The following is a 113188-nucleotide window of genomic DNA, read 5'->3' as shown; positions in this document are numbered from 1 at the left end:
GCCGGACGCGTAGCCACCGGAGGCGCCGCCCAGCGCCTTGCCCAGCGTGCCGGTGATGATGTCCACCCTGCCCTCGACGCCGCAATGCTCGGCCGAGCCGCGGCCGTTCCTGCCCACGAAGCCGACCGCATGGCTGTCGTCGACCATCACCATCGCATCGTATTTCTCGGCCAAATCGCAGACGCCGCGCAGATTGGCGATGATGCCGTCCATCGAAAACACGCCGTCGGTGGCGATCAGCCGGAAGCGGCAGTCCTTCGCCTCCTTCAGCCGGGCCTCGAGATCGGCCATGTCGTTGTTGGCGTAGCGGAAGCGCTTGGCCTTGGAGAGCCTGACCCCGTCGATGATCGAGGCGTGGTTCAAGGCATCGGAGATGATGGCGTCCTCCTCGCCAAGCAGCGTCTCGAACAGCCCGCCATTGGCGTCGAAGCAGGAAGAGTAGAGGATGGTGTCCTCCATGCCGAGGAAGGACGAGATCGTCGTCTCGAGTTCCTTGTGCTCCTCCTGCGTGCCGCAGATGAAACGCACCGAAGCCATGCCGTAGCCGTAGCGGTCGAGCGCCTGCTTTGCCGCGTCGCGCAGGTCCAGGCTGTCGGCGAGGCCGAGATAATTGTTGGCACAGAAGTTCAGCACCTTTTCGCCGCCGACCTCGATCTCGGCGGACTGCGTGGAGGAAATCACCCGCTCGGATTTGTAGAGCCCGGCCGATTTCAGGCCCTGGAGCTCGCTGTCGATATGGGAAAGGAATGCTTTGCTCATGGGTCCAGCCCTGTTCGGTTCGAGGCCGGACTGTCGCGCCACGGCTGCAAAAAATCCATCGCAAAAGCGACCGCTTCGGTGGCGTCGCGAAAGCCGGACGGCAATCCTTCTGGCGACGCACCAGCAATGCGATCAAAAAGCTGTCCGCGGGAAACGACATGATAACCATCTTGCGAGCTTTGTCGCGCCGCCGCGATCGCCATCAGCCTCCTTTGCCGAGCTGTTAACCCTTTCAAGGCAAGCGTCTTCCCGTCACGCATCCAAGGCGGGAATCCGTCGACCGGAGGGTCACTTAAGTCATGTCGCAGCAGCCAGTGCAGAGCGTTTCGCGCAAGCTGATACTGCTCATTAAGACCGGCTACTGGCTGGCGCTCACGATTATTGCCGCCATGGTGGTGGCCTCCTTCATTCTTCTGCAGCAGCTGATGGCGCAGCAGCAGCACAATGATGCTCTGCTCGACATCGTCTCGACGCAGAAGGCCCTGTCGCAGCGCATCGTCTTCCTGGCAAGCGCCACGGGCGCTGCCTCGCGCGACAAGCAGCCGGCGCTGGTAACCGCGCTCAAGCAGGCGACGGGCGAATTCGAAACCAGCTACGACCGGCTGCTCAAGGAGACCGGCGCCGATCCGCTGTCGCCGGCACGCAACGATCCGAAGTCGATCGAATATGTGCTGTTCAACAAGCCGTTCCACCTCGATTACTTCTCGGTCGGGCTCGTCGCCAATGGCGAAAGGCTGGTCTCGTCCTTCGAGTCGCAGCTCGGCATGCAGAGCAACGGCTACAAGGCCGGCGGCGAACGCGCCGGCCTCGACGCTTCCGTCGCCAATGCGACACTGTCGGGCTATGCCGCGCTCGGCCAGCGCATCAGCGCGTTCGCCGACGCGCAATCCAGCAACATCCTCGACCTGCACCGCACGCTGTTCTTCGCCACCCTCGGCGTCATCGTGCTGGTGGCGCTGTTCATCTTCCGGCCGATGTCCAACGCCATCCTGCGCAAGACCCGCGAGCTGGTGGACGCGCGCAACTCCATGGCCTTCATCGCCGTGCATGACGGCTTGACCGGTCTCCACAACCGCACCTTCCTGACCGACCATTTCGACACGCTGATCAAGGGCGCGCACCGGCGCCGCGAGCGCCTGGCGGTGGTCCAGTTCGATCTCGACCGCTTCAAGCAGATCAACGACACGCTCGGACACGCCGCCGGCGACTATGTGCTGGTGGTGACGGCGCAGCGCATGCGCGATTCCTGCCGCGCGTCTGACCTCTGCGCGCGGCTCGGCGGCGACGAGTTTGTCATGATCCTCAACGGGGCCGGCACCACCGAGGACATCCATGCGCTGGCCAAGCGCATCCTTGCCGAAATCAACGAGCCGATCACCTTCCAGGGCACGACCATCATGCCTGGCGCCAGCGCCGGCATCGCGGTCTATCCGGTCGACGCCGACAATGCGCAGGACCTGCTCGTCCATGCCGACCTCGCCCTCTATTCCGCCAAGAAGCTCGGCGGCGGCAATTTCTCCTTCTTCTCGGAAGAGCTGCGGCGCGAGCTCGACTACCGCAAGCAGCTCGAACAGGACATCCGCACGGCGATCGCCGACAAGAGTTTCGAGGTCTATTTCCAGCCACAGGTGTCGCTGACCAGCGGCAAGATCAGCGGCATCGAGGCATTGGTGCGCTGGAACCACGCCACGCGCGGCATGATCTCGCCCGGCGAGTTCATTCCCGTCGCCGAGAAATGCGGCTTCATGCCCGATGTCGGCCGCATCGTCATCAGCAAGGCGATCAACGAGGCCGCCGAATGGGACCGCGCCGGGATCGATTTCGGGCGCATCGCTGTCAATGTCTCCGGCACCGAACTTCGCGAGCCTGATTTCGACGAGTTCCTGTTCGGCACGCTGGAGCGCGCCGGGCTGGCGCCGCAGAAGCTGTCGCTGGAAATCGTCGAATCCGTCATCCTCGACGACGAGAAGACGGGCATCGCCGCCAAGCTCCGCCACATCCGAGCCGCGGGCGTGCATCTGGAACTTGACGATTTCGGCACCGGCTATGCCTCGCTGAGCCACGTCAACCCGAACGAGATCGACCGGCTGAAGATCGACCGCCGCTTCGTTCAGAACATCAACGAGAACGGCGACAACAGCAAGATCGTGCGCGCCATCACGGAGCTTGCCAGGGGGCTGGGCATCTCGATCGTCGCCGAGGGCGCCGAGACCGAGGCCGAGCTCGACTCGCTGATGGCGATCGGCTGCGACCAGGTGCAGGGCTATTCCATCGCCTTCCCGATGCCGCAGGACAAGGCGCGCGAATGGCTGGCGGCACGCAGCCCGAAAAAGGCGAAGCTGAAAGTGCTGCAAGGCAGCCTGGGCTAGCGCAATCATCGACAAGCTTGACACAACCGGGCGTTATGGCGGCCTATCGGGATCGCAACCGGGTTTTGCGAATGCCGCTTCGTTATATCCTGCCGTTCCTGCTGCTCGTCGCATCGCCCGCCTCGGCCGCCGATCGCACCATTTATCTCACTTTCGATGACGGTCCGCTGACCGGTACAGCCAACATCCTCGACGTGCTGCAGGCCGAGCAGGTGCCCGCGACGTTGTTCATGGTCGGCATGCATGCCGAAGCCAACGCCACCAACCGGGCGCTGCTGCAGCGGGCGAAATCGATGCCGCTTGTGACGATCGGCAACCACAGCTACAGCCATGCCTATAATCACTACCTGCATTTCTACGGCGACACCGAAGGCGTGGTCGCCGACATGCTGAAGGCCAATGTTGTGCTCGGGCTGAAGCCGGCCGTGCATGCGCGGCTGCCCGGACGCGACGTGTTCCGGCTGCCCAATTACTCGAAGGACGACAATTCGCTCGGGCTGGCCGAGGCCGGCCGCGAGGATCCGGACTACGAATTCGTCGCGGCTTCAGGCTTCTGGCTTTACGGCTGGGATCACGAGTGGGTGCATGAGGACAGCGGCAAGCCGGTTCAGAGCGTCGACCATCTGGTCAGCGAGATCGATCATCTGTTCGGCTACGGCCATTTCGCCAGGCCGAACAAGCTGATCCTGCTCATGCATGACGAGATGTTCCAGGACGCTTTCGACGGCAAGACGAAGCTGACGGCCCTGATCACGGCGCTCAGGCTGCGTCACTACGCCTTTGGGGCGATAGCGGGCTACGACTGAGGCGCCTCGGCGTTCCGCCTGAGCATCGCAAGCACCTCGGCGAATTCGGCCAGCCTGTCATCGGGAATGCCGGCCCGCAGCCGCTTGTCGAAGGCGACGGCCGCGAGACGGAGTTTCTCGAACAGCGCTTCTCCGGCTACAGTCAGCGCCACCTGATGGACCCTGCGGTTTTCCGGATCGCGGCGGCGCGTCAGCAAGCCCTGCGTCTCCATGGCGTTGAGGTGATGCGTCAGTGTCGCGCCCTGGATGCCGATCATGCCGGCAAGCTCGCGCTGGTTGGCCAGTTCCTTCGACTTGACCGACAACAAGGTCAGCCAGACCGGCAGCGTGCCGCCGGCCTCGACCAGCGCGGCATCGAAGGCCTGCGCCACCACTTTCGAGGTGCGGGCGAGGTTCATGCCGACGGGCGGGCGGTCAAATGGTGTCATGACGTGACAGTAGAGCATGCAATGAGAACGTGAAGCTCGGCTCCATTAATTGACATCTAATCATTAGATATCTAACTTTGTCTTATTGAGGGCGTCGCGACATGGCAGCGACGTGCGGCGGGCGGCAGAGAGGAATGCGGTCATGCAATATATCTATATCGTCGTCATCGGCCTGCACGTCATGGCCGGAGTGTTCTGGGCCGGCACGACCATTGCGGTCGCCCGCGATCCGGAGATCAAGGCGGAGCGCTTCATCCGGCCGCAGCTCGGCGCCTCCGGCGTGGTGTTCCTGACCGGCATACTGCTCTGGTATTTCTTCCATGAGGGCGCATTCGGCCCAATGGAGAAGGCGCTGGCGCTCGGCATTGTGACGGCGCTGATCGCCGCCGGCGTGCAGGGCGCGCTCGTCGCCTCCGCCAGCCGGCAACTGGCTGGCGCCGATCAAGCGACGCAAACGCAACTGCGGGCGAAAATGACCAGAGGCGAACGCATCGCCGGCGGGTTGCTGGTCATCACGGTGTTTTGCATGGCGACCGCCAAGCTTTTCTGAAACCGCACGGCCGGCCAAACCGACCGGGCGCGGCGCGCAACGGACCAGAGCGGCAGGTGGCTCTCCTTGCAAAGGTCCGTTGCGCGTCACCAATCTGCGGGCCGAGCGATCAAAGCACCCTCTAAGCCATTTCCGGGCGCTTGGAGGCCTCGCGAATGGCTTTGTGGACATTGCGCTGCAGGTCCATGAAGGCGGCGCTCTCCATGACCTCCTCGCGCCGCGGGCGCTCGATGTCGACGTCAAAAGTCCGCATGATGCGCCCGGGGCCGATGCCCATCACGACAATGCGGTCCGACAGATAGACGGCTTCTTCGACGTCGTGGGTGACGAAGAGCACGGTCAGCCTGTGCTCCTCCCAGATCTGGGTGAGCAGTTCCTGCATCTGATGCCTGGTCAGGGCATCGAGCGCACCGAAGGGCTCATCCATCAAGAGCATCTTGGGACGATAGGAAAGAGCGCGCGCAATGGCGACGCGCTGCTTCATGCCGCCCGAAAGTTCGGATGGATAGAGATTGGCCGAGTGCGGGAGCTTGACCAGATCGAGATGCTCAAGCGCGATCCTGCGGCAGGTGGCGCGGTCATGGCCGGCGGCCTTGAGGGCGAACTCGATGTTCTGCTGCGCCGTCAGCCAGGGCAGCAGCGTATAGGACTGGAAGACGACGCCGCGGTCGAGGCCCGGCTTCAGGATCGGCGCCCCGTCGATGTCGAGATCGCCCGAGTCGAAATCCTGCAGTCCGGCGACGATCGACAGCAGCGTGCTCTTGCCGCAGCCCGACGTGCCGACCAGCGACACGAACTCGTTGTCGGCGAGGTCGAGGTTGATGTCGCGCAGGACTTCGGTGCGCCGCGCTCCGGTGCCGAAACTCTTGTGGAGGCCCTTGATCCGCAGTTTGGGGGAATTCATCGGCCGGACCTCGTCATGAACGGCTGTCCTGGCGGAACAGCACCTTGCCCAGCGCCTTCATGACCTGGTCGGTGATCAGGCCGAGGATGCCGAGCAGAAGGATGTAGCCGATGATGGTGTTGGTCTGGAAATAGCGCTGCGAGACGGTGATGCGATAGCCCAGGCCGGACGTCGCGGCGACGAGCTCGGCCAGCACCAGCCAGGTCCAGGCCCAGCCCAGACTGATGCGCAGCGTATCCCAGATGCCCGGCAAGGCGCTGGGCACCACGATGCGCGTCAGGATCTTGCGGTCCGGCAGGCCGAGCGTCCTGCCGAGACCGACGAAGTCGGCCGGCACGCGCTTGACGTTGTCCATGATCATCAGCACCTGCTGGAAGAAGGTGCCGATGAAGATGATCAGGAATTTCTGGACGTCGCTCGTGCCCGCCCACAGGATGGAGAGCGGCACGAAGGCAACGACCGGCATATAGCGGATGAAATCGACCAGCGGCTCGATGGCCGCTTCCCAGGTCCGGAAGCTGCCGATCAGCACGCCGATCGGAATGGCGAGCACCGAGGCGATGAGGAAGCCGACCGAAATACGGTAGATCGAGGCCTCGATATCGGTGAGCAGCGTGCCGTCGGCCCAGAGCTTGCCGAGTTGCGTCGCCACGCTGGCGGGCGACGGCAGGAAGATCGGCTTGACCAGGTCGAGCCCCGTCGCCGCCCACCAGGCGAGGCCGAGACCGGCAAAGACGGCCACGGCGATGATCAGGAAGCGGGAGCGCGCGATGGGCGCGCCGATCCCGGAGGATCGGCGCCGACGCATCGCCTGCCTGGCGGCAGGTCCCGTCGCCGGGCCAGGCGGGCTCGCTTTGCCGGCAGGCTCATCGGACATCTCGGCGGCCGCCACGAACCGCCCTATTGTGCGGCCTTGACGAAGGCCGGATCGATCATCTGCTCCGGCGTCACGTCGGCCTGAAGCAGCCCGGCATTCTTGGCGGCGGCCTCGACGTCGGCGAATGTCTTGGTGGAAAAGTCTCCCGTCAGCGCGCCCTTGTTCTCGGCAAGCGAATAATAACGCACGCCTTCGAACGCCGTATTCAGATCCTCGACACTCGAGCCGACCGCCTTGGAGATGATGGCGCGGCCGCCGGGCGTGTCGGCATTGTAGTCCTTGAGCGCCGCGTCCCAGGCCTTGATCATGGCCAGCACCTGGCCAGGCCGCGACTTGATCACCTCGTCGCGCACGACCAGCACGTCGCTGATCAGGCCCGGATCCTCGCCGGCGGTGAAGAGAAGCTTGACATCCTTGTTCTGCGCCCTGGCCGTGGTGAGATAGGGCTCATAGGTGACCGCGACCGGGACGCGGCCGGCAATCAACGCGCTGCCGGCATCGGCGGCCGGCATCGGCACCGGCTGGACGTCGGCGATCGACATGCCGTTCTTGGACAGCGCGTATTTCAGCAGGATGTCGCTGGTCGTGCCTTCCTCGAAGGCGACCTGCTTGCCCTTGAGATCGGCGACCGAGTTGACGTCCTTGCCGGCGATCATGGCGTCGGCCGTCATCGAGACGTCGAGCAGCAGCACGATCTTGACCGGCAGGCCGGCCGCGACCATGCCCATGGCGGTGTGGGTGGCGATGTTCGCCGCATCGAGCTGGCCGCTCGCCAGGGCGGCGTTGATGTCCTTGTCCTCGGTGAAATTGACGATCTGGACGTCCGACAGACCGCTCGCCTTGAACAGGCCCTTGGCTTCGGCGACATGCCACTGGCCGTAGCCCAGCCACGGCTCAATGCCGATCTTGAACGATCCGGCCTCGGGCGTCGCGGGAATGACCGTATCGGCGGCGTGGGCGAGCGGGGCGAAGCCGATGGTCGCCGCTACCACGAGCGCACGGAATTGTCCTGTGAGGTTAAGCATCATCTTTGTTCCCCTTGATGATCCAGAGCGCTTTTTTGAACCAAGCTTCCCATCCGGTGAGAATGCGGCTTCTGCTTCTTGCGGCACTGTGCCTCGGCGTCTTACCTGCCACGTCGACGGGAGTGAAACGATATTCAACGTCGGCGACGATGGATGTCAAGGCTAAAATACATACATGCATATACAAGCTGGAGAGGCTGATTACCGTGCTCTTGGCAGCATTTGGGCAAGCCGATCCCTGCCCCTTCATGACCGGCGCCGGAGGCGTGAACAATTCGACCCGTCTCACGTCTTGCGCGACGGAGAATAGCGGCTGCCCAGCGAGTAGCGGCTGCCGACATAGGTCAGCTTGCTGATGGTGGCGACGATCGCGCCGGTCCATGTCCGGCGATGCAGGAGAAGGCAGCAACTGCCGACGTCGATGGCGAGGCGCCGCGCCGTCTCGGCATCGGCCGGGACCGCGGAAATGATATGTTCGACCTCGGTCACCGGCGTCTTCTGCATCAGGTAATCATAGGTCGCCGTCTTCGAGAAATCCTGCTTGTCATAGTCGGGTATCAGGCGAGGATTGACGAAGCGCTCTTCCAGTTGCACGGGCAGGTCGTTCTCGAAATTGACCACCACCGAATGATAGATCGCCGCGCGCTTGGCGAATTCGAAGGACAGCGAGAGCTCCTTGGTCGGCGTGATCCTTTCGAGGACGAGAACCTCGGAGCGATGCCTGTTGCCGCGCGCGACGATCTCGGCCGCGATGTTGTTGATCTCGATCAGCGTCGATTGTGGCTTTGGCGGCGCGATGAATGTCCCCACGCCCTGCAACCGGATCAGGAAGCCGGCCGAGGTCAATTCCCGCAAGGCCCGATGGACGGTCATGCGCGACACGCCGAGCGCGGCCACGAATTCATTCTCGGACGGCAGCTTGCTGTCCTTGGTCCACTTGCCGGTTCCGATGTTGGTCAGGATGTAGTCCTTGACCTTCTCGTAGAGGGGGCTGGCCGTATCGGGCAAAGCACTCATTTCAAAAGTCCTTTCCGGCGAACATCGGAAATCAGGTGCCGGCAGGCTGCCGCAGCCGGATAATGGTTTTCAAGCCGTCGCCCTGCCCCGCCAAAAGACGCTCATAAGCGGCGGGAATATCGTCCAGGCCGATCTCGCGATCGATCAGGCTGATCAGTGGTCCGGACAGCTCCGCCAGCATCCCGATGGCGTCGGGCAGCTCATCGGCAAAGGCATGGCAGCCCAGCAGACCGATCTCGCGCTCGACCAGCATGTTGGGGTCGATGTCGAGGCGGCCGTGGAAAATGCCGACCAGCGCCACGGTGGCGCCGGAACCCAGAACACCCAGCAACTGGTTGAGCGCGGCGATGCTGCCGGTGGCCTCGACGGCCGCAAGCAGAGGCGCGTCGGCGGTGGCTTCGGCAATGGCCTCGCGGTCGAGATCGACGATGGTGGCGCCGGTCACCCGGGCGACACGCTCGCAGCGCGCCTTGTTGCGGTCGGCGATCAGCACCCTGCCCGGGAGCGTCCGCGACAGGAGCAGCGCCGCCAAGCCGCCGATGGTGCCGCAGCCCACGACAAGCACCGAACCCGCGGTCTTCGGCAGGCGCCGCACAGCATGCAGCGCGACGGCGAGCGGCTCGGCCATGGCCGCCACTCTTTCATCCAGCGCGGCGTCGATGAGATGCAGCAGGCGCGCCGGCAGCACCGTCTGCTCGGCAAAGCCGCCGTCGCATACTTCGCCGACGAAGCCCAGCGAGGCGCACAGATGCCGCCTGCCCGCGCGGCATTGCGCGCATTCCCCGCACCAGAAGCGGGAATCGGCGACCACCCGGTCACCCACGGCGACGGTGCCGACGCCCTCGCCGACCGCGACCACCGTGCCGGTCAGTTCATGGCCGGCCGTCGACGGCGCGCGGCTTATCCATTGGCCGGTGCGGAAATTGTGGAGGTCGGAACCGCAGATGCCGGCGGCGTCGACATTGAGCTTCACCCAGCCCGGCTCGGGAGGCCCTGGCGCGGCGATATTCTCGACGCGCAGGTCGCCGGGTCCATGCAGTCTGGCGGCCTTCATCGCCGTCAGGCGCCGAGATAGCGGTCGCGGATTTCCGAGACCGCGTTCTCGTGCGAGCTGAACCCCTCATAGCGGGCAAGCCTGCGGGCATGGCCGGCAAGCTCCGGATAGGCGGCCGAGGTCACATAACCGACCGACGAACGTTTCAGGAAATCCGTCACCGAAAGCGGCCCGTAAGTGCGCGCCCAGCGGCTGGTCGGCAGCACCGCATTCGGCCCGAGGACGAAATTGGCGAGCGTCACCGGCGTGTGCGGACCCATGAGGATCTCGGCCGCCTCGGTGATGTGGCCGAGATGCGCGAACGGCTCTCTGGACAGGATTTCGAGGTGCTCGGGCGCATAGTCGTTGATGAAGCGGTAGCTGTCCTCCAGTGACGCGGTCAGCACGATGCCGCCGCGCTTGCCGGTCAGCACCGCGCGCGAGAACTCGACCCGCTGCTCGGTCATACGGGACCAGTGGTCGGGAAGTGCTGCCAGGGCCGCGTCGGCGACCTTGCGGCTGTGCGTCACGAGATAGGCGGAAGAGTCCGGTCCGTGCTCGGCCTCGATCAGAAGGTCGAGCGCGGCGAGGCCGCCGTCGACGCTGTCGTCGGCGAAGATGATCGCTTCCGACGGGCCGGCCGGAAGGCCGGTGTCGATGATCGAGGACAGCAGGCTCTTGGCCGCAACCACCCAAGGGCTGCCCGGGCCGACGATCTTGAGCGCGGGCTTCACCGTCTCGGTGCCGTAGGCGACGGCCGCGACCGCATGCGCGCCGCCGCATTTGTAGACGGTCTCGACCCCAGCGAGCCGAGCGGCGACCAGGGTCGCGGCATCGACGGAACCGTCCGCAGTCGGCGGCGTCACGATGGCGATCTGCGGCACGCCGGCGATGACGGCCGGAACCGAGGTCATCATGGTCACCGACGGGAAGGCGCCCTTGCCTCGCGGAACGTAGAGCGCGACCGAGCCGATCGGCGTGTAACGGTCGCCGGCATAGGCGCCGGGGCGGACTTCCTTGAGCCACATCGTCTCGGGACGCTGCTCCTCGTGGAAATGCCTGATGTTTGTGATGCCGAAGCGGATGCTGTCGATGACATCCTTGTCGACCTTGCCGAAGGCAGCGTCGAACTCAGCCTCCGAGACCTTCAGATTACCCGCGGCCACATCGGCCTTGTCCAGATCCCGGACGAAGCGGAGCAGCGCCGAGTCGCCTTCCGTCCTGACCGCATCAAGAATCGGGCGGACCTTCTCGACGAAGGCCGAGAGGACGGCCTCGGCGCGCTTCAGCAGGCTCGCCCGCTGTTCGGCGCTGGCGGATGAGAGGTCGTGGAAGCTGATCTCGGACATGGCTGCTCCTCAGAAACGCGGGAAAAGTATGTACATGTATGTATAATGCTCGCCAGTATTTTTCTGCATCCTCCGGGCGGACCGGCCACGGCAAACCGCATCAGATCGAGGCAAGAAAGCCCCCATCCACCGGAAAGCACTGCCCGGTGATGTAGGCCGAGGCGTCCGAGGCCAGGAAGACCACAATGCCGTGCAGATCCGAAAGGTCGCCGAAGCGATGCTGCGGGATCTTGGCGAGCATCGATTGCTGCCACGCCTCGTCGGCGTAGAACACCTCGGTCATCGCCGTCCTGAAATAGCCAGGAGCAATCGCGTTGACCCTGATCCCGAGACCCGCCCACTCCGCCGCAAGCGCCCGCGTCATGCCGAGCAGGCCCGACTTCGACGAACCGTAGGGCACGGCCGTGGGGATGCCGACCTCGGAGGTCAGCGAGCACAAATTGATGATGGCGCCGGGCCGTCCGGCATCGCGCATGTGGCGGGCGGCGGCCTGAGCGCAGAAGAAGGCGCCCTTGAGGTTGGTGTCGACGATCCGGTCCCAGAGCGCTTCATCGACATCGAGCGAAGGCCTGACCTCTTCCATGCCGGCATTGTTGACCAGGATATCGAGGCCCCCGAGCACGCCGGCTGCCTCGCCGGTCGCGGCGCGACAACGGGCGACGTCGGTGACATCCAGGGCAATGGCATGCGCAACCCCTCCGGCGGCCCGGATCGCCGCCGTCGTCTCCTGCAGCGAAGCAAGGCTGCGCGCCGTGACCGCGACAGCGGCGCCGGCCGCGCTCAGCGCCTCGGCGATGCCGCGCCCGATGCCGCGGCTGGCGCCGGTGACGAGCGCCTTCCTGCCCGACAGGTCGAAGAGGGAAGCATTGCGCATGTCGATCCTCCTTGGCCTTGCCGACCTGCCCTCGCCCGCGAGACTAACCGATCCTTGGTTATACATACAAGCATATACAAATGATTTTGAGCGCCCGCAGCGAAACAGGCTGACCGCGGGGAGCGCGCTACCCCGCAGTGATACCTCAACCTGTACGGCGCTTTTCCCACCGCTTTTTCGCGTTGCGACCTGTCGGTCAGATCCTGATCCCGAACCGGATGCCGTCATAGATGGCGGCGTGGATGTTGCGCGAGGCGACCGCGTCGCCGATGCGGAACAGCACGAAGCCGCCGTCGGCGTTGCGCGATGGGAAGATGTCGCCGCCGTTCACCAGCCGCTCATAGTCGACCGCGCCGCCATTCTTCGACAGCGGTTTGAGCGCAAGATAGAGATCGTCGAGGGGCGCCGTGCCATGCTCGACCACCACCTGGTCGACGCGCCTTTCGCCGCGCCAGCCGTCGGCAAAATCCGACGCGAGCTCGGCGACGAGCTGGTTGCCCTCGCGCCGGACCGAACGCAACCTTGTGTTGATGGTGACGGTGACGCCTTTCTCGTGGAAGGCGCGCATATAGGGCACGTGGTTCATGCCGCCCATTTCCGGCGCGAAGAAGCGCTCCGGCGAGACCAGCTCCAGCTTCGAGCCACTGTTCGCGATGAGCTCGGCCGCGCCCATGCCCTGATGGCCGCCATTGTCATCATAGAGCAGGACATTCTCGGCCGGCTTGACGGAGCCTGCCATGATATCCCAGCTCGATGTGACGAGATTGTCGCCGGCCGTCAGCGGCGGGTTCTGCGGCATGCCGCCCGTCGCCACGATCACCACGTCCGGCGCCAGCGCCAGCACATCGTCCTTCTCGGCCCAGGTGTCGTAGCGGATCTCGACGCCGAGGCGATCGAGCTCGGCCAGCCGCCAGTCGATGATGCCGATGAGCTCCTTGCGGCGCGGGTTCTGGGTCGCGAGCCTCACCTGGCCGCCGGCCTGGCCGGAGGCTTCCAGAACCGTCACCTGGTGGCCGCGTTCGGCCGCGACGCGCGCGGCTTCAAGACCACCAGCGCCCGCCCCCACCACCACGACCTTCTTCTCCGGTCCTTCGCTCTTCGCGATGATGTGCGGAATGGTCGCCTCGCGACCGGTTGCGGCGTTGTGGACGCACAGCGCCTCGCCGCCCTCATAGATGCGGTCGAGGCAATAGGTGGCGCCCACGCATGGCCGGATCTCGTGCTCGCGGCCTTCCATCACTTTCCTGACGATGTGCGGATCGGCGATATGGGCGCGCGTCATGCCGACCATGTCGAGCTTGCCGGTGGCGATGGCGTGGCGCGCCGTGGCGACGTCGGAAATGCGGGCGGCGTGGAAGGTCGGGAACTTGGTCGCCGCCCTCACCTCGCCGGCGAAATCGAGATGCGGCGATGAGCGCATGCCGGTCACCGGGATGACCTTGGTCAGCGACGCATCGGTCTCGATCGTGCCGCGGATGATGTTGAGGAAGTCGACCTTGCCGGAATTGGCGAGCCGCCTGGCGATCTCGACGCCGACTTCCTTCGAGATGCCCTTTTCGAGATCCTCGTCGGCAACCATGCGAATGCCGACGATGAATTTCTCGCCGACGGCGGCGCGGACCGCGTCGAGCACCATGTCGGTGAAGCGCAGCCGGTTGTCGAGCGAGCCGCCGAACTCGTCGTCGCGATGGTTGGTGAGCGGCGACCAGAAGCCATCCATCAGATGTCCATAGGATTCGAACTCGATGCCGTCGAGGCCGGCCGCCTGACAACGCTGCGCAGCCGCGGCATAGTCGGCGACGATGCGCTCGATATCCCACTCCTCGATGGTTTTCGGAAAGGCGCGGTGCGCCGGCTCGCGCACCGGCGAAGCGGACAGCACCGGCAGCCAGTCGGCCTTGTTCCAGCCCGTGCGGCGGCCGAGATGGGTGATCTGGATCATCACTTTGCAGTCATGCTCATGGCAGGCATCCGCCAGTTCGGCGAGCCAGGGCACGATGCGGTCGTCATAGACATGCAGATTGCCGAAAGCGGCCGGGCTGTCGCGCGAGACGATCGCCGAGCCCGCCGTCATGGTGAGCGCCATGCCGCCCTTGGCCTTTTCGGCATGGTAGAGCCGGTAGCGCTCCTTCGGCATGCCGTCCTCGGAATAGGCCGGCTCATGGCTGGTCGACATCACCCGGTTCTTCAGCGTCAGGTGCTTGAGCTGGTAGGGTCGGAGAAGCGGGTCGTTGCTGGTCATCGTCTTCCTGCCGTTTCAATTTGCACGGGAGCGTCGCGCCGCTCCCGCTTCCATTTCTCGCATCGGATTCGTCCGAAAACCGCTGCGCACTTTTCGGTCCGATGCTATTGAGCGGCCCAAACCCGCCGCGTCCGAAAGGTTGCGGCGCAATTTCCGCCTGTTTTGCCTGCCGCCCGGACCTTGGACGGCAGCGAGGAGCCGCCCATGACAGACGCCAAGAACCTCACCCAGCTCGGCAAGCACGTCGAGACGCCACAGAGCCCCGAACAGGCGGTCCTGGAGACCGTGCCGTTCCAGCACGGCGATGGCCCGCCGGCGATCGTGCGCTTCACCTGCCCCGAATTCACCTCGCTCTGCCCGGTCACCGGCCAGCCGGATTTCGCCCACATCGTCATCGACTACGCACCCGACCGGACGCTGGTGGAATCGAAGTCGCTGAAGCTGTTCATGACCTCGTTCCGCAACCACGGCGCCTTCCATGAGGAATGTACCGTGATGATCGGCCGCCGGATCGTGGAGGCGACCAAGCCGCTCTGGCTGCGCGTCGGTGGCTACTGGTTTCCGCGCGGCGGCATCCCGATCGATGTCTTCTGGCAGACCGGCGCACCGCCCAAGGACGCGTGGCTGCCCGATACGGGCGTGGCGCCCTATCGCGGGAGAGGTTGAAATTTGTTGCGAAAGGCTGGCGGGACAGCGCCCCTCTCTGTCCTGCCGGACATCTCCCCCACAAGGGGGGAGATTGGCAGCTTCGGCGGCCCGCTTATCCTGAAACGTCGGAGATTGGCGAAAGCCGGCGTGACCTCTGATCTCCCCCCAAGTGGGAGAGATGGCCGGCAGGCCAGAGGGGGGCGCGAAGGATCGCCGACACTGATCTTTGGTCATTTTCATTCGCACTGGTACTGGCTCAGCGCCCATTCGCCGGTGACCGACAGGAGATCGGAGACCTTCCAGGCGCCACCGACCTTCTTCAGCTTCCATTCCAGGCGGTGCTGGTGGCCCTCGACGACGAAGGCAACGACCACCTTGGCCTCGTCGCCATTGACGGCTTCGATGGTGCGCAGGCTCCGGTCTATGGCCAGCTTGTCATAGTCGGCATTGTCGAGCGCCATGTTGGGGTCGAGGCATTCGCCCTGGCCCGAGGCGCGCAGCGCGTCCGCCTTGTCGAGTACGGTTTTCGCCGGGTCGGTGAAGTTCTTACGCTGCGCAGGATCGAGCTCCAGCCCGAGATGCTCGTAGAAGGGCTTCACCACCGCGGTCGGCGATCCGGGCAGGACCGGCGCGACAGGCGCCGGTTCGGCCGGCTTGCTGTCCGGCGCAGCGGCTGCAGGCGGCGACGTGTCGACCGCAGGCGGCGAGGTGTTGTCGCCGGATGAGGCTTTCGGCGGCGGCGCGCCGAACAGCCCCTGCGCAGAGGCGCCGCCGCTCAGCCCCGCGGCCAGCATCGACAAGCTCGCCAGCGCGAGGACAAAGCGGCGAGGCACGGCATCACTCCGTCGAGGCACCGCATCCCAGCGCGCTGAGCTTCCAGTCGCTGGTCTTGGAACTGATGTCGGCGATCTTCCACTTGCCGTCCACTTTCTTCAGCGACCACACCATTTCGCGTTTGGAGTCATCGCCTTCCGGGAAAAGATTGAAGTTGGCCGTCACTTCGGCGGTGTCGCCATTGACGGTCTCGGTGAGCTTCAGCGTCTTCGACAGGGTCTTCTGATCGAAATCCTGCGCGTCGAGGCCTGGGTCGAAGTCGAGGCAGGACACCTCGTCGGGCTTCTCCTTTTGCGCCTTGTCGTTGGCTTCGAACAGCTTGGTGACCGGCTCGGTGAAACGGTCGCGGTATTTGGCGTCTCCCTCGAACTTCACCGAAGGCACATAGAAGAACTTCACGGCGTTGGAGGCCGGCCCGGCGAGCACGGCGCCGGGCAAGGCAATCGAGAAGACAGCGGCAAGCACTATCGGCTTCATGCAGGATCTCCGAGGTTCGGCGGCTTGGCGGCACGCTTGCCACCACGCCTCCTGCATATCGCCTTTTTTGCGGCTCATGAAGTCTTTGCGGCTCATGAAGCCCGGGCGCGCTCAGGCATCCAGCCAGACGTTCTGGAAGTCCATCTCGTAGGTCTGGTGCATCGAGTAGTTCTTCACCTTCTTGTTCATGTGGCAGTAGAGCTTCTGCCAGAAGGGCTGGATGATGACGCCGGAGTCCTGCAGGATCGCCTCGACATCCTTCATCACCTCCTTGCGCTTGGCGACGTCGATCTGTGACAGCGCCTCCTTGAGCTTGGCGTCGAACTCCGGATTGGAGTAGGCCGTCTCGTTCCAGGCCTCGCCCGAGCGGTAGCCGAGCGCCAGAACCTGGACACCGAGCGGGCGCATGTACCAGATGGTCATGGAATAGGGATATTTCGTCCAGTCGTTCCAGAAGGTCGAGCCAGGCAGCACGGTGCGCTTCACCTTGATGCCGGCATCGCGCAGCTGGCCGGCGATGGCGTCGCCGGTGTTCTTCTGCCATTCGTCCTCGACCGTGATCAGCTCATGCTCGAAGTCGGCCTGGCCGGCTTCCGCCATCAGCTTCTTGGCGCCGGCCGCGTCGCGCTCCTTCTTGGGCAGCGGATAATATTCGGGATGGATCGGGGCGACGTGATGGTTCTCGCCGACCGTGCCGCGGCCGTTGTAGCCGAGCTGCATGACCTGGCTGTTGTCGACCGCCATCTGCAGCGCGTTGCGCACCCGCTTGTCGTCATAGGGCTTATGCGTGACGTTGGTGCGGGCAACCAGCGTGGTCGCGGTCGCGACCTCCGACTTCACCAGGCCCATCTTGTCCAGCGGGTCGATATAGTCGGCCGGCGTTTCGAAATCGAGGTCGACCTCGCCCGAATCGAAGGCATTGAGCGTGGCGTTGAAGTCGGTGCCGTAGTCGATGAACTCCACCCCGTCGAGCGGCGCCTCGCCGCCCCACCATTTGCCGTTTTCGCGGCGCTTGACGACCGCCTTCTGGCCGACATCGTAGGAGACCAGCTCGAAGGCTCCGGTGCCGATCGGCTTCTTGATCGGGTCGGCGCCATCCTTGTCGAAGTCGCGATGCACGACCAGCGCCGGATAGTCGGTCAAGCCCGGGATGATGGCGATATCGGCTTCGACGAGCTTCAGCTTGACCGTGTGGTCGTCGACCTTGGTGATGGCGCCATCCTTGGCCTTGCCGGTCTTGGTGTCGATCAGCGCGCCGACGCGGGCGGCCATGGAATTGCCGGAAGCCGCCTTGTCGCACCAGCGGTTCAGATTGGCGACCACGTCGTCGGCGTTGAAGGCATCGCCATTGTTCCAGGTGACGCCCTTGCGCAGATGCAGCGTGTATTCGGTGGCGTCGTCATTGACGTCCCAGCTTTCGAGCAGAACCGGCTCGAAGGTGAACTGGTGGGTGTAGCGCACCAGCGGCTCCAGCCAGCAGCGGGTGACGTTCGCCATCTCGGTCCAGTCGTAAGTGCGCGGATCCTTCTGCGCCTTGACCGACATCGCGACATGCAGCGTGCCGCCCTTCTTCGGCTCGTCGGCCAGCGCCTTGGTCGGCGCGGCAAGGCCGAGCATGCCATAGGCGAAAGCCGTCGATGCGCCGAAGGCGCTGGCCAGCGCCAGGAATTCGCGCCGGTCGACACGGCCCGCGCGCGCCTCCTCGGCCATCGCTTGGATAGCGGCCGGGACCCGGTCACCATTGCTTCTGAAAAGTGTCATTCTCGTGCTCCCATTGATCTGGTCGGGTCTTCGCCCGGTTGGCTTCAACTAATGCTGCCTTCCATCAACTGACGCTGTCAGGCAGCTTTTCCTCGCGCCGCGCGATCAAATCCCTGAGACCTTCGGCAATGCCCTCGTCGAGCTTCGGCTCCTGGTAGTCGGCCAGCATGGCGCGCGCCTTTTCGCGGCCGCGCGTGTCATGGTCCTTGGCGCCTTCGGCGCTCCACTGCTCGAAGGAATTGAAGTCCATGATATTGGGCATGAAGAAGGCGCTCTCGAAATGCTCGAGCGTATGCTGCGTGCCGAGGAAATGCCCTTGCGGGCCGACCTCGCGGATCGCCGCCATCGCGTCCTTGAAATCGTCGAAGGACACGCCGCCGGCATATTTGTACCAGCCGACCAGCTGCTCGCAGTCGGTGGCGAATTTCGAATAGCCGCAGGTCAGCCCCGCTTCCAGCCAGCCGGCGGAATGCCAGATGTAGTTGGCGCCGGAAAGGATCGCGGCATGCATCAGCATGTTCGCCTCGTAACCCGCCTGCGCGTCGTTGAGCTTCGAGCCGACATGGAAGCCGGAGGTGCGCCAGGGCAGCTTATACTTCCTGGCCAGCGCTCCCATCAGATACATCATCTGGGCTGCCTCCGGCGTGCCGCCCATCGGCGCGCCGGTCTTCATGTCGACCGTCACCATGAACTGGCCGTAGAGCTGCGGCGAGCCGGGCCGGATGAGCTGGGTCAGCGCCACGCCGGCGAGCGCCTCGGCGTTGACCTGCGCCACCGCGCCGACGGCGGAGGCCGAGGTCGAGGCGCCGCACAGCGCGAAAGGCGCCAGGATGAGAGGCTGGTTGTGGCTCGCATAGACTCGCATGGCATCGATCATGGTGGCATCCCACACCAGCGGCGAATTGCAGTTGGTGATCGCAACCAGCACCGGATTGTCGCGCACGAACTCCTCGCCGAAGACGATGCCAGCCATCGCCATCGTGTCCTCGGCGCGCTCCTTCGACGTGACGATGCCCATGAACGGCTTGTCGGAATGTTTCAGCGCCGAATGAATGATGTGAAGGTGCCGCTTCGGCACCGCGATCTCCATCGGCTCGCAGATGACCGAGCTCGAGGAATGCAGCGCCGGCGCCATGTAGGCCATCTTGTGGAAATTGTTGAGGTCGGCCAGCGTGCCGTAGCGGCGCTTGTTGTCGAGGTCGCGGACATAGGGCGCGCCATACATCGGCACGAAGATCGAGTTCTTGCCGCCGACGCGCACCGTACGCTCCGGGTTGCGCGCGTGCAGTGTGAACTCCGGCGGAACCTTCGAGACCAGCTCCATCAACAGAGCGCGGTCGATGCGGACACGCGTTTGCCTGACATCGGCGCCGACCGCCTTCCAGAGCTCGATCGCGCCGTCGTCGCGGAATTCGCAGCCCACCTCCTCGAGGATCTTCAGCGATTCCTCATGGATCAGCTCCACCGCCTCGTCGGGCACGATCTCGTAGGCGGGGATCTTGCGCACAAGGGTGGGGAAGGACGCGACCGGCGCGCTTCTCAGCGCCTTGCGGCCGAGCCGGCCGCCGCCGCGGCGGTGGGTCTGTTCGGTCAGTTCAACGGCCGGTGCGTTCATGGAGGCTCCTTCTTCCCGCCCGACCAAGTTAGCGAGAGGAAATATGGATGTGATGCTGGAAAATCCTGATCTCTTGTATAAGCTGCGCTTATGCGAAACCTACGCCAGCTCCTGCCCTCCGCCGGCAGCCTCATCGTCTTCGAGGCCGCGGGCCGGCTGTCGAGCTTCACCGCCGCCGGGCGCGAGCTCGGCATGACGCAGGCGGCCGTCTCCTATGCGGTGCGCGGGCTGGAGGAGCAGCTTGGCGCCAAGCTCTTCCAGCGCCGCCACCGCCAGGTGCTTCTGACGGAAGCCGGCGAACGTTTCCATGCCGATGTTTCGCTGGGCCTCTCGCATATCCGCAAGTCGGCGGAAGACCTTCGCCTGCAGGCGACCGGCGGGCATGTGACCTTGGCCGCCTCGACCGCCTTCGGCTCCTTCTGGATGATGCCGCGCCTGCAGCAGTTCCGCGACGAATTGCCGGGCGTCGACCTGCGCATCCAGACCGCCGACCGCGACCTCGACATCATCGCCGAGGGGATTCCGCTGGGCGTGCGCGGCGGCGTGCCGCGCGACTGGCCGGATTATCACTCGCTGTCGCTCTCCGATGAAGAAATCTTCCCAGTCGCCGGCCCCAGCTATCTCGCCAGGTTCGGCAAGCCGAGGACGGTCGAGGAACTGGCCACGCACCGGCTGATCCATCTAGAAGAACCCTATCGCGAGGCCCCGACCTGGGACGAATGGTTCGCTTCGGCCGGAACCAGCCTGCGCAATGCCGAGCGCGGCCTGCGCATCAACGACTATGCGCTGGTGATCCAGGCGGTGATGGAAGGGCAAGGCATCTCGCTCGGCTGGCGCCATCTGGTCGAGCGCCTGGTGGCGTCAGGGCTCCTGGTGCCGGTGACCGATCATGTGATGCGGACCGGCATCGGCTTCCACGTCATCTGGCCGAAGAATCGCGATCTCAGCGACAATGCGCGCAAGGTCAGGGACTGGCTGGTGGCGCAGGCGTGAAAAAGTGGTTGTACCAGAAAATTCCCTCTATCAGAAATAGGCTTTCTTAGTTTAGTAGTTGCGTGCTGGATGGGGGGTAATGATGATCGCGAAACTTGGCGGCCATTTCGGCGTGGCTGTGTCTGGTCTGATCACGTTTGTGTTGGTTGTTCTGGCGGTAATAGTCGCCAACAACCTAACAGGCTTCAACGTTTTTTCGTTCAGTTTTTGGGTGGTCATTCCGGCTGGAGCAGTGTTGACAGGGGTGGCTGCAGCCTCTGGCTACTATTTCGGCAGCTTGTTTTTTCACACCCGACCCACATGGTTTCTTCTCGTCCAAATTCTCATTGTGACAGCTGCGGCGCAATTGGTCATCTACTATGGCGAATATCGCTCATTGGTCCTGGACGACGGCACTATGGCCTCTGACGCCATTGGTTTTTGGGATTATCTCGATACCTATCTAAGGTCGATGCATCTCAAGGCTGGACATGGCGGCCATACCGACAGTGGCGAGGTTGGCGACTTTGGCTACTGGTTAGCAGTGATCGATTTCATAGGCTTCATCCTGGGAGGATTTTTCGTCTTTTTCATGCTGCAAACCTATCCGACGTGCTGGAAATGCAGTCGATACCTCAGGAAAATAACCAAAACCGGCCAGATGTTTCCAGACCATGGGCAGTTCGCGAAATATTACGACACACTTTTTCAGCACCCTGTCGACAGCAGGCCCTTCGCGGATTTGATGAAAGGCAACCCGAAAGTCCGCAAACCCGCTTTGGGCACGGTCTTGGTCGGATCTGATCTTCTCGGCTGTGAGCACTGCAAGACACAGCTTCTAGCTCAAAAGGTTCAGATCCTGGGAAAGAAGGGGTGGAAGGATATCGCAAAGCTGACCCGGAACGTTCGGCTGCCGGATGGCGTGGATCTGCGGCAGGTGGTTACTCCTGGCTGATTTGGGTGACGGCGGCGGTCTGATGCAATTGGGCCTATCCGCAGCGCACTCGAATCCGCCTATAATCGCTCGATGCCCATTCGCCAGCTTTCCGAAACCATGATCAACCAGATCGCCGCCGGCGAGGTTATCGAGCGTCCGGCGAGCGTGGTGAAGGAGCTGGTCGAGAATGCGCTCGATGCCGGCGCGTCGCGCGTGGAGATCGTCACTGCCGGCGGCGGGCTGAACCTCATCCGCGTCACCGATGACGGCTCGGGTATCCCCGAACAGGAACTCGCGCTGGCCATTGCCCGCCACTGCACCTCGAAGCTTTCCGACGACATCCACGACATCCGCTCGCTCGGTTTCCGCGGCGAGGCGCTGCCCTCGATCGGTTCGGTGGCGCGACTGTCGATCCGCTCGCGCACGGCGTCAGGCGACAGCGCCGCCGAGATCGGCATCGACGGCGGGCGCGTCTTACCAGTGAAGCCGGCGGCGGCCAATCGCGGCACGACGGTCGAGGTGCGCGACCTTTTCTTCGCCACGCCGGCCAGGCTGAAATTCATGAAGGGCGAACGCGCTGAAAGCTCGGCCACCAGCGACGTGGTGAAGCGCATCGCGATCGCTTTCCCGGCCGTGCGCTTCACGCTGGCCGGCTCGGACCGCACCACCCTGGAGTTGCCGGCGATGGAAGACACGCCGGAAGGCCGGCTCGCCCGTGTCGCGCAGGTGATGGGCAAGGATTTCCCGGACAATGCCATTGCCATCGATGCCATGCGTGACGGCGTGCATCTGGCCGGCCATGTGTCGATCCCGTCCTACACGCGCGCCAACGCGCTGCAGCAATATGCCTATGTCAACGGACGTCCGGTGCGCGACAAGCTGATCGCCGGCGCGATCCGCGGCGCCTTCGCCGATGTGCTGCCGCGCGACCGGCACGCGGTGACGGTGCTCTTCCTGTCGCTCGATCCCTCGACGGTCGACGTCAATGTCCATCCGGCCAAGGCCGATGTACGCTTCCGCGATCCGGGACTGGTGCGCGGGCTGATCGTCGGCGCCATCCGCGAGGCGCTGGCCGGCGCCGGCATCCGCGCGGCGACGACAGGCGCCGCCGGCATGATGGCGGCATTTCGGCCTGGGGCCGCAGCCTATTCCCACCCCGGCCCGGCGGGCGGCCATCGCAGCTACGAGGCCGCCTATCACGCCTCCAACTCCGGAGGCTTCGACCCGTTGCGTTCGGCGCAGCGGCCGCTCGATATGGGCTATGGCGAGGCGGGGCATCAGCGCAATGGCTTTGCGGAGAACGACCAGGCGGCCTTCGACACCGGCCCGCTCGCCAGCGCCGATGCCCGCGCCGGCGTCGCCGAGCCGGCCGAGGCGCTGCTCGGCATGGTGCTGGGCGCGGCGCGCGCGCAGGTGCATGAGAATTATATCGTCGCGCAGACCAGGGATTCGCTCGTCATCGTCGACCAGCATGCCGCGCATGAGCGTCTGGTCTATGAGGCGCTGAAGAACGCCCTGCATTCGCGCGCTGTCCCGTCGCAGATGCTGCTTTTGCCCGAGATCGTCGATCTGCCGGAGGAAGACGCGGAGCGGCTGGCGATGCACTCCGAGACGCTTGCCAAATTCGGCCTCGGCCTGGAGCGCTTCGGCCCCGGCGCTGTGGCGGTGCGCGAGACGCCGTCGATGCTCGGCGAAACCAATGTGCAGCAGCTGGTGCGCGACCTTGCCGACGAGATCGCCGACAACGACACCGTCGAGACGCTCAAGGAACGGTTGGACAAGATCGCCGCGACCATGGCCTGCCATGGTTCCGTCCGCTCGGGCCGGCTGCTGAAGGCCGAGGAGATGAACGCGCTGCTGCGCCAGATGGAGGCGACGCCCGGCTCCGGCACCTGCAACCACGGCCGCCCGACCTATATCGAGCTCAAGCTCGCCGATATCGAACGGCTGTTTGGAAGGCGGTGAGTGCGCCACGGCCCCTCACCCAGCCTACGCTGCGCTCGGCTGACCTCTCCCCGGTGGGGAGAGGAGATTGTCGGCGCCGGCGCCAATCTCTTCTCCCCATGGGGAGAAGGTGGCCGCGAAGCGGCCGGATGAGGGGGCAAGAAAAGAGCCGCTCGAAGCGGCTCTTTTCTTGAGTTAGGAAACGACTTCCACCTTTTGATTTACCGCTTCAAATTCACCACGATCACGCCGCCCAGCGCCAGCGCGCCGCCGAGGATGCCGAGCAGCGACGGCACTTCGCCCAGCCAGAAGAACCCGATCAAAGCGGAGGTCGGCGAGACTAGATAGAGGAAGTTCGAGGCGCGGGCGGCAGGCAGGCGCGACAGCGCGGTCGCCCAGGCCGCATAGGCGATCAACGAGGGCACGATGCCGAGATAGATGACGGCGCCGAGACCGGCAGTGTCGGCGACCGCCGCCTGCGAAAACGCTTCCGGCAGGAATGGCGACAGGCAGAGCGCGCCGAGCACCATGTTGGAGGCGGAGATCGTCAGCGGATGGTGGCGGGCGAAGAGCGGCTTCTGGACGATGGTGTTGACGGCCGAGCAAAGCGCCGAGCCTAGCACCAGCAGCGCGCCGGTATTGAAATGCAGGCCGTGCCCGTCGGCCACCGCGATGATGCCGATGCCGGCGAAGGAAATGACCGTGCCCAGCCAGGCGACGCCTGAGAACCGCTCGCCGAGCAGGGCCATGGCCATGATTGCGGTGAAGATCGGGCTGACATTGATGATGAAGCCGGCCGCGCCCGCCGAGACGGTGAGCTCGCCGAAATTGAGCATGGCGGTGTAGAGCGCGACGAAGATGGCGCCGCCAAAGGCGAAGCGCCACAGCTCGTCGATCCTGGGCAGCGCCGGGCGCTTCACCGCGAGAAATATGGCGGCCGGAACCGCCGCGATGGCAAAGCGTAGCGCGCCGAGCTCCAGCGGCTGGAAGGCGGCGAGGCCGGCGCGGATCGCCGGGAACGCCGAGGCCCAGCCAAGCACCGTAAGCGCCACCGCGACGGCCGCGGTGCCGTCCATGCGCTGTGTCTCATTCAACGTGCCGGTGTAAGCGCTCATTGCCGTACCCTCGTCTTTTTGTGCCATGGACGCAGAAAACGCCATTGCCGGCCGATTGACAAACGAGCAAATCGAGGGTCAGCTGTGAGCATGGATCACAGCTCGGATCAGATACTGCCGTTGGAAACCTTGCGCGCCTTCGATGCCGCGGCGCGCACGGGGAGTTTTTCCGCGGCGGCCGAAAAACTCAACCTCACCCATGGCGCGGTGAGTCGCCAGATTGCCAAGCTCGAGGACTGGCTCGGCTTGAAAGTGTTCGAGCGCAATGCGCGCGGCGTGTCGCTGACCATCGAGGGCAATCGCCTGCATCTTCGCACCACAGAGGCCTTCGCGCTGATTTCGGTCAATTCCGACCGCTGGGTCGAGCCGCGCGGCACGGCCGTGGTGCGGCTGGCCTCGATCCCCTCGGTGAGCGGATTATGGCTGATGCCGCGCATGGCCGCATTGGAAAACCATCCGACCAAGTTGCGCATCGTGCTCGATGTCGACAATCGCCAGGCCGACCTTGCCGACGAAGGCATCGACCTTTCGGTGCGCTGCGGGCGCGGCCGCATTCCGGGCCGCGTCTCGGTGCAGCTTTTCGAAGAGCAGATTTTCCCCATCGCCTCGCCGGAGCTCGCCAAGGAGATCGGACGGGGCGACCCTGCGCGGCTGCTGAAGTACCCGCTGATCAACGATTCCGATGCATCCGGATGGCGTGCATGGCTCGCCGCGCAAGACATCGATTACCGCCCCCGTCCGCAGGACCGGCGTTTCGAGGATTACAATCTGGTTCTGGACGCGGCGGCGCATGGGCTGGGCATTGCGCTGGCGCGGCCGCCGCTGACTGCGGACCAGCTCCGGTCCGGCCGTATCGTTGCCGTCGATGAGCGCGTTGCGCTCAATCCAGTGTCCTATTGGATGGACCGTCCGGTCGGCCGGCCGCGCGCGGCGGCGGCAGATCTGGCCGGGCGCATCGCCGAACAGGCGGGGCTTGCTCGGGAAAAGCTCGAAGGTTTCCTTCAGGATGACGTCTAGGGCATTCACCGTTTCACGAAAACGGTGAAATGCCCCATCCCCTTCGGGCGGAAAACCGTTCACACTTTTCCTGGAATTGCTCTAGCGAAGCAGCAGGACCATGATCGTTGCCGTCACCGCCGAGACGATGGCCGTGACAACCGAGATCGTCCAAAGGGATATCGGCGCGGATTCCGATCGCGGCGCGTGACCAGCCGGGCGGATCGCGGCGCCGCGAGGCTGCGGCGCGTTGGCGTTGGCTGCTACCAGCACCGCCGCGGAGGCGACGGCCGGCGAAAATGTGGACAATGCCGGCGCAACCGCGGGCCTGGACACATTGTCTGCAACCGCTGCCTGCGGTGAGGCGAAGCCGCGCGGAGCCTGATCGGCATCCGTCGCCGCCCTGCCCGTCGAAGGTCTTGCCGGCGAGGAGTCGGTGACGGCATCGGGCTCCATCACGGCGCGGTAAGCATTCTCGACCTCTGAGGACGACAGGCGCTGCGATGCCTGGGCGGCAGGGCGCGGTTGCGCGCTTTGCAGCGACTGGGCCGCGATTTGCGCCGCCTGCCCCGTCGAGGGCGCCTGCGGCTGGACCAGCGTCTTGATCAAAGCCGCCACCGCAGGATCGGCCTTGGGCGACGGCGCCGGCTGCGGGGTAAGCGCTTCACCGATCAGTGCGTTCAAGCGGGTCGAGGTGATGTCCATGCCGGCTTCCGGAAACTATTTTGACGCTCAGCCATACCGGATGAGCATTGCGTCAAGCTTGACGTTGCTTGCGATTTGTGGCGATTGAAACCCAGATGAACGCAAGCGTCCTTTCATGATGAACCGTTTCGAAGGCCCGGGCGGCAGGGAAGCCCGGATCCGCTATCTCGACGGCGACTTCCAGGTCACCAGTCCGGGCTCGTTCGTGCGCTGCGCGGTGACGGGCGAGAACATTCCGCTCGACGAGCTCAAATATTGGAGCGTCGCCCGGCAGGAGCCCTATGTGAACGCGGCAGTCTCGCTCGCCCGCGAGATCGAGATGCACCCGGAACTGCGCAAACGGTGATAGGCCGGGCGAGCCCACGACGCCGTGACAGTCACCTCGATTGCGCCTAGGCTACCGAATTGAAAAACTTCAAAAAGTCTCTCAAGACCTTTCTTCGCATGCCGCTTATCATGCGTGCGAGAATGCGCGATCGGGCGGTATCGAACGCCCCACGGTTCAAGCTGGCGGCCTGCGCCATCTTCCGTGAAGAAGCGCCGTTTCTGGCCGAATGGATCAGGTTCCACCAGGGTGTGGGATTTGAGCATTTCTATCTCTACAACAACTTCTCGACCGACGACTTCAAAGCCGTATTGGACCCGTTCATCCAGCAAGGGCTGGTTACGCTGGTCGACTGGCCGCGGCCGGTGGGACAGCTGTCGGCTTATAGGGACTGCATCCGCAGGCGCTGGCGTGAAGCATTGTGGATCGGATTCTTCGACATCGATGAGTTTCTTTTCGCGCCCGACGGACGTGACGTGCCCTCGGTTCTCAGGGACTATCGCGACCTTCCAGGCGTTTGCGTCTGGCAGGCGTTCTATGGCTCTTCCGGCCATGTCGAGCGGCCGGAAAGTCCACTGGTCGAGGCCTTTACGATGCGAGCCGGGCCGGACATCACGACGGTCAAGACTATCCTCAACCCTCGCATGGTCTACAGGCCTGGCGTCCATCAGTCGAAATTCCTGTCCGGTGAAGGGGTGGACACTGATCGACGGACCATCGTGCCCGGTATGCCTCCCAAGCTCGATATATTGAGGACCAATCACTATTGGTCGCGATCGCTCGCCGACCTCGACCAGAAGATCCGGCGCGGCGACGCCTCGACTTCCACGCCGCGCGACAGGGATTGGCATTTCGACTTCGAAAGCAAGCTCAATGTCGAGCGCGACGAGACCATCCTCGAGGCGATGCAGCGTCAGCGCTGAGGCAACCTGCAACTTGGCCTGTCGCGGCTTCACGGCCGGCGCCATTCACCCGGGAGGCCAGCCCATACAGGTTCCTGGCCGAGTGCCGGCAACAATCGATCGTCGCGACGAAAAACCCTTCTTCCAACGCACGTGACAGGTTCGTGACTCTGCGGTTATAGACAATGCCGTGGGTATGGGGGATTTGCCGTGAAGGCACTGGTGACCGGCGGTGCCGGCTTTATTGGTTCGCATCTATGCGACCTGTTGCTGGCAAGCGGCTATGAAGTAATATGCCTCGACAATTTCTCGACTGGTTCGGATGAGAACATCCGTCACCTGTCAAACAATGCGCGGTTCAGCCTGCTGAGGCACGATGTCACCGTGCCGCTTCAGGCCGAGGCCGATGAGATCTTCAATCTCGCTTGCCCCGCCTCGCCTGTTCACTACCAGCGCATTCCAATCGAGACGACAAAGGCTTGCGTCTACGGCGCCATCAACATGCTCGACCTTGCATGCGCTTCGGGCGCCAGAATCCTTCAGGCGTCGACGTCCGAGGTCTATGGCGATCCGCAAGTCCATCCCCAGACCGAGGCCTATTGGGGCCATGTCAACCCGATTGGCCCGCGCAGTTGCTACGATGAAGGCAAAAGATGCGCCGAAGCACTGTTCTTCGACTATCGGCGCCGGTCGCAACTGCCGATCAAGGTGGTGCGCATCTTCAATACATATGGACCTCGCATGCACCCTTCGGATGGGCGCGTGGTCAGCAATTTCATCGTTCAGGCATTGCGCAAAGACCCCATAACCATCTACGGCGACGGAAGCCACACCCGCAGTTTCTGCTTTGTCGACGACCTGATGGATGCGATGGCCCGGATGATGGCGACGCCCGACGATTTCGTCGGGCCCGTCAACATCGGAAACCCGACGGAAGTCACGATCCTCGAGCTGGCCGAGCTGGTGCGGGGCATCGTCGGCGGCAAGTCGAAGATCGAGTTCAAGCCCCTCCCCGAAGACGATCCCCAACAGCGCCAGCCCGATATAGGCCTGGCGCGTTCGGCGCTGGACTGGTCCCCTCGTGTTGCCCTCGAAGACGGGCTTGGCGAGACAGTTCGCCATTTCCGTGGGCTTATCAACTGACGGCAGGGCACCGGATCAACCAGGCGCGGCGCACAACTCAACCCCGCATCTTGCGCTGACGCCAGGCATCGAGCGTCTCGCCGATGATGCGTTCGGGCACGTGATCAAGCTCGAACACGGCCTCGATATCGAGCACGTCCAGTTGATCGAGGAAACCGGCGGGCACCTCGCCGTGGTGCAGCCGCGCGGCGTCCTTCGCCGTGGTGACCAGGCGCAGCCCCTCCTGCCGGGCGAGTGCCAGAAGGTCGGCAAGCTCGTCTTGGGCGTAGAAATGATGGTCCGGAAAGGCGCGCGAAAGCGCGACTTCACCGCCCGCTCCGCGCACCGTGTCGAAGAATTTCTCCGGATGGCCGATGCCGGCGAAGGCCAGGAACCGGCCGCCGGCGAAGCGTGACGGATCCGCCGGCTCGACATGCGCCAGGAAGATCGGCCGGCCGGCACGCGCCGCCTGGCGCACGACGCCGTCGGCGGCGGCGCCCTCGCCCATCTTCAGCAAGCCGCTGGTGAAGACCAGCTGGTCGACGATCTTGGCGCGGAGCGGTCCACCCGGAATTACGCGGCCGTTTCCGACGCCGAAGCGGGCGTCGACCACGACCAGCGCATAGTCGATATGGATGCGCGCCGACTGGAAGCCGTCATCCATGATCAGGAAATCGCAGCCATGTCCCTCGATGAGCAGTTTTGCGCCCGCGGCGCGGTTCGCCGTCACCGCCACCGGCGCGTGTTCGGCCAGAAGCAGCGGCTCGTCGCCAACATGTTTGGCGGCGTCGTGATGCGCATCGACGACATGCGGCTTGGCGAACGAACCGCCATGGCCGCGCGACAGGAAGCCGGGCGTGAGCTGCATGCGCCTGGCTTGTTTGGCCAGGGCAATGGCGACCGGGGTCTTGCCGCTGCCGCCGACGGTCAGATTGCCCACGCACAGCACCGGCGCGTCGACCTTCTCGCGCGGGGCATGCCGCATGCGGCGGCCGGCAACCATGCCGTAGGCAGCCGACACCGGCGACAGAGCGAGCACGCGCCAGTCCGGCTTTTCCCACCAGAAGGGCGGCGCCTCGCTGGTCATCGCGCGGCTTCCGCGCAATTTGATTTTGCGCATGACCTTCTCCAAAAATCGGGTCCGATTTTTGGGATCATGCTTTAGCGCCCGTTGGCGCCTTTCAGGCGCGCCTTGACGACCAGCGGCTGGATATAGGGCTCCAGAGATTTCAGCGTCCGGGCGAGCGCGCCGCGCATCTCGTCGACGGTGGCGGCACCCGCCGCGATCATTTCGTGGCGCGCCACTTCGTTGGTCAGAAGGAAATTGACCGCGCCGGTCAGCATGTCGCGGTCGCGCACAAGCTTGGCGCCGCCGCTGTCGAGCAGGCGCTGATAGGCCTCGCGGAAATTCTGGACGTTGCGGCCGGCAAGCACCGCGGTTTCGAGCATTGCCGGCTCGAGCGGGTTCTGGCCGCCTTCCGAGGTCAGCGAACGGCCGACGAAAGCGATCTCGGTCAGCCTCAGGTAAAGCCCCATCTCACCGATCGTGTCGCCCAGAAGGATATCGGTATCAAGCGAGATGCGGTCGCCCTTGCTGCGCCTTGCCACCGTCAGGCCCATGCCGGAAATCTGCGCGGCAAGCGCGTCGGCGCGGTCGGGATGACGCGGCACGATGATGGTCAAAAGCCCATGATGGCGCCTGTGCAGGCTGGCATGAACCTCGGCGGCCACGACCTCTTCGCCGTCATGGGTCGAGATCGCCGCCCAGGTGGGGCGATCGCCGATCTGGCGCTGCAGGGTGGCCAGGGCCCGCTCATCAACCGGCGGCGGGTTTGTGTCGACCTTGAGATTGCCGGAAACCGTGACCGGCCGGGCGCCGAGCGCGCGGAACCGCTCGCCGTCGACATCCGATTGGGCGATGACATGGGCGAGATTCTCGAACAGCGCCTCGGCAACGCTTGCGCGCTTCTTCCACGAGGTGAAGGAGCGGTCCGACAGCCGGCCGTTGACCAGAACCTGCGGCACATTGCGGGCGCCGAGTTCCAGGATGGTCATCGGCCAGATTTCCGATTCGGCGATGATCGCCAGTTCCGGCCGCCAGTGATCGAGGAAACGGCTTACCGCGGGCTTGAGATCGAGCGGCACATATTGGTGGATGATGCGGCTGCCGAGGCGCTCGTCGGCGACCTTGGCCGATGTCACGGTGCCGGTGGTCAGGACGACGTTGACGCCGTAGTCGAGGATGCTCTCGACCAGCGGCACCACCGCGATCGTCTCGCCGACGCTTGCCGCATGGATCCAGATCACCGGCCCTTCCGGCCGGGGCCGGCCGGCGACGCCATAGCGCTCGCGGCGCCGGGCGCGATCCTCCTTGCCGCGCGAGGCCCGCCAGGCGACATAAGGACCGATCAGCGGATAGGCGGCCGCCCCCGCATAGCGGTAGGCGGTCAGGGCCGCACGCGCCCAGCGCTCGCTCATTTGCCGCCATCCACGAGGCGATAGGCCTCGGCCGTCGCGGCGTTGAGGGAGGCGGTGACCTCCTGGCGCTTGCGCTCCATCTCGGCATCGTCGGCATCGGCCGGCACGAAGACCGGGGGGCCCACGATAACCGCGGAGCGCCCGAAAGGCAGGTTGATGGTGGTCTTGTCCCAGCTCTTCTCAAGCACCTTGCGGCGACTGGTGGCGATAGCCGAAGGCAGGATCGGCCGGCCGGAAAGCCTTGCCAGAAGAACGATGCCAAGCCCGGCCTCGCGCGGCTTGCCGTTCGGAATGTCGGCGATCATGGCGACGTTCTTGCCGATCACGAGCGACCTCTTGAGCGCGATCAAGGCCTTGGCGCCGCCCTTGTCGAGGTGGTTCGAACTGTTGCGGCCGCCGGAACCGCGCACCGCCTCGATGCCGAATTTCTCGAGCATCAGTGCCTGGAGCTCGGCGTCGGCGCTGCGCGAGACCATGGCGACCAGCGGCCGGCCCTTGGGGTAATAGGCAGGGGTCAGGAGTTGCTGGCCATGCCAGAGCGCGATGATGCCGGGCTCGAGATGCGCATAAGCGCCGCCGGCAACCTTCGTCGAGCCTTCGACAAGCGGGCTGGTGAGGCGAATCAGCCGCAGGAACCAGGCGAACAGGCTGGCGATGAAATTCTTGACGAACCCCGACTGCGCCAACGGCTCGCGGATGCGCCGCCACAGCGTACGCGTTCCGCCGCGTCTGGCAGCGCGCCGCCTGGTCGCCCCTTTCACCGCCTCATGCTCCATCGACGTCAACCGCCGACCTTTGTTTCTGGATCGAGCAGACGGTGCAGATGAACAACGAAATAACGCATATGGGCATTGTCGACACTGGCCTGCGCCTTCGCCTTCCACGCAGTGTGCGCCGATTGATAGTCGGGGTAGATTCCGACGATGTCGAGCGCGTCCAGGTCACGAAACTCGGTTCCACCCAGCTTTTTCAGCTCTCCACCGAAAACCAGGTGCAAAAGCTGTTTCTTTCCGTCTTCCACGGCCATGCCGATCCTTCGCAGATTCATGAATTTTGTGAAACGTTTAGCCCAAAGCAGACGATTTTGGAACTGTGGGCCGACTCACCCTTGGTCAATGCGGGCAATTACACCGGCGAGCACGCCAAGCAGTTCGCCGCTGCCGGCCGCGAGCGCGCCGTGATTGATCACCTCGCCGGCATAGCGCGGCGGCTTGCCAGCGCGATCAAGCAGTGCACCGCCAGCCTCGGCGAGGATGAGATCGGCGGCGGCGATGTCCCAGTCATGCGCATTCGGCTTGACGAAGGTCGCATCGAGCTTGCCGGCGGCGATCATCGCCAGCCTATAAGCAAGCGAGGGGATGTAGGCGGCCCGCCGCAGCCTGTCGTGCCAGGCCTCCGGCATCAAGTCGACCAGCGTCTTGGGTCCGCCGATATCGACGCTCTGACCCAGCGGACGCACATGGATGCGCTTGTCGTTGAGATAGGCGCCCTCGCCCGGCAGCGCCCAGTAGGTCTCATGCTTGGCCGGGCATTCGAGCACGCCGGCGAGCGAGCGGCCGTCCTCGACCACGGCGACGCTGACGCACCAGGAATGCAGACCGTCGAGAAAGCCGCGCGTGCCGTCGATCGGGTCGACGACGAAGGTGCGGCGGGCCGACAGCCTGGCGTGGTCATCGGCGGTCTCTTCCGACAGCCAGCCATAATCCGGACGCGCCTTGAGCAAGGTCTCGCGAAGATAGGCGTCCGCGGCATGGTCGGCCTCGCTCACCGGCGAGGTGCCGCCCTTCATCCACACCTGCGGGTTGTTGCCGAAATAACGCATGGCGATGGCGCCGGCTTCGCGGGCGGCTTCGCGCAGCAATGCAAGGTCGTCGCCAGCCTCGCTCGATGTCAGTTGGTCAAGCGCCGGCAAGGGTCATCCCTTCGATCAGGAGCGTCGGGGCAGCCGTGCCGAAATTGCGGTCGAGGTCGCTCGCCGGCACCATGTTGAGGAACATGGCCTTCAGGTTGGAGGCGATCGTCACCTCGGCCACCGGATGTGCCAGCGCGCCGTTCTCGATCCAATAGCCGGAGGCGCCGCGGCTGTATTCTCCGGTCACCATGTCGACGCCCTGGCCGAACACCTCGGTGACGTAGAAGCCGCGCTTCAACGAGGCGATCAAGTCGTCCGGCGAACGCTCGCCGGGCTCGATGGCAAGGTTGGTCGAGGACGGCGAGACCGACGAGCCGCTGCGCGAGCCGCGTCCATTTGTGACGAGACCGAGCTCGCGCGCGGCCGAGGTCGACAGGAACCAGTGGTTGAGCACGCCCTTCTCGACCATCAGCAGCTTCCCGCCCTCGACGCCTTCGCCGTCGAACGGGCGCGAGGCCTGTCCCCGCCGGCGCAAAGGCTCGTCGGTGACGGTGATCGCGGCCGAGGCCACTTGCTTGCCCATCATGTCGCGCAGGAAGCTGGTCTTGCGGGCGACCGCCGCGCCGTTGATGGCGCCGGCGAGATGGCCGGCGATGCCGCGCGCGACGCGCGGATCGAACACCACATCGACCGGGCCGGTCGCCGCCTTGCGGGCGCCGAGGCGGCGCACGGCGCGTTCGCCGGCCTTGCGGCCGATCTCTCCCGGCGCGTCGAGATCGGCGAAATGCTGGCGCGAGGAGAATTCATAGTCGCGCTCCATCGCCGTGCCCTCCCCGGCTATGACGCTGGTCGAGCGCGAGAAACGCGAGGCGACATACTGGCCGACAAAGCCATGCGAGGTGGCGAGCACGAGCCCGCCCAGTCCGGCGCTAGCGCTGCTGCCGGAGGAATTGGTGACGCCCTTGACGGCCAATGCGGCCGCTTCGGCGGCAAGGGCTGCCTCCTTCAACTGGTCGGCCGGTACCTCGGTCGGATCGAAAAGGTCGAGGTCGCGCAAATTGCGGGCGAGCAGCGCGGGATCGGCGAGGCCCCGGAACGGATCCTCGGGCGAGACTTTGGCCATGGCGACGGCGCGCTCGGCAAGCGATTTCGGATCGGAAGCGGCGGTCGCCGAGACGCTCGCCACGCGTTGGCCGACGAAGACGCGCAGCGACACATCCTCGCTCTCCGACGATTCGGTGCCCTCGACCTTGCCCAGCCGCACCGACACGCCGGCAGAGCGGCCGCGCACCGCCACCGCGTCGGCCGCGTCGGCGCCGGCGCGCTTGGCGGCCTCGACGAGCGCCGTAACGCGATCGGTCAATTTCGCTGCGTCGAGCTGGTTGGTCATAAGGTTGTTCCCGTTTGTTCATGCAATCTGTCAGGGCCATGCACTTTGTCACGCCCTGCGGCACCTGTCGCATCGTCTTGTGCATGCCGAAGCGCCAGCTGTCGCACCATCTATTGTTCCACCCACGCTAGTGCAATGGCGGATGCGGCAATCTCAAGGCAATCGCGGTGGTTCGTGTGGGATGCGCAGGGTCGAAAAGGGCGTGCTATCCGGCCACCGGCGCCCAGATCACGTCCTCGATCCTCGTTGCCCCCGTCGCCAGCATCACCAGCCGGTCGAAGCCCAGCGCCGAGCCGCTTGCCTGCGGCATGATGGCCAAGGCCCCCAGGAAATCCTCGTCCAGCGGATAGCGCTCGCCATAGACGCGCTCCTTCTCGTCCATCTCGGCGAGGAAGCGGCGGCGCTGCTCTGCCGGGTCGGTAAGCTCGCCGAAGGCGTTGGCGAGCTCGACGCCGCAGCAATAAAGCTCGAAGCGCTCGGCAACGCGCGGATCCTCGGCGCTCGGGCGGGCAAGTGCCGCTTCCGAAATCGGATAGCCGTAAAGGATGGTGGCCCGCCCCTGCCCCAGGGCCGGTTCGATCTTCTCCACCATCACCCGACTGAACAGATCGGCCCAATTGTCGTCGGGCGCGGTGCGCAGGCCAGCCTTGACCAGCGTGGCATGAAGTCCGTCGCGATCCGTGCTCCCGTCAGCCGCGACGGTCGCCAGAAGGTCGATGCCGGCATATCGAGTGAAGGCCTCCGCCACGCTCAGCCGCTCCGGCTCGGCGAAGGGGTCGGCCTCGCGTCCGCGAAAACGGAAAAGCCTGGAGCCGGCCTTCTCCGCGGCGAGCGCCAGGAATTCGGCGCAGTCGTCCATCAGGCGCTCGTAAGTTTCGCCGATGCGGTACCATTCGAGCATGGTGAATTCGGGATGATGCAGCGGCCCGCGCTCGCGGTTGCGCCAGACCGGGCCGAGGCTGAAGATGCGCTCCTCGCCGGCGGCGAGCAGCTTCTTGCAGGCGAATTCGGGCGAGGTGTGGAGATAGAGCGGGTGGCGCGATGCGTCGGGGCCGAGCGCCTCGGTGGCGAAGGCGGAAAGGTGTGCCTCGTTGCCCGGCGAAACCTGCAGCGCCGAGGTCGTCACCTCGATGAAATCACGTTCCGCGAACCAGCCGCGAAGCGCCGACGCGATGGCGTTGCGCGCCATAAGCCGTGGCCGGCGGTCGGCATGGATATCAGGCATCCACCAGGGCGAAGCGGCGGTCATAGGCAGGAAAATCGCGCGGAAGACTGGCGGTTCGGCGCAAGATGCGCTAGGGCGCACGCGATGGCCACCGTCGCCGCTTCGCGGAAATCGACGCTTGCAGGCCGAAAAACTCGAACGGGATCGAATATCGTGGTCAAGGTCATCGCCAGCTCCTTACGCAAAGGCAACGTCGTCGATAAGGACGGCAAGCTCTATGTCATCCTCTTTGCCGAAAACATCCACCCTGGCAAGGGCACGCCGGTGACGCAGCTCGACATGCGCCGTATCGGCGACGGGGTGAAGGTGTCGGAACGCTACCGCACGACCGAAATGGTCGAGCGCGCCTATGTCGAGGAGCGCGAGCACACCTTCCTCTATTCCGACGGCGAAGGCTTTCACTTCATGAACCCGGAAAGCTACGACCAGGTCGTGGCTTCGGAAGCCGTGGTCGGCGACTTTGCGCCCTATCTGCAGGAAGGCATGGCCGTTCAGCTCGCCCAGTTCAACGGCGTGCCGATCTCGCTGACGCTGCCCCAGCGCGCCACCTTCGAGGTGGTCGAGACCGAGCCGGTCACCAAGGGCCAGACGGCGTCTTCCTCCTATAAGCCGGCCGTGCTCTCCAACGGCGTGCGCACCGCCGTGCCGCCGCACATCTCCGCCGGCACGCGCATCGTGGTGATGACCGCAGACGGGTCATACGTCGAGCGCGCCAAGGACTGAGGGCTCACGGGCAACGCGGAGCATTTCACGGAAACGGCGAACCGCTCCGCCTTCTTGGTTTCGAGGCAAATTAGGACCCACAGGCTCCGGCGCGGGCCTTTGTGGGCGTTCTCCGCTGGAAGTTCGGCTGAACTACTGTCCCGAAGGCGACGATATCAGCACATATCCGCGGGTTTTGTTCTCATTGTCGCTGTCGACCGTGTTCATCGCTCCGAACAGGTCGGCCGTTTTGACCCACACCGGCGGGTATTTGTAGCGGGCGACATCGAGGATCAGGAAGCGGTCCGCTTTCTCGTCGTAAGCGGCCAGTGGCGATATATGCCCGCCTTTCTCCTGGCCCATCGCCTTGCGCAGATAGTTGACGATGACGAAGTGCCCGGGCTTGGCAAGGAACGAACTGGCCTGGATGCGGAACTGCTCGAGGCTGGCATCCGAAGCATGGCGGACCTCGGCCTTGATCGGCTGGGTGGAAAGAATGGCCCCGATTTGGTCGAGCGTCATTCCCTGCTTGTCGAGGACCTGACGAGGAAGAATGGTTTCCGTGCGCTCGTTCAGGACATTATCCTGCGTGAACGTCTTGTAAGGTTCGTATTCGGGCACCGAAGGCGCCGGAACGTTGAGCGCGTTCAACACCATGACGATGCTGGCCACGCCGCAATAGGCCTGCGTCTTTTGCGTGAGAAAGTTGCTCGCGAGGGGGAAATAGGCTTCCTTCGCCATGCTCTCGGCAAGAAAGCCTTCTCCGGCAGGGGAACTGAACCCCGTCAGATTGTCCGGAAGCTTCAGCGTCTCCGAGAAGGCGCTGGGTGCAATCAGAAGAAACGTTAGCAGGAGCGAATAGAAACGCGCAGACATGGTGACCCTCAAGCCTCGTGGAGAAAGCATCGAGGGATGCTATCAGCTTTTGTAAGCCATCGCACGTTGATCTGCCGGCGCGCCCGGGTCAATCAGCCAGCCGCACCATCAGGCGGCCGCCGCCACCGGCAGGCTGGCCGCTTTCCATTCCGGCATCCTGTCCTCGAGGCGGCGCGCGGAACGCCCCAGTTACCGGTTTTGCCATTCTCAAACCCTTTTCCGAAAACTTTCCAAGCGTCTACTATGTGCACATGCACGGGACTCGCATCGCTTTTGGTCCGTTCGTACTCGATCCCGACACCGGGACGCTCCTTAAAGAGCGCATCCCGATCGCCGTTGGGCATCGTGGGCTGACGTTGCTTGCCGCGCTTGCGCACGGCCCGGCGAAATCGTGACCAAGGCTGAGCTGATGGACGCTGCCTGGCCGGGCACCGCCGTTGAGGAAGGCAACCTTACCGTCCAGATCGCGACACTAAGAAAGGTTCTTGGTCCGGCTGACAACGGCGGCGAGTGGATCGCCAATGTGCCTCGCGTCGGCTACCGCTTCACCGGGACGATTGAGCCGGTGGCGAGCACACCCTCCAAACCGATGCCGGCATCCGGCAAACCGTCGATTGCGGTGCTGCCCTTTGCCAATTTGGGCGGCGATCAGGACCAGCAATATCTCAGTGACGGCATAACCGAGGACATAATCACGGAGCTGGCCAGATTTCGCTCCCTCCTCGTCATCGCACGCAACTCGTCTTTTCAGTTTCGCCATCCGGCACCGGACATCGCTGAAGTCCGTCGCAAACTCGGGGTTCGCTACCTCGTCGAAGGCAGCATACGAAAGCTCGGCGATCGCATTCGCATCACCACACAATTGATTGACGCCGCCACCGGCACCCACCTGTGGGCCCAACGGTACGACCGGGCCCTCAACGACATCTTCACATTGCAAGACGAGGTTGCCGCGCTCATCGCCTCAATGGTCGAAGGCCAAACGGAGGCCGACTCGGCAAGCCGCTCCAGGCGCAAGCCTCCAGCCGATTGGGATGCATACGATTACTATCTGCAAGGGCGCGCGCTCTTCCATAGATATGAACTGGACAAGTCCGAGCCGCTGTTCGTTCGGTGCGTCGAGCTCGATGCGACATTCGCTCAAGGCCACGCCTTCCTCGCCCAGGCCCTCGTTGGCAAATTTTGGTACGACAACGATCCCCGCACGCTGCAGAAGGCCTGGGACTCGGCACGAGCGGCGCTCGCTCTCGATAGGAGCGACGGCGTGTGTCACCAGAGCATGGGGCTGGTGCTTACGCATATGCGCCAGCACAGCGATGCGGGAATGCATTTCGAGCGAGCACGCTCGTTGAACCCGCTCGACGTGAACATAGCAGGGGATTACGCGAGCTGGCTCAATTACGGCGGTCGGGCCGAGACGGCACTCAACGTGCTCGAAAGTGCGCTGCTGCGCGACCCGTTACCTCCGACATGGTTTTGGGAGGTGAAGGGCAGCTCCCTTTTCCTGCTTGGCAAGTACTCGGAAGCCGTCAGTTCGTATCAGAAGGCCGGAGACCATTTCTTCACTCATGCCTTCCTCGCGGCGACTTACGCGCATTTGGGCGAGATGGAGAAGGCGCGCGCTGAAGTCGAGGAAACACTGGTGAGGAAACACGACGTGACTGTTCGGCTGATTTCAGGTCTCCCGTTCGCCGACCCGGTCGCTCTCGAGCTTTTCACATCAGGCTTCAGAAAGGCCGGTTTTCCAGTGTGAACGCCACCGCCGTCGCGCTCGGCCTCAAGGCCAACTGGAAGCAGTTTTCGCTGCTGGTGCTGATCAACGCCTTCGTTGGCGGGATGGTGGGCATCGAGCGGACCGTCGTGCCGCTGATCGGCGCGGAGGAATTCGGCGTCGCTTCCAGCACGCTTATCGTCTCCTTCATCGTCAGCTTCGGCGTGGTCAAGGCCTGCGCCAACCTCGTCTCCGGCCAGCTTGCCGACACATGGGGCCGCAAGCGCGTGCTGGTCCTCGGCTGGCTGTTCGGCCTGCCGGTGCCCTTCATCATCATCTGGGCTCCGAACTGGGGCTGGATCGTGGCCGCCAACGCGCTGCTCGGCATCAACCAAGGGCTCGCCTGGTCGATGACGGTGATCATGAAGGTCGATCTGGTCGGGCCGAAATCGCGGGGACTGGCCGTCGGCCTCAACGAGTTCGCCGGCTATCTCGCCGTCGGCATCACCGCCTTCCTCACCGGCTATCTCGCCAGCCGCTACGGGCTGCGGCCAGTGCCGATCTATCTCGGCGTCGTCTACGCGATCCTGGGTGCGGCGCTGTCGATCCTGCTGGTGCGCGACACACGCGGGCATGTGGAGCTGGAACTGGCTAATCACCCAAGACAGTCTTCGCCGCTCAGCTTCCGTGAGATCTTCATGCTGACCTCGTTCGGGGACCGTAACCTGTTCGCCACCTCTCAGGCCGGCCTGGTGAACAATCTGAATGACGGCATGAGCTGGGGGCTGTTCCCGCTCTTCTTTGTCGCCAACGGGCTCGGCGTCGAGCGCATCGGCATCCTCAAGGCGGTGTATCCGGCGGTGTGGGGCATCCTGCAGGTCGCGACCGGGCCGCTCAGCGACCGGTGGGGCCGCAAGGGGCTGATCGTCGCCGGCATGTGGGTGCAGGCGGCGGGACTTCTCTTGACCGCCATGACGCGCGATTTTGGCTGGTGGCTGCTGGCGAGCCTGCTGCTCGGCTTCGGCACGGCAATGGTCTATCCGAGCCTGATCGCGGCGGTTTCGGACGCCTCTCATCCGTCCTGGCGGGCGCGCTCGCTCAGCGTCTACCGCTTCTGGCGCGATCTCGGCTATGCGATCGGTGCGCTGTCGGCGGGTCTGATCGCCGACTTCTTCGGCTTTGCCGCGGCGATCGCGGCAATCGCGGCGCTGACGTTCCTGTCGGGCGCGATCGTCGCGATAGCGATGCGCGAGACGCATGCCGCCGCGCAGTCGCCATAAGGCGATGGTTAACGCGGGTCCCGAACAAGGTGTTTACGATATCGTAAGCTTGTTGCTGCGGGCCATTTGCCGGTCCGCTACAATCGCGGCAGTTGAATTTTCCTCGAGATCGTTCATGAGCAACCCGAACCGCATGCCGTGGGTGGACACGGCAAAAGGCCTTTCCATCATCCTGGTGGTGATGATGTACTCGGCCTACAACACAGGCGAGTACACCGGCGGCGTCGGCTTCCTGCACTATGTGATCGGCTTCGCGACACCCTTCCGCATGCCGGAATTCTTCCTGATCTCGGGCCTGTTCCTGTCGCAGGTGATCGACCGGCCGTGGCGGCGTTATGTCGACCGCCGCGTCGTCCACTATCTCTATTTCTACGTGCTGTGGGCGCTCGTCTCGATCGGGCTGAAGATCGGCATCTTCAGCCGCGACCCCGCCGGCATGCTGCACGACCTGGCAATGGCCGTCGTCCAGCCCTATGGCGTCTTGTGGTTCATCTACATGCTGGCGGTTTTCGGCATCGCGATCCGCGTGCTGCGCGAGCTTCGCGTGCCGCATTGGGTCGTCATCCCGTTCGCTGCCGCGCTGCAGATGTGGGCGCCGAAGCCGGACAGCTACGCGCTCGAGCAGTTCGCGGCCTATTTCGTGTTCTTCTATCTTGGCTTCGTGCTCGCGCCGCTGATCTTCCGGCTGGTGGAATGGACGCAGGCTCGTCCGGCGATCGCCGTCGCGGGCCTGCTCGCCTGGGCGCTCGTCAACGGGCTGCTCGTCTATTCGCCGGGCTACGCCATGCAGGCGGTCGGCATGCAGATTGGCCTGGCGGCGTGGCCGCCGCTGCATCTGACGTTGGCCGTCGCCGGCGCGGTGGCGCTGTGCGTGGCCGGCGGCTTCCTGTCGAAATTCGCTTCCATGGAGTGGCTGCGCTGGCTCGGCGAGCATTCGCTGGTCGTCTATGTCGCCTTCACCATTCCGATGTCGATCTTCCGCGGTGTCATGCTGGCGAGCGGCCTTCTGACCGACACCGGCATGCTGAGCCTGGCTGTGCTGCTTGTCTCGGTCATCAGCCCGGTGGTGCTCTATTTCATCGTCAAGCGCATCGGCTTCGGCGCCTTCCTGTTCGAGCGGCCGGCCTGGGCGCATGTCGACGGGCCGAACGCCGCGAAAGCCTCCAGCAAGCCCATGACGCGGCCGGCGCGCGAAGCGGCCTGACCGCGCTGCCCTTTCGCCAGCCCGTTACTTGGCGCCGTGTCCCGGACGCTTCGCGGCCTTGATCTTGCCGCTGCTGCCGCCTCCGCAGAAGAAGCAGCCGTCGCCGTCCGATTCCAGCCCCGACACGCCGGAGGGCATCGCCAGCTCCTGCAGCACGTCGCCCGTGTCGGGATCGACGCGCACCAGGTCGCCCTCCTCGCCCTCCCAGGTGGCGTGCCAGAGCTCGCCGTCTACCCAGGTGACGCCGGTGACGACGCGCTTGGATTCGATCGTGCGGATCACTCTGCCTGTTTCAGGATCGATCTGATGGATCTTATGCGCCCGGTATTCGCCGACCCAGAGCGAACCCTCGGCCCAGGCCATGCCTGAATCGCCGCCATTGCCGGGGGCAGGAATGGTGGCGACGACCTTGCCGATCTTCGGGTCGACCTTGTGGATGCGATCCTCGGCAATCTGGTAGAGATACTCACCATCGAAGGCAGTCCCGGCATGCGAGGCGACATCGATCGTACGCACGATCTTGCCGCTGTCGGGATCGAGCGCGTTCAGCTTGTCGCCACTGGCGAACCAGATATTTTGGCCGTCATAGGTGACGCCATTGACGCGCTCGACGCCGGGGAACGGTCCGTATTCGCGCAGGATCTCGGCAGCGGCTCGTTTCATTTTCAGCCTCCATTCGAACAATGGCCGCAGACTAGTCGGTCGGCAGCGGCCCCGGGAGTAACAACACAGTCGGGAATCCGGTCACCGGCGGCATCATCCAGCGGCGCGCCCGGCCGCGGCCGACCGGCTGCACCTTATTCTGCGTCGACAGTTCTTCCAGCGCTCGCTGCACGGTGCGCGCGCTGGCGCCAAGCGCGATCGCCAGCGCCGAGCTCGACCAGGCCTCGCCATCGGTCAGGAAGGCAAGCACCGCGCCATGCTCGTCTTCGACCGGCGGCGCCAGCACGACGACCTCGGCGGCCTTCAACGGCGTCAAGGCAAAGCCGGCGGCCGTGGCATTGATCTCGGCCAAGCCGGCGAGCTCGGCGCGCAGCCGTCCCATCTCGACCCTCAGCCGCGCGCGATGCGATTCATCCGCATGCCTTGCCCGAAAGGCGCGTCTCAACAGCAACTCACGCGAGGCATCCGCCGGCCAGGCTTCGGCAAGCGTGCGCGCCAGCGCGAACAGCACCGGCCGCGTCGCCAGCGAGACGACCGCATCGGCCTCGCGCGCCACGTTGCGGCAGGCATCGACGACGAGCGCGCCCGAGGTCAGCAGCGCTTCGACCTCGTCAAGCAGCAGCTCCTTCTCCGTCCCACGCGCGATCAGCCGGCCGACCGGCGTGTTCAGGACCAGGGACGCCGCTTCGACTTCGGCCTTCAATGCCGGGATATTGGCTTGATACGCGGCAAGCGATGCCCGGCCGAATGCCGAGCGCGCCGCCTTTGTCCTCAGACGCCGGACCGCAATGCCGGCCGCGGCCAGTTCATGCGCGACGCGCGCGACCGGCGGCAGCGGCGCCGGATCGAAATCCGAAAGCAGCCGCTCGGCCTCGTCGAGCCGGCCGATCAGAATGAGGCGGCGTGCCTCGAGGCTGCCGGCATAGGCGGCGTTCAGCCGGTCGCCATGCGCGGCAAGCGTGGCGCGGGCGGATCGCAAGGCCCTTTCCGGCCAGCCGAGGTCGCGCGAGACCAACGCGATCTCAGCCTCGGCGACGACGCAGCGCGCGCGGGCGACGGTCTCCCTCGAACTGAAGGCCCTCGCCGCGTCCTTCAGCAGCGCCTTGGCCTTGGCGAAATCGCCGAGCTGCGCCATCGCGATGCCGCGCAGCGCCAGCGCCGGCGCGTCGTCGCGCAGCGCGACGCGCTTCAAGGCGCCGAGCGGATCGCCCGCCGCAAGCGCGCGGCCGGCGGCATTGATCAGCGAGTCCATGCCGTCGCCTCGAGGCGCGCCGGATCAAATCGCGTCACACTTGTAACTCTCACCATCGAACCATGCGGCCTATGTCTGTCCCTGTCACCCCCAACCAAACCCAAGAACGGGACAAGAGCAATGACCCAACACATGAAGACACCGCCGGTCGTTTCGCAGGAAGCGTGGGAAGGCGCCTATGAAGAAATGCTGGTCAAGGAAAAGGCGATGACCCGCGCCCGCGACGCATTGGCCGCCGAACGCCGCCGCATGCCGTGGATGGAAATCACCAAGGACTATGTGTTCGATGGCCCGAACGGCAAGGCGAGCCTGCTCGACCTCTTCGAAGGCCGCCGCCAGCTCGTGATCTACCGCGCCTTCTTCGAGCCGGGTGTCTTTGGCTGGCCCGAACATGCCTGTCGCGGCTGCTCGCTCGGCGCCGACATGGTCGGTAACCTCGCCCATCTCAACGCCCGCGACACCACGCTCGCCTATGCCTCGCGCGCGCCGCAGGCCGACATCCAGCGGTTGAAGCAACAGATGGACTGGAAAATGCCCTGGTACACCATCACCGACAGCTGGGATAAGGATTTCGGCGTCGACCAATGGCACGGCCACAACGTCTTCATCCATGACGGCAAGCGCATCTTCCGCACCTATTTCGTCAACAACCGCGGCGACGAAGCCTTCGGCACCGTGTGGAGCTATCTCGACGTCACGCCGCTCGGCCGTCAGGAGGTGTGGGAGGATTCGCCCGAGGGCTATCCGCAGACCCAGACCTACAAATGGTGGAACTGGCACGACAATTACGATGAAGGCGCCGCCCCAGACCAGAGATGGGTCGAGGTCTCGGATGCCGGTGAAGCGGCGTTCCGCAACAAGAGCGCCTGAGCGCGAAGCGACTCCGGCGGCGGCCACACGTCGCCGGAGCCGATCTCGCCAAGCCTTGTCTCTCTGACCCCTGCAAACCTGACCGCTTCAGAAGGTGGATATTATGAGCATCGACAACCCCGCCCCTCGCCTGAGCGGCTTCGACCTCGCCGACTGGCTCTGCCTCGCCGCGGCGCCAACCTTCGCCATGATGGCGCTGCTGACGGCTGCCTACGGCGACCACGACATGATGTGCATGTCGGCCGCCTCGGTGCTGAGCGGCATGGCGCCGATGTATCTGTTGATGGCGGGCTTCCATCTGACGCCTTGGCTGCGGCTGATGGCGAGGCGCACCAATGGGATTTGACGCAAGCGCTCAGCGTTCCCGTTACCTTGCGTTTAGCTCTGCCATGTAGAGAATTCGGATGCGGAGGCGGCGTCTGAATGCTGGATAACTATGAGGCGGACGAATTCGGCGTGATCCACCAGATCGACTTCACGCCGATCAAATACGACAAGAAATACATCTCGTACTACGAGGACCTGAGCGACCGGACCATCAAGCTCGGCTACCAGCGGCTTGGCTGGGTGCTGGGGATCACCGGCGAGATTCCGCGCTCGGTGCTCGAAATCGGATACGGCACCGGCACATTCATCGAAGCCGCCAAGATTACAGGCGTCGCCGATTGCGCCGGCTGCGACATCGCCGAGTTTCCGCTGCCCCAAGGTGTCCGCTTTGTCGATTGGGAGGAGGCGCTCGCCGGCTCGTGGGATCTCGTCGCCATGTTCGACGTGCTCGAGCACATCCCTGATCTCAGTTTCCTAGCCCGCCTTAAGACCCGGCATCTGGCCGTCGCTGTCCCTTATTGCCGCTGGCGTGAGCTCGGCGCCGACGGCGACGCCTGGTTCCGGACCTGGCGCATGCGCCTCCCCAACGAACACCTGCACCACTTCGACCGCGACTCGCTGGTGGCGCTGCTCGCGCACAACGGCTTCGACTGCGTGACCCTGAACTGTTTCGAGGACGGGATCAGGCTGCGGCCCGGAGAAGCGGGTCCGAATATTCTGTCGGGCTTCTTCAGGAAGCCATAGGCGGAGAGCCGGCTGAGCGCCAACGGCGGACTACTCCGCCCAGGCAAGCTCGCCCAGATGGCGACGGACCCAGTTCATCTCTTCAGAAGCCGTGCGCCCAAAATGCCGCTTGAAGTCGCGGCTGAACTGAGCCGCGCTCGCATAGCCGACCGAAGCCGCGGCCTGAGCGATCGTGCCCTTGCGCGCGATCATCAGTCTTGCCTCGTGCAGCCGCATGGCTTTCACGTACTGCATCGGGCTGCTCCCGGTCATCTCCCTGAAATGGACGTGGTAGGAAGGCACGCTCATGCCTGCTTCTCTCGCCAGATCGGCGACCGAGATTTCGCAGCTGTAGTTTTCCCGCAGCCATGCAAGGCTCCGCACGATCCTTCCCGACCTGCCCCTTTGCTGCAAGGCCGCGATCATTGCGCCGCCTTGCGGGCCAATCAGCACCCGGTAATGCAGCTCGCGCAGCAGGCCCGATCCAAGAACGGCGGTCTCGGCAGGGTTGCGAAGCGCCTTCAAAAGGCGCAGCAGCACATCCTCAATATCGGCCTCCATCATGCTCGATATGAGACTTTGTGGCGTGTCGCTTCCCACTGCGGAATGCGTCTCCAGCCGCCCTGCAATCTCGGCAGCCAGCCGCATGTCAAACTCGACATAGACAGCAAGCAGCGGACGATCGGGGCTGGCCATCGACTCCATTCGAAACGGAACCGGCACCGACACCGCCAAATAGTGTTCTTCGTCGTAGAGGTAGACCTCCTGTTCGAGGATGCCTCGCTTGCTTCCCTGCAGGACGAACACCGCGCCCGGCTCATAAAGCACCGGGACGTCATGGAGCACGGCCTCCGTCCGAAGCACCCGTACGCTCTCGATCGCGGTGGCATTGTATCCAATGCGTTCGGCCAGAGTTCCGGCAAGCTCGACCAGTTCCCGTTTTCGTCCAGGGTCTTCTTCGATAGGATTTGGCAAGGAATTCATAGAAACCGCAATCCAGGTGACCGCCGCACCATACTATTTGCCAAGGCGCACTCCATCAACAAGGACCGCAGACCATGGCGAAAAAGACCTTCTTCATCACCGGCGCCAATTCCGGCTTTGGCCTCGCCATCGCTTCCGCCGCAATCCAAACAGGCCATACGGTCATTGGCACCGTACGGTCCGAGACCTCACGCGCGGCACTTGGCAGGTCCCTGCCCGCGATGCGGACGGTCATGTGCGATGTCACGGAGTTCGACCGCGTGCCGGACGTCGTCGCGCAGGCGGAGAAGGAGCACGGGCCCGTCGATGTCCTGATCAACAATGCCGGCTATGGCCACGAAGGCGTGCTTGAAGAGTCGCCGCTCGAAGAGATGCGGCGCCAGTTCGACGTGAACGTCTTCGGTGCCGTGGCGGTCGCCAAGGCGTTTCTTCCGAGGTTCCGCGACCGACGCCGTGGCTTCATCGTCAATGTCACCTCGATGGGCGGCATGATCACGATGCCGGGCATTGCTTACTATTGCGGCAGCAAGTTCGCGCTCCAGGGCATATCGGAGGTGATGCGTTCGGAAATGGCCCCGTTTGGCGTTCGCGTCACGGCCGTCTGCCCCGGTTCCTTCCGGACGGACTGGGCCGGGCGCTCCATGGTCCGGACCGAAAGGTCTATCGCGGATTATGACGCGCTGTTCGACCCGATCCGTGAAGCCCGGCTGACGAAAAGCGGCAAGCAGCTTGGCGATCCGGACAAGCTCGCAGCGGCCGTGTTGGCTTTGGTGGAATCCGAAGCTCCGCCGCCGCAGCTTCTGCTTGGCAGCGACGCCCTCAAGCTCGTGTCCGAGCGTATCGAACGCCTGCAGCAGGGGATCGAAGCCTGGAGGGCCGTAACCATCTCGACCGATGGCTGAATGAGCGCGGGAATAACCCGCCGCATTGCCTTTCCGCCCCGGCTCGCTCCATAGTCGGGTCAATGCTTGACGCGATTGCGAGTCACTGGTCGACGCTTATCCTGATCCTCTCGCTGGCAATGGCGGCGGTGGGTATCGTGCACGCCATCATGACCAAGGAGGACGTGCGCGCCGCCACCGGCTGGGTGGGCGTGATGCTTTTGTCGCCTTTCCTCGGCGCGATCATCTACGCCATTGCCGGCATCAACCGCATCCGCCGCGCGACGATCAGCGCGATGCGGCCGGTTTCACCCGAGGCGGCCGCCGCCAGGCACGACCGCGACGTCGCGCTCGAAGCCCTGATCAACGCCGAATTCGGCCAGCGCTTCACCGGGTTGAAGACGCTTGGCGACAGGGTGGCGCGGCGTCCGCTGACATCCGGAAACACCATCGCCGTGCTCAAGACCGGCGACGAGGCCTATACGGCGATGTGCCGGGCAATTGATGCCGCGCAAAGAAGCGTCCTGCTCGAAACCTATATTTTCGACAATGATGCGGTCGGGGCGCTTTTCGTCCAGTCGCTCGGCAACGCCGTCAAGCGCGGCGTCACTGTCCGCGTGCTGATCGACGCCGTCGGCGTGCGCTATTCGGTGCCGAGCATCCTGAAACAACTCAGGGAGGTCGACGTCATCGTCGACCTCTTCAACGGCAACATCGTGATGGGCCTGAGGCTTCCCTATGCCAATCTGAGGACGCACAGGAAGATCCTGATCGTCGACGGCGCGGTGGCGTTCACGGGAGGCATGAACATCCGCAAGGGATTCTCCGCCGAATTCGCCGGTTCCGAAAGTTCGCGGGATACGCATTTCGAGGTCACCGGGCCGGTTGTGGCCGACCTGTTCTCGGTTGCGGCCGAGGACTGGCGCTTTGCCGGCAACGAGGCCCTGAAGGACGGGCCCTGGCAGGTCGAGCGCGCCGCGCCGCCGCCCGGGCAGCCGGTGCTGGTGCGCGCGGTGGCGACCGGGCCGGACGCCTCCAACGAAACCAACCTCAAGCTTTTGATGGGCGCTTTTTCGGTCGCCCGCAAGTCGATCCGCATCATGTCGCCCTATTTCCTGCCGGACCGGGAGTTCATCAGCGCGCTGACCACGGCTGGCCGCCGCGGCGTCGAAATCGACATCGTCGTGCCGGCGGTGAACAATCTTTTCCTCGTCGATCATGCGATGACGGCGCAGTTCGACCAGGTGCTGAAGCATTATTGCCGGGTCTGGCGCCACGAGGGCTCGTTCGATCATTCCAAGCTGATGGCGATCGACGGCGTGTGGGCCTATGTCGGCTCCTCCAATCTGGACGCGCGCTCGCTGAGGCTGAATTTCGAGATCGACATGGAAGTCCTGGACAAAAACTTCGCCGCCGAGATCGACGCCCGCATCGCGGCCGCCATCTCGACCGCCCAGCCGGTGACGCTGCAGACGCTGAATGCAAGACCATTCGTAGTCCGCGTCTTCGACCGTTTGCTGTGGCTGGGATCGCCCTATCTTTAGAGCAGGAAATCGAGCAGCAGGATCATGGAGATAGACGACATCAAGGGACGCAGCCTGCCGGGGACCGTGCTCCTGTCGATCCGCGCCAGGAACGCGCGCAAGGCGAAGGCGACGCCGCGCAAGCGAGTCAACGACACTGAAATTGTCGTCGCCTCCTACAACGTCCACAAATGCATCGGCACGGACCGCAGGTTCGACCCTGACAGGACGGCCCGCGTCATCCGCGAGATCAGCCCCGATGTGATCGCCCTGCAAGAAGCCGACAATCGCTTCGGCGACAGGGCCGGGCTGCTCGATCTCGCTCGCCTGGAACTGGAGACGGGACTCGTGCCGGTGCCGGTCTCGGGCAACGGCAAGGGGCATGGCTGGCGCGGCAATGTGCTCCTGTTCAAACGCGGCACCGTACGCGACGTCCACCAACTCAAGCTGCCGGGACTGGAGCCGCGCGGCGCGCTGGTCGCCGAGATCGATCTTGACGAGAAACGGTCGCTGCGCGTGATCGCCGCCCATCTCGGCCTTTTGCGCCGCTCGCGCTCCGAACAGGCCCGGGTCGTGCTCGACATCATGAGCAGCGCCGATGAAAGGCCGACGCTGCTGCTCGGCGACCTCAACGAATGGCGGCTCGGCAACCGCTCGGCGCTGAACACACTGCACACGACCTTCGGGCCGACGCCGCCGGCGGTGCCGACCTTCCCGTCGGGCCTGCCGGTGCTGGCGCTCGACCGCATCATGGGCAATCGGCACGGTTTGGTTTCAGGCGTCGAGGCGCATGACACGCCGCTGTCGCGCGTCGCCTCCGACCATCTGCCGCTGACGGCTTTCGTGCATCTGTAGATTGCCGCCGACGACGGTCAGCCGGTATACGGCGAAGCTTCGTCTCAGAACTTCCAGTTGAAGTCCGCCCCGCACGGACTGGTCGGAGAGACCCGAGCCGAACTGGACGCCATAGGAGACACCGAGGGTCGCGGCCGGCGTCAAGTTCAAGTCGAGGCCGGCTTCCACCACCGCCGCATCGCGTGCGATGGGCGCGCCGGCGATCGTGAAGGGGGAGCCGCCGGCAAGGGCGAGGCGGCGCCGATGTTCAGCGCGCCGGACCCCGTGCTGTCCACCGTCACAGTGCCATTTGTGTCGGGACTGATACCAACATAGCCATCAATACTGCTGACCGCGCCGCCGTTCTGGACCGTCCGGGTGCCGGTGTCGTGCAGCCGGATCACTGCCTGCGACCTGCCGTTTGCGCCGCTGTGGGCGGAGACCATCCTTGCGCACCACCTCTCCTGACGGAACCCTGACGCGATCCTAACGATCGACGAGACGCTCGCCGGCCTTTCCCAAGCGCTCGGCTGACGCCTCTTTCACTAAGGACATCGCGGGATCTTCGGCGAGGCTTGTCGTGCCGCTCGGAGCCAACCCACCAAAAAATCGACTCCGATTCGCCAGGACAAGACAAGGGGATCAACGGCCGATGCAAAGCAATGAAAGAGTTGCCACCGAAGTCCTGGGCGAAGACGGCAGGCGATACCTGGAGACGATCGAAAAATGCCGGAAGATCGGCCAGCCCTACATGATCGGTTTCTCGCCTGATCACCTCTGGGGGCTGGCGCTGGTGATGTGCGCCGCCACACTCTGGGCGACCGTGGGTGTCGCAAGCAGGTTTGTCCCGCATGAAATCGCAATGCCGGACGAGGTCTACGGATTCGTCCGCACGGTTATTGCCGGGCCCGCCATACTCCTGGTGGCGCGGGTAACAGGCGGCACCCGCAGGGTTAAGGCCAGCGCGGGTAGCTTTTCGGGATTTCTCCTGTTCGGCATTTCCTGCGCCACCTTCCAGGTCTGCCTGTTCCGCAGCTTCACGCTGCTGGGAGTGACGATAACGGTCTTTCTGACGGTTTGCTTGCCACCGGTCATCGCCGTCTTCTGGTCACTGAGGAAGCTTGGCGAACCCATATCGCGGCAGGTCGTGCTTCCCCTTGCGATCTCGATCGCAGGCCTCGTCACTTTCGTAAGTGTCGATACGGCATCGGAACAACCGCTCGACCTTCTATTGGGCCTTGCTCTGTCGCTGCTGGCATCTGCGGCCTTCGTCGTGATGACCAATGCCGCTCGCTCGCTTTCCGTTGCCTATTCGCCGAACCTTGTTTCGGGCCTTGGCCTGATCATCGCATCGCTGGTTCTCGCACCCGTGGCCATGATAGTCGCTCCAGGCGGTCTCACGCATTTCGGCGCGGCCATGGGGGACTGGCGAAGCATCTCGGTTCTGATCTATCTCGGTTTAGGGCCGACAGCTCTCGCCTATGTCTGCTACTGCGCGGGCATGGCGCGGTGCCGCTCCGCGGTGACTGGACTCGTCGCATCGATGATCGAGCCTGCGGTTGCCGCCGGACTGGCATTCCTGTTCCTGGACGAAACTCTCACGGCTTGGCAGGCACTCGGGTGTTTCATGTTGCTGACGGCAATGGTGGCACTTTGGCTGGACAAGCAAAGAACCTGAGCAATTCCTGAAAAAATGTAACGGGTCTTCCGCCCGGAATTGCTCCAAAGCGCGTCGCGCTGAACCGGATCCAGGCGACGCGTTTTAAGTCTTTGTTTGATGCATGTCGTCCGCCCAAAACCGCTGCGCACTTTTGGGCGACAGGCATTAGGAAGCGGGGAGGCCGGCTTTCGAAAGCATTTCAAGAAACCGCGAGTGGTGGCCGTCCCTCACATAGCGCGGCATGAACCCGGGAGCGACATTGCCGAGGTTGAGATGCGGGAGTTGTGACAGGCAGTGGTGGATGGCACGTGACGCTTCTTCATCATTTCCCGTCGCCGCGGCAGTTGCCGCCCAAAAAAGCGCGCCGCGCAGGAATCCCGGCTTTGTCCTGACGACCTTGCGGGCGACCTCGAGCGCCCGCCGGTCGTCTCCGCCCGCGAACAACGCCAAAACCAGGCCGTGGTGGCGCCAGAAGTCGATGACGTCATGCGCTCCAAGGCGGATCGCCTCGTTGGCCGCGCGGACCGCCTCGCCGACCTGTCCGCGCAAGGCGAAGAGCATCGCAATATCGCCGTGGCTGCTGGGATAGCTCGGGTTGAGACTGATTGCGTGCTGGCATTGCACGATCGCCTCGTCGATCCGGCCATCGCATTCGTATGCGAATGACAGGATGCAGCGGGCAATTTCGTCATCGGGCACGGCTCTTACCGAGTCTTCGGCAAGCTCGATCGCACGGTCGATATGCTCCTGCTCGCGAGGCAGAGCACCGAACGCAACACCCATGGTCGTCGCGATGGACAGCGTCCGTTTCGCGCGAACGTTGTCGGGCGCCAGCAAAAGAGCCTTCTCGGCGAGATCCTTCGAGACCAGGAGCGAGTCCCGCGTCATCTCGAAGTATTTCATCAGGGCTTCGTTCACCAGCCGGCGCACTTCTGGAGGACCGGGCGGGCTCTTGTCGCGAACCTTCCAGTTGGTCAATTGAAGCTCAAGGCTGACTGCCAACACGACCGACTGCGCGATCCTGTCCTGGAAAGCGAGCGCGTTCTCCGAGTGGTCGTCGAATTTCTGCGCCCAGACATTGCGTCCATCAGCGGCGTCGACAAGCTGGATGTTCACCCTGAGCTCGTCTCCGGACCTCTGGATGCTGCCCTTGAGCGTATAGCGCGCCCGCACGCCAGCCGGCGCCCTCGGTTCTTCGCCGTTTTTCTGGAGGGCCGAAAGCACGATATAGTCGGCCACCTCGGAAAGCGCCGTGGTGATATCGTGAACGAGACCCTTGGCGAAGAAGTCGTCACCACGCTGTCCCGTCAGATTGACGATGTCGGCCACGACGATGGATGGGCGTCCCGAGCGCTGACCGGCGATAGCTCCATTGGCCGTCTGAAGGTTTGACGATGGCTCGGTGGAGGAAAGCAGCGATTGCCAGAGCGCTCGCGTCTCCGCGCTGACGTCGACACCGAACTCCTTCCTCAAGACGTTTCTGCAAGTCTCGAAGGTCCGCAACGCCTTGTCGCGCTGACCGCATGCAAGTAGCAGTTCCATCTTCAGCCGATAGGATTCCTCCCGCGTCGGCTCCATGGACACCATTCGATCAGCAACAGCCAAGCCGCTTTCGGCGTCCACGAGACGGGCGAGCTTTTCCAGCGACTGAAGCGCGCGGCTCTGCAGCCTTTCGCGTTCGGACGCCGCCCAATCGTCGAAAACGTTGGTGCCGATATGAAAGCCGTCGAGAAACGGTCCATTGTAGAGAGTCAACGCAGCCTGGAGTTCCGAGGCCGAACGGGCCGACAGGCCGGTTTCAAACTCGTCGACATCGACCCGCACCGCTTCCGGCCTCAGACCGATCAGGTCCTTGTGGGAATAGATGATATCCAAGCCGTGTCGCGCCAGATCCCGGCGCAGGACGCTGAGCGTTTGCCGCAGGCTGTTGCGCGAGTGTCCACTGTCGCTGTCGGTCCATAGATAATCGGCCAGCCGCTCGCGCGGCGCCGCCATGCCCGGGCAGCGAGCCAGATACGCAAGAATTGCGGGGCCGCGCTTACCGGTGAGCCAAATTGTGCCACCAGCCTCCTTTTCAAGCTGGAAACCGCCGAAAAGTAAAATCCGACTTGCAGCACGGCTTTCCGCATTTTGCATTGCTCAACGGCTCCCCAGCCTATTGAAATTTTAACTCAAAACTAACGCCTCGCAAGCTCCAGCGCGACGCCACCCAAGCGTTACCGTGACGCAGTTCATTTAGACGCTGCTGAATTAAGGGTAACTGAACCCGCAGCGTGGTTCCGGCCCGGGGGTGCGGCGAATGTCAAAGGTCACGGCCAATCTGCTGCTTCTGTTTGCGGCCGCGCTTTGGGGCTTCGGAAACGTGGCGCAAAAGACGGTGCTCGATCATCTCGACGCACTGAGCGCAGTCGGGCTGCGCTGCTTGATCGGCGGGCTGCTGGTGCTGCCCTTCGTCCTGACGGAAAGGCGAGCGCCGGCCGATGCCGCACATTCCGCCAGCCTGGCCCGGGTGGTGGTGCTGTTTGCCATTTCCATCATGCTGCAACAGCTCTGCTATCTCGGCGCCAGCGTCACCAATGCAAGCTTCTTCGTAAGCACGGCAACGGTGATCACGCCGCTGGCCGCCTGGCTGCTCATGGGTGAACGTCCGAAGGCAGGTCTCGTCGCCGCCGCCGGATCGACGGTGATGGGCTGCCTGCTGTTGTCGGGCGGGATTACCGGTTTCGGCGCCGGCGAGCTCACCGCCCTCCTCTCGGCGGGCTGCTATGCGCTGTGGACGGTCGAGCTCGGGCGCCACATGCATGCCTATGCGCGCCCCTTCACGGCCGCCGCGGCGCAGTTCCTTGCAGCCGCCGCGATAGCCCTGCCGCTCGGGGCGGTGCAAGGCAATCTGTCATTGTCGGCGGCTTCCGAGGCCGGTCCCGAACTGGTGGTGCTCGGGGTTTTCTCGACCGCGGCCGCCTTCGGCATCCAGACCGCCGCCCTGCGTTTCACCTCGGCCAGCCACGCCGCGGTGATCGTCAGCGCGGAAAGCGTCTTCGGCGCCCTGGGCGCGGCGATCTTCCTTGGCGAGCGTTCTTCTCCGGCAGGCGCGCTCGGCGCGGCGATCATCCTCGGATCGATCCTGTCGGTCGCGATGTCGAACCGAACGTCGACGGCGTCCTTGCGAGCCAGTCCAGGCAGAGCCGACGCGGCATTGCCAGCAGGCGCCTGGCCGGTCGGGCGACGCTCATCGTCGTCAATGCAGGTTGGAAGGAGACAATCCGCTGACCTTTGCGGCGACGGCCCACGCCGGTCTCAACGGCCGAGACCGCGTTGCGTGGAAAACGACCTGTATCGAGATGGAGGGTAAGATGGTGGACGGTCTTCACAGGACACCGGGCTCCGATGGCAAAGGGGCAAGGCGTGCGCTTTCATTGGCGATGCTGGCGACACTGCCAGCCGCGGTCCTTTGGGGACCTGCCGCAGACGCAACCAACATAGATCCGCCGTCGATGCAGGTTGACGTCGCCGTCGTCTTCGCGGTGGACTTCTCCTCTTCGATTGATCCGAAGATTGCCGACCTGCAGCGTGAGGGCCATGCCAAAGCGCTCACCTCGCCGGAAATCATCCGCGCCATCTCCCAGAACTATCTCGGTTGCATCGGCGTGGCCTATTTCGAATGGTCGAGCCCCGGTCGCTCGCGCACCGTGCTGCCATGGACGCGCATCTGCGGACTGGACGATGCCAAGGCCGCCGCGTCGGTGATCAGCAAGACAGGCGACACCGGCCATATGCGTCGAGGCAGGGGCGGAACTTCGGTTTCTACGGCAATCGATGTCGGAGGCCTTCTGCTCGACGAGTTCCCCGGGACCGCCATGAAGAAGGTGATCGATATCTCTTCCAATGGCGAGAACAATGACGGGCTGCCCGTCCAGCCGAGCCGGGAGAACGCGATCGCCAAGGGCTACACGATCAACGCGATCGCCATACCGGCGGATGACGAGGCCCCCCGCCAGCCGCTGGCCTCCTACTTTGCCCGATCCGTCATCGGCGGTTCACAAGCCTTCGTGATGTCACCGAAGGAACCGCACGATTATGTCACGGCCCTTCGCCGCAAGCTGGTGACGGAAGTGAGCATGAACATCGACACGCATGTTCCGCCGATGGAGGCACCGGCTCTGTCCGCGCCAATAGCCGATCCTCGGTAGGACTGCACCTCGATGAGGAGGGCTCACTCGTCATACGGGGAAGCCCGGCCAGCGTGCCCTACCCTTCCCTCAGCCAGACCAGCATCTCGCCGGGGTCGCGATTATCCCAGGCGAAATAGGGAACCGCCTTGAGCTTGGTCGCCTCAGTCGCCGGCGGCTCGGGACGATAGAGATCGGCGCCCCAGCTTTCCGTCTCGGCCCTGCTGCCGATGGCCGAAAGCGTGACGACGCCGCCGAGCAGGTTCGGCTCCCTGTGGGCCTCCAACCGTGCCTCGCGCGGCAGGGCGATGCGGTGCAGCCCACCGCCATTGTCGGTTTCCTCGACGCAATAGACCAGCGGGCCGCGCGCCAGCGCCACGCGGCCGATGTCCTGGCGCACCTGCGGATTGGCGAAGAGGCGCGCCAACGACATTTCGAGGTCGAGCTCGACCCTGTCGCCCTGGCGCCATTCGCGGCGGATCGCGGCATAGCCGTCGACCGTCGCCGCCTCAAGATCGACCAGCCTGCCGTTTACCCGAAGCGCCGCCTTGCGGCACCAGGCCGGCACGCGCAGATGAAGCGTGAACGCAACCGGCGCCTCCGGCCCGACCTCGATCGCGACCGCGCCGTCCCAGGGATAGTTGCTGGTCTGGACCAGGGTGACTTGCCGGCCGGCGATCTCGAAACGAGCGGTCGAGTCGCCATAGAGATGGACCGCCAGCGCGTCGTCGGCGAGGCCGTAGAAATAGCTGCCGATCGAGGCCACCATGCGGCCGATATTGGGCGGGCAGCAGGGGCAGCGGTGCCATTTCCAGCGGTGGTGACCTCCCCTGCTCTCCAGCGGATTCTCGTAGAAGAACAGCGAGCCGTCGAGCGACAGGCCGGAGATCGAGCCGTTGTACAAGGCCCGTTCCATCATGTCGGCGTACCGCGCGTTCGGGCCCATGCCGAGCATGCGGCTTGCCCAGAACACCAGGCCGACCGAGGCGCAGGTCTCGGCATAGGCTGTCTCGTTGGGCAGGTCGTAGTCGCTGGTGAAGCCCTCATTGTGCGCCGACGGCCCGAGGCCGCCGGTGACATAGAGGCTCTTGGTCATGAGATCGTCCCAGAGCCGGTCGAGCGCCGCGCGCAGCGTGTCGTCGCCATATTCCGTCGCGATATCGGCCATGCCGGAATAGAGATACATGGCGCGCACGGCGTGGCCGACGACCTTGTCCTGGTCGCGCACCGGCTTATGCGACTGGTTATATTCGTAGGTCTTGAAGTGATAGGCCTTCGGGTCGGCGCCGCGGGCGCGCGCCTCCTCGTCGAAATAATGCGGCTGCTGCCCGCGCTGGTCGATGAAATATTTGGCGAGCTCCATGTATTTCTTCTCGCCGGTCGCCCGCGCGAGCTTGACCAGCGCCAGCTCGATCTCCTCATGGCCGCAATACCCCTTTTTCTTGCCGGGCTCGGGGCCGAACATCGAAGCGATGTGGTCGGCATAGCGGCACATGATGTCGAGCAGCTTGCGCTTTCCCGTCGCTTGGAAGTAAGCGACGGCGCCCTCGATCAGATGGCCGGCGCAGTAGAGCTCGTGGCAGTCGCGCAGGTTCGTCCAGCGCAGGCCGGGCTGAATGCGCTGGTACCAGCTGGAGAGATAGCCGTCCTCCTGCTGCAGTTTTCCGTACATGTCGATGACAGCGTCGATCTTCTGCTCCAGCTCTGGATTGCGGCGGCGGTAGAGCGAATAGGCGGCGGTCTCGATGGTCTTGCCCCAGTCGGAATCCCAGAACATCTGCGTCGTCACCGTCGAGCCGGTGAACTCGGCGCCCTGCCCGTCGGCCTCGTCGGGCGATGGCGAATGGAACGGAATGACGACGCCTGGCGAGGGCCGGTCCGGATCGATCTGCTCCAGCATGCGCGCCTCGACGCAGCGGTCGTAGAGGATGCCGGCGGTGTTGCTAGCCACCGCATCGACACGGTCGCCCCAGAAACCGCGGAGATCGACCTGCGGCACGGGCAACGGCCGGAAGGCGAGCTTCGGCCTGGCAGTGTCGGTTGTGGCGGCGGGATTCGATGCGGTCATGACTTCACTCCATTCGAATTACTTGACGGCCCCGGCCATGAGGCCGCGGATGTAGAAGCGCTGCAGCGCCAGGAAGAGGATCAGGCAGGGCACCATCATCACCGTGACGCCGGCCTGCACCGCGCCCCAGTCGATGGCGCCGAAGCGGCCGGACTGGAGCGCCGTCATCATCACCGGCAGGGTGAATTTGGACTGGTCGGTCATCAGCACGAGCGCGGCCAGAAACTCGTTCCAGGCGCCGAGGAAGGCGAACAGCGCGATGGTGACAACGCCCGGCCAGACCAAAGGCAGCATCACCTTGACGAGCATGGTGACGTTGTTGGCGCCATCCATGCGTGCGGCCTCCTCGATCTCGCGCGGCACGGCGTCGAAAGCGTTGCGCATCATGAAGATCGAGAAGGGCAGCTGCAGCGTGACATAGACGCAGACCAGCCCGGTCAGCGTGTTGTGCAGTCCGAGCTTCGTCAGCACCAGGAAGATCGGCGTCAGGATCGACTGGAACGGGATCATGATCGTCGACAGGATGAGGACGAAGAAGAAATCCCGGAACGGGAAGCGGAAGCGGGAGAAACCGTAGCCGGCGAGCACGCTGACCAGCACCGAGAGCAGAACCGTCATCACCGAAACATAGATGCTGTTCTGCGCCGAGACCCAGAGCCCGTCGCCGAAGGCGTTCAGCGTTTCGTAATTCTCGACCGAGAAGCCGGTGGTCGGCCAGGGCGGCAGCGGCGGCTGCCGCGCCTCCTGCGCCGGCTTGAAGGTCGACAGCACCGTCCAGACGATCGGCGCCAGGAACAGCACCGAGGCGATGATGCCGGTCGAATGCCTGGCGAAGCTGAAGGCGGCCTTGCGGTTCTGCGACATCGCCTCGGCCATCAGTCGAGCCCCTCGGGCTTGCGCAGCAGCCAGAGCTGGATGAGGCTGAGCGCCACCAGGATGGCCAGCAGCACCATGGATAGTGCCGCGCCATAGCCTAATTTGAACGACACGAAGGACTGGTTGAAGATCCAGTAGACCGCCGTCAGCGTCTGGTTGCGCGGGCCGCCGCGCAGGATGATGTAGAACTGGTCGAAGGCGAGGATCGAGCCCGCCACAGACAGGATCAGCGCCAGCGCCAGCGTGCGGCGCATCAAGGGCAGCGTGATCGCCCGGAACCTGGCGAACGGCCCTGCCCCGTCGATGACGGCTGCCTCCTGCAGATCCTGCGGGATCGACTGCAGGCCGGTCATCAGAATGATCATGGTGAAGCCGGCGACCTTCCACACCACCATGGCGATGATCGACCAGAAGGCCGGCTGGAAGGTAGCAAGAAGATTGACCTTCTTTTCGGTCAGGCCGAGGTCATAGGCGGCCGGGCTGAACAGGCCGGAATCGACGTTGAGCAGCCAGGACCAGAGCAGGCTCGCCGAAGCGAAGCCGACCACCGCCGGCATGAAGAAGGCGGTGCGGTAGAGATTGGTGAGCGGCCGCGGCTTTTCGATGAAGATCGCCAGCGGAAAGGCGACGGCGAAGATCGCGATGGTGACGATCACCGTGTAGTAGAAGGTGAATTTCAGCGCGTTCCAGAACCGCGTATCGCGCAGGATCGCGACATAATTATCGAAGCCGATGAAGGCATGCTCGCCCACCAGCGGCCAGTTGTTGAGCGACATCCAGGCCGTCATGCCGAGGGGGATGACGAAGAAGACGGTGACGAAAGCGACGGCCGGAAGGACGTAGAGCAGGCCCACCCATTGCCGCAGGCTGGCGCTGGTGCGCGAGCGGGCGGGGGCGGAGGTGGCGGCGATGGCGGTCATGGCAGCACCTTCCCTTCTCCCCCTGTGGGAGAAGGTGGATCGGCGCGAAGCGCCGAGACGGATGAGGGGTGTTCCAGCGGAGTGAGACGCTGGCTTTCCCTGGAGCACCCCTCATCCGACCGAGCTTCGCTCGGCCACCTTCTCCCACAAGGGGAGAAGGTGGAGCCAGCCTGCCAGCGTCCCGAACTGCCGATCGCAGTCCGGCTGTCCATCGACATGTTTGAATGCTTTCTCAACGCTATAACCCTGCCGTTCAGCGATGCATCATCCCGGCCGCCCGGCCAGGGAGACGGGGCGGGCGGCCGGTCAGGGCCGTGGCGGCGAAGCGTTGCGCGATCCCCGTCGCCTGTAGGCCCTGGTGTCTACTTGTTCGGCGCCTGGTCGATGATCGACTGCATGGTGTCCTGCGCATTGGCGATGGCGCCGTCGACATCGTCGCCGAAGAACACCTCGTTGACCATCTGCGTCCACGGGCCGTTGGCGGAGTTGATCAAATCATTGAACACCACCGAATAGGGCGTCCTGCCCTTGGCCATCGCCTCGGCCGCCACCTGGTAGCGCGGGTCGAGATCCTTCAGCGCGTCCTTGGCGATGTCGTTGCGCACCGGCAGGCTGCCATATTTGGCGAGGATGGTCTGGCCCTCCAGCGAATAGGCGAAGTCCAAGAACTCCTTCACCACGGCTATCTTCTTGGTGCCCTTGGTGACGACGAAATTATCGCCGCCGGCGAAGGACGACCAGCCGCCATCCTTGCCCGGCAGGAAGGTGACGCCGTAGTCGATATCCGGATATTGCGTGTTGAGCGCGCCGATGGCGAAGGCGCCGGATGGCGAGATGCCGATCTTGCCGCCGGCGAAGGCGGCGAAGAAGTTGGCGCCGGTGTCGGTCTGCGCGCCTTCCGGCACCAGCCCCTTCTTGATCATCGATCGGTAGAGGTCGATCGCGCCGCGCAGCTGCGGGCTGTCGAGCGTCGCCTTCGAGCCGTCTTCCGACAGGATGTCGCCGCCCGAGGCCCAGATCAGCGGCGTGAAGGTGAAGATGTTGCAGCCGCCGCAATTGCCGGAGAAGTAGAAACCCTTGATGTCGCCGCCGAGCGCATTGACCTTCTCCGCGTCGGCCGCGATCTCGGCCCAGTTCGTCGGCCCCTTCTCCGGGTCCAGCCCCGCCTGCTTGAACAGCTTCTTGTTCCAGATCAGCACCGAGGCGTCGGCCGAGAACGGCAGGCCGTAGATGCGGTCCTTATAGGTGCCGGTCTTCACATGCGCCGGCGAGAGGCTCGCAAAATAGGGCAAGGATTTCGCCCAGTCGGTGATGTCCTCCAGCTGGCCGGCGGCGGCGAAGGACGGCGTGTAGATCAGGTCGAGCGACAGCGCGTCGGGCGCCGTGCCGCCGGCGGCGGCGGCGCCATATTTCGGGATGATCTCGGCATTGGGAATGATGTCGAGCTTGATCTGGTCCTTGTTCGCCTTGTTGAAGGCGTCGACGATGCGCGGCATGAAGTTCGAGCCGTCGGCGCGCACCCAGATGTTGGCGGTCTCGGCGGACGCCGCCTGCAGGCCGCCGCCGATGACGGCAGCGGCAAGCATCAGCTTGGCAAGCATGGTCTTCACGTTACTCCTCCTCATGGTTCTCCTCCCAGTTTGGCGACGCCGCCCGGCGGATGCGGGCGCGTGGCCTCGTTGCTTCATTCAGGCGGACCTCCGCATGACTGACGCACCACCAGCCGGCACGGCAGTTTCCTGATGCCCGGCGCGGCCGGCTGGCCGTCGACGAGCGAAAGCAGGGCAAGCCCGGCCTCGCGGCCGAGCGTCGAAAGATTCATGTCGACGGAGGTGAGCGGCGGGCGCGTCGCCTCGGCCACGATCTCCCAATTGTCGAAGCCGATGACGCCGACATCCCCGGGCACGCGGATGCCGCGTTCGCGCAGCGCGTCGATGACGCCGCGGGCGATCTGGTCGTTGCCGCAGAAGACCGCGTCCGGCCAGCCTTCCCTCCCCGCACGGCCGAACAGCTTTGCCACCGCGTCGTGCCCCCAGGCTTCCGACCAGGCGCCGAGCAGCGGCTCGCCCACGGCAAGACCGTTCTCCTTGAGGACATCGCGATAAGCCTCGGCCCGCGCGTGCACCACAGCAAAACTCGCCGGTCCGCTGACATGGGCGATGCGCCGGCGGCCGAGCCGCAGAAAATGCTCGACCGCCAGCCGCGCGCCGCCGGCATCGTCGGAGACGAGGCCGACCGCGCCGGGATCGGGTTGGGTGAAGGCGTAGACGACCGGAATGCGCAGGTGGGAGAGATCGACCGGCAGATGGCGGTCGACGCGCTTTCCGGTGGCGACGATGCCGTCGACGCGCTTGTCGAGCATGGCCTCGACCTGCAGCTGGCCGAGGCGCTGGTCGTCCTCGACATTGCACAGGAACACCGAGACGCCCTTGTCGACCAGCGCATCCGAGACCCCGGCCATCAGCGGCAGCGAGAAGCGGCCATAGGTATCGTTGGTGAGCAGGCCGACGGTGAAGCTGCGCTTACGAAGAAGGCTCTGCGCCAGGCTGTTCGGCCGGAAGCCGAGCAGCCGCGCCGTCTCGCGGATGCGCTCGCGCGTCTCCGCCGTCATCCGGCCCTGCCCGTTCAGCGCCTTGGACGCCGTCGCCACGCTGACGCCGGCCGCGGCCGCCACCTCGCGCAGTGTGACCGGCGGCTTGGCGGGAACAGGCGCTGGCTCGGGGTTGGACGACATAGGCGCGGCGGATTCCCTTAGTTGGGAAAAGGTTTTCTCTTACCGCCCTGCGCGGTGATGACGGGTGAGGTCAGCGGGCGCGGAGCGGGTTGGGAAAAGGTTTTCTCAGGAGCGGAGAGTAGGGGAAGGTGGGGAGGTTGGCAAGGGCCTATGGCAACTGGTTGTCCATCGATGGCAGCCGTTCCGTTAGAAGCGGAGGGCTGTGCTTCGCTTGGCTAAAGGACGCGATTTGCCCCCCTGCAACTGGCACTAAAGCAGCGGAACTGCGGAGCACCTTTTGATAAAATTAAGGGAAGCCTCGTTTTCAACCGACAGTATCCTAAGGTGAATAGGAGCACGTAGTAGGTGAACTTCGCTGGCGCGATAGACTGCCGAAACATCTCCCGGTTTTTGGACGATGCACAGAATGTCAATATCGGACGGCAGCTGCGCTCCCCTGGCGACGGAACCAAATACGTACCAATCAGAGCAGATGCCCGCCACGCGGCACGCGAAAATCATTTCGAAGACGCCGGCCGCTTGAAGGAGGGAGCGTGACTTCAAAACTTCCCCTTGCCCAGATAGGCAAGCATATCTTTAATTCCGAACACTTTAATCCCAAGCGCCTCTCCGACTTGGCGCGCATCAATAAGAATTGACCCATTGGGATTTGTTTTCAAAAGAAGATCGAAGGGGCCTAGATCATCCCACGCCATCCTTACGTCATCCCCGCAAAGATCATACTGATACAACATCGCTACGCGAAATGTTCTACCATTTTCATGCTCCACCAAGAGTACGTGATCGAGCAGAAAACTGACATCCTTCACTCTCGAGTGCTGCGACAATGCCCTGCGATTGAACGATATCTCCGGGTTTTCAGTGGTTTCAGGGTACTCGTTCCCGAGGGCTCGCAGCAGGACACCCCATTGCCCCCAAGCCTTCCCGTGCGCTTCGCACAGCGCAATTGCCTCGCCAGTCCATTTCCCGATTTTTAGGAAATTGACTATGACAGCTACTGGAAGATCTAGCAGCGGTTGGATGTGCTCCTCTTTCACTAGCTTTTCTCTCAGAATTGCCGCTTGAAAAGGCGGGCGTTGCTTTCGAGAAACCTCTATTCGGATTTCCAGCTTGCATCGCTAACTCCGTCGCTCCTGAGTAATAGGTTTCTTATAAAATCGTTACTCATCATCTATTTTCCGATGTTCTGCATCTCTGTCGGGAAGCGTGAGTTTGGAAGGTCCTGCCCTCGAGGTGCCTCATTACAAGACCTTGAACATGGTACCGAAACTTCTCCAACGTTACCAACTCACCCTCGTTGAGCAGGTTTGAGTTAACATCAGACACCATCAGAATCTTCAGGCTGTTAGGTATGATGGTTCGTTTGACGCGCTCTCTCCAAGCTGCGGCTTCTGATGCCTCGGGGTTAAAACGATAGTTATTGTCAGGCCCCACCTCTTGGTGGACCACGGCATTCTCCGACAGAAGTGCGAGAATGGCTTTGCGCAACTCCTCTCTTGAAGAAAGCGTTGCAACACCAAACGCACGCTCTCGCTTCAACGCATGCTCCCGCTTCCACGTCGTCATCAGCTCAGCAGGATGCTCGTCGGGAGTCTTGTCGATTAGGGTATGGCAATTGGCACAAAGAAGTATGATGTTCTCGTAAGAGCCTCTTTCTTCCTCGCTCAACTCTTCTTTGGTGCGAGGCCCACCATCGGTTGCCGCGAATATGTGGGCCATTTCCGACGATATGTGGATATTTTTCAAATCCTTCGGGAAAGAGAGGGGTATTGCACGCTGGGTTCTGGCAAAACCCGGCTGAATCGGTAAAGAGTTTGAGTTTTGTTGCCGGATTTGGATTGGCTTTTCCCCTAGAGCAAGCCACGTCAAGTCTCCTCAGATTGTTAAATTTTCGCAGGCCGGTGGTTATGCGGTACTCTCAAACTTAGGTCAGCGCAGCTTCTCTCTCCCAATTCCCCCCGAGACGAATGAGCTGGGTGAGCTGAAGACTGCTCTTAAAGGCTGCTACTTCTTCGTCAGCTCCATTAGATCGGCCAGATTGGGTGGAGCAATTTCAGAATGAGTGCTGCCATCTACCGGCCGAAAAAGCGCATTGAAAACGATCGCCAACTCAGCTGGTGTGGCAGCTTGGTCCACAGTGAGCGCGCTGTACGTCGTGGCTATAGTTCCTCGGAGTCGCGCATCTGCACCCAGCGCTAGGTTTTGCACTATAACTCGGCTGACATGCCTCAATAACCATGCGAAGGCCAACGTTGGGAGCGTGATGAACGCCAGAGGTACAAGGGCAAGCAGACCAGGGTCCTGCACATTTCCGACGATGCGTTGGTGAGCGTCTGCCACCAGATCGACACCGTAGTGTGTAAGCCAATATATCCCGCTTCCTAAGCCGAGCAGAAACAGTGCACCGAACCCGAACGCTATCGCAACGTGACCGTTTGCTTTCTTAGACCAATATGTAGTCGGCGCCTCCAAAACGAGGCGCTTTCGTACCTTGTCTTCGAGTTCCAATATCCGTGTGCTGGAGTCGGCTAAAGCCTGGGTCAATTGCGCCTGTGTGAATTTGGCGGCGTCGGCTGCGCTTTGACGGAACCTATCGATTTCGGCTTGGGTATCGCTTTGAGTTTTCCCGCTCCAAGTTTCGAACGCGTGCTTCATCTCCTCCGTTTCGTCTCGATGAGCGAGCGCGTCCGACACAACGGCAGTTAACTGATCCGCCTCAGGCTTTATCAGACTGGAGGGAACCAATTCCAAAATGGCGGCCAATCCTGATAGCCAGACAGCCCAGGGGAACGGCTGGCGACCGCTCTGATCAGGCCACGCATTGTGCGGACCAAGAGTTGCCGCAATAGCCGCCACAGCGCCGGGGTAAAGCTTAGGCTTCTCAGCTCGCAGCTTGGAAAGGAAGCGCCCATACAAACCCTCACTTAGGAGAGCGCCCCGGTCCTCAAGAATCTTGAGCGCATCTTCGGGATGTGGGCCGGTGCTCATGGCCTCGTTAAAGATTGCGGTTGTTAGAGGGTCTAGAAAGGCGAGTCCTTGCGAGCCACCTGGAAGCGGGAAGTCTCGGGGCTGATTATATTCCTGCCAGTGTTTGATCTCAGACGTTAAGAAAGCACGCAGTTCATCCTGGGTGCGAAAGATCTTACTCCATCGCTGACGCGGAACACTGAACCTAACCGGGTATCCCCCATCTTTGGATTTTATTGGCATTTGCTACCCCTGCGCCGTTAGCGACCATGATGCTAACTGCCACCCTATTTTTGGATGATCTTCACGCAAAGTAGTTTCCCCTTCAAGCGAGCCGGCGGGGCACTGCTAACGAAAGCCGCCTCACTGCTTGAAACAATGCTCCCGATGCCATTGCAGGAACCGAGGATGCGGTCGTTCCGACAATCGGCTCGGCAGAAGCGCGCGGCGCGTCTTGTTGATGAACCCCTGCACGCTGTCGACGTCGTTGACCTGGCGCGAGATCAGGATCTCCAGATCGTCGGATAGGCTGATCAATCCGCGATCGAACATCCAATGCGCTGTGCCGGACAACGCAATGCCGTTGTTGATAACATCCGGGCCATTCCTTTCGACCGGTCGAATATGGGCGGCTGACACCTCGGCTCGGCCGCCGCCGTTGATCAGCTTCAGCCCCGTAATCGCGCAGCGCTCGTCATAGGCGCGCAGGACGATGCGGCGGAAAATTCGATCCCGCACGATTCGCGATCCGATGTAGTTCGCCCGGTCACGGCTCTGCTCAAACTGAAACGGCGCCTGCTCTTCCTGAAAGCCGGTTTCTTCGACGCGCGGCACCACCTCGCTCGCATCGAAAGCCAGATCGATGATGCGGTTGAAATCGGCAGGACTAAGCGCGCGGACGGCGGATTGCGCACGGCCGGATATTCTGCCCTCGTTATTGAGCAGACCGCGTTCGACCAGACCATCGGCCCCACTGAATGGAACAGGATTGACGAAATCGAGGTAGGTTCCGGGTTCGATCAGAGCGAGGTACATGTCAGGCGCCGAAAGATCGGGAATAACCTGCTGGACCTTTGCCATCGCGAAATAACCGCGCGTCTCGGTCACCTTGCTGGGTTCGTAATAGATGATCCAATCGCCGACGCAGGCTTCGACGCGGCGCAGATACTGGCGAGGGAATTGGTACTGCTCAGCGGGGCTGTCATCGTAGATCGAATCTGTGCGGTGAATGAAAACCCCAAATGCCATGGTCTTCTATTTGCTCGGAGTACGTCCGCGCCGATACAGCCTGATGTCGGGTGTTTAGTCTAGGTAGGAGAAAGCTTTTCCTCTGCCGCGACGGATAACTGCCTGTTCCACCCCGCCCCGCTTTCTGCTTGATATCGCCTCCGCCAATGGAGCACCGCCACCGACCCCCTGCGCGCCCTTGCGCCAACGCTTCCTCGCCCGCAGCGCCGATCAGCTCGCCGGGCTGGAGGCAATCGCGCATCACCCCCTCTCGCCGAGCAGGGCAAGCATGCGCGGCGTTCGAGATGACGATGTCGAGGTCCTCGCCCATCGAGTCCCGTGGCGGATCCGACCAGCTCACGGCCCCACAACCAAACTGACCTTTTTTGGGTGGATTTTTTCGGAAGCCGCGAGTCCTGCGGAAAGCTGCCCAGGAATTGGGCAGTTCGATCCTCGGGTGTTGCATTTTTGCTACTACGAATCTCGACAACCCCTGCTAGAAACGCGGCGGTTTTAAATTGGGGCTATGGGCTATGCTTCTTCTTCGTGTTTCCGCGAAATCCGTTCTGCTGGGCGCTGTTTCGGCCGTTGCCTTGATGTCGGCCGCGCATGCCGCCGACGTTGTCCAGGAGCAGGCGGCTCCCGGCTTCAACTGGAGCGGCGTCTATGTCGGTTTCGGCGTCGGCGCCGGCGCCAATGTGCACAAGCTCAGCAGCGATTTCCTCCCGGGATCCTCGCTCAACGGCATCGGCGGCGAAGGCATCTACGGCCAGGCGACCGTCGGCTACGACTATATGGTCTCGCAGCGCTTCCTGCTCGGCGGCCTGATCGACGCCCATGTCGGCACGATCAAGACGTCGCTTGATGTGGGCGCCCTGGGTGGCCTCAGCGCCGACCTCAAGGAAACCTACGGCTTCGACGTCGGCGTGCGCGCTGGCTACCTGCTGACGCCGAGCACGCTGGGCTATGTGCTGGGCGGCTATGCCTGGCAGAAGTACAAGCTCGACACCAATGCCGGCTTCGGTATGGATTGGGACCAGGGCGGCTACTTCGTCGGCGCCGGTGTCGAAACCGCGATCAACAGCAACTGGACGCTGAAGGGCGAGTATCGCTACACCCGCTTTGGCACCAAGGACAATCTGCTTTCCCAGTTTGGGCTGCCGGATGGCGCGCTCAATCTCGACACCTCGCGCCACACCTTCGAAGTGGCCGCCAGCTACCGCTTCAACGCCAATGACGGCGGCGCGGCCAGCTTCGAGACGCCTTCCTACAACTGGACCGGCTTCTATGTCGGCGGCGGACTCGGCGCCGGCGCGGTGGTGCATCAGATCGAAGTTCCGCCGGCTGATGTGAAGGTCAACGGCCTGGGCGGCGAAGGCGTGTTCGGCGAGGCCAGCCTCGGCTACGATCAGGACATGGGCAGCTGGGTGGTTGGCGGACTCGTGGACGCGCGCCTCTCAGGCATCAAGTCGAAGCTCGAGCTGGGCGGGCTTCTGGGTGGCGGTGTCGATTCGATCAGTCTCAACACCGATTATGGTTTCGACGTGCTCGGCCGCATCGGCATGAAGGTCAACGAAGCGACGCTGGCCTACGCGCTCGCCGGCTACAGCTGGCAGCACTTCAAGCTCGATGCTCCGGCACCGCTCGACGTCGATTGGGGCTCCAGCGGCTTCTCGGTCGGCGCGGGCCTGGAAACGGCCGTGTCGGACAAGATGACTGTCGGCATCGAATACCGCTACTCGCAGTTCGCCAAGGAAGATTTTTCGGACGAATTCCCGATCCTGAGCGGGCTTGTGACCTCGACGCCGTCCTTCCACACCGTGCGCATCGACGCCAAGTACAAGTTCAACTAAGCAAAGGCCTCCAGCCAGAGCAGGAAGCCCGCCGAATGGCGGGCTTTTTTTGCCTCGATCATCCTGTGCAGGTTTGAGGCCTGCAAGACGATCGGGGTAGCTGAGCCCAGAGTGTCCGCGGGCATATCTCCATTGCCATACTATTCGACATTCGAATTAATGTGGCATTTTGATCGAATGCGAAGGACGCCATGCGCAAATTGATCGTCACCGAATTCATTACCGTCGACGGCATCGCCGAACACGAGCGGTTGCCCAACGTCGTCTAGAACAACGCGATGAACAAGTTCAAGGAGGATGAGCTTGCCGATAGCGGCGCCATGCTTTTCGGACGCGTCACCTACGAGATCTTCGCCGGCCATTGGCCCTTGGAGACAGGCGACTTCGCCGACCGCTTCAACGCGCTGCCGAAATATGTCGCCTCGGCCAGCCTCAAGACGGTCGATTGGAAACCGGCCGAGCTCCTCGAACGCCCCCTGCCCGAGGCCGTCGCCCGGCTGAAACGGCAGTCCGGCGGCAACATCTATGTGCATGGCAGCCTGAGCATCGCCCGGCAGCTTCTCGGCGCCGGCCTGATCGACCGCGTGCGGCTGCTCGTCTATCCGAGGGCTGCCGGCCAGGGCAAGCAACTGTTTCCGGCCGATGGACCGGTCGAACTCGACCTGGTCTCGGCCGCGCCGCTCGACAATGGGGTGGTGGCGATGGAATACGCAACGGCCGCGAAAGATTAAGCGGCTGTTTTCCAGCAGCATTGAGGCAGGGGCGGTCCGCCCCCACTTAGCTCCCGCAAGGCTGTTGTATAGGCCGTCGGGCCTGGTGCACCTAGACAACCTTCTTCTTCCCGCGCTTGCCGCCATGCCTGGCCACCGCCTTCTCGACGGCGCGCTTCACTTCGTCCTTGATCTCCGCCGTCTCGGCCATCAGCGCCTCGATCTTCAGGAAATCGAGCACGCGGTACTTCGAGACTTTCGGGCGGACCAGGATGTCGGGCCTCGACTGCTGCAGCTTGTTGGCGATGATCGACTGCATCATCAATTGCGAGGCGCCGTACATCAGGTCCACCGTGGTCGGGTGCTTGCGCTCGGCATCGCTCGGCGCTCCAACAACGTCGATCGCGATGATGATGTCGGCATCCTTTTCGAGGAGATCGAAAGGGACGGGATTGTAGATGCCGCCGTCGATCAGCAGGCAGCCATTGCGAACCACCGGACGGAACACCGCCGGGATGGCTGCCGAAGCGGCAAGCGCGGAATGCAATTCACCCTCGGCGAGCACCGCCAGCTTGTGGCCGAAATAATCGGTCGCCGTCACCTTGAGCGGGATCTTCAGCGCGTCGAACGTCCGCGGGATCGGCTCAGGCAGGAAGGCCTTCAAGATGCGCTCGATGTTGAACTGGCCGACGCGGATGCCGCCCTGCATGGCCTCCGCGATCGTGCCCGGCCGCGAGCGCCACATGCGCGCCGCCACTTCGGCGCGGCTGCCGAGGATCGATCGGGCATAGCCGTGGATCTCGGCGCCCGTCATGCCCGACGCCATGCCGGCTCCCATGATGGAGCCGATCGACGAGCCGGCGATCGCCACCGGCTTGATGCCCAGCTCGTCGAGGGCCTCGATGATGTGGATATGCGCGAGACCGCGCGCGCCGCCGCCGCCGAAAGCCACCCCGAAGGTCGGGCTCATCCCTTGCCGCCCCCCGCCACCTGCACCAGCGGCGGGCCGATGACCATCACGGCGGGATCGGCCGACAGAAGCTTCTTCGCCGCCGCCTTGACTTCGGCCAGCGTCACCGCGTTGATGAGCGCGGCGCGGCGCTTCATATAGTCGATGCCGAGATTGTCGACCTGCAGCTCGACCAGCGTCGCGGCGATGGAGGCGGAGGAATCCAGATTGTTGATGGCGTAAGCGCCGATCATGTATTTCTTGATCGCGAGCTCTTCCTCGGTGGGACCGTTCTCGGCCATATCCTTCACCACCTGGCGCACGATCGAAAGCGTTTCGGCGGCGCGGTCGGAGCGCGTCGCTGTCGTCACCAGCAGCGCGTGGGAGTGCTCGTTGTCGACCAGATCGGAACTGACGCCATAGGCAAGGCCGCGCTTCTCGCGCACCTCCGAAAAGAGCCGGGAGGTGAAGGTCGAGCCGCCCAGGATCTCGTTCATCAGGACGGTGGCAAAGAAATTGGGATCGCTGCGTTTCACGCCCGGCCAGGCGAGCTGGAGCGAGGTCTGCGGCAAGTCGTAGTTCACCGCCAGTTGCTGCCCCAGCTTTGGCGTGACATCCGACACCGGAGCCAGCGTCTGCCTTTCAGGCAGATCGCCGAAGACGTCGTCCAGTTTCTTGCCCAGTGTCGCGGCGTCGATATCGCCGACCACCGCCACATGCAGGCCGCCGCGGGCGAAATTGGCTTTGTGGAAGGCCCTGATGTCATCCGCGGTGATGCTAGTCAGGCTGCCCTTCGTCCCCTGGTCGGAACGCGAATAGGGATGCTCGCCGTAAATGGCGCGCAGCCAGCGCTGCTGCGCCACCGTGTTCGGATCGCGCTCATTAGCCAGGATGCCGGAGAGCACCTGGGCGCGGATACGGTCGATCGGCGCCTGGTCGAAACGCGGGCTGTTCACCGCCAGCTTCAGCAGGCCAAAAGCCTCATCCTTCTGGTCGGAGAGCATGCGCATCGAGCCGTAGGTGCCGTCGCGCGCGGCCTGAAAACTCATCTCGGCGCCGGCATCGTCGAGCTTCTGCTGGAAGGCGTCGCTGTCGAGGCCGCCGGCGCCTTCGTCGAACAGGCCGGTCATCAGATTGACCAGCCCCTCCTTGCCGGCCGGATCCTGCGCGCTGCCGCCATCGAAGACGAAGCGGATGGCGATCAGCGGGATAGAATGGTCCTCCACCAGCCAGGCCGTGATGCCCTTCTTCGACTTCACCTCCTGGATGTTCATCTCCGCGCGGGCCGCAAGCGCCGGCAAAAGCAGGAAGAACAGGGCAAAGCAAAGCGTGGCGACAACGCGATAGATGTGCCCACCTTCTTCCCTTGCGGGAGAAGGAAGGGTGCTCGTGTGGCTAGGAGCCATGCTCATCATCAATTCCCCGCCTGTTGCTGCGGCAAGAGATAGCCGGTGGTCGAATGCTCGAGCACCAGGTAGCGGGCAGCGACCGCCTTGACCTCGTCGGCGGTGACCTTGCGGATACGGCCCGGCCATTCCTGAACGTCCTTGACGTTGCCGCCGGTGGCAAGCGTCGAGCCATACATGTTGGCCATGTCGTCCTGCTTGTCGCGGGCAAAGATCATGGAGCGCACATAGCGGGTCTTGGCCCGCTCCAGCTCATCATCGCTCACGCCGTCCTTGACAATGCGGGCGATCTCGGCGTCGACCGCCGCCTCGACATCGGCAAGCTTGGCGTCGCCGCGCGGCGCGCCATAGACGGTGAAGTTGGTGTCGTCGAGCATCGTGCCCTGGAAATAGGCCGCCGCGTCGGAGGCGATCCCCTGCTTTACGACGAGTTCCTGATACAGCCGGCTGCGGTTGCCGCCGCCGAGGATCTCGGCCAGCAGGTCCAGCGCCTCCGCCTCGCCGGGCTTGGCCGTATGATAGGATGGCACCACCCATTGCGTCGAAAAGCTCGGCACCGAGACGCGCGCGTCGGTCAGCGTCACCGTGCGTCTGGTGTTCTGCTCCGGCTCGACCGGGCGGATGCGCGGCCGCAGATCCGGACCGCGCGCGACCTTGCCATAGGTGCGCTCGGCCATCGCCTTGACGGCATCCGGCTCGACGTCGCCCGCTACGATCAACACCGCGTTGTTGGGCCGGTAGTAGTTGTCGTAGAAGGCTTTCGCGTCCGGACGGTTCAGTTGCTCCATTTCCTGCATCCAGCCGATGACTGGAATGCGGTAGGGCTGGTTCTGCCAGAGCGTCGCATCGACCTCCTCGTCCAGAACCGCCTGCGGATTGCTGTCGATGCGCGAGCGGCGCTCCTCCAGGATCACGTCGCGCTCGGTCTTGATGACGTCGTCGGTCAGGATCAGGTTGCGCATGCGATCGGCCTCGAAGCCCATCATCTGTTCCAGCGCCGAGGGCGGCACCGTCTCGTGGAAGGCGGTGTAGTCGTAGGAGGTGAAGGCGTTGTTGGAGCCGCCGATCTCGGACACGGCGCGGTCGAATTCGCCGGCGGCGTGATGGGTCGTGGCCTTGAACATCAGATGCTCGAAGAAATGCGCGATGCCGGATTTGCCAGCGGGCTCGTCGGCGCTGCCGATCTTGTACCAGACCATGTGGGTGACGATCGGCGCGCGATGGTCCGGGATGACGACCACCTCCATGCCGTTGTCGAGGAGGAAATCCTTCACGTCACCATCGTCGGCCGCACGGGCCGGAGCCGACGCCACTATTGCCAGCGTGCCGACAAGGAGCGCCGTGCGCAGCGCAATCCGCGTAGGTGTCATCAAGTTCTCCGGTCCCGGTTGCGCGACGATAGGCAAGGTTCGCTGGCGAGGCAAAGTGATTTGTTCGGCATTTTCGAGGCGCGGCTAGCACAAGCTAGCCGGCCTCGATGAAGCGGATAACCGTTTCGCCGTAATTGCGCTCGTCCATCACCGAAAAACCGGCGCCAGGATCGAAGGCCGCCGATGCCGCCTCCTCGACGACGCAGAGCGCGCCGGGCAGAAGCCAGCCGCCGTCCTTGGCCGAGCGTAGCGCGCGTTCGCCTAGACCTTTGCCATAGGGCGGATCGGCGAAGATCAGGCCAAAGGGCGAGATCGTGCCGGCTTCGCCGAGATGCGTGGCGTCGCGGCGGAAGATTTTTGTGCGGCCGGTGAGCCCGTAGGCTTCGACATTCTCGCGGATCAGGCCGCGCCCCTCGGTCGATTCCTCGATGAAGACGCAGTAGGAGGCCCCGCGCGACAAAGCCTCCAGCCCGAGCGCGCCCGTGCCGGCGAAGAGGTCGAGCACACGGCCGCCCTCGAGCTTGTCGGCGTAGCGATGCGCCAGGACGTTGAACACCGCCTCGCGGGTGCGGTCGGTGGTGGGGCGAATGGCATTGCTTTTCGGCGTCGCCAGCGGACGCCCGCGGAACTCACCGCCGACGATCCGCATCGCCGCCCCTCTTCGGACCACGCGGCCTGTTGCCGCCATCGCCTTCGGGGCGCTCGCCACGGGGCTTGCCGAACGGCTTCGCGCCCGGCTTGCCCTTGCCGCCCGGTTTGAACGGCGCCTTGCGCGCCTTCGCCTCGGCGGCCCTGGCGGCGTCGGCTTCCGCCCTGCCCTTGCCGATCGGCCGGGCGCCCGGCGCCATCCAGACATTGGCCTTGCGCTGGCCCGGCGGCTCGATCGGCCGCTGCTCGCGCTCGGATTTCTTGCCGCGCGGTTTGTCGCCAAAGCCGCCGCGCGGCTTGTCGCCGAAGCCGCCGCGATCGGACTTCGCACCGCGCTCGCCAAATGCCCTGTCCGGTTTGGTCGAGAGCTTGCTCAGCGCCTCGTCGCGGCTGTCCTCACGGCGCTTGCGCGCCTTGATCAGCCCGCCCTCGCCGATCGGCCGGCGGTCGCCGTCGCGCGTGAATTTCGGCCGGTCGGCTTCCTCGCGGCGCGGACCGCCGCCGCGCACCGGCTTGTTGGAGAAAGGCTTTTGGATCTCGGCGTCGAAATTGGCGCCGGCTTCCTCGATCAGCCGCTCGCCGAGCTGCTCGCGCAGCACCCGGCCCTTGATCTCCAGCACATGGCCCTCGGGCAGGTCTTCCAGCTGGAAGGGACCATAGGAGATGCGGATCAGCCGCGTCACATCGAGGCCAAGCGCGCCGAGAATGTTCTTCACCTCGCGGTTCTTGCCTTCGCGCAGGCCGAGCGTCAGCCATGCGTTGGTGCCCTGCTCGCGGTCAAGCGAGGCCTCGATCGAACCGTAGAAGACGCCGTCGACGGCGATGCCCTCACGCAAGCCGGCGAGCGCGCTCTCCTCGACCTTGCCATGGACGCGCGCGCGGTAGCGCCGCAGCCAGCCGGTGGCCGGCAGCTCGAGCACGCGCGACAGCCCGCCGTCATTGGTAAGCAGCAGCAGGCCTTCGGTGTTGATGTCGAGGCGGCCGATCGTCATCAATCGCGGCAGGTCGGACGGCAGCACGTCGAAGACGGTCTTGCGGCCTTCCGGATCGCGGTTGGTGGTGACGACACCCGCCGGCTTGTGGAACAGGAACAGGCGCGTGCGCTCGATCGGTGGTATCTCGGTGCCGTCGAGATGAATGACGTCGGTGGCGCTGACGTTAAAGGCCGGCGAGTCCAACACCTTGCCGTTGACCTTGACGCGGCCGGCCGCGATCAATTCCTCGGCGTCGCGGCGTGAGGCGATGCCGGCACGCGCCAGCCGCTTGGCGATGCGCTCGCCGGCCTCCGGCGCGGCTTCCGAAGGACGCGGGCGCGGCTTGAAGCCGCCCTCGGGCTTTCCCGCGCCGCGCGGACGATCGCTGAAATCGCGCTTCGGCCGGTCGGCAAAGTCGCGTGCCGGGCGATCGCCGAAGTCGCGCTTGGGACGGTCGAAACGGCGTTCGCCACGCTCGCCTTCAGCGGCCACCGGGCGGTCACCGCGTGGCACAAAGGGCTTGCGGCCTTCGCGCTTCTCGAAGGGCTTGCCGTCGCGCGGCGGGCCTTTGCGGAACGGCCGGTCGCCGCGCTCCGCGCCTTCACCCATTTCACGCGGCTTGTAGCCGCGCTTGAAATCGCGGGCCGGGCGCTCGCCTTCGGCCATCGGCCGGTCACCGCGTGGCGCAAAGGGCTTGCGGCCTTCGCGCTTCTCGAAGGGCTTTCCGTCGCGCGGCGGACCTTTGCGGAACGACCGGTCGCCACGCTCCGCGCCTGCTTCACGCGGCCCGGTCTCACGCGGCTGGTAGCGCTTGAGGTTGCGCTCGCCTTCGGCAGCGATCGGCCGCTCCCGTTTTGGGAACGGCTTCTTGGCGCCGTGGGCCGGCTTGCCGCCGCGCGGACCTGCCGGTTTCGAGCCGCCCTTGCGCGGCCCGCGTGGAGATTTCTTATCGTCGTCCATTACTTTGCTCGTCTTTGCCTGCTACAGCGCCGCACGCCCTTTCGGACGCCCAACGCAGGCAGTGTCATCTTGATTTTGCGCATCCAGCGGCGCGGCAAAAACCGATTCCGGTTTTCAGGGTCTCGCGCTAGATAACAGGATCACTCTCGGGTGGCGAGGAGTAATCGGGATGGAAACCGCTTGAAACGACCGGATTTCATGGCCTTGGCGCTTGAAGAGGCCGAAGCGGCCGCCGGCCGCGGCGAAGTGCCGGTCGGCGCGGTGGTCGTCAGCGGCAACACGGTGATCGCGAAAGCCGGCAACCGTACCCGCGAGCTTGCCGATCCGACGGCGCATGCCGAGATGCTGGCGATCCGCGAGGCCTGCCGGAAGCTCGCCAGCGAGCGTCTCACTGGCCACGACCTTTATGTGACGCTGGAGCCCTGCGCGATGTGCGCCGGCGCCATCTCCTTCGCCAGGCTGCGGCGGCTCTATTTCGGCGCCGCCGACGAGAAAGGCGGCGCGGTGGTCAACGGCACGCGCTTCTTCGCCTCGCCCATCTGCCACCACGCGCCGGACATCTATCCGGGGATCGGCGAGAGCGAAGCCGCGCTCATCCTCAAGGACTTTTTCCGCGGGAAGCGAAATGGCGGTGAATGGTGAATGGTGAAGAAACTAGCGAGTAGCGAGTAGGGATCTATTCACTATTCACTATTCACTATTCACTACTTACAGCCCCAGCCAGTCGAACCAGCCGCCCTTCTTGCCTTCCGCCTGTGCCTTGAGGCGGCGCTCCTTCTTGTACTCGTCCTCGCCGAGTTCGTTCTGCGGCGCGGCATCGGAGGGCTGGCGATAGGCAAGCGGCGGCTCGCTCAGATATTTGCGAGTGGTCGGGTCGCCCTGCTTCTGCTCGGCAAGCCGGCGCTGGATCTCGGCGGTGCGCGTAGCGCTGGAATCATCGGGCGACCAGCGTGGCGGGTGGCTGGAGGCCGAGTCAGCCATCGCCTTCTTCACCGACGCGGGATCGGTCTGGACATCCTCGACGGCTTCCGGCTGGTAATTCGGATCGTTCTGGTGGGCGGTGGCGTCGGCGCGGATGCGGGCGCGGCGCGCCTCGGGCGATTCGGGCCATTCGGTGCTCGCCGTCTCGATGCTTTCCTGCGGCGGCGGCAGGTTTTGCTTCTGCCCCGGCGCGGGTTTCACCAGGTCAGGGCGCGGCTTGTAGTCGATCGGAGTGCGGCGCTTCGGCGTGATCGAGGCCGCGCCCGAAACGTCGTCGAAGAGCTGCGCGGCTGCCGTCTTGTCGGTTCCGTAGGTCGGCGAGCTCATGCAGCCCGACAAGGCGATGGCCGATACCACAAGCGGCGCCACCAGCGCGGCGCGCGCGAACGTTCTGTCGGTCATGCCAAAAAGTCCCACTCTAACTGCCTTTCGGTCGCCACCGGCCAAGGGCACGGTCCCCTTCTTCCCCGCACTTGCGACGGAAATCCGGCGACAATTTGTCTGCCGGAGTGTCGCGTGTTTACCTCAACCACTTGTTAAGGGCAACGCACGGGCGGATATGGGCCGCCCGGCGTGGTACTTTTGCACTTATTTGACCGGCGCATGTCGTTGATCCCAAAACCGCTGCACACTTTTGGCCGACATGCACTTGTTTGAAGAGTGCATGTCGTTAGCCCAAAACCGCCGCACACTTTTGGGCGACATGCACCTAGAGACGCCCGAGCGCCTTCAGCTCGTGCAGCACGGCCGCGTCGCGGGCCGAGACATCCGGGAATTCCGGGTCCTGCCCGACATCGGCGGTGTAGCGCCAGGAGCGCGCGCATTTGGTGAGGCCGCGATCCTCGGCTTTCTCCACCACCACCGCCACGCCCTTGACGTCGTCGAGCGTGAAGGCGCCCTCCGGCGGCTTGCCATGCTTGATGACGAGGTCGCTGGTGATCGCCATCTCGGCCATGTCGACATCGGCGATGGCCGCCTCCAGCGCGGCGTCGTCCAGCGTCACCACCGGCACGGCCTCCAGCGACGAGCCGATCAGCTTCTCGGCGCGCGCGATCTCCAGCGCGCCGGTGACGACACGGCGCACCTGCCTCACCTTGCGCCATTTCTCGGCCAGCGCCTCGTTGCGCCAGTTCTGCGGGATCTCCGGGAACTGGTCGAGATGCACCGAGACGGCTTCCCGATGGCGGTCGAGCCAGGCTTCCTCGGTGGTGAAGGGCAGCATCGGAGCCAGCCATTTCACCAGGCATTCGAAGAGATGGCGGACCACCTGGACGGCCGCGCGGCGGCGCAGGCTCGACGGCCCGTCACAGTAAAGCGCGTCCTTGCGGATATCGAAATAGAAAGCCGAAAGCTCGACCACCATGAAGTCGAGCAGCGCGCGGGTGATGCGCTTGAACTCGAACGCGTCGTAGCCCTGGCGCACCACTTCGTCGAGCTCGGACAGCCGGTGCAGCATCAGCCGCTCCAGTTCCGGCATGGCCTCGACCGGCACGTCCTTGCCGTCGTCATGAGCGAGCGTGCCCAGCATCCAGCGGATGGTGTTCCTGAGCTTGCGATAGGCGTCGATATTGGTCTGCAACACGTTCTTGCCGAGTCGCTGGTCTTCCCAATAATCGGTCGTCACCACCCAGAGCCGCAGGATATCGGCGCCAGACTGCTTTATCACGTCCTGCGGCACTACCGTGTTGCCGAGCGACTTCGACATCTTGCGGCCTTCCTCATCCATGGTGAAGCCATGGGTGATGACCGCTTCGTAAGGCGCCCTGCCCCTTGTGCCGCAGCTTTCGAGCAGCGAGGAATGGAACCAGCCGCGATGCTGGTCCGAGCCCTCGAGATAGACGTCGGCCGGCCATTTCAGGTCCGGACGGTCTTCCAGCGTGAAGACATGGGTCGAGCCGGAATCGAACCAGACGTCCAGGATGTCCATCACCTGGTGCCATTTCGAGGCATCGTGATTGCCGAGGAAACGTTCCTTGGCGCCGTCGGCGAACCAGGCGTCGGCGCCCTCCTTCTCGAAAGCCTCCATGATGCGCTGGTTGACCGCCTCGTCCTTCAGCACATTGCCGTCCTCGTCGGCGAAGACGGCGATCGGCACGCCCCAGGCGCGCTGGCGCGAAAGCACCCAGTCCGGGCGCTCCTCGATCATGGCGCGGATGCGGTTCTGTCCGGCCGCCGGCACGAAGCGCGTGTCGTCGATCGCCTTCAACGCGCGGCTTCGCAGCGTCGTGCCGTCGCCGAGGTCCTTGTCCATATAGACAAACCATTGCGGCGTGTTGCGGAAGATGACCGGCTTCTTCGAGCGCCAGGAATGCGGATAGCTGTGCTTCAGCCGGCCGCGCGCGAAGAGCGCATTGCGCTTGATCAGCTCGTCGATGACCGCCTGGTTGGCGTTGCCCTTCTTGCCGTTGTCGTCGATCACACGCGCGGCACCGCCTTCGCGTCCCGGGCCGAAGCCCGGCGCGTCCTTGGTGAAGAAGCCGGCGTCGTCGACCGTGAAGGGGATCGTGGTGTCGACGCCGCGTGCCCGAAGGTCGGCGGCCGCCTCCGTCCACGCGTCGAAGTCCTCCCGGCCATGGCCGGGCGCGGTGTGGACGAAGCCGGTGCCGGCATCATCGGTGACATGCTCGCCCGCAACCATCGGCACCGGGAACTCATAGCCGCCGCCGAGGCCCTTGAACGGATGCGAAAGCGTAATCTTCCCAAGCTGTTCGGCCGAGACGCTGTGAAGCCTGTTCAACGTGACCTTGGCCTTGGCGGCGCATTCCTCGGCCAAGGCATCGGCAAAGATCAGCTTCTCGCCGGGCTGCGGGCCGAAGGCGTTCTCGGCCGCCGTCACCTCATAGAGGCCATAGGCGATGCGCGGCGAATAGCTGACGGCACGGTTGCCGGGGATGGTCCAGGGCGTGGTCGTCCAGATGACGACATGCGCCTCGACCAGATCAAGGGCTGCACCATCCAGCGCCGGCGCCGCGCCGGCGACCGGCTGGGCGAGGCTCGCGACCGGGAACTTCACCCAGATCGTGTCGCTCTCATAATCCTGGTATTCGACCTCGGCCTCGGCAAGCGCGGTGCGCTCGACCACGCTCCACATCACAGGCTTCGAGCCACGGTAGAGCTGGCCGGACATGGCAAATTTCAGCAGCTCGCCGGCGATGCGCGACTCGGCGTGGTAGGCCATGGTCGTGTAGGGGTTGTCGAAATCGCCGATGACGCCCAGGCGCTGGAACTCTGAGCCCTGGACCTTGATCCAATCGGCCGCGAAGTCGCGGCATTCCCTGCGGAACTCGTTGACCGGCACCTCGTCCTTGTTCTTGCCCTTGGCGCGATACTGCTCCTCGATCTTCCACTCGATCGGCAGGCCGTGGCAATCCCAGCCCGGCACATAGTTGGCGTCGTAGCCGCGCATCTGGAACGATCGGTTGATGACGTCCTTGAGGATCTTGTTCAGCGCATGGCCGATGTGGATGTTGCCATTGGCGTAGGGCGGACCGTCATGCAGCACGAATTTCTCGCGGCCGGCGGCCTCCTCGCGCAGCTTTCTGTAAAGGTCCATGTCCTGCCAGCGCTTCACCATGCCGGGCTCCTTCTCGGGCAGGCCGGCGCGCATCGGGAAATCCGTCTGCGGCAGATAAAGCGTCTTGGAATAGTCGATCGTTTCAGCAGTGTCGGTCATTGGGGTGTCGGTCATTGATCTGCCATCTGCGTTGCCCGGCGGCGGAAAGCCCGGGCGTTGAGGTCTTAGCTGACGCATATCGCTTTCCCAAAACGGGGCCCACTTTTGGGCGATATGCGTTGATTTTCTTGAAAAAGCGCGAGGGGCGCGCGCGAAAACTCCCGGCGGCTCCAGCGGCGCTCAGGCCGCCCGGAACACCGGGCCCGTAATTCGTATCGCGATCGCGAAAAGGCGCGAAAAGCTCATCATGGCGTGGCTTTTAGCGGATGGCGCGGCAGGAATAAAGCGCGGAATTCAAGGCATGAAGCCAGTCTCGCGGCCTACATGGTGAAATTGAAGCGGTAAGTGGTCGAGACACCGAAGGTCCATTGGTTGCGGTCGCCGCGTTCCTTGACCAGGCTGGAATCGGCGGCCGGCCCCATCAGGCGCGAATATTCGGTGAAGACGCTGGCCGTCATCGGCTCGGTCACTTTCCAGGTGATCGCGCCGCCGAGGCCGGTCGACTTCACACCGCCGCCTGGATGGTATTCGCTGAGCCCCGAGGCGGCCGCCTCGGTGGCGTTAACGCCGTAGTAGGCATCGAAATAGTTGGCGGTGGCGAAGGTCACGCGCGGGCCGCCGGAGATGCGTACACTGGGCGTGATGTCGTAGAACGCGTCGGCCGCGATGTCGGCAACGAAGCCGTTGTGGGAGCGGACGCCATGCCGCAACTCGGCGCGGGCGCGCAGCCAATCCAACGGATAGAACTCGAAGAAGCCGCCAACTTCACCGCCGAAGCGCACCGGGTCGAGACCCTGGAGTTCGTCCTTGCTGGTGCGATGGAACAGGAACTTGCCGGTCAGGCCGGCGCGCACGGAGCCGTCGTCGACCAGGGCCAGCGAGATGTTGTCGTTGCGCGAGGTGAACCGCGCCTCCGGACCGACCTTGCCGAGCGAGATGATCGGCTGGGCGCTGAACATGTATTTCTTGCCGCCCTCGAAATTCGGCGCGACCAGGCCTGTGGCGCCGAGCGTCAGGTACCAGTCGCCGGATATCCAACTGCCCTCGCCCGCCTGGGCGATAGAGGCGGCGAACAGGCCCATGGCGACGGCCAGCGGAATCGTCCCGACAATACGCATCGTCACCCCTTACGCGAAACGCGCCGGCAAGACCATCCGCCGACGCTCAAGCCATGCCGTGCGTTCGGTAAAATTTGACTTAAAATCGCAACATCGGACTGAAAGCCAACTATCCGACATGCCGGTTGCGGCGCAAGCTCTCTATCAGATCGCAGGCCGCTTCCAGTCCGCCGGTAAGTGGGTTTGACGAGCCATAGGCAAGGGCCGCCTGATGCCATTGCACGCGTACTGCCGTGTCGCCGGCTTTCCGGACCGCCTGTCGCCAGATTTCGGGATCGTCGTGATTTGCCACAACCAGTCCCGCCCCGCTGGCTTCGACATATTTTGCATATCCGCAGGCGGCCGACGCAATGACCGGCAGGCCATTTGCGAGCGCCTCGAGGATCACCGTGCCGGTATTTTCCAGGCGCGCCGGATGCAGCATGAAATCGCTCGCGACCACAACCGCCGGGATGTCCTCCTGGATGCCTAGCAGGATGACCCGGTTCGACATGCCGCACTTGGCAATCAGGCTGCGAAGCCGGATTTCCTCCTCGCTGTCTTTGCGAAGACCGGCCACCAGCCAGTGGATGTCCGGGAACGGCTGCAGGGCCTTCACCGCCCGGTCGAGACCCTTCACTTTCATTCTGTTGGCGATGCTCAAGGCAATGACGGCCTGGCGGGGAAGCCCGAACCGATCGCGGATTTCATTGCGTTCGCCGGCCAGCAACTCCGGCCGGCGGCGTTTCGGATCGAGCGTCGGTCCGACAACATGGATGCGCGATTCCTCGGTTCGCCAGAAGTCGCGGTAAAGCGCTGCCTGGTGCTCGCTGAGCGCAATGATCTGCACGGCGCTGCTGGGGGCAAAAATCATCGATTCGAGTTTTTGCTGGCGAATGAAGCGAGGCGAAAAAGGCCGCCACCAGCCCAGCTTCGAGGCAAAATAGGGCGGGTCGCCGGCATAGTAGATGTCCAGGCCAGCCATCTTGTTGAAACCGACCACGCAGTCGAAATCCCGCCTGGCCGAAAGCAGCGTCTTTCCCAGCGCAAATTCGGTGCCCGGGTTGGAAAGAACCCGTGCCGGATGGACTTTTATCGTCGCCGAACTCTCGACATGACCGACCTGCCGCGTCGTCAGGATCGTCACGCTATGGCCGCGCGCGACCAGTCGGTCACTGATATTCAGACAATCCCTCTGCAGACCCCCGTTCATAAAGAGGGCAGAGATTGCACAGCAGATTCTCATCACATGTTCCGGAGCGCCGCCCACCCCCAAGATCGACGGAGAGAGACTCCGGGTGCGCCCCAGACTTCCCCACTCAAACAAACACGCCGGGCGCTCAAATGTTGGTCGTGTTGAAAAGACGCATATGCTGTATATAGCGGCTTATCAAGAGACCTGGATGCTGTAGCGTTGGGGCTGTCCAAAAAAGAAATCAACCGGATCGCGATTATGAAGATGCCGTGGATTAATTGTGGCTGCCAAGCCGGCTTCGCCTGAAAGCTGCCATATCCGTGCCAAAGGCCCTGCGTGAATACAACTGGCGGCAGTGGCTGAGGCTCCAGCCACTGACACATGCCGTCAAGACGGCCCGCTACCGGAAGATCGACAGGAGGTTCCTGAGCCTGCCGGCCAAGGCTTGCGACATCCAGGGCACTCGCGATGCCGCGCGGGGTCGCGATGTGCTGCTCACCATCGCCTTCGGCAATGCCCAATGCCTCGATCTGCAGGTGCGGCTGATCAGGGGACTTGTCCGTCACGACCTCCACATCGTGGCCGACAACAGCGTCAGCGAAGCTGCCGCAGACGAGAACAGGCAGGTATGCGCGGCCTACGGCGCCTCCTATGTCAGGCTGCCGGCCAATCCATGGACCGTGAAAAACCCGAGCCGATCCCACGGCGCGGCGCTCAACTGGATGTGGCACAATATCCTGAAGCCGGCCGCTCCGGCCGCGTTCGGATTTCTGGATCAGGATATCTTCCCGACGCAGCCATGCGACCCCTTCGCGCCTCTTCAACATGTGGCGTTCTACGGCGACCTGCGCCGAGCGGGCGCTCGCTGGTATTTGTGGGCGGGCTATTGTTTCTTCCGCTTCGACGCCGTCGCCCGCAAGCCTCTCGATTTCGGGCTCGACTGGTTCGCCGGCCTCGATACCGGCGGGGCCAACTGGGAGGTGCTCTATCGGGATGTGGACCCGAACGCGCTGCCGCAACGGCCGATAACGGCATTCGCGGCCTTGCCCGGAGTTGAACTCAGGCAGGCCTATTTGCGAATGGCGGGGAACCTGGCTGCACGAAGTCGGCCTCGACGGCGATCTCTCGTTGAAGGCGAAAAAGCGCGAGGCCGTTTTACGCTTGCTGGAACCCACCCTTCAGGCCCTGCCCAGATCGGCGCGACAATGAGATTGGCAGTCGACACAGTGATCGAACTTTGCGATGGAACTTGAATCCAGACCGCAAGCACCCCGTACTCAAACTGGCCGATTCAATGGTCATTCGGTCACGCCCGATTATCGCAAGGACGTTCTGTTGCCGACAGTAAGTGTGATCATTCCGGTGAGAGACGGCGCGCCCTACCTCGGCAAAGCCTTGCAGAGCATTCTGGACCAGGATCTGGCTGATATCGAAGTTATCGTCGTCGACGATGGCTCCTCGGACGACAGCGCCGCGATCGCGACGTCGCTCGGCGAAGCCGACGGCCGCGTCAAGGTCGTCGCCAATCGCGGCAAAGGCATCGTCGACGCGCTCAATATGGGAATTGCGCTCGCGCGGGCCCCTCTTGTGGCACGCATGGATGGCGACGACATCTCGCTGCCCGACAGGTTGCGCCTGCAGGTGGCGTGTTTCGACGCGGATGCCGATCTGTGCCTGCTCGGCACGGCGGGATTGCAGATCGACCGGGACGGAAAACCGTTGAGGCCAATAGAGGTTCCCATCGGCAACGAGCCGTTGCGGTCTGCCCTTACCGGATACAATCCCATGCTTCATCCGACGGTGATGTTCCGGACCGAGGCCGTCCGGCGCCTGGGGGGCTACCGTCGCGCATTCACCTATGCGGAGGATTACGATCTGTGGCTGCGGCTTTCCGAGGCGGGAAAGCTGGCCAATATGGATGCGCGGCTGGTCAAATTGCGCTCGCATCCAGGACAGGTGTCGCGCGTCAAGGAGGATCAGCAAAAGGCGGCCGCGGCGCTGGCCAGGCAGTCGGCGCTGTTGCGCCGCTCCCGCGCCGAGCCGTTCGACGCAAACGGCCAACCCGCAGAGGCCATCGGAACCTTTCTGGCATGGCGCGCCGCCACGGGGACCGGCATCTCGAGCCTGGAGAGACGCGACATCGAATTGCTGCTGCGAACGACGGGCATACCGTTTGCCACGACCTGCAAGCTGCTGCTCCTCGCGGCTGTCGGCGCCCCCTCGTTCAGGACGCTCGCGCTCGGGCCTCGACTGGCCTGGCGCAGGATGATCGCGCGCCCTGCCAAGATGCGGCCGAATTGATGCGGCCCGGCTGATGCGGCTTGTCGTCGACCTCACCAGCATGGCGCGCTGGCTCGGCCCTCCGGTCGGCCTGGTTCGCGTGCAGCGGCACTACAGCGCGGCCGCGGCCGCGTTCACGGCCTCCGATGTGGCGTTCACGGTGTTCGACCCGGTCGACCGGGTCCTCAGGCAGGTCTCGCCGCAACTGGCGGCGGAAATCATCGCCGGAGACATCTCATGCGATATGCATTTTTATCCGGACCCTGCCCGCGTCAAGGTGCAGTTTTACGATCGATGGCCGAACTGGGCGCGGCAGGCGCTGATGGCGATCATAAGACCGCGCCGGATCCTAATAACGGAAATCGGCGCGTTCACCCGGCACAATCCGGACAGCAGTCTTGTTCCCTTGCTTGAGCGGATCGAAAACTGGCTGATGAAGCCCAACGAGCGACGGCTGGTCGCTCGCGACGATGGTTCACGCGTCCGGATCGTGCCGCTGCGGACGGTGGCCGGCAACGAATACGAGCCGGCGCCCGGCGACCATCTGCTTTTGATGAACAATGATTGGTCGCACACCGATATCGGCGTCATTTCGCGCGCGTGCTGCTCGGCAGGCGCGAGACTGATCGTGCTGTTGAACGATATCATCCCGATCCAGTTTCCCGACTGGTACAAGCGGCATGACGTCAAGCGATTCACGGACTATGTGGCTCTGGCGATCACGCTGGCGGACCGGTTCATCCTGACGTCGAAGCGCGTCACCGCCGACATGGAGGAGCATGCCGCCGGGCTCGGCCTTCACCTGCCGGACCTGAAACTGGTTCCGCTCGGCTGCGACAGCGCACGCAAATCGAAGGCCGGCGGCCCCCTGCCGGACGGACTTGAGACAGGTCGCTACATCCTGTTCGTTTCCACCATCGAACCGCGCAAGAACCATTCGTTGCTCATGGACGTCTGGCGGCGCCTCGTTCAGGACGGAACGGTCGCGCATAGCGGCATGAAGCTGGTTTTCGTCGGCCGCAGCGGCTGGATGGTCGATGGGGTGCTTGAGAGGCTTCACAGCCATCCCGACTACGGCCAGAGCCTCATCCATCTTGACAACGTCGATGACGGGACATTGTCCCTGCTCTACCAAGACAGCGCGTTCTGCGTGTACCCGTCGCTCTATGAGGGATATGGACTGCCGCCCGTCGAGGCGCTGGCCTACGGAAAGGCGCTGATCGCCTCGACAGGCGGAGCCATCCCCGAAGTGGTCGGTCCATTCGGACTCTGCCTTGACCCACTCGATGTCGAAGGATGGGAAAAGGCCATGCGGGAATGGATCACCTCGCCTGAGGTCCGGACTTCCTATGAAGCGAAGGCCGGCGAATTCACGGCGCGAAGCTGGGAGCAGGCTGGCCGGGAGACACTGGAGGCCACGCTTGCGCCGTTCCCGGATAAAGTCACGCCGGCGCGAGAACGAGCGCCTTAGTTTCACCGTTTCACGGAAACGGCGAACCGCTCTATCTCCTCGTTTTCACGCAATTCCCGGCGGAAGGCTACGGCGAACGCGCCGAACCTAACCGCTCACACTTTTCCTGGAGTTGCTCCAGGCTCGGGCACAGCCCGGTCGCCCGTGGGTTCCGCTGTGTTGCTGGACGGACAATGCCATTCAGTCTAGCTTCCTTTCACCGCACGACCGGTGGTGAATTTTCGAGGGAGATGAAACCATGACTTTGCCAAGCGACGCTCTCAGAGACGCAATCGGCCAGACGCGGGACAAATGGGGATGGTTCGTGGCGCTCGGCGTGCTGCTGCTGATCTTCGGCGGCATCGCCTTCGGCAATCTGTTCATCGCCACCGTCGCCTCGGTGTATGTCGTCGGCTGGCTTATGCTGATGGCTGGCATCATCGAGATCATCCACGCTTTCGGGGTCAAGACCTGGGGACGTTTCTTCTATTGGCTGCTGAGCGGCCTGCTCTACGCCGTCGCCGGCTTTTTCGCGTTCGACAACCCGCTGCTCGCCTCGGCGGTGCTGACGCTGCTGCTGGCCATCGCGCTCATCGCCTCGGGACTTTTGCGATCCTGGGTAGCCTTCAGCCACCGGCCGGAGCAAGGCTGGGGATGGCTGCTCGCGGCCGGCATCATCACCATTCTGCTCGGCCTGATGATCGCCATGGGCTGGCCGGTCAACAGCCTTTGGGTGCTTGGCATCTTCCTGGCGATCGACCTGGTCTTCCAGGGCTGGAGTTTCATCGCCATCGGGCTGGCCTTGAAGCGGTAAGCGACAGGCGATCAGAACGCGATTTCGGCGTCCAGTTGCGAGAGCGGGCGCACGCCCGCCAGGAGCGCCCTCGCCTCTGCCTCGTCCGTTTTCATCTGCGCCACCAGCGCGTCGAGGCCGTCGAATTTGAGTTCCGGCCGCAGGAAGCCGAAGAACGATACCTCACACGTCTCGCCATAGAGATCGCCGGAAAAATCGAAGACGTAGGTCTCGAGCAGCGGCGCGCCATTGTCGTCGACGGTCGGGCGGCGGCCGAAGCTGGCGACGCCGTCATGAAGCGTGCCGTCGGCACGGCGGAAGCGGACGGCGTAGATCCCCTCCCTGAGGGCGGCTTCCGACGAAAGCCGCATATTGGCAGTCGGGAAACCGAGCGTGCGGCCAAGCTGCTGGCCGCCGATCACCTCGGCCTCGACAGTGAAACGGTAGCCGAGCAGGCCGGCGGCCTCCTCCACCTTGCCTTCGGCGAGCAGTCCGCGGATGCGGCTCGACGAGACCACTTCGGCGCCTTCATCGCGGAAGGCGTCGACGAGCGTCACGCCGAAGCCATGCCGTTCTCCCGCCGCCATCAAGAAGGCCGGGCCGCCCTGGCGGTCCTTGCCGAAATGAAAGTCGAAGCCGGTAACGGCATGGTGGATGCCGAGATTCTTCTCCAGCACATCGGTCACGAACGCCTCGGCGGAGAGCGAGGCGAAATCGCGCGTGAAAGGCTGCTCGACCAGGGCGGCGAAGCCAAGTCCGGCGAGCAGCCGCGCCTTCATCGGCGGCGGCGTCAGCACGAAGAGCGGCACCTGTGGCCGGAACACCTTGCGCGGATGCGGCTCGAAGGTGAGCACCAAGGCGGGCACGCCATTGCGGCCGGCCTCAGCCAGCGCGCGCTCCAGGACGGCCTGATGGCCGCGATGGACGCCGTCGAAATTGCCGATCGCCACGACGCCGCCGCGCAAATGCGCAGGCAGCGGCGCGGCTGTGGAAAGACGTTTGAAGGCTTGCGTCATGTCAAAGCGCCCGTCATGGCCAGACTATCAACTTATTGCAGGCGCGGAATGACGGCGACCGGCCGGTAGCCGTGCTTTTCGAGAAAGGCCGCCAGCCTTGCGGGATCGTCGCCATGCTCACGCGCGTGGATGCCGCCGGAGACATAGAGCACGTCAAAGCCGTTGTCGGCCGCGCCCTTGACATCGGTCATCATGCCGTCGCCGATGGCGAGAACCTCGCTTCGCTCGACGGCGCGGCCGAGCAATCCGGCAACCTCCTTCATGGCGACATGGTAGATCGGCGCGAAGGGCTTGCCGGCAATCAGCGTGCGGCCGCCCAGTTGCGCGTAATCCCGCGCGAGCGCGCCGGCGCACCAGATGGTCCGCTCGCCGCGCTCCACCAGGATATCCGGATTGGCGCAAATGAACTGCAGGTTGCGGGCGCGCAGCCGCTGCAGCAGTTCGGCATAGTCGGCGGGCTTCTCGACCTCGTCGTCATAGAGACCGGTGCAGACGACACCCGAGGCCTCGAATTCCTCGACGAGATCGATATCGAGCCCGTCATAGAGCGTAAAATCGCGCTCCGGCCCGATATGGAAGATCCGCCTTGGGCCGTCGGCGATCAGGTCGCGCGTCACGTCGCCGGAAGTAACGACCCGGTCACAGGCGTCGGCGGGAACACCGATCACCTTCATCTGGGCGATGACGTCGGCGCTGCGGCGTGGCGAATTGGTGATCAGCACGACAGGCACGTTGGCCGCGCGTGCCCGGGCAAGCGCGGCGGCGGCCGCCGGAAAATGCCATTCGCCATTGTGAACGACGCCCCAGACGTCGCACAGTATGGCCGCGTAGCGCCCCGCCAGATCGTCGAGCGAAGCGATGATGTCGGGCGAATCCGCCATGCCGTGTCCCTGATTTCGATTCCTGGCAGGCCGCGACAGACTGTCGGCCACGGCGGTCCCGCATAACCGAAGCGTTTGATCCTGTCACGAGCTTTCCAGATCACCACAGGCCGGAGCGTCGATCTCGCTCGCACGGACACACAGGGTTAACGCGCAGTCAAAAAGGCGGTGCGTTCTTGATGGTTTCGCGCAAGCTGAAATTTAACGATTTATGACCATGGTACGACAGCAATTGCGACCATGGTCGTATCTCGGCACGGATCCTTGGCGGGGGTAAATGCAATGATCCGCGATTTTTTTCGCGACAGGCGGGGTAACTACGCCTTGATGACAGTCATCACGATGATACCGCTGATGGGCGGCGTGGCGATCGCCGTCGACTACACCGAGTTGATCAGGCAGAAGCAGGAAACATTGAACGCGCTCGACGCGGCGGGTATCGCAACGGCACAGCAGATCGTCGCCGGCGCCAGCGACGCCGATGCCAAGTCCTATGCCAAAACCTTCTTCGAAGCCAACCTCAGGCACGTCCTTCCCGCAAACACGGCGCTGACGGTGACCCTACCGAACAACAATGCGGGCGGCGGCACGCTGGTCCTCGAAGCCGCGCTGCAATACAAGCCTTATTTCCTGCCGGCTGCGGTCGCGCTACTTGGCGGAACGCCCGGCCAGACGACCGTCAACTTCTCGGCCAGGTCCGAGATCCGCCTCAAGAACACGCTGGAAGTGTCGCTGGTGCTCGATAATTCGGGCTCGATGAGCGACATCTCCCCCACTGGAGGCCAGCAACGCATAGCGCTGCTCAAGACCGCCGCTACCGAACTGGTGAACATGCTTGCCGGCCAAGCGGATCTGATGAGACAGATCGACAGGCCAGTGCAGTTCTCACTGGTGCCGTTTTCGGCTTCGGTCAATGTTGGTCCAGCCAACAAGGATAAAGCCTGGATGGATCTGGACGGCATTTCACCGATCCATCACGAAAATTTCGATTGGACGAAGATGTCCAAGACCGCTTCTGGCGATCCAAACAAGTATATTGACAAGGTTGGCGACGCTTACTGGAAGCGCGGCAGTGGTTGGGGCGCGGGACAGAACACCCCAATGACCCGCTTCAAGCTCTACGAGGAGATGACGGCCACGACCCGGACCTGCACCAAGAAGCGGTCCAATGGCAGTTGCCAAACCTATTCTACCCCCACAACCGGACAGTATGAAGCCTGGAAAGGCTGTGTGGAGGCGAGGCCTTATCCCTACAATGTCGACGACACGACGCCGACAGCGAGCAAGCCCGCCAGCCTGTTCGTACCGATGTTCGCGCCGGACGAAGCAGGTAATCTGTGGACCGATAGCACACGCACCAGCACGAATTCCTGGGGCTACAGCAACAACTGGTGGATAGATTCGAGCGACGGTCTGTCGGTGCCTCAACGCCAAGCGGATATGCGGAAATATTTCCTAACCAAACCGTACGACGCTTCGACCGTGTCGGCAGACGACGGCCCCAACGCAGGTTGCACGACGAGCCCGATCACACCGTTGCAGGATGTAACGACGACCGCTGGTAAGCAGACGATCCTCGGCGCCATAGATGCGATGACACCTACCGGCAACACCAACGTGCCGGAGGGACTCGCATGGGGCTGGAGGACTCTCTCCAGCAATGAGCCCTTCACCGAGGGCAGAGATAACAATGAACGAGGTAACGACAAGGTCGTCATCGTGCTGACGGACGGTGCCAATACCTACAGCTCAGTCAACGACAGCAGCTATGCCAACAACAGATCGACCTATGCCGCCTATGGATATACAGGATTGGCATATCTCGGTTCGGGCTCGGTGACCCGCCTGTTCATGAACACCAGCTCAGCCGTCGGCAAAAGCACCTATACCGACGCGAACTATACCGCCGCTCTCGACGAGCAGATGCAAACGCTATGCGCCAACGCCAAGGCCAACAACATCATCGTCATGACGGTTTCCCTTGATCTCAGCATTCAAAAAACAGCCGAGAAGAAGGCGATCTCGGCGCTTACGGCCTGCGCATCGGATTCGCGGTTCCGCAGGGATCCAACCGACCCGAGCAAGCCGGCGAAGTTGTTCTGGAACTCGACCGGCGCCACGCTGTCGGACGACTTCAAGGCGATCGGCAGCGAATTGTCGAACCTGCGCATCGTCAGTTGAGCACATTAAGCGGGGGCGCTCGAGCAGATGCGCAAATTCTGGCATCAATTCCGCCGTGACCGCCGCGGCAACTATGCCCTCGTGACGGCAGTCGCCATGGTTCCGCTGATGGGAGCCTTGGCGGTGGGGGTCGACTTCACCGAACTCAACCGCGAGAAGCAGATGGTGCTGAACTCGCTCGACGCAGCCAATTTCGCTGCCGCGGGGCGGCTTTCGCAAGGGGCGACCGACGACCAGATCAGGGCCTACGCGGTCGGCTTCTTCAACTCCAACCTCAATGGTGTCGATCCCGCCAACATTGCGCTCGATGTCACGCTGCCGAGCAGCCAGACAGGCGGCGGCTTGATGAAGCTTTGCGCGACGCTCACCTATCATCCCTATTTCCATCCGGCGGCGGCGCTGCTCAGCGGCGCATCAGACGGCGACGCGCACAAGCCGATCCAGGTCGAGATGTGTTCCCAGGTGCGGCTGAAGAACACGCTGGAAGTGGCGATGGTGCTCGACAATTCGGGCTCCATGACAACGCCCGGCACCGGCTCGGGACAGAAGCGCATCGACCTGCTCAAGCAGGCCGCCAAGCAACTCGTCGACACGCTGGCGCTGCAGGCAGCGCAGATCAAGCAGATCGACAAGCCGGTGCAGTTCAGCCTCGTGCCATTCGCGGCCTCGGTCAATGTCGGGCCGAGCAACGACAACGCCCCCTGGATGGACACCTACGGGCTGTCGCCGATCGCCAACGAGAATTTCGACTGGTCGACGCTAAACGCCCCCGACAAATACGCTCAGAAAATCAACGGCATCTGGTATAAAAAAGGCACCGGCTGGGGTCCGGCGGAAGGCCAGATATTGACCCGATTCGAGCTCTATCGGGATATGAAGGTCGTCACCAGCCACGAACGCATCGCCGGCAGCAAGCGGGTCGTCTGCGACAAGTACCGATCCAATCATACCTGTTCCGATAGCCACGACGAATACGACTACAACGACACCTATGGCCCGTTCGCCAGCTGGCAGGGTTGCGTGGAAGTGCGGCCATATCCCTACAATGTAGACGACACGCCAGCCTCCGGCGGCCCCAACAACACCGGCATCGGCGTCGGAGATCCGGCGACCATGTTCGTGCCGATGTTCGCGCCGGACGAACCCGGCAACCATTGGAAAGTGACGCAGGATCCCGACGAGCCGAACCCGGTCACCTACGGCGCCGCCAACAGCTGGTGGAACGACGACCCGTCGAGCACCACCGGCAAGACCAGGCAGTCGAACATGGCCAAGTATTTCATGCCGCGGCCGATCGATGCGCCGGTGCTGTCGAAGGGCGCGGGCCCGAACTACAGCTGCACCACCACGCCAATCACACCGCTCACCGATGTCACCCAGACCGATGGGCTCGCAGCCATCAAGGCGGCGATCGACCTGATGCAGCCCAACGGCAACACCAATGTGACCGAAGGCATGGCCTGGGGCTGGCGCACCGTCTCCAGCGCCCCGCCCTTCACCGAGGGGAGGCCGGAAACCGAGCGCGGCAACGACAAGGTGGTCATCGTGCTCACCGACGGCGAGAACACCTATTCGACGGTCAGCTCGGACCCGGCCGGCAACAAGTCGACCTATGCCGCCTATGGCTATACCGGCGTCGGCTATAACGGCACCTCGGTCACCCGCCTGTTCGGCGGCACATCGAGCGCGATCGGCCAGTTCAACTATTCGTCGAGCAACTACACCGCGGCGATGAACGAGCAAATGGCGAAGCTGTGCGACAATGCCAAGGCCGGCAATATCATGGTGATGACGGTGGCGCTCGACATGTCCTCGACCAGCTCGAGCGACCAGAAGGCCATGGCGGCGCTGAAAGCATGCTCTTCCGAGTCCCGCTTCCGCAAGGATCCGACCGATCCCAGTAAACCGGCAAAACTGTTCTGGAACGCAACGGGGGCGACGCTGTCCGACAACTTCAAGGAAATCGCCAACGAGTTGTCGAACCTGCGCGTGGTCGGGTAAGGCGAGCTGGCGTAAAGGGCAATCCCATCAAGCCCTTGCGACGTTTGACGAAGCGGCGCACATCTCGGGAACTTTCCGGAGATCCCGATGCCTGACGCCGCCAACCACCTCACCTTCGCGCTGATCTGCCTGGGCATGGTGCTCACACCCGGCCCGAACATGATCTACCTCATCTCGCGCTCGCTGTCGCAAGGGCCGAAGGCGGGGCTGATCTCGCTCGGCGGCGTGGCGCTGGGCTTCCTGTTCTACGTGATCTCGGCGGCCTTAGGCATCACGGCGCTGATCTTCGCCGTGCCTTTTGCCTACGACGCGCTGCGCTTCGCCGGCGCGCTCTATCTGTTGTGGCTCGCCTGGCAAGCGCTCAAGCCCGGCGGACGCTCGCCCTTCCAGGTCCGCGAATTGCCCAGGGACAGGCCGCGCAAGCTTTTCGTCATGGGGCTGATGACCAACCTGCTCAACCCGAAGGTCGCGGTGCTCTATCTGTCGCTGCTGCCGCAGTTCATCAATCCGGCCAAGGGCCATGTTCTGTCGCAGCTTTTGGTGCTTGGCGTGACGCAGATCTCGATCAGCCTCACCGTCAACGCCATCATCGCGGTGACCGCCAGCTCGATCGCGAATTTCCTTGCCGGACGACCGTTCTGGCTGGTCGTCCAGCGCTGGATGATGGGCACGGTGCTGACGGCGCTGGCGCTCAAGATGGCGACCGAGGCGCAGAGATAGGGCGCATTGATATTCAGGTGAGGCCGGCCGCGAATGGCGCCCTGACCTGAATCCCAACGCACCCTACGGGCCTACCTCTACATCGGGCGGCGCACCGGCCGGATCTGCTCCGGCTCGACCACCTTGCGGTAGAGGTGCCAGGTCGCGTGGCCGAGGATCGGCATGACGACGGCGAGTCCGGCAAACAGCGGGATCGAGCCGATCACCAGGAGCACGGCGACCGTCAGGCCCCAGAGGGCCATCGTCAGCGGATTGGCCATCACCACGCGGGCCGAGGTCTCGATCGCCGCGACGGCGCCGACGTCGCGGTCGAGCAGCAGCGGGAAGGCGACGACGGTGGTGCCTAGAACGACAGCGGCGAAAACGAAGCCGACGGCATTGCCGACGAGGATCAGCGTCCAGCCCTTGCCGGTCGTCAGCACGTCGCGCACGAAGGCACCGACCGAAGCAGGCGGCTCGGCGCCGAACAGGCTGGTGTAGAGCGACTGGGCGGTGAACAGCCACAACAGGAACAGCGCGAAGAGCAGGATGCCGATGACCGCGATCGACGGCAGCGCCGGCGAATGGCGCACGTCCAGCGCATGGTGCCAGCGGCTGCTCATCCCAAGCTCGCGCCGGCGGCTGATCTCGTAGAGGCCGATGGCCGCGAACGGACCGACCAGGGCGAAACCGGACATCAGTGGATAGACGAGCTGGATGGCGTTCGAGCCCGAGCTCCATTGCGTCAGGATCAGGCCGACGATCGGATAGATCAGGCACAGGAACACGTAATGCGAAGGCTTGGCCCAAAAATCCTCGGCGCCGAGCTTGAGCGCGTCCCAAAGATCCGCGGTCGAGATGTGGCGCACCGTGGGCTGAACATGTGCGCCGTACGCGTCCGTCATGACATGAAAACCGGCCATAACCGTCCTCCGTTTATATCGGGGGCGGTCACCGCCTGGGTGGCCGCCCATGGCTGCCACTTTCAAGAACGCCGGCATGATAACCGATCTTCCGCGAAAAGTCGCCGCTTCATGCGATTTTCATCGGTTGCCCGGCAAAAGCCACGATCGCCGGTATCAGAGACCGGATGAGCATCTCGACCACCGCCCTCCCCGATATGAACCGTCGCATGCTGATCAAGGCCGCTGGCCTTGCAGCACTTGCGGGCATCGCCGCCTGCAGCACGGTCACGGTGCCGACCGGCGAAGGCGCCGGCGTCTCTTCGTCCGCCACGGCGACGCTGGCCGGCATTCGCACCACGGCGGGGCTGCCAGCGCTGGTTCACGACACGCAGCTCGAACAGGCGGCGCTGCAGCAGGCCGGCTACATGGCTTCGCGCGAGCGCATGAGCCACACCACCGGTTGGGGCAAGGATTTCGCCTCGCGCATGAAGGACAATGGCGTGCGGGGCGCGGCGGCCGAAAACATCGCCGAAGGCCGCTTCGACCTGCAAAAACTGTTCGACATCTGGATGCATTCGGACGGCCACCGCCGCAACATGCTCGATCCGGACTTCAGCCGCTTCGGGCTCGCCTATGTGCGCGACGGCCGCGATCTTGCCTTGCGCTACTGGGCGCTGGTGCTCGGCCGATAGGCGTCGGCCCCCGCCCTATTTCGTCGTCGCCTTGAACTTGCCCATCAGATAGGGCCGGAGCGGACCGGCTCATATTTCGGCGCCTCTCCCTCGGACAGGCATGCGTCCAGAACCGCAATCTCGGCGTCCCAGTTCGGCTGGTGGAAGAAAGCCATCGATTGCCGGCGATCCTTGCCGCCCTGCTGCGCCGGCGGGTTGACGACACGATGCACGGTGGACACCCAACGATCGTTGGTCCAGCGCGCCATCAGGTCGCCGATGTTGATGACGAAGGCGCCGGACACTGGCGGCACCTCAGCCCATTCGCCGCCCGGCGTAACGATCTGCAGCCCGCGCGACCCTGGCTGCGGCAGCAGGATGGTCAGGCTGCCATAGTCGGTATGAGCGCCGGCGCGGATCTGGCCGGGCTTCGGCGCGACATGCTGCTCGGGATAGTTCAGCGCTCTCAGCGCGCTGATCGGCGCATCGAGGAAGGCGTCGAAATAGGTTCCGGCAAATCAAGCGCGGTGGCGAAGACCCGCATGATGCGCAGCGCAAGGTCCTCGAGAGCCGCATAATAGGCCTTCCAAGCTTCGATGAAGCCTTCGGGCTCGGCCGGCCAGATCGTCTCGGCGTAGCAGAAGGCCAGGGCCTCCGGGTCCTTGATGCCTGGAGGCACGCGGGGAGGTCCGCCGTTGAAGCTCTCCTTCAAGTCCGGCGGCGTGTCGACATTGCGGGATTTTGCCAGCGCCTCCCAGTTCGGGGCCGAGATATCCGTAGGGATAACCCTTGTAGGGCGCCTTCGAGCGCAGCTTTTCCTCTGGCGGCAGGTCGAAGAAAGCCTTTGCTTTCGACCAAGCGGCGTCGATCACAGCTTGCGGGACACCGTGGTTCTTGACCGCCAGGAAACCGGTGCTGCGACAGATGTAGTCGACCTCGCGGCCGAGCGCCTTCTTCCGTGCGGCGCTCGCGGTCTCGAATTGTCAGAGATCGAACACGGGAAATGACAGGTTCTGCATCACGTTCATCCAACCGCTCAACGCTGGAACGATGCAGCCTGACCCGGTCGTAATCTAGGACCAACTGGTGTGGCGGTCCTAGTCCATATGCGCCGCCGGCGCGCCGCCCGCCGGCGCCGCCTTGGGCTTGCGCAGCAGGATGACGAACGGGATCGCGGCCAGCGTCATCACCATCAGGATTTTGAAGTCGTTGATGTAGGAGATCATCATCGCCTGCGCATTCACCGCGCGGTCGACCTGCGAAAGAGCCGCGGCGTTGCCGCTCGCGGCCGCCGGCGAGGCAGCCCATAGGTTGGGATTGTAGGGGTTGATGAAGGCCGACAGCTCGGTGTGGTTGATCTGGGTGTTGCGCACCATCAAGGCCGCGACCACCGACACGCCGATCGACGAGCCCAGATTGCGCACCAGGCTGAACAATGAGGTGGCGTCCGTGCGGTAGCGGGCGTCGAGCGTGGCGAAGGCGACCGTCGACAGCGGCACGAACACCATGCCCATGCCGAGACCCTGGATGACGCCCGAGGTGAGGATCAGCCAATTGTCCATCTGCGGCGTGAAGCTTGCCATGGTGTAGAGCGACTGCGCGGTCAGCAGGAAACCGATGGCGACGAGGATCCTCGCATCGAACCTGTGCATGATGCGGCCGACGACCAGCATCGAGATCATCGTGCCGATGCCGCGCGGACCCAGCACGACGCCGATGGTCACGGTCGGATAGCCGAAGATGTTGGCCAGCATCGGCGGCAACAGCGACATCGAGGCCAGGATCAGCACGCCCATGACGAAGATGAAGCCCAGCCCGGTCACGAAATTGCGGTCGAGGAAGATCTTTGGGTCGATGAAGGGATGCTCTGCCGTCACCGTATGGATGATGAACACCCAGAAGCCTGTGAGCGACAGAGCAAGCTCGATCCAGATCTCGGCCGAGTTGAACCAGTCGACCTCGCCGCCGCGATCGAGCAGGAGCTGCAGCGCGCCGACGCCGAGCGAGAGCATGGCGAAGCCGAAGAAGTCGAAGCCGCGCACGCGCTTGGCGATGACGGGCAGATAGGCGGCCATGCCGAGGAAGGCCAGGATGCCGACGGGCAGGTTGATGAAGAACACCCAGCGCCAGTTGAAGTTTTCCGTCAGCCAGCCGCCGAGCGTCGGCCCCAGGATCGGCCCAAGCATGATGCCGGCGCCCCAGATCGCCATCGCCTGGCCGTGGCGCTCCTTCGGGTTGATGTCGAGCAGGAAGGTCTGTGACAGCGGCACGATGGCGGCGCCGAACACGCCCTGCAGCAGGCGGAAGAGCACGATCGTCTCGAGGCTCCAGGCAAGGCCGCAGAGCATGGAGAAGATGGTGAAGCCGACGACGGAGGCGAGGAACAGCTCCTTGCGGCCGAGCCGGTCGGCGAGCCAGCCGGTAACCGGCGTCATGATCGCCGCCGCCACGATATAGGAGGTCAGCACCCAGTTGATGTTGTCTGGCGACGCGCCGAGGTCGCCGGTCATGGTCGGCAGCGCGACATTGGCGATCGTGGTGTCGAGCGCCTGCATGATCGTCGCCAGCATCAGCGCGACGGTGATCAGCCCGCGATGCGGCACTTCCTTGAAGGCTTCCGGCGTGCTCATGATGCTGAACTTCCAGCGGGTAACAAAAACGTGTAGACTAGAGCATGATGCCGAAAAGTGTGATGCGGTTTTCGGACGACATCATGCTCTATCTCTTTGATTTAGAGCCGGATTCAGATTTCAGGTCGAACAGACCTGAAATCATCCGGCTCTAGGTTTCCGGGCGGCAATGCCTTCCGTAGAGAGACCTTCATCGCGGTGGGACGCGACCATCGATGTGGGGGTTACATCGACTGAAAGTCTCTGTTGGAGCGGATGCCTGCCGCCCGGAAACCTGAGGACCGACGGGTCCGTGACGAAGGTTTCGGTTTTGATCGCGCCGCCAAGCGGCTGATCTTAAACGCTTATCCTTGTCACTCCTCCCATCAGACCAATCCCCTGCTCCGCCCCCGATTTACGGGGGGCGTATTGTCACTGCGCGTGCTCTCCTGCCGTGGCATGGCCGAAGATCGACGGCAGGCCGCGCGCCACGCCGGTGTCGACGGTGACGGTCGCGCTCATGCCGGTGCGCAGCGCCATCTTGGCATCAGGATCAGTCAGTTCCAGGCGCACGGGAATGCGCTGCGTGACCTTGACCCAGTTGCCGGTGGCGTTTTGCGCGGGCAGCAGCGAGAACTCCGCGCCCGTGCCGGCGCCGATCGCCGTGACGGTCGCCTCGAAGGTGCGGCCCGGATAGGTGTCGACGACGATCTCGGCCTTCTGGCCCGGCTTCATGTTGGTGAGCTGGGTCTCCTTGAAATTGGCGTCGATCCAGGTGTCGCCGGTCTCGACCAGCGCGAAGAGCGGCGTGCCGACGGAAACATACTGGCCAACCTTGAAGGAAGCCGCCTGGTAGATGACGCCGTCGGCCGGCGCCTTCACCGTCGTCTGCGCCAGGTCATAGGCCGCCTTGTCGCGCGCGGCCAAAGCGGCCATCACGGTCGGATGCTTGTCGGTCTCGATCTCGGGGTTGCCGCCGAGCGCCGCCTTGGCGCTGACGATGCCCTGCTGCGCGACGGCCAGCTGCTGCTTGGCCTTGTCAAGATCGTTGCGGGCCTGATCGAGCGAGGACTTGGCGTTGATGCCCTTCTGCGCGAGATCGGCGGCGCGGTCATATTGCGACTGCGCATAGTCGACCTCGCTCGAAGCGGACTTCTCCTGCGCCATCGCCTGGCTGTAGGCGGCGCGCAGCTGCTCGACATTGAGGCGCGCCGCGGCGACCGCCGCATCGGCCTGGGCGAGCGCGATCCTGTAAGGCTCGGGATCGATGACGAAGAGAAGGTCGCCCTGCTTGACCAGCTGGTTGTCGGCGATGCCGACCTGAACGATACGGCCGGCCGTGTCGGAGGCGACAGAAATCCTGGCCTGCTGCAGATTGGCGTTCTCGGTTTCCTGATAGCGGCCGCCCGTCACCCAGACATAGGAGCCGCCGGCAAGCAGCGCCAGCGGCAGCGCGACCATCAGCAGGAAGCGGCCGAGGCGGCGCTTCTTCTTCGGCGCGACCGGCGCCGGAGCCACGGCGACCGGGGCGGAAGCCGGCTGCGCCGGCGCTTCAGCGACCGGCTGTGCCGGCGCATTAGCGACCGGCTGTGCCGGCGCATTAGCGACCGGCTGTGCCGGCGCGTTCAGCTTGGTGACGTTGTCCTCTTCCCGCTTGGCTGCTGCGCTCATGCCGCTGCCCCTTCCCTGCTCTTGATCTTTTCGAGGGACGATGCCTCGCCGTCCGTCAGGTTCTGCACGATCGTGTCCAACACCCGGATCAGGATGCGTCGATCTTCAGGCGAAACGCCGGTCAGCGACTCCTCATAGACCTCGCCGGCAAGGCTTTTGACATCTGCATAGGCAGCGCTCGCCTTCTCGGTCGGGAAGATCATGCGCACGCGCCGATCGGTGGCGTCCTGGCGGCGCTCGATCCAGCCGCCTTCCTCCATGCGGTCGACGAGGCGCGAGACGCTGATCGGTTCGATTTCGAGAAGTTCGGCCAGCCGCGCCTGCGTGATGCCTTCTTCCTTGGCGACGCGCACCATCAGCCGCCATTGCGCGGAGGAAAGCCCCAACCCGCTGGCGCGCGCCTCGAAGCGCTTGCGCATCAGGCGCTGCACGTCGTGGATCAAAAATCCCAATCTGTCGATGCCATCCGAAACCATGAGCGATACATATAATAAGCGTGCTTATTATTCAAGGGGAAGCATTGCGCCAGAAGCCGGCAAGTCGTCATGGCAGGCATTTGGTGCATTCATGGTTAGCGGTTCTTGAACGGCTACCCGGGCCAAAGCTGCGGCTTGCGGCGATGCATTCACAGCGCGGCGTCAACCGTCTGAAAATTCACTGTGTTTTCTGTCACACGCTAGCGCCTCCATGCTTGCTCATGGTAAAGCTTCAGCGGTGGATCGGGGGATCACGCAATGCCGACGCTTTATGCGCTGAAGCCGGCCTTCCAGGATAGGTTGCGGCCGCTTGTCGGCCGGCTGGCGGCCATGGGGGTGACAGCCAACGGCATCACCCTGCTTGCAGCCGGCCTCTCAATTGCGGCCGGTCTGGCGATCGCGGCGGCGCCCGGTTCGCGCCTGCTTCTCCTACTCATCCCCCTAGCGCTGTTCGCGCGCATGGCGCTCAACGCCATGGACGGCATGCTGGCGCGGGAGCATGGCCAGGCCTCTACCCTGGGCATGTATCTGAACGAAATATGCGACGTCGTCTCCGACCTGGCGCTCATCCTGCCCTTCGCGGCCTTTCCGCAGTTCGGCGTCTGGGGTGTCGTCGCCTTCGCCATGGCGGCCATGCTCGCAGAATTCGCTGGCGTGCTCGGCATCCCCGCAGGCATCGGACGCAACTATGCCGGCCCGTTCGGCAAGAGCGACCGGGCGCTTGGGCTCGGCGTGGTCGCGGCCTTGTGCGCCTTCGGGCTGTGGCCCGCGACCATCGCGCCGTTTGTGTTTCCGGCCATGGCTACGCTGTCGCTGCTGACCGCCATAAACCGGATACGTGCCGGTCTTACTGGCAACACCGGCTAAGCATCGAGGCTCGCCATGCCGGACGAGGGGAACAGCATGCTTCACGAAGAGATCGCCGCCGCGCCGGCGGAAAGCCTTACGCGGCAGGCGCAGGAACGCAGCTTCCACAGCCATGACGGCACGGAGATTTTCTACCGTTTCTGGCCGGCCGCATCTGCCGAGGCCAAAGGCGCGGTCGTGCTTTTCCATCGCGGCCACGAGCATGGCGGCCGCATGGCGCATCTGGTCGATGAATTGCGAATGCCGCATTACGCCTTCTATGCCTGGGATGCGCGTGGCAATGGCCGCTCCGCCGGCGAGCGCGGCTATGCGCCGTCCTTCGCGGCGCTGGTGCGCGATATCGACTGTTTCATGCGCGAGATCGCCGCCAAGGACGGCTTTGGCGCACAGGACATGGCGCTCATCGCGCAATCCTTCGGCGCGGTGCTCGCCGCCGCCTGGATGCATGACTATGCGCCGAAACTGCGCGCCATGGTGCTTGCCTCGCCGGCATTCTCGGTCAAGCTCTATGTGCCCTTCGCCAAGGAAGGCATCGCGCTATGGCAGAGGATCAACGGGCGCTTCTTCGTCAATTCCTATGTCAAGGCGAGCCTGCTCACCCATGACCCGGTGCGCATCGCCTCCTTCGAGAACGATCCGCTGATCACGCGTCCGATCGCTTCCAATATCCTGGTCGAGCTCTACCAGCATGCGGCGCGCATCGTCTCCGACGCCCGCGCCATCACCGTGCCGACGCAGCTTCTTTTGTCCGGCAGCGATTGGGTGGTGCGGCACGGCCCGCAGCACGATTTCTTCGTCAATCTCGGCAGCCGCGTGAAGGAGCGGCATGTGCTGCCGGGCTTCTTCCACGATACGCTCGGCGAGCGCGACCGCGCCAAGGCGCTCGACCTGATCCGGCCGTTCATCGAAGGGCAATTTGCTTCGCCGGCCGAAGCCATCGACCTGAAGCAGGCGGACATCGCCGGCTACACGCGCGACGAGGCCGACAGGCTCGCCTCGCCGCTGGATCTTCTGTCGCCCAGGGGCCTCTATTGGGCCATGAGCCGCGCCTTCATCCGCATCGGCAGCTGGTTCTCGCGCGGCATGAAGATCGGCGTCGGCACCGGTTTCGATTCCGGCTCGACGCTGGACTATGTCTACGAGAACGAGGCGCGTGGCCTCGGGCCAATCGGCCGCATGGTCGACAGGACTTTTCTCGACGCCATCGGCTGGCGCGGCATCCGCCAGCGCAAGCTCAACCTCGAGGAGCTGATCGGTTCGGCGCTGGCAACGCTGAAGGCGGCCGGACGTCCAGGCCACATAATCGACATAGCCGCCGGGCACGGCCGCTACGTGCTCGACGCCGTCGGCAAGAGCGCCGAGCAGCCGGCCAGCGTGCGGCTGCAGGACTATTCCGACATCAATGTCGAACTCGGCCGCAAGCTGATCGCCGATCGGCAATTGCCGGCCGGCGTCTCGTTCCGGCGCGCCGACGCCTTTGACGACGCCGGGTTGGCCGCGCTGAACCCGGCGCCGGATCTTGCCATCGTCTCCGGCCTTTACGAGCTCTTCTCGGATAATGCGTTGATCGCCCGCTCGCTCGGCGGCTTAGCCCAGGCGATGCAGCCGGGCAGCTTGCTGATCTACACCAACCAGCCCTGGCACCCGCAGCTCGAGATGATCGCCCGCAGCCTGACTTCGCATCGCGGCGGCCAGGCCTGGGTCATGCGGCGGCGCACGCAAGCCGAGATGGACCAGCTGGTCGAAGCCGCCGGCTTCGAGAAGCTCGACCAGCGCATCGACCAATGGGGTATCTTCACCGTCTCGCTGGCAAGGCGGGTTTAGGACCGTCCACGCATGCCCGCCAGCGCCGAGCCCCCGCCACTTTCAGCCAGCGCAGCCGCCGAACCCTACGGACGTGTCGTCCTTCGGGCGGCGCTGTGGCTCGCCTTCCTCGCGCCGTTCTTCTATTCGACCTATGGCTTCGCCAACTGGCTGGCCTCGAAACGCAATCAAGTCGGCAGCATCGTGTTCTCGTGGGAACATCACGTTCCATTCCTTGCCTGGACGATCGTGCCCTATTGGTCGATCAACCTCTTCTACGCCCTGTCGCTGCTGCTCAACGACAGCCGGCAGGGCGTGAACCGGCTGGCTGGCCGCTACCTCACCGCGCAGGTCGTCGCCGTCTCCTGCTTCATCCTGTTTCCGCTGACCGCCACCTTTGTGCGGCCGGCGACGACCGGCCTGCCCGGCTTCATGTTTGCCGTGCTCGGCGGCTTCGACAAGCCGTTCAACCAGGCGCCGTCCCTGCATATCGCATTGCTGGCGATCATCTGGGATCATTGGCGCCAGCGCCTTTCGGGCCTCCTGCTCACGCTCTGGCACGTTTGGTGCTTCCTGATCGGCGCCTCGGTGCTGACAACCTGGCAGCACCATTTCATCGATATCCCGACCGGCGCGCTACTCGGCTTCTTCGCGCTGTGGCTGTTTCCGGCCCGGGGCGAGCTGCCCTTCGCCGGCTTCCGTCTGACTGCAGACGGCAAGGCGCGGCGGCTTTCGCTCTGCTACGCGCTGGGCGCCGCCCTGGCGCTCGCCGGTGCAGCCATCGGCGCCTTCTTCTCGGCGCTCGCGCTTATCCTTTTGTGGCCGGCACTTGCACTGGCCATCGTCGCTTTCGGCTATGCCGGAGCCGGGCCAAAAGTATTCCAGAAGACAGCGGACGGCCGCGTGTCGCTGGCAAGCCGCATCCTGCTCTGGCCATACCGGCTGGGCGCCAGGGTCAATGTCTGGGCCTGGACGCGCAGGCTACCGCCGGTGGTTGCCGTCATCGACGGTGTCTTTCTAGGGCGATTTCCCGACGCTGCCGAAGCACACGCCTTCGGCACGGTCATCGATCTTGCCGCCGAGCTGGAGCGGCCGCGTGACGCGCCGGGCCGCTGGATCGGCTTTCCCATGCTCGATCTTCTGCCGCCGCCCGCGGAGACGCTCGACGAGGCGGTGGCGGCAATCGAGCCGGCGCGCCGGCAGGGCACTGTGCTGGTCTGCTGCGCGCTCGGTTTTCAGCGCAGCGCCACAGTCGTCGCCCGCTGGCTGGTTGCCAGCGGCCGCTCGCACACTCCGGCGCAGGCGCGCAAGCAGCTCGCCGCTTCCGGCCGGCCGGTGCATCTTCAGCTCGGACTGGACGAGCCGGCATGAGCGACGACGCCTATCAGCGCAAGACGGCCGCCTTCGCCGCCATGCTGGTCAAGCAGGCGGCATGGCCGGCCGCGATCGTGATCGCCGGCGACAGCATCGCGCCGCTGGTCGCCTCGACGCGCGGCGCGTTCCAAGCGCCGCTTGCGGTGCTGGCGTTGCTCGTTGCGGCGGCGAGCGCGGTGGTGGTGCTCGGGTTCTCGGCGCTTCTCGTCTTCGATGCTCTGCTGTTCCGGCTGATGGCGACGCATGGCGACGAGATATCAGGAGGCGCCGCGGTCGACGACATGCTGGCGCGCATGCGGTTGAAGCCCGCCCCGGCCACGCCACGCCCGCTCGACGATCGCATCGCCGGAACACGCCGCCTGCTGGCCCGGCAGCGGATAGCCTTCGCGGTCTTCGTCGTCGCGTTCCTCACCGCCGGATTCTGGATGCCGAGATGAGCAAGCTTTCGCTGCGCACCTACACGCTGTTGCAGACCGTAACCTCGGTCGGCCTGTCGGCGATGGCATGGGCGGTCACCGGCGTGCGGCCGATCTGGAGCGGCAGCGAGCCATCCGACCGGCAGCGCATCTATTTCGCCAACCACACCAGCCACGGCGATTTCATCCTGCTCTCGGCCTGCCTCAGCGAGACGGAGCGTGCCAAGACGCACGCCATCGCCGCGGCCGAATATTGGGGCAAGTCGCGGCTTCGCCGCTTTATCGCGCAGGACATGTTGTCTTCCGTGCTGATCAGTCGGACCTGGACGAGCGAAGCGGAGCACCCGATCTCGATCATGCTCTCCGTGCTCGACCAGGGTCATTCGCTGATCATCTTCCCCGAAGGTACCCGCAACACCAGCGACGAGCTGCTGCCTTTTCGTTCCGGCCTCTACAATCTGTCGATGGCGCGGCCCGACGTCGAGCTGATCCCCTGCTGGATCGAGAACATGTCGCGCGTGCTGCCCAAGGGCCAGTTCCTGCCTGTGCCGCTGCTTTGCCGCGTCGTCTTCGGCGCGCCCGTCGTTGTGGGGCCGGGCGAAGAGCGGCGCGCCTTCCTCCAGCGCGCCCGCGCCGAGCTTCTGGCGCTCAATCCGCGCCCCGACCGAGACGATTGATGCGCCACGAAATCAGCATTCTCATCATCGGCCTTTTCGTGGTGCTGAGCACCGCCAGCGTCACCGCCGGTATCCTTTCGATGCGCGCGCCGAAGCCGCTCAGTTCGACACTGGTCAACCTCACGCAGCGCGTCAACGCCTGGTGGGTGATGGTGGCGCTGATGACGGTCGCCTTCTTCTTCGGCCGTTACGGCATGACCATCCTGTTCGCGCTGATCTCGTTCGCGGCGCTGCGTGAATTCGTGACGCTGACGCACAGCCGGCGCAGCGACCACTGGGTATTGCTCGGCATGTTCGGCATCGTCATCCCCTTCCAGTACTGGCTGGTGTGGACCGCCTGGTACGGCCTCTTCGTCATCTTCATTCCGGTCTACTGCTTCCTGCTGATGCCGGCGATCACGGCGCTGCACGGCGACACGGAACGGTTTCTGGAGCGGGTCTCGGCGCAGCAGTGGGCGATCATGATCTCGGTCTATTGCGTCAGCCATGTCCCTGCGTTGCTGACGCTCAACGTGCCGGGTTTCGAAGACCGCAACCTTCTGCTCATCGCCTTCCTGATCATCGTCGTGCAGGGCAGCGACGTCCTGCAATACATCTTCGGCAAGCTGTTCGGAAAACACCGCTTCTCGCCGAACGTCTCGCCGTCGAAAACCTGGGAGGGGCTGATCGGCGGGTTGGTCGCGTCGAGCCTGCTCGGGGCACTACTCTCCTTCATCACGCCCTTCTCGCCGCTGCAGGCCTCGGCCGTCGCCTTCGTCGCCTGCACGATGGGATTTCTCGGCGGCCTCGTCGCCTCGGCGATCAAGCGCGACCAGGGCGTCAAGGACTGGGGCCATCTGATCGAAGGCCATGGCGGCATGCTCGACCGCACTGACAGCCTGGTCTTCGCCGCGCCGATCTTCTTCCACATCGTACGCTATTTCTGGACGGTCTGAGCGCCGGCACCGGCGATCCCCCACGGCATCTCACCCAAACATCGGAAAATTTTCAGAAACCGTTCGGGATTTCGCGCCGTCGAAATTGCAAAACCTTCTGGCCGGCGCAAGACAGCCGAAACCCCGGTTTGCCTCACAGCCAGCACGATTTTCAGCCTGCCGCGTCCTCCCAAGCGCGGCCGCAATCTTGGGCATGGAGACAACATGATTGCCGCACTTTTTCGTAACAAGCCACTGATGCGCCGCCTCGTCGCCGGCTCGATCGCCGCTCTTGCCTGCAGCGCCGCCATGGTATGGCATGGCGCCAGCAGCGAAGCTTCGAACGTCGCGCCGGCCACGCCCGACACAAAGCTGGTCAAGGCAGTTTCGGTCTCGCCGGCCCCGGTTGCGGAAAACCGCGTCGCCATCGGCGAGATCGAGCCGCGGCTGGAGAGTGATCTCGGTTTTCGCATTTCCGGCAAGCTCATCCAGCGTAGCGCCGAGGTTGGCGCGACGGTGAAGAAGGGCGAGATTCTCGCCCGCATCGACGACCAGGATTATCGCAATCGGCTGGCCAGTGCCGAGGCCGATGTCGCAGCGGCCCAGGCCGTGCTGGTCGAAGCCAGCGCTGCCGAAGCGCGCATCAGCGCCCTGCTCGCCAAGGGTTTCACGACACGCGCCAATCACGACGCGACGCTGAAGAATCTGCGCTCGGCCGAGGCCAAGCTGAAATCAGCGAACATCGCCTTCGCGATGGCCAAGGACCAGCTCAGCTATACCGAGCTGCGTGCGGAGTTCGATGGCATCGTCACCGCCACCGGCGCAGAAGCCGGGCAGTCGGTCAATGTCGGGCAGATGGTGGTACGCCTTGCTGATCCGAGCAACCGCGACGCGGTGTTCTCGATCGCGGAAGCCGCCTTTGCCAGCGAAAGGGGCGGCCGAGAGATTCCCGCAGTCACCGTCTCGCTGCTCAGCAATCCTGCAATCTCGACGACCGGCACGGTTCGCGAAATCGCGCCGATGGCCGACGCTGCCACCCGCACCTTCCAGGTGAAGGTGTCGCTCGAGAACGCGCCGGATGAGATGCGCTTCGGCGCAAGTGTCGCCGGCCGCGTCGAGATTGCGGGTGCGCCAGTCGTGCAGCTGCCCGGCAGCGCGCTCTTCGACAAGGGTGGCCAGCCCGCCGTCTGGGTGGTGTCAGCCTCGTCGGCTGTCGAGCTCAAACCCGTCACGGTCGCCCGCTACGAGACCGATCGGGTGGTGGTCAGCGAGGGGCTCGCCAAGGGCGATCTGGTCGTCACCGCCGGCGTAAACCGGCTGCGGGAACACGAAAAAGTCCGTATCGTTGAGGGAGAAGGAAAATGACCATGTCCAAGACGAAGGTCCTTATCGCCGGCGCCGGCCCGACCGGCCTCACGCTGGCGCTCTGGCTCACCAGGCTTGGCGTTCCCGTGCGCGTCTTCGACAAGGCCACCGCTCCGGGGGAGACCTCGCGGGCGCTCGCCGTCCAGGCGCGCACGCTGGAGTTCCACCGCCAGATCGGCATCGTCGATGACGTGCTCGAAGCCGGCCTGAAGATCGAGCAGCTCACTGTGCACACGCCGGCCGGCGTCGCTGCAAGGCTGCCGCTGGCCGATTTCGGCCGCCGCATCAGCCCTTATTCCTTCGCCTTCGCGCTGCCGCAGGACATCCACGAACGCGTGCTGATCAAGCATCTGGAGCGCGCCGGCGTCGAGGTCGAACGCGGCACCGAGCTGGTCGCGTTCCAAGACAAGGGCCATGCGGTCATCGCGACGCTGAGCAAAGAAGGCCAGACGGAGACCGTCGTCGCCGACTACCTCGCCGGTTGCGACGGCGCCCACAGCGCCGTGCGGCATGGGCTCAATATCGGCTTCCCCGGCGGCGCCTATGAACAGTCCTTCTATGTCGCCGACGTGAAAGGCCGGGGCGACATCACGCGCAATGGCATGGACACGACCATCAGCACTTACGGTTTCGCCATCGTCATGCCGGTGAGGCAGTCGGGCTCGATCCGGCTGATCGGTATCGTGCCGAAGGCGCATGAGGCGGACGAGACGATCAGCTTCGAGGCGATCCGCGCCGACGTCGAGCGCGACACTGGCGTGACCGTCGACGAGGTCAACTGGTTCTCGACCTACCGGGTCCATCACCGCGTCGCCGAGAATTTTCGCGTTGGCCGGGTGTTCCTCTGCGGCGATGCCGGCCACATCCATAGTCCGGCCGGCGGCCAGGGCATGAACACCGGCATGGGTGACGCGGTGAACCTTGCCTGGAAGCTCGCCGCCGTGGTGCAGGGCCGAGCCGATCGGCGCCTGCTCGACAGCTACGAGCCGGAGCGTATCGCCTTCGCCCACAGGCTGATCGAGAGCACGGACCAGGCCTTCCGCATCGCCACCAGCCGCTCGCGGCTCGTCGGCCTGTTCCGGCGCTATCTGATGCCGAAGATCCTGAACATCGCGCTGCAGACGTCATATGGTTCGCGCGCCTTCTTCGGCGTCATCTCGCAGGCGGCGATCCAGTACCGCGCCGGCCCGATCAGTTCGGGCACAGCTGGCAAGATCAGCGGCGGCGACCGCCTGCCCTATGTGCCGATGCCAGGTAGCGACAATTTCGAGCCGCTGCGCTCGCTCGACTGGCAGGTGCATGTCTATGGCGAGGCCAATGCCGAGTTCCGGGCCATGCTGGCATCGACCGGCGTTCCGGTGCACGCCTTCGCCTGGTCTGAAGCAGCGGCGAAAGCCGGCCTGCAGCGCGACGCCGCCTATCTGGTGAGGCCGGACGGGCATGTTGCACTTGCATCGCCGCTGCAGGAGGCCGCCAGCTTCCAGCGCTATCTCACCGGTCTCGCCATCAAGCCGAGGACAGCGGAGCGTGCGCCCTACCGCGTGCCGGGCACCATGCACAGCCTGGCCTGAACAGTGCCCGCCAAACAGCGGGCGCTGACCGAAACCCAGTCTTCACTTGTTTCGCCAGCCGGCAGAAGCCGGCGGAACGCGCCTTCGCGCGCGCTGAGAGAGGGATTTTGTCATGAGCAGCTTCAATCTTTCCGAATGGGCGCTGCGCCACCGCAGCTTCATCGTCTACCTGATGATCGCGGCAGCCCTTGCCGGCCTTTACGCCTATCGCGGTCTCGGCCGCGAGGAGGACCCGCCCTTCACCATCAAGACCATGGTGGTGAAGACGATGTGGCCGGGCGCCAGCACCAGCGACACAGTCGAGCAGATCACCGACCGCGTCGAGAAGAAGCTCGAGGAGCTGCCCGATCTCGACTACGTCAAGAGCTACACCAAGCCCGGCGAATCCGTCGTCTTCGTCAACCTGAAGGATACCGTCGCCGGCGACCAGGTGCAGCCGCCCTGGTACCAGGTGCGCAAGAAGCTCAACGACATCAAGCCGACGCTGCCATCCGGCGTGCAGGGCCCGTTCTTCAACGACGAGTTCGGGGACACCTATTCGCTGATCTACGCGCTCACCTCCGACAGTCTCAGCCATCGCGAGCTGAAGGACATGGCGACCAGCCTGCGTGCCGGGCTGCTCACCGTGAAGGACGTCGCCAAGGTCGACCTGATCGGCCAGCAGGATGAGAAGATCTATCTCGAATTCTCGACGCAGAAGGTGGCGGCGCTCGGTCTCGACGTCGGCACGCTGACGCAGGCGCTGCAAGCGCAGAACGCGCTGACGCCGAGCGGCACGGTCGATGCCGGCCCAGAGCGCATTGCCATCCGCGTGTCCGGCTCCTTCACCTCGGAAGAGAGCCTAAAGGCGATCAACTTCTACGCCAACGGCCATTACTTCCGGCTGGGTGACGTCGCCGAGGTCAAGCGCGCCTATTCCGACCCGCCGCAGCCGATGTTCCGCTTCAACGGCAAGCCCGCAGTCGGTATCGCTGTGTCGATGACGGCCGGCGGCGACGCGCTGGCGCTGGGCGAAAACGTCAAGGAGAAGATGCACGAGATGGAGGCCGAGCTGCCGCTTGGCGCCGAGCTTGGCATGGTCGCCGACCAGTCGCACGTGGTCGAAGAATCCGTCGGCGAGTTCACCAAGAGCCTCGGCGAAGCGATCGCCATCGTGCTTGCCGTGTCGCTCTTAGCGCTCGGCTGGCGTCCGGGTGTCGTTGTGGCCGTCGCCATCCCGCTGGTGCTGGCAATCACCTTCGTCACGATGGAGTATTTCGGCATCTCCTTGCAGCGCATCTCGCTCGGTGCGCTGATCATCGCGCTCGGCCTCCTGGTCGACGACGCCATGATTGCGGTCGAGATGATGATCGCCCGTATGGAGGAAGGCTACGACAAGATCTCGGCCGCGACCTACGCTTATACCTCGACCGCCTTTCCGATGCTGACCGGTACGGTGGTGACGATCGCCGGCTTCGTGCCGGTGGGCTTCGCCAAGAGCGGCGCGGGCGAATACTGCTTCTCGCTGTTCGCGGTCGTCGCCATCGCGCTCGTCGTGTCCTGGGTAGTGGCGGTGCTGTTCACGCCGCTGACCGGCGTCTTCCTGCTGCCCGATCGCATCAAGGGCCATGGCGGCAGCCATCAGCCATCGCGCATCGCCCGCGGCTTCCAGGCGTTGCTTGAAGCCGCGATGCGGGCGAAGTGGCTGGTGTTGTCGGCGACCGCGGGCCTGTTCGCGCTCGCGGTCGTGGCCATGGGCTTTGTCGGCCAGGAGTTCTTCCCGAAGTCGGATCGGCCCGAGGTGATGCTCGACCTCACCTTGCCCCGCACCGCTTCGATTAAGGCGACGGACGCAGTCGTTGAGCGCGTCGAAAAGCTGCTCGCTTCCGATCCCGGCATCGACCATTGGAGCTTCTATGTCGGCCAGGGCGCAGTGCGTTTCTACCTGCCGCTCGACGCGCAGCTTGCCAATGACTTCTTCGCCCAGGCCGTGGTCGTCACCAAGGGCCACGCCGTGCGCCAGGCGGTGATCGACCGGCTGGAGCGCGAGCTGTCGACCGGTTTCGACGACGTCATGGCCCGCGTCACGCCGCTGGAGTTGGGGCCGCCCGTCGGCTGGCCGCTGAAGTTCCGCGTCTCGGGTCCGGACCCGGACAAGACACGCAGCCTTGCGCAGCAGTTTGCGCAGGTGCTGGGCAGCGACGCCGCGGTGCGCAATATCAACTACGACTGGAACGAGCCGGCCAAGGTCATCAAGGTCGAGGTCGATCAGGACCGGGCGCGCGCTCTGGGCATCTCCTCGCAGCAGCTGTCGGAGACGATCAACGCGATCCTGTCCGGCTCGAAGATCACCCAGATGCGCGACCATACCTATCTCGTCGACATCGTCGCCCGCGCCGTGGATTCGGAACGCGCCAGCATCGACACGCTGCGCGGCCTGACGATCAGCGCGTCGGGCGGACGGCGCGTGCCGCTCGAGCAGGTGGCGAAGCTCAGCTACCAGACCGAGCCGCCGCTGATCTGGCGCCGTGGCCGCCTGCCGACCGTGACGGTGCAGGCCGACGTCGCGCCCGGCGAGAACGCCACCGTCGTCTCGAAGCGGCTGCAGAAGGCGATCGCTGGATTCAAGGCGGAGCTGCCGGTGCGCTACAGCGTCGAACAGGGCGGCGTGATCGAGGACAGCGCCAAGGCGCAGGCCAGCATTTTCGTGGTCTTTCCGCTGATGCTGTTCATCATGGCGACGGTGCTGATGATCCAGCTGATGAGTTTTCAGCGCCTCGTGCTGGTGCTGCTCACCGCGCCGCTCGCCATCATCGGCGTTGCTGGCGCCCTGCTCCTGTCAGGTGCTCCGATGGGCTTCGTCGCCATCCTCGGCGTGATGTCACTGATCGGCATGGTGATCCGCAACTCGGTCATCCTAATCGCACAGATCGACCAGCACATTGCCGCCGGCGAAGAGCCCTGGGCCGCGGTGATCAGCGCCACCACGCATCGGCTGCGGCCGATCCTGCTTACGGCGGCGGCCGCCATCCTCGGCATGATCCCGATCGCGCCGACGGTGTTCTGGGGACCGATGGCTTACGCCGTGATGGGCGGACTAATGGTGGCGACCGTGCTGACGCTGGTCTTCCTGCCGACGCTCTACGTCACCTGGTTCGGCATCAAGGCGCCGACGGCGACGGCGGCAGCAGCCGAGCCCGCCAACCAACCGCAGGCCGTAGCGGCTTGAGCCGGCAACGCAACCCGACAGATCACGGCGCACCGCCGTGATCACTCCCAACCCCGAAAGGAACGATCATGTCCCTCTTCCACGGAAATCTGCTTGTTCGCTTCAACGCCGGCTTCCTGATGCTGGCCTCGGCCGGCGGGCTTTTCACCGATATCGCCGGCTCCTTCTTCGGGCGGGGCCCGGAAGCGATCCTGCTAGGCGATGCGCCAGGCACCGGCATCGGCTTCATCGAGGCGCACGGGCTTGCACTGATCATCGGCGTGACGCTCTGGCGCATCGCCTACTCCCGCAATTGGCACGCCTTCCTGGCTGCCGTGCATGTGCTGCTCGGAACGGCAAATCTCCTGTTCTGGCAGTTCTTCATCGCCGCCGATGTGCTCGTCGTCGGCTACGTCACAACCGCGGCGCACTTTCTGTTCGCGGTTGCTCACCTGGCGGCGCTGGCGGGCTCGGCCCGGCTTGCCGCTCAGTCCTCCCACTAGACTTCACCTCAACATCTGGAGAAACCAACATGCCCATGCAATCGCTCAAGAAATACCGCGCGGCCGCGGCCCTGCTCGCCCTCGCTACCACCGCCGTCGAGATCGTCGGCACCTCGGCGCCGACACTGTCGCTCGTCAGCGCTGCCGAGGCCCGCATCGGAGCGCCCTGGACGCCACGCAGCGCAGCCGGTGTTGCCCGCCGCACCGCCACGTGGCGCGTGCTGCGGCACACCACGGCCTGGGTCGCGACCCTGCCTGCCGGCTGCGTGCGCACCAAGGTCAACGGCTTCGACGTCTGGCGCTGCAGCGGCACCTACTACCGGCTCTATCAGGGCCGCTATATCGTGGTGGTCGTCGATTGAGGCGGCTCGGGAATAGTCACGCCGAGGGCAAGTCTGACGCCTTCGGCGAGATGCTCGGCATCGGCGCGGCTCTCGAAGGGCACCCCTCGCAGCGCATAGTCGAGCGGCGAAAACAGAGCGCCCTCCTCGATGAGGGCGATTTGCCGCCGCGCCTTCTCCATCTCGCCCATCTGGGCATAGCAGGCGGCGAGCCGCGTGCGAATCCAGGGCGTCGGGCGCGTCGCCAGCTCCAGCGCGTCGGCCGCCTGCCGGTATTCCCCCATCATGTAGAGCGCCAAGGCGCGGTCGAACTGATACCAGTGCGGATGCAAAGGATCGATGCGAATGCCGCGTGCCAGCCAGGTCAGCGCTTCCAGTGGCCGGCCGCGCATGGTCAGCAACATGCCCATCTGCTCGATGCTGTCGGCATCGTAGGGATTGAGTTGCAGCGCGATGCGCATGTGATGCTCGGCCGCCTCGTGATCACGCATATAGAGACGGATCAGCGACTGCACGCGGTGTCCTGTCGGCTGGTCCGGCGACAGCGCCAGGCCCTTGTCGGCAAGGTCGCGCGCATTTTCCAGAACCGAGTCGCTGGCGCGACCGAACTCGCCATCCAGTGCCCGCACAAGACCAAGATACGTGTAGGCGAGGCCGTAGTTCGGGTCCTTAGCGATCGCGGCCTCAAATAGGGCTTCGGCGCTGCGCTGGTCGGTCTGGGCGGGATCGCGCAGCATCG

General features: G+C 64.0%; 102 protein-coding genes and 1 pseudogene (2 of these 103 running past the window's edge). 46 read left to right on the top strand and 57 right to left on the bottom strand.

The genetic code is table 11. The features are described from left to right. Both EJ068_RS29870 and EJ068_RS29865 read right to left on the bottom strand, forming a co-directional pair. Window positions 1-759, bottom strand: the 5' portion of a protein-coding gene (locus EJ068_RS29870) for a glycine C-acetyltransferase (protein WP_127386444.1). It extends 429 nt beyond the left edge of the window; 759 of the gene's 1188 nt are visible here — the first part of the coding sequence; its start codon is at window positions 757-759; its stop codon lies beyond the left edge, outside the window. Next, window positions 756-962, bottom strand: a complete 207-nt coding sequence (locus EJ068_RS29865) for a hypothetical protein (RefSeq protein WP_127253884.1) — start codon at window positions 960-962, stop codon at window positions 756-758. The genes EJ068_RS29870 and EJ068_RS29865 overlap by 4 nt, the downstream gene beginning before the upstream one ends. Window positions 963-1058: 96 nt before the next feature. Here EJ068_RS29865 and EJ068_RS29860 point away from each other — a divergent pair, with 96 nt between their 5' ends. Both EJ068_RS29860 and EJ068_RS29855 read left to right on the top strand, forming a co-directional pair. Continuing rightward, complete coding sequence (locus tag EJ068_RS29860; protein WP_127386443.1) at window positions 1059-3128, top strand: EAL domain-containing protein; 2070 nt, start codon at window positions 1059-1061, stop codon at window positions 3126-3128. A gap of 71 nt (window positions 3129-3199) precedes the next feature. Beyond that, window positions 3200-3934 (top strand): polysaccharide deacetylase family protein, encoded by a 735-nt coding sequence (locus EJ068_RS29855; RefSeq protein ID WP_127253794.1) that lies wholly within the window; start codon window positions 3200-3202, stop codon window positions 3932-3934. Here EJ068_RS29855 and EJ068_RS29850 read toward each other — a convergent pair. Beyond that, entirely contained in the window at window positions 3925-4362 is a 438-nt protein-coding gene (locus tag EJ068_RS29850; protein ID WP_127253795.1) for a MarR family winged helix-turn-helix transcriptional regulator, read from the bottom strand. The genes EJ068_RS29855 and EJ068_RS29850 overlap by 10 nt on opposite strands. 142 nt (window positions 4363-4504) lie before the next feature. Here EJ068_RS29850 and EJ068_RS29845 point away from each other — a divergent pair, with 142 nt between their 5' ends. Continuing rightward, window positions 4505-4912 (top strand): hypothetical protein, encoded by a 408-nt coding sequence (locus EJ068_RS29845; RefSeq protein ID WP_127253796.1) that lies wholly within the window; start codon window positions 4505-4507, stop codon window positions 4910-4912. Window positions 4913-5033: 121 nt separating this feature from the next. On the opposite strand, the gene EJ068_RS29840 is transcribed toward EJ068_RS29845, so the two are convergent. The 8 genes from EJ068_RS29840 to EJ068_RS29805 all read right to left on the bottom strand — a co-directional run bounded on the left by EJ068_RS29840 (window position 5034) and on the right by EJ068_RS29805 (window position 14233). Continuing rightward, complete coding sequence (locus EJ068_RS29840) at window positions 5034-5816, bottom strand: ABC transporter ATP-binding protein (RefSeq protein ID WP_127386244.1); 783 nt, start codon at window positions 5814-5816, stop codon at window positions 5034-5036. A 13-nt stretch (window positions 5817-5829) separates the two neighbouring features. Continuing rightward, the gene (locus EJ068_RS29835) at window positions 5830-6624 is read right to left on the bottom strand and encodes an ABC transporter permease (protein ID WP_189342177.1); all 795 of its coding nucleotides are present in this window, start codon (window positions 6622-6624) and stop codon (window positions 5830-5832) included. Between the two features lie 92 nt (window positions 6625-6716). After that, window positions 6717-7718, bottom strand: coding sequence for an ABC transporter substrate-binding protein (locus EJ068_RS29830; RefSeq protein ID WP_127250653.1), 1002 nt, complete (start codon window positions 7716-7718; stop codon window positions 6717-6719). Window positions 7719-8003: 285 nt separating this feature from the next. Continuing rightward, complete coding sequence (hutC, locus tag EJ068_RS29825) at window positions 8004-8735, bottom strand: histidine utilization repressor (protein ID WP_127250650.1); 732 nt, start codon at window positions 8733-8735, stop codon at window positions 8004-8006. A 31-nt stretch (window positions 8736-8766) separates the two neighbouring features. After that, window positions 8767-9789: an alcohol dehydrogenase catalytic domain-containing protein gene (locus EJ068_RS29820; RefSeq protein WP_127250648.1), complete on the bottom strand. Its 1023-nt coding sequence runs from the start codon at window positions 9787-9789 to the stop codon at window positions 8767-8769. Window positions 9790-9794: 5 nt separating this feature from the next. Next, complete coding sequence (gene hisD / locus EJ068_RS29815) at window positions 9795-11117, bottom strand: histidinol dehydrogenase (RefSeq protein WP_127250646.1); 1323 nt, start codon at window positions 11115-11117, stop codon at window positions 9795-9797. Between the two features lie 100 nt (window positions 11118-11217). Further along, a complete protein-coding gene (locus EJ068_RS29810; protein WP_127250644.1) occupies window positions 11218-11991 on the bottom strand; it encodes a glucose 1-dehydrogenase in 774 nt (257 codons plus the stop codon). 196 nt (window positions 11992-12187) lie between these two features. Continuing rightward, the gene (locus EJ068_RS29805) at window positions 12188-14233 is read right to left on the bottom strand and encodes an NADH:flavin oxidoreductase (RefSeq protein ID WP_127250642.1); all 2046 of its coding nucleotides are present in this window, start codon (window positions 14231-14233) and stop codon (window positions 12188-12190) included. 204 nt (window positions 14234-14437) lie between these two features. Here EJ068_RS29805 and queF point away from each other — a divergent pair, with 204 nt between their 5' ends. Beyond that, window positions 14438-14899, top strand: coding sequence for a preQ(1) synthase (gene queF, locus EJ068_RS29800; protein WP_127250640.1), 462 nt, complete (start codon window positions 14438-14440; stop codon window positions 14897-14899). A gap of 218 nt (window positions 14900-15117) precedes the next feature. Here queF and EJ068_RS29790 read toward each other — a convergent pair whose 3' ends face one another. From EJ068_RS29790 to EJ068_RS29775, 4 genes are all read right to left on the bottom strand, one after another. Further along, the gene (locus EJ068_RS29790; RefSeq protein WP_126083117.1) at window positions 15118-15714 is read right to left on the bottom strand and encodes a hypothetical protein; all 597 of its coding nucleotides are present in this window, start codon (window positions 15712-15714) and stop codon (window positions 15118-15120) included. A 4-nt stretch (window positions 15715-15718) separates the two neighbouring features. Continuing rightward, window positions 15719-16192: a DUF3828 domain-containing protein gene (locus EJ068_RS29785; RefSeq protein WP_126083118.1), complete on the bottom strand. Its 474-nt coding sequence runs from the start codon at window positions 16190-16192 to the stop codon at window positions 15719-15721. Window positions 16193-16303: 111 nt separating this feature from the next. Continuing rightward, on the bottom strand, window positions 16304-17953 hold the full coding sequence (locus EJ068_RS29780) for an ABC transporter substrate-binding protein (protein WP_126083119.1): 1650 nt from the start codon (window positions 17951-17953) through the stop codon (window positions 16304-16306). Between the two features lie 64 nt (window positions 17954-18017). Next, a complete protein-coding gene (locus EJ068_RS29775; RefSeq protein ID WP_127250638.1) occupies window positions 18018-19568 on the bottom strand; it encodes a trimethylamine methyltransferase family protein in 1551 nt (516 codons plus the stop codon). Between the two features lie 90 nt (window positions 19569-19658). Here EJ068_RS29775 and EJ068_RS29770 point away from each other — a divergent pair, with 90 nt between their 5' ends. The 3 genes from EJ068_RS29770 to mutL all read left to right on the top strand — a co-directional run bounded on the left by EJ068_RS29770 (window position 19659) and on the right by mutL (window position 23442). After that, a complete protein-coding gene (locus EJ068_RS29770; RefSeq protein ID WP_127250636.1) occupies window positions 19659-20561 on the top strand; it encodes a LysR substrate-binding domain-containing protein in 903 nt (300 codons plus the stop codon). A 79-nt stretch (window positions 20562-20640) separates the two neighbouring features. Continuing rightward, window positions 20641-21495, top strand: a complete 855-nt coding sequence (locus EJ068_RS29765; RefSeq protein ID WP_127250635.1) for a hypothetical protein — start codon at window positions 20641-20643, stop codon at window positions 21493-21495. A 72-nt stretch (window positions 21496-21567) separates the two neighbouring features. Continuing rightward, window positions 21568-23442 carry a DNA mismatch repair endonuclease MutL gene (gene mutL / locus EJ068_RS29760; RefSeq protein ID WP_127250633.1) on the top strand — a complete coding sequence of 625 codons (1875 nt, stop codon included), beginning with the start codon at window positions 21568-21570 and terminating at the stop codon, window positions 23440-23442. A 200-nt stretch (window positions 23443-23642) separates the two neighbouring features. Here the strand turns inward: mutL and EJ068_RS29755 are convergent, their stop codons facing one another. Then, complete coding sequence (locus EJ068_RS29755) at window positions 23643-24536, bottom strand: DMT family transporter (protein WP_127250631.1); 894 nt, start codon at window positions 24534-24536, stop codon at window positions 23643-23645. Window positions 24537-24626: 90 nt separating this feature from the next. On the opposite strand from EJ068_RS29755, the gene EJ068_RS29750 reads away from it, so the two are divergent. Then, window positions 24627-25553 (top strand): LysR substrate-binding domain-containing protein, encoded by a 927-nt coding sequence (locus tag EJ068_RS29750; RefSeq protein WP_127250629.1) that lies wholly within the window; start codon window positions 24627-24629, stop codon window positions 25551-25553. Window positions 25554-25634: 81 nt separating this feature from the next. Here the strand turns inward: EJ068_RS29750 and EJ068_RS29745 are convergent, their stop codons facing one another. Beyond that, window positions 25635-26237 (bottom strand): hypothetical protein, encoded by a 603-nt coding sequence (locus EJ068_RS29745; RefSeq protein ID WP_127250627.1) that lies wholly within the window; start codon window positions 26235-26237, stop codon window positions 25635-25637. Window positions 26238-26352: 115 nt separating this feature from the next. On the opposite strand from EJ068_RS29745, the gene EJ068_RS29740 reads away from it, so the two are divergent. The 3 genes from EJ068_RS29740 (at window position 26353) to EJ068_RS29730 (ending at window position 28607) form a co-directional block, all read left to right on the top strand. After that, window positions 26353-26583, top strand: coding sequence for a DUF2093 domain-containing protein (locus EJ068_RS29740; RefSeq protein WP_126061281.1), 231 nt, complete (start codon window positions 26353-26355; stop codon window positions 26581-26583). A 122-nt stretch (window positions 26584-26705) separates the two neighbouring features. Further along, on the top strand, window positions 26706-27485 hold the full coding sequence (locus EJ068_RS29735) for a glycosyltransferase family 92 protein (RefSeq protein ID WP_245463284.1): 780 nt from the start codon (window positions 26706-26708) through the stop codon (window positions 27483-27485). A gap of 189 nt (window positions 27486-27674) precedes the next feature. Further along, window positions 27675-28607 (top strand): UDP-glucuronic acid decarboxylase family protein, encoded by a 933-nt coding sequence (locus EJ068_RS29730; RefSeq protein ID WP_127250624.1) that lies wholly within the window; start codon window positions 27675-27677, stop codon window positions 28605-28607. A 37-nt stretch (window positions 28608-28644) separates the two neighbouring features. On the opposite strand, the gene lpxK is transcribed toward EJ068_RS29730, so the two are convergent. From lpxK to epmA, 7 genes are all read right to left on the bottom strand, one after another. Next, window positions 28645-29673, bottom strand: a complete 1029-nt coding sequence (gene lpxK / locus EJ068_RS29725) for a tetraacyldisaccharide 4'-kinase (RefSeq protein ID WP_127386396.1) — start codon at window positions 29671-29673, stop codon at window positions 28645-28647. 74 nt (window positions 29674-29747) lie between these two features. Further along, window positions 29748-31064, bottom strand: coding sequence for a lipid IV(A) 3-deoxy-D-manno-octulosonic acid transferase (waaA, locus tag EJ068_RS29720; RefSeq protein ID WP_127250622.1), 1317 nt, complete (start codon window positions 31062-31064; stop codon window positions 29748-29750). Beyond that, complete coding sequence (locus EJ068_RS29715) at window positions 31061-31840, bottom strand: lysophospholipid acyltransferase family protein (RefSeq protein WP_127250620.1); 780 nt, start codon at window positions 31838-31840, stop codon at window positions 31061-31063. The genes waaA and EJ068_RS29715 overlap by 4 nt, the downstream gene beginning before the upstream one ends. A gap of 5 nt (window positions 31841-31845) precedes the next feature. After that, on the bottom strand, window positions 31846-32091 hold the full coding sequence (locus EJ068_RS29710; RefSeq protein WP_042646392.1) for a DUF4170 domain-containing protein: 246 nt from the start codon (window positions 32089-32091) through the stop codon (window positions 31846-31848). Window positions 32092-32166: 75 nt separating this feature from the next. Then, window positions 32167-32976, bottom strand: a complete 810-nt coding sequence (locus EJ068_RS29705; RefSeq protein WP_128298263.1) for a 3'(2'),5'-bisphosphate nucleotidase CysQ — start codon at window positions 32974-32976, stop codon at window positions 32167-32169. Further along, on the bottom strand, window positions 32963-34306 hold the full coding sequence (locus EJ068_RS29700) for a TldD/PmbA family protein (protein ID WP_127250617.1): 1344 nt from the start codon (window positions 34304-34306) through the stop codon (window positions 32963-32965). Before EJ068_RS29700 ends, EJ068_RS29705 begins: the two co-directional genes overlap by 14 nt. 205 nt (window positions 34307-34511) lie before the next feature. Beyond that, window positions 34512-35555 (bottom strand): EF-P lysine aminoacylase EpmA, encoded by a 1044-nt coding sequence (gene epmA, locus EJ068_RS29695; protein ID WP_127250615.1) that lies wholly within the window; start codon window positions 35553-35555, stop codon window positions 34512-34514. Window positions 35556-35684: 129 nt separating this feature from the next. Here epmA and efp point away from each other — a divergent pair, with 129 nt between their 5' ends. Beyond that, window positions 35685-36254, top strand: a complete 570-nt coding sequence (gene efp, locus EJ068_RS29690; protein ID WP_042646394.1) for an elongation factor P — start codon at window positions 35685-35687, stop codon at window positions 36252-36254. 132 nt (window positions 36255-36386) lie between these two features. On the opposite strand, the gene EJ068_RS29685 is transcribed toward efp, so the two are convergent. Next, window positions 36387-37109: a phytochelatin synthase family protein gene (locus EJ068_RS29685; RefSeq protein WP_127250613.1), complete on the bottom strand. Its 723-nt coding sequence runs from the start codon at window positions 37107-37109 to the stop codon at window positions 36387-36389. Between the two features lie 391 nt (window positions 37110-37500). Here EJ068_RS29685 and EJ068_RS29680 point away from each other — a divergent pair, with 391 nt between their 5' ends. From EJ068_RS29680 to EJ068_RS29670, 3 genes are all read left to right on the top strand, one after another. Next, window positions 37501-38862, top strand: coding sequence for a winged helix-turn-helix domain-containing protein (locus EJ068_RS29680; protein WP_245463283.1), 1362 nt, complete (start codon window positions 37501-37503; stop codon window positions 38860-38862). Further along, window positions 38859-40100 (top strand): MFS transporter, encoded by a 1242-nt coding sequence (locus tag EJ068_RS29675; RefSeq protein ID WP_127250611.1) that lies wholly within the window; start codon window positions 38859-38861, stop codon window positions 40098-40100. Before EJ068_RS29680 ends, EJ068_RS29675 begins: the two co-directional genes overlap by 4 nt. A 115-nt stretch (window positions 40101-40215) precedes the next feature. Next, entirely contained in the window at window positions 40216-41304 is a 1089-nt protein-coding gene (locus EJ068_RS29670; RefSeq protein ID WP_127250609.1) for an acyltransferase family protein, read from the top strand. Between the two features lie 24 nt (window positions 41305-41328). On the opposite strand, the gene EJ068_RS29665 is transcribed toward EJ068_RS29670, so the two are convergent. Then, the gene (locus tag EJ068_RS29665; RefSeq protein WP_127250607.1) at window positions 41329-41967 is read right to left on the bottom strand and encodes a DUF5074 domain-containing protein; all 639 of its coding nucleotides are present in this window, start codon (window positions 41965-41967) and stop codon (window positions 41329-41331) included. A 31-nt stretch (window positions 41968-41998) separates the two neighbouring features. Beyond that, on the bottom strand, window positions 41999-43219 hold the full coding sequence (locus tag EJ068_RS29660; protein ID WP_127250605.1) for a helix-turn-helix domain-containing protein: 1221 nt from the start codon (window positions 43217-43219) through the stop codon (window positions 41999-42001). 120 nt (window positions 43220-43339) lie between these two features. Here EJ068_RS29660 and EJ068_RS29655 point away from each other — a divergent pair, with 120 nt between their 5' ends. The 3 genes from EJ068_RS29655 to EJ068_RS29645 all read left to right on the top strand — a co-directional run bounded on the left by EJ068_RS29655 (window position 43340) and on the right by EJ068_RS29645 (window position 45160). After that, window positions 43340-44089, top strand: coding sequence for a DUF899 family protein (locus EJ068_RS29655; RefSeq protein ID WP_127250603.1), 750 nt, complete (start codon window positions 43340-43342; stop codon window positions 44087-44089). A gap of 103 nt (window positions 44090-44192) precedes the next feature. Further along, window positions 44193-44435 (top strand): hypothetical protein, encoded by a 243-nt coding sequence (locus EJ068_RS29650; RefSeq protein WP_245463282.1) that lies wholly within the window; start codon window positions 44193-44195, stop codon window positions 44433-44435. Window positions 44436-44545: 110 nt separating this feature from the next. Next, a complete protein-coding gene (locus EJ068_RS29645; protein WP_245463281.1) occupies window positions 44546-45160 on the top strand; it encodes a class I SAM-dependent methyltransferase in 615 nt (204 codons plus the stop codon). Window positions 45161-45190: 30 nt separating this feature from the next. On the opposite strand, the gene EJ068_RS29640 is transcribed toward EJ068_RS29645, so the two are convergent. Beyond that, window positions 45191-46123 carry an AraC family transcriptional regulator gene (locus EJ068_RS29640; RefSeq protein WP_127251035.1) on the bottom strand — a complete coding sequence of 311 codons (933 nt, stop codon included), beginning with the start codon at window positions 46121-46123 and terminating at the stop codon, window positions 45191-45193. 74 nt (window positions 46124-46197) lie between these two features. Here EJ068_RS29640 and EJ068_RS29635 point away from each other — a divergent pair, with 74 nt between their 5' ends. From EJ068_RS29635 to EJ068_RS29620, 4 genes are all read left to right on the top strand, one after another. Further along, window positions 46198-47025 carry an oxidoreductase gene (locus tag EJ068_RS29635; RefSeq protein WP_127251034.1) on the top strand — a complete coding sequence of 276 codons (828 nt, stop codon included), beginning with the start codon at window positions 46198-46200 and terminating at the stop codon, window positions 47023-47025. A 62-nt stretch (window positions 47026-47087) separates the two neighbouring features. Beyond that, window positions 47088-48548: a phospholipase D-like domain-containing protein gene (locus EJ068_RS29630; RefSeq protein ID WP_126083145.1), complete on the top strand. Its 1461-nt coding sequence runs from the start codon at window positions 47088-47090 to the stop codon at window positions 48546-48548. Between the two features lie 24 nt (window positions 48549-48572). Then, a complete protein-coding gene (locus tag EJ068_RS29625) occupies window positions 48573-49382 on the top strand; it encodes an endonuclease/exonuclease/phosphatase family protein (protein ID WP_189342586.1) in 810 nt (269 codons plus the stop codon). Between the two features lie 631 nt (window positions 49383-50013). Then, window positions 50014-51039, top strand: a complete 1026-nt coding sequence (locus tag EJ068_RS29620; RefSeq protein WP_127251033.1) for a DMT family transporter — start codon at window positions 50014-50016, stop codon at window positions 51037-51039. A gap of 147 nt (window positions 51040-51186) precedes the next feature. On the opposite strand, the gene EJ068_RS29615 is transcribed toward EJ068_RS29620, so the two are convergent. Continuing rightward, a complete protein-coding gene (locus EJ068_RS29615; protein ID WP_129554957.1) occupies window positions 51187-53157 on the bottom strand; it encodes a BTAD domain-containing putative transcriptional regulator in 1971 nt (656 codons plus the stop codon). A gap of 163 nt (window positions 53158-53320) precedes the next feature. Between EJ068_RS29615 and EJ068_RS29610 the strand changes: the two genes are divergently transcribed. Continuing rightward, entirely contained in the window at window positions 53321-54373 is a 1053-nt protein-coding gene (locus EJ068_RS29610) for a DMT family transporter (RefSeq protein WP_245463280.1), read from the top strand. 70 nt (window positions 54374-54443) lie between these two features. Beyond that, window positions 54444-55211 (top strand): DUF1194 domain-containing protein, encoded by a 768-nt coding sequence (locus EJ068_RS29605; protein ID WP_245463500.1) that lies wholly within the window; start codon window positions 54444-54446, stop codon window positions 55209-55211. Window positions 55212-55269: 58 nt separating this feature from the next. Here EJ068_RS29605 and EJ068_RS29600 read toward each other — a convergent pair whose 3' ends face one another. The 9 genes from EJ068_RS29600 to EJ068_RS29555 form a co-directional block, all read right to left on the bottom strand. Next, window positions 55270-57258, bottom strand: a complete 1989-nt coding sequence (locus EJ068_RS29600) for a glycoside hydrolase family 127 protein (RefSeq protein WP_127251030.1) — start codon at window positions 57256-57258, stop codon at window positions 55270-55272. A gap of 18 nt (window positions 57259-57276) precedes the next feature. Beyond that, window positions 57277-58134 (bottom strand): carbohydrate ABC transporter permease, encoded by an 858-nt coding sequence (locus EJ068_RS29595; protein ID WP_127251029.1) that lies wholly within the window; start codon window positions 58132-58134, stop codon window positions 57277-57279. Further along, a complete protein-coding gene (locus tag EJ068_RS29590) occupies window positions 58134-59054 on the bottom strand; it encodes a sugar ABC transporter permease (RefSeq protein ID WP_127251028.1) in 921 nt (306 codons plus the stop codon). The genes EJ068_RS29595 and EJ068_RS29590 overlap by 1 nt, the downstream gene beginning before the upstream one ends. A gap of 362 nt (window positions 59055-59416) precedes the next feature. After that, window positions 59417-60664 carry a sugar ABC transporter substrate-binding protein gene (locus EJ068_RS29585; protein WP_127386190.1) on the bottom strand — a complete coding sequence of 416 codons (1248 nt, stop codon included), beginning with the start codon at window positions 60662-60664 and terminating at the stop codon, window positions 59417-59419. A gap of 74 nt (window positions 60665-60738) precedes the next feature. Beyond that, window positions 60739-61788 carry a LacI family DNA-binding transcriptional regulator gene (locus EJ068_RS29580; RefSeq protein ID WP_127251026.1) on the bottom strand — a complete coding sequence of 350 codons (1050 nt, stop codon included), beginning with the start codon at window positions 61786-61788 and terminating at the stop codon, window positions 60739-60741. 539 nt (window positions 61789-62327) lie between these two features. Then, window positions 62328-62825, bottom strand: a complete 498-nt coding sequence (locus tag EJ068_RS29570) for a hypothetical protein (protein ID WP_129554956.1) — start codon at window positions 62823-62825, stop codon at window positions 62328-62330. A gap of 130 nt (window positions 62826-62955) precedes the next feature. After that, a complete protein-coding gene (locus EJ068_RS29565; RefSeq protein ID WP_129554955.1) occupies window positions 62956-63657 on the bottom strand; it encodes an HNH endonuclease in 702 nt (233 codons plus the stop codon). A gap of 135 nt (window positions 63658-63792) precedes the next feature. Then, window positions 63793-64998 (bottom strand): DUF6161 domain-containing protein, encoded by a 1206-nt coding sequence (locus tag EJ068_RS29560; RefSeq protein WP_127251022.1) that lies wholly within the window; start codon window positions 64996-64998, stop codon window positions 63793-63795. A gap of 120 nt (window positions 64999-65118) precedes the next feature. Continuing rightward, window positions 65119-66003, bottom strand: a complete 885-nt coding sequence (locus EJ068_RS29555) for an HNH endonuclease (RefSeq protein WP_127251021.1) — start codon at window positions 66001-66003, stop codon at window positions 65119-65121. A 575-nt stretch (window positions 66004-66578) separates the two neighbouring features. Here EJ068_RS29555 and EJ068_RS29550 point away from each other — a divergent pair. Continuing rightward, entirely contained in the window at window positions 66579-67835 is a 1257-nt protein-coding gene (locus EJ068_RS29550; RefSeq protein WP_127251038.1) for an outer membrane beta-barrel protein, read from the top strand. Between the two features lie 278 nt (window positions 67836-68113). Then, window positions 68114-68566: a dihydrofolate reductase family protein gene (locus EJ068_RS29545; protein ID WP_245463279.1), complete on the top strand. Its 453-nt coding sequence runs from the start codon at window positions 68114-68116 to the stop codon at window positions 68564-68566. Window positions 68567-68657: 91 nt separating this feature from the next. Here the strand turns inward: EJ068_RS29545 and EJ068_RS29540 are convergent, their stop codons facing one another. From EJ068_RS29540 to EJ068_RS29520, 5 genes are all read right to left on the bottom strand, one after another. Next, window positions 68658-69515: a patatin-like phospholipase family protein gene (locus EJ068_RS29540; RefSeq protein WP_127251020.1), complete on the bottom strand. Its 858-nt coding sequence runs from the start codon at window positions 69513-69515 to the stop codon at window positions 68658-68660. Continuing rightward, on the bottom strand, window positions 69512-70900 hold the full coding sequence (locus EJ068_RS29535; RefSeq protein WP_127251037.1) for a pitrilysin family protein: 1389 nt from the start codon (window positions 70898-70900) through the stop codon (window positions 69512-69514). Before EJ068_RS29535 ends, EJ068_RS29540 begins: the two co-directional genes overlap by 4 nt. 8 nt (window positions 70901-70908) lie before the next feature. After that, entirely contained in the window at window positions 70909-72270 is a 1362-nt protein-coding gene (locus tag EJ068_RS29530) for a pitrilysin family protein (protein WP_127251019.1), read from the bottom strand. Between the two features lie 94 nt (window positions 72271-72364). Next, window positions 72365-72919, bottom strand: coding sequence for a 16S rRNA (guanine(966)-N(2))-methyltransferase RsmD (gene rsmD / locus EJ068_RS29525; protein ID WP_127251018.1), 555 nt, complete (start codon window positions 72917-72919; stop codon window positions 72365-72367). Continuing rightward, the gene (locus EJ068_RS29520) at window positions 72900-74852 is read right to left on the bottom strand and encodes a pseudouridine synthase (RefSeq protein ID WP_127251017.1); all 1953 of its coding nucleotides are present in this window, start codon (window positions 74850-74852) and stop codon (window positions 72900-72902) included. The genes rsmD and EJ068_RS29520 overlap by 20 nt, the downstream gene beginning before the upstream one ends. Window positions 74853-75032: 180 nt before the next feature. On the opposite strand from EJ068_RS29520, the gene EJ068_RS29515 reads away from it, so the two are divergent. After that, window positions 75033-75494: a nucleoside deaminase gene (locus tag EJ068_RS29515; protein ID WP_127251016.1), complete on the top strand. Its 462-nt coding sequence runs from the start codon at window positions 75033-75035 to the stop codon at window positions 75492-75494. A 66-nt stretch (window positions 75495-75560) separates the two neighbouring features. On the opposite strand, the gene EJ068_RS29510 is transcribed toward EJ068_RS29515, so the two are convergent. The 4 genes from EJ068_RS29510 to EJ068_RS29495 all read right to left on the bottom strand — a co-directional run bounded on the left by EJ068_RS29510 (window position 75561) and on the right by EJ068_RS29495 (window position 81849). Continuing rightward, on the bottom strand, window positions 75561-76235 hold the full coding sequence (locus tag EJ068_RS29510; RefSeq protein ID WP_126083161.1) for a hypothetical protein: 675 nt from the start codon (window positions 76233-76235) through the stop codon (window positions 75561-75563). A 307-nt stretch (window positions 76236-76542) separates the two neighbouring features. Further along, entirely contained in the window at window positions 76543-79506 is a 2964-nt protein-coding gene (gene ileS, locus EJ068_RS29505) for an isoleucine--tRNA ligase (RefSeq protein ID WP_129555045.1), read from the bottom strand. 320 nt (window positions 79507-79826) lie between these two features. After that, the gene (locus tag EJ068_RS29500; protein WP_129554954.1) at window positions 79827-80624 is read right to left on the bottom strand and encodes a MipA/OmpV family protein; all 798 of its coding nucleotides are present in this window, start codon (window positions 80622-80624) and stop codon (window positions 79827-79829) included. A 109-nt stretch (window positions 80625-80733) separates the two neighbouring features. Then, a complete protein-coding gene (locus tag EJ068_RS29495; protein ID WP_129554953.1) occupies window positions 80734-81849 on the bottom strand; it encodes a glycosyltransferase family 4 protein in 1116 nt (371 codons plus the stop codon). A gap of 269 nt (window positions 81850-82118) precedes the next feature. On the opposite strand from EJ068_RS29495, the gene EJ068_RS29490 reads away from it, so the two are divergent. The 4 genes from EJ068_RS29490 to EJ068_RS29475 all read left to right on the top strand — a co-directional run bounded on the left by EJ068_RS29490 (window position 82119) and on the right by EJ068_RS29475 (window position 86342). Beyond that, on the top strand, window positions 82119-83051 hold the full coding sequence (locus EJ068_RS29490; protein WP_129554952.1) for a hypothetical protein: 933 nt from the start codon (window positions 82119-82121) through the stop codon (window positions 83049-83051). Then, window positions 83041-84099, top strand: coding sequence for a glycosyltransferase (locus EJ068_RS29485; RefSeq protein WP_129554951.1), 1059 nt, complete (start codon window positions 83041-83043; stop codon window positions 84097-84099). Before EJ068_RS29490 ends, EJ068_RS29485 begins: the two co-directional genes overlap by 11 nt. Before the next feature lie 13 nt (window positions 84100-84112). Next, a complete protein-coding gene (locus EJ068_RS29480; protein ID WP_129554950.1) occupies window positions 84113-85549 on the top strand; it encodes a glycosyltransferase family 1 protein in 1437 nt (478 codons plus the stop codon). A gap of 238 nt (window positions 85550-85787) precedes the next feature. Continuing rightward, window positions 85788-86342 (top strand): HdeD family acid-resistance protein, encoded by a 555-nt coding sequence (locus tag EJ068_RS29475; RefSeq protein ID WP_126083168.1) that lies wholly within the window; start codon window positions 85788-85790, stop codon window positions 86340-86342. Between the two features lie 11 nt (window positions 86343-86353). On the opposite strand, the gene EJ068_RS29470 is transcribed toward EJ068_RS29475, so the two are convergent. Continuing rightward, window positions 86354-87337: a bifunctional riboflavin kinase/FAD synthetase gene (locus EJ068_RS29470; protein WP_129554949.1), complete on the bottom strand. Its 984-nt coding sequence runs from the start codon at window positions 87335-87337 to the stop codon at window positions 86354-86356. A gap of 32 nt (window positions 87338-87369) precedes the next feature. Further along, window positions 87370-88218: a TIGR01459 family HAD-type hydrolase gene (locus tag EJ068_RS29465; protein ID WP_129554948.1), complete on the bottom strand. Its 849-nt coding sequence runs from the start codon at window positions 88216-88218 to the stop codon at window positions 87370-87372. Window positions 88219-88500: 282 nt separating this feature from the next. Here EJ068_RS29465 and EJ068_RS29460 point away from each other — a divergent pair, with 282 nt between their 5' ends. The 3 genes from EJ068_RS29460 to EJ068_RS29450 all read left to right on the top strand — a co-directional run bounded on the left by EJ068_RS29460 (window position 88501) and on the right by EJ068_RS29450 (window position 93120). Further along, window positions 88501-90399, top strand: a complete 1899-nt coding sequence (locus tag EJ068_RS29460; protein ID WP_129554947.1) for a pilus assembly protein TadG-related protein — start codon at window positions 88501-88503, stop codon at window positions 90397-90399. 27 nt (window positions 90400-90426) lie between these two features. Continuing rightward, a complete protein-coding gene (locus EJ068_RS29455; RefSeq protein WP_189512577.1) occupies window positions 90427-92400 on the top strand; it encodes a pilus assembly protein in 1974 nt (657 codons plus the stop codon). Between the two features lie 87 nt (window positions 92401-92487). After that, window positions 92488-93120: a LysE family translocator gene (locus tag EJ068_RS29450; RefSeq protein ID WP_127251600.1), complete on the top strand. Its 633-nt coding sequence runs from the start codon at window positions 92488-92490 to the stop codon at window positions 93118-93120. A gap of 77 nt (window positions 93121-93197) precedes the next feature. Here EJ068_RS29450 and EJ068_RS29445 read toward each other — a convergent pair whose 3' ends face one another. Beyond that, window positions 93198-94022, bottom strand: coding sequence for a DUF2189 domain-containing protein (locus EJ068_RS29445; RefSeq protein WP_126083173.1), 825 nt, complete (start codon window positions 94020-94022; stop codon window positions 93198-93200). 167 nt (window positions 94023-94189) lie between these two features. Between EJ068_RS29445 and EJ068_RS29440 the strand changes: the two genes are divergently transcribed. Then, the gene (locus EJ068_RS29440; RefSeq protein WP_127251601.1) at window positions 94190-94696 is read left to right on the top strand and encodes a CAP domain-containing protein; all 507 of its coding nucleotides are present in this window, start codon (window positions 94190-94192) and stop codon (window positions 94694-94696) included. A 44-nt stretch (window positions 94697-94740) separates the two neighbouring features. On the opposite strand, the gene EJ068_RS33560 is transcribed toward EJ068_RS29440, so the two are convergent. From EJ068_RS33560 to EJ068_RS29420, 6 genes and pseudogenes are all read right to left on the bottom strand, one after another. Continuing rightward, the gene (locus EJ068_RS33560) at window positions 94741-95094 is read right to left on the bottom strand and encodes a 2OG-Fe(II) oxygenase family protein (RefSeq protein WP_245463499.1); all 354 of its coding nucleotides are present in this window, start codon (window positions 95092-95094) and stop codon (window positions 94741-94743) included. A gap of 47 nt (window positions 95095-95141) precedes the next feature. Continuing rightward, complete coding sequence (locus tag EJ068_RS33555) at window positions 95142-95354, bottom strand: hypothetical protein (protein WP_245463278.1); 213 nt, start codon at window positions 95352-95354, stop codon at window positions 95142-95144. A gap of 139 nt (window positions 95355-95493) precedes the next feature. Then, window positions 95494-95601 (bottom strand): annotated as a pseudogene (locus EJ068_RS33550) (2-oxoglutarate and iron-dependent oxygenase domain-containing protein); the annotation flags it as partial. A gap of 171 nt (window positions 95602-95772) precedes the next feature. Continuing rightward, on the bottom strand, window positions 95773-97305 hold the full coding sequence (locus EJ068_RS29430; protein WP_127251602.1) for a DHA2 family efflux MFS transporter permease subunit: 1533 nt from the start codon (window positions 97303-97305) through the stop codon (window positions 95773-95775). Window positions 97306-97716: 411 nt separating this feature from the next. Continuing rightward, window positions 97717-98955 carry an HlyD family secretion protein gene (locus tag EJ068_RS29425; RefSeq protein WP_348527599.1) on the bottom strand — a complete coding sequence of 413 codons (1239 nt, stop codon included), beginning with the start codon at window positions 98953-98955 and terminating at the stop codon, window positions 97717-97719. Then, on the bottom strand, window positions 98952-99431 hold the full coding sequence (locus EJ068_RS29420; protein WP_112130300.1) for a MarR family transcriptional regulator: 480 nt from the start codon (window positions 99429-99431) through the stop codon (window positions 98952-98954). Before EJ068_RS29420 ends, EJ068_RS29425 begins: the two co-directional genes overlap by 4 nt. Before the next feature lie 258 nt (window positions 99432-99689). Between EJ068_RS29420 and EJ068_RS29415 the strand changes: the two genes are divergently transcribed. From EJ068_RS29415 to EJ068_RS29365, 11 genes are all read left to right on the top strand, one after another. Then, entirely contained in the window at window positions 99690-100298 is a 609-nt protein-coding gene (locus tag EJ068_RS29415; RefSeq protein WP_127251603.1) for a CDP-alcohol phosphatidyltransferase family protein, read from the top strand. Between the two features lie 36 nt (window positions 100299-100334). Beyond that, window positions 100335-102122, top strand: coding sequence for a bifunctional alpha/beta hydrolase/class I SAM-dependent methyltransferase (locus EJ068_RS29410; RefSeq protein ID WP_189439047.1), 1788 nt, complete (start codon window positions 100335-100337; stop codon window positions 102120-102122). Window positions 102123-102134: 12 nt separating this feature from the next. After that, entirely contained in the window at window positions 102135-103472 is a 1338-nt protein-coding gene (locus EJ068_RS29405; protein WP_126083180.1) for a phosphatase PAP2/dual specificity phosphatase family protein, read from the top strand. Next, window positions 103469-103912 carry a hypothetical protein gene (locus EJ068_RS29400; protein WP_126083181.1) on the top strand — a complete coding sequence of 148 codons (444 nt, stop codon included), beginning with the start codon at window positions 103469-103471 and terminating at the stop codon, window positions 103910-103912. Before EJ068_RS29405 ends, EJ068_RS29400 begins: the two co-directional genes overlap by 4 nt. Next, entirely contained in the window at window positions 103909-104568 is a 660-nt protein-coding gene (locus tag EJ068_RS29395) for a lysophospholipid acyltransferase family protein (RefSeq protein WP_126083182.1), read from the top strand. The genes EJ068_RS29400 and EJ068_RS29395 overlap by 4 nt, the downstream gene beginning before the upstream one ends. Beyond that, window positions 104568-105503: a phosphatidate cytidylyltransferase gene (locus tag EJ068_RS29390; protein ID WP_127251607.1), complete on the top strand. Its 936-nt coding sequence runs from the start codon at window positions 104568-104570 to the stop codon at window positions 105501-105503. The genes EJ068_RS29395 and EJ068_RS29390 overlap by 1 nt, the downstream gene beginning before the upstream one ends. 204 nt (window positions 105504-105707) lie before the next feature. Beyond that, the gene (locus EJ068_RS29385) at window positions 105708-106847 is read left to right on the top strand and encodes an efflux RND transporter periplasmic adaptor subunit (RefSeq protein ID WP_245463277.1); all 1140 of its coding nucleotides are present in this window, start codon (window positions 105708-105710) and stop codon (window positions 106845-106847) included. Window positions 106848-106849: 2 nt separating this feature from the next. Further along, complete coding sequence (locus EJ068_RS29380) at window positions 106850-108418, top strand: FAD-dependent monooxygenase (RefSeq protein ID WP_127251608.1); 1569 nt, start codon at window positions 106850-106852, stop codon at window positions 108416-108418. 112 nt (window positions 108419-108530) lie between these two features. After that, window positions 108531-111626: an efflux RND transporter permease subunit gene (locus EJ068_RS29375; protein ID WP_127251609.1), complete on the top strand. Its 3096-nt coding sequence runs from the start codon at window positions 108531-108533 to the stop codon at window positions 111624-111626. Between the two features lie 68 nt (window positions 111627-111694). Then, entirely contained in the window at window positions 111695-112108 is a 414-nt protein-coding gene (locus tag EJ068_RS29370; protein ID WP_189342029.1) for a hypothetical protein, read from the top strand. A 29-nt stretch (window positions 112109-112137) separates the two neighbouring features. Next, complete coding sequence (locus EJ068_RS29365) at window positions 112138-112470, top strand: hypothetical protein (protein ID WP_245463276.1); 333 nt, start codon at window positions 112138-112140, stop codon at window positions 112468-112470. Here EJ068_RS29365 and EJ068_RS29360 read toward each other — a convergent pair. Beyond that, window positions 112446-113188, bottom strand: the 3' end of a protein-coding gene (locus tag EJ068_RS29360; protein WP_127251610.1) for a winged helix-turn-helix domain-containing protein. 793 nt of this gene lie beyond the right edge of the window; 743 of the gene's 1536 nt are visible here — the last part of the coding sequence; the start codon falls outside the window, past its right edge; its stop codon occupies window positions 112446-112448. The genes EJ068_RS29365 and EJ068_RS29360 overlap by 25 nt on opposite strands.

This window comes from Mesorhizobium sp. M2A.F.Ca.ET.043.02.1.1 (assembly GCF_003952405.1).
In the GTDB taxonomy this organism is placed as follows: Bacteria; Pseudomonadota; Alphaproteobacteria; order Rhizobiales; family Rhizobiaceae; genus Mesorhizobium.
This window is presented reverse-complemented; position numbering and strand designations above follow the sequence as displayed.

Bases quoted from the DNA above. Each gene is read 5' to 3' on its own strand.
- EJ068_RS29865 (WP_127253884.1), bottom strand. From the start codon at position 962: ATGGCGATCGCGGCGGCGCGACAAAGCTCGCAAGATGGTTATCATGTC.
- EJ068_RS29860 (WP_127386443.1), top strand. From the start codon at position 1,059: ATGTCGCAGCAGCCAGTGCAGAGCGTTTCGCGCAAGCTGATACTGCTC.
- EJ068_RS29855 (WP_127253794.1), top strand. From the start codon at position 3,200: ATGCCGCTTCGTTATATCCTGCCGTTCCTGCTGCTCGTCGCATCGCCC.
- EJ068_RS29850 (WP_127253795.1), bottom strand. From the start codon at position 4,362: ATGACACCATTTGACCGCCCGCCCGTCGGCATGAACCTCGCCCGCACC.
- EJ068_RS29845 (WP_127253796.1), top strand. From the start codon at position 4,505: ATGCAATATATCTATATCGTCGTCATCGGCCTGCACGTCATGGCCGGA.
- EJ068_RS29840 (WP_127386244.1), bottom strand. From the start codon at position 5,816: ATGAATTCCCCCAAACTGCGGATCAAGGGCCTCCACAAGAGTTTCGGC.
- EJ068_RS29835 (WP_189342177.1), bottom strand. From the start codon at position 6,624: ATGCGTCGGCGCCGATCCTCCGGGATCGGCGCGCCCATCGCGCGCTCC.
- EJ068_RS29830 (WP_127250653.1), bottom strand. From the start codon at position 7,718: ATGCTTAACCTCACAGGACAATTCCGTGCGCTCGTGGTAGCGGCGACC.
- hutC (WP_127250650.1), bottom strand. From the start codon at position 8,735: ATGAGTGCTTTGCCCGATACGGCCAGCCCCCTCTACGAGAAGGTCAAG.
- EJ068_RS29820 (WP_127250648.1), bottom strand. From the start codon at position 9,789: ATGAAGGCCGCCAGACTGCATGGACCCGGCGACCTGCGCGTCGAGAAT.
- hisD (WP_127250646.1), bottom strand. From the start codon at position 11,117: ATGTCCGAGATCAGCTTCCACGACCTCTCATCCGCCAGCGCCGAACAG.
- EJ068_RS29810 (WP_127250644.1), bottom strand. From the start codon at position 11,991: ATGCGCAATGCTTCCCTCTTCGACCTGTCGGGCAGGAAGGCGCTCGTC.
- EJ068_RS29805 (WP_127250642.1), bottom strand. From the start codon at position 14,233: ATGACCAGCAACGACCCGCTTCTCCGACCCTACCAGCTCAAGCACCTG.
- queF (WP_127250640.1), top strand. From the start codon at position 14,438: ATGACAGACGCCAAGAACCTCACCCAGCTCGGCAAGCACGTCGAGACG.
- EJ068_RS29785 (WP_126083118.1), bottom strand. From the start codon at position 16,192: ATGAAGCCGATAGTGCTTGCCGCTGTCTTCTCGATTGCCTTGCCCGGC.
- EJ068_RS29780 (WP_126083119.1), bottom strand. From the start codon at position 17,953: ATGACACTTTTCAGAAGCAATGGTGACCGGGTCCCGGCCGCTATCCAA.
- EJ068_RS29775 (WP_127250638.1), bottom strand. From the start codon at position 19,568: ATGAACGCACCGGCCGTTGAACTGACCGAACAGACCCACCGCCGCGGC.
- EJ068_RS29770 (WP_127250636.1), top strand. From the start codon at position 19,659: ATGCGAAACCTACGCCAGCTCCTGCCCTCCGCCGGCAGCCTCATCGTC.
- EJ068_RS29765 (WP_127250635.1), top strand. From the start codon at position 20,641: ATGATGATCGCGAAACTTGGCGGCCATTTCGGCGTGGCTGTGTCTGGT.
- mutL (WP_127250633.1), top strand. From the start codon at position 21,568: ATGCCCATTCGCCAGCTTTCCGAAACCATGATCAACCAGATCGCCGCC.
- EJ068_RS29755 (WP_127250631.1), bottom strand. From the start codon at position 24,536: ATGAGCGCTTACACCGGCACGTTGAATGAGACACAGCGCATGGACGGC.
- EJ068_RS29750 (WP_127250629.1), top strand. From the start codon at position 24,627: ATGGATCACAGCTCGGATCAGATACTGCCGTTGGAAACCTTGCGCGCC.
- EJ068_RS29745 (WP_127250627.1), bottom strand. From the start codon at position 26,237: ATGGACATCACCTCGACCCGCTTGAACGCACTGATCGGTGAAGCGCTT.
- EJ068_RS29740 (WP_126061281.1), top strand. From the start codon at position 26,353: ATGATGAACCGTTTCGAAGGCCCGGGCGGCAGGGAAGCCCGGATCCGC.
- EJ068_RS29735 (WP_245463284.1), top strand. From the start codon at position 26,706: ATGCGCGATCGGGCGGTATCGAACGCCCCACGGTTCAAGCTGGCGGCC.
- lpxK (WP_127386396.1), bottom strand. From the start codon at position 29,673: ATGACCAGCGAGGCGCCGCCCTTCTGGTGGGAAAAGCCGGACTGGCGC.
- waaA (WP_127250622.1), bottom strand. From the start codon at position 31,064: ATGAGCGAGCGCTGGGCGCGTGCGGCCCTGACCGCCTACCGCTATGCG.
- EJ068_RS29715 (WP_127250620.1), bottom strand. From the start codon at position 31,840: ATGGAGCATGAGGCGGTGAAAGGGGCGACCAGGCGGCGCGCTGCCAGA.
- EJ068_RS29710 (WP_042646392.1), bottom strand. From the start codon at position 32,091: ATGGCCGTGGAAGACGGAAAGAAACAGCTTTTGCACCTGGTTTTCGGT.
- EJ068_RS29700 (WP_127250617.1), bottom strand. From the start codon at position 34,306: ATGACCAACCAGCTCGACGCAGCGAAATTGACCGATCGCGTTACGGCG.
- epmA (WP_127250615.1), bottom strand. From the start codon at position 35,555: ATGACCGCCGCTTCGCCCTGGTGGATGCCTGATATCCATGCCGACCGC.
- EJ068_RS29685 (WP_127250613.1), bottom strand. From the start codon at position 37,109: ATGTCTGCGCGTTTCTATTCGCTCCTGCTAACGTTTCTTCTGATTGCA.
- EJ068_RS29670 (WP_127250609.1), top strand. From the start codon at position 40,216: ATGAGCAACCCGAACCGCATGCCGTGGGTGGACACGGCAAAAGGCCTT.
- EJ068_RS29665 (WP_127250607.1), bottom strand. From the start codon at position 41,967: ATGAAACGAGCCGCTGCCGAGATCCTGCGCGAATACGGACCGTTCCCC.
- EJ068_RS29660 (WP_127250605.1), bottom strand. From the start codon at position 43,219: ATGGACTCGCTGATCAATGCCGCCGGCCGCGCGCTTGCGGCGGGCGAT.
- EJ068_RS29655 (WP_127250603.1), top strand. From the start codon at position 43,340: ATGACCCAACACATGAAGACACCGCCGGTCGTTTCGCAGGAAGCGTGG.
- EJ068_RS29650 (WP_245463282.1), top strand. From the start codon at position 44,193: ATGAGCATCGACAACCCCGCCCCTCGCCTGAGCGGCTTCGACCTCGCC.
- EJ068_RS29640 (WP_127251035.1), bottom strand. From the start codon at position 46,123: ATGAATTCCTTGCCAAATCCTATCGAAGAAGACCCTGGACGAAAACGG.
- EJ068_RS29635 (WP_127251034.1), top strand. From the start codon at position 46,198: ATGGCGAAAAAGACCTTCTTCATCACCGGCGCCAATTCCGGCTTTGGC.
- EJ068_RS29630 (WP_126083145.1), top strand. From the start codon at position 47,088: ATGCTTGACGCGATTGCGAGTCACTGGTCGACGCTTATCCTGATCCTC.
- EJ068_RS29625 (WP_189342586.1), top strand. From the start codon at position 48,573: ATGGAGATAGACGACATCAAGGGACGCAGCCTGCCGGGGACCGTGCTC.
- EJ068_RS29620 (WP_127251033.1), top strand. From the start codon at position 50,014: ATGCAAAGCAATGAAAGAGTTGCCACCGAAGTCCTGGGCGAAGACGGC.
- EJ068_RS29615 (WP_129554957.1), bottom strand. From the start codon at position 53,157: ATGCAAAATGCGGAAAGCCGTGCTGCAAGTCGGATTTTACTTTTCGGC.
- EJ068_RS29610 (WP_245463280.1), top strand. From the start codon at position 53,321: ATGTCAAAGGTCACGGCCAATCTGCTGCTTCTGTTTGCGGCCGCGCTT.
- EJ068_RS29605 (WP_245463500.1), top strand. From the start codon at position 54,444: ATGCTGGCGACACTGCCAGCCGCGGTCCTTTGGGGACCTGCCGCAGAC.
- EJ068_RS29600 (WP_127251030.1), bottom strand. From the start codon at position 57,258: ATGACCGCATCGAATCCCGCCGCCACAACCGACACTGCCAGGCCGAAG.
- EJ068_RS29595 (WP_127251029.1), bottom strand. From the start codon at position 58,134: ATGGCCGAGGCGATGTCGCAGAACCGCAAGGCCGCCTTCAGCTTCGCC.
- EJ068_RS29590 (WP_127251028.1), bottom strand. From the start codon at position 59,054: ATGACCGCCATCGCCGCCACCTCCGCCCCCGCCCGCTCGCGCACCAGC.
- EJ068_RS29580 (WP_127251026.1), bottom strand. From the start codon at position 61,788: ATGTCGTCCAACCCCGAGCCAGCGCCTGTTCCCGCCAAGCCGCCGGTC.
- EJ068_RS29560 (WP_127251022.1), bottom strand. From the start codon at position 64,998: ATGCCAATAAAATCCAAAGATGGGGGATACCCGGTTAGGTTCAGTGTT.
- EJ068_RS29555 (WP_127251021.1), bottom strand. From the start codon at position 66,003: ATGGCATTTGGGGTTTTCATTCACCGCACAGATTCGATCTACGATGAC.
- EJ068_RS29550 (WP_127251038.1), top strand. From the start codon at position 66,579: ATGTCGGCCGCGCATGCCGCCGACGTTGTCCAGGAGCAGGCGGCTCCC.
- EJ068_RS29545 (WP_245463279.1), top strand. From the start codon at position 68,114: ATGAACAAGTTCAAGGAGGATGAGCTTGCCGATAGCGGCGCCATGCTT.
- EJ068_RS29540 (WP_127251020.1), bottom strand. From the start codon at position 69,515: ATGAGCCCGACCTTCGGGGTGGCTTTCGGCGGCGGCGGCGCGCGCGGT.
- EJ068_RS29535 (WP_127251037.1), bottom strand. From the start codon at position 70,900: ATGGCTCCTAGCCACACGAGCACCCTTCCTTCTCCCGCAAGGGAAGAA.
- EJ068_RS29530 (WP_127251019.1), bottom strand. From the start codon at position 72,270: ATGACACCTACGCGGATTGCGCTGCGCACGGCGCTCCTTGTCGGCACG.
- rsmD (WP_127251018.1), bottom strand. From the start codon at position 72,919: ATGCGGATCGTCGGCGGTGAGTTCCGCGGGCGTCCGCTGGCGACGCCG.
- EJ068_RS29520 (WP_127251017.1), bottom strand. From the start codon at position 74,852: ATGGACGACGATAAGAAATCTCCACGCGGGCCGCGCAAGGGCGGCTCG.
- EJ068_RS29510 (WP_126083161.1), bottom strand. From the start codon at position 76,235: ATGACCGACAGAACGTTCGCGCGCGCCGCGCTGGTGGCGCCGCTTGTG.
- ileS (WP_129555045.1), bottom strand. From the start codon at position 79,506: ATGACCGACACTGCTGAAACGATCGACTATTCCAAGACGCTTTATCTG.
- EJ068_RS29500 (WP_129554954.1), bottom strand. From the start codon at position 80,624: ATGCGTATTGTCGGGACGATTCCGCTGGCCGTCGCCATGGGCCTGTTC.
- EJ068_RS29495 (WP_129554953.1), bottom strand. From the start codon at position 81,849: ATGAGAATCTGCTGTGCAATCTCTGCCCTCTTTATGAACGGGGGTCTG.
- EJ068_RS29485 (WP_129554951.1), top strand. From the start codon at position 83,041: ATGGAACTTGAATCCAGACCGCAAGCACCCCGTACTCAAACTGGCCGA.
- EJ068_RS29480 (WP_129554950.1), top strand. From the start codon at position 84,113: ATGCGGCTTGTCGTCGACCTCACCAGCATGGCGCGCTGGCTCGGCCCT.
- EJ068_RS29475 (WP_126083168.1), top strand. From the start codon at position 85,788: ATGACTTTGCCAAGCGACGCTCTCAGAGACGCAATCGGCCAGACGCGG.
- EJ068_RS29470 (WP_129554949.1), bottom strand. From the start codon at position 87,337: ATGACGCAAGCCTTCAAACGTCTTTCCACAGCCGCGCCGCTGCCTGCG.
- EJ068_RS29465 (WP_129554948.1), bottom strand. From the start codon at position 88,218: ATGGCGGATTCGCCCGACATCATCGCTTCGCTCGACGATCTGGCGGGG.
- EJ068_RS29460 (WP_129554947.1), top strand. From the start codon at position 88,501: ATGATCCGCGATTTTTTTCGCGACAGGCGGGGTAACTACGCCTTGATG.
- EJ068_RS29455 (WP_189512577.1), top strand. From the start codon at position 90,427: ATGCGCAAATTCTGGCATCAATTCCGCCGTGACCGCCGCGGCAACTAT.
- EJ068_RS29450 (WP_127251600.1), top strand. From the start codon at position 92,488: ATGCCTGACGCCGCCAACCACCTCACCTTCGCGCTGATCTGCCTGGGC.
- EJ068_RS29445 (WP_126083173.1), bottom strand. From the start codon at position 94,022: ATGGCCGGTTTTCATGTCATGACGGACGCGTACGGCGCACATGTTCAG.
- EJ068_RS29440 (WP_127251601.1), top strand. From the start codon at position 94,190: ATGAGCATCTCGACCACCGCCCTCCCCGATATGAACCGTCGCATGCTG.
- EJ068_RS29430 (WP_127251602.1), bottom strand. From the start codon at position 97,305: ATGAGCACGCCGGAAGCCTTCAAGGAAGTGCCGCATCGCGGGCTGATC.
- EJ068_RS29425 (WP_348527599.1), bottom strand. From the start codon at position 98,955: ATGAGCGCAGCAGCCAAGCGGGAAGAGGACAACGTCACCAAGCTGAAC.
- EJ068_RS29420 (WP_112130300.1), bottom strand. From the start codon at position 99,431: ATGGTTTCGGATGGCATCGACAGATTGGGATTTTTGATCCACGACGTG.
- EJ068_RS29415 (WP_127251603.1), top strand. From the start codon at position 99,690: ATGCCGACGCTTTATGCGCTGAAGCCGGCCTTCCAGGATAGGTTGCGG.
- EJ068_RS29410 (WP_189439047.1), top strand. From the start codon at position 100,335: ATGCTTCACGAAGAGATCGCCGCCGCGCCGGCGGAAAGCCTTACGCGG.
- EJ068_RS29405 (WP_126083180.1), top strand. From the start codon at position 102,135: ATGCCCGCCAGCGCCGAGCCCCCGCCACTTTCAGCCAGCGCAGCCGCC.
- EJ068_RS29400 (WP_126083181.1), top strand. From the start codon at position 103,469: ATGAGCGACGACGCCTATCAGCGCAAGACGGCCGCCTTCGCCGCCATG.
- EJ068_RS29395 (WP_126083182.1), top strand. From the start codon at position 103,909: ATGAGCAAGCTTTCGCTGCGCACCTACACGCTGTTGCAGACCGTAACC.
- EJ068_RS29390 (WP_127251607.1), top strand. From the start codon at position 104,568: ATGCGCCACGAAATCAGCATTCTCATCATCGGCCTTTTCGTGGTGCTG.
- EJ068_RS29385 (WP_245463277.1), top strand. From the start codon at position 105,708: ATGATTGCCGCACTTTTTCGTAACAAGCCACTGATGCGCCGCCTCGTC.
- EJ068_RS29380 (WP_127251608.1), top strand. From the start codon at position 106,850: ATGTCCAAGACGAAGGTCCTTATCGCCGGCGCCGGCCCGACCGGCCTC.
- EJ068_RS29375 (WP_127251609.1), top strand. From the start codon at position 108,531: ATGAGCAGCTTCAATCTTTCCGAATGGGCGCTGCGCCACCGCAGCTTC.
- EJ068_RS29370 (WP_189342029.1), top strand. From the start codon at position 111,695: ATGTCCCTCTTCCACGGAAATCTGCTTGTTCGCTTCAACGCCGGCTTC.
- EJ068_RS29365 (WP_245463276.1), top strand. From the start codon at position 112,138: ATGCCCATGCAATCGCTCAAGAAATACCGCGCGGCCGCGGCCCTGCTC.